Below are 114527 nucleotides of genomic sequence, written 5' to 3'. Positions count from 1 at the left end.
CGACTGGGCATTCGCCGAGTTGCTCGCGCTCGGTTCGCTGATCTCGGAGGGCAAACTGGTCCGACTGTCCGGCCAGGACACCCAGCGCGGCACCTTCACCCAACGGCATTCCGTGATCGTCGACCGCAAGACCGGCGAAGAGTTCACCCCGCTGCAGCTACTGGCCACCAACACCGACGGCACCCCTACCGGCGGCAAGTTCCTGGTCTACAACTCGGCGCTGTCCGAATACGCCGCAGTGGGCTTCGAGTACGGCTACTCGGTGGGCAATCCCGACGCAATGGTGTTGTGGGAGGCGCAGTTCGGCGACTTCGTCAACGGCGCACAGTCGATCATCGACGAGTTCATCTCCTCCGGCGAGGCCAAGTGGGGCCAGCTTTCCGACGTCGTGCTGCTGCTGCCGCACGGTCACGAAGGACAGGGTCCCGACCACACCTCGGGCCGCATCGAGCGCTTCCTGCAGTTGTGGGCCGAAGGGTCGATGACCATTGCGGTGCCGTCGACCCCGGCCAACTACTTCCACCTGTTGCGCCGGCACGGCATGGACGGCATCCAGCGTCCGCTGATCGTCTTCACCCCGAAGTCGATGCTGCGCAACAAGGCCGCGGTCAGCGATATCCGCGACTTCACCGAGAACAAGTTCCGTTCGGTACTGGAGGAGCCCGCCTACACCGACGGTGAAGGCGACCGCGAGAAGGTCCGTCGCATCGTGCTCTGCAGCGGCAAGATCTACTACGATCTTGCCGCCCGCAAGGCCAAGGACAACCGCGAAGATGTGGCGATCGTGCGGCTCGAGCAGCTCGCCCCGCTTCCGCGGCGCCGGCTGGCCGAGACGCTGGACCGCTACCCGAACGCCACTGAGAAGTTCTGGGTGCAGGAGGAGCCGGCCAACCAAGGCGCCTGGCCGTCACTCGGCCTGACGCTGCCCGAGGTACTGCCGGATTACTTCACCCCGATCAAGCGGATCTCGCGCCGTGCGATGTCGGCTCCGTCCTCGGGGTCGTCGAAGGTGCATGCCGTCGAACAGCAGGAGATCATCGACGAGGCGTTCGGTTAGACGCCAGATCAACGAAATGGTCGCTGCCGCACGCTGGTAGCGACCATTTCGCTTATTTCGACGCGGGTTTCGATCAGGGTGCGCGCAACGGTGGGCTCAGCGTCGGGCGGTGACTAGACAACTAGGGTGACTCTGACGCCCGTCGCCGTACCCACCCAGACCAGCCCGACGACGCCCGCCACCCGCAGCACGGTGCGCACCGCGGTCCTGGCCAGCGTGCTCGGGACGACGATCGAGTGGTACGACTTCTTCCTGTACGCCACTGCTGCGAGTCTGGTGTTCAACCACACCTTCTTCCCGGACCAGAGCTCATTCGTCGGCACGATGCTGGCGTTCGCCACGTTCGCAGTCGGGTTCGTCGTCCGGCCCATCGGCGGCTTCGTGTTCGGCCACATCGGCGACCGGATCGGTCGCAAACGCACGCTGGCCCTGACCATGCTGTTGATGGGCGCGGCCACCGCCCTGATGGGTGTGCTGCCCACCGCGGCACAGATCGGCGTGCTCGCCCCGATCCTGTTGCTGGTGCTGCGCGTGGTGCAGGGATTCGCCCTCGGCGGCGAGTGGGCGGGCGCGGTGCTGCTGGCCGTCGAACACAGCCCCCGGCATCGTCGCGGGCTGTTCGGCAGCATCCCGCAGGTCGGGCTGGCGCTGGGCCTGGCCCTGGGCACCGGGGTGTTCGTGCTGCTGCAGCTGGGGCTGTCGGCCGAGGAGTTCCAGACCTACGGGTGGCGGATCGCGTTCCTGTTCAGTGTCGTGCTGGTGATCTTCGGAGTCGTGGTGCGGTTCCGGGTGGCCGAGACGCCGGCGTTCGAGGAATTGCGCCGCGAGGACAAGCGGTCATCGGTGCCGATCCGGGAGATCTTCCGGCCCCCGGCGCTGCGCTCGACCGTGCTGGGCCTGCTGTCGCGGTGGGGCGAGGGCGCCGCGTTCAACACCTGGGGTGTGTTCACCATCGCGTACGCCACCACCACGCTGCATCTGGGCAAGGTGCCGGTGCTGATCGTGGTGACCGCGGCGGCGCTGCTGATGGCGGTGCTGCTGCCGGTGTCGGGCCTACTTGCCGACCGGTTCAGCCCGAAGGCGGTCTATGCGTCGGGTATCGCCGCCTACGCCGTCGTCGTCTTCCCCGCGTTCGCTTTGTTCAACACCGGCAGCATCACGGCCTATGCGGTGGGAATGTTGTTGGCGTTCGGCGTCATTCACGCCTGGTTCTACGGCGCGCAGGGCACGCTCTACGCCTCGTTGTTCCCGACGCGCACCCGCTACACCGGGTTGTCCACGGTGTATCAGCTCTCCGGCGTCTACGCCTCCGGTCTCACCCCACTGATCCTCACGGCCCTGATCGCCGCGGGCGGCGGGGCTCCCTGGCTGGCGTGCGGCTATCTGGTGGCCACCGCGGTGATCAGTGTCATCGCCACCCTGTTGCTGCGGCCCGAGCACTGATCAGCAGGCTCAACACGTCAGTACCAGTGGGCCCGCGTCGGTGATCGCTACGGTGTTCTCGGTGTGGGCGGTACGGGAACCGTCGGCGGATCGGATGGTCCAGCCGTCGCGGTCGAAAACGATGCGGTCGGTGCCGGCGGCGAACCACGGTTCCAGCGCCAGCGTCATGCCGGCCCGCAGCTTCATGCCGCGGCCGGGCTTACCGCGATTCGGCACATGCGGGTCCTCGTGCATGGTCCGGCCCAGTCCGTGCCCACCGAATTCGAGGTTGACCGGGTATCCGTAATCGGCGGCAACGGCGCCGATGGCGGCCGAGACGTCGCCGAGCCGGTTCCCTGGGCGCGCGGCGGCGGTGCCGGCGGCCAGCGCCTCCTCGGTGGCGCGCACCAACCGCACGTCGGCCGCCGCGGGTGTCCCGACGATCACGGTGCGGGCCGCATCGGCGACCCAACCGTCGATGGACACCGCGAAGTCCATGGTGAGCACGTCGCCGTCGGACAGCCGGTAATCGTGCGGAAGGCCGTGCAGCACAGCATCGTTGACCGACAGGCAGATGACATTGCGAAAAGGGCCACGGCCGAATGAGGGGGCGTAGTCCCAGTAACACGACTCGGCACCGCGGTGCTCGACCATGTCACGGGCGTGGAGTTCGAGGTCGAGCAGGTTCACCCCGACATCGGCGAGCCGGCTCAACTCGGCGAGCACCTCGGCCACGAAGCGCCCGGTGACGCCCATGCGCTCGATCTCGTCGGCAGTCTTCAACTCGATCATGTCGGACCCCTTTTCGGTATTTAAATACCAACCCTAGCGGTATACAAATACCGGCGCTACCGTGGTGACGTGGTCCGCACTCCGCTGAGCCCCGAGCAAGTCGCCGCAGGCCGCCGACTCGGTGCCGCATTGCGCACCGCACGCGGCGCCCGCACTCTCGACGATGTCGCCCGCTCCGCAGGCATCTCCCCCGAGACCCTGCGCAAGATCGAGACCGGCCGCCTCCCCTCCCCGGCGTTCGGCACCATCATCGGCCTGAGCGACGCCCTCGGAGTCCCACTGGAGGAGCTGGCCGAGGTGTGGCGGCCCGCGGTGGCCGCGGCAGCCTCGTAGCCCATGGACTCCCCGGACTACGGATTCGACGGCGACTTCAACAAGGTGTCCGCGCGCACCCAGATCGCGATCTTCTGCGGCGTACTCACCGGACTGCTGAGCACGGCGATCGTCAACGCCGGGCGCGGTCGACGCGGGACCGCCTGGCTCACAGGGGGTTTCGCGGCGCTGCTGGCGTCCACGGTGGCGTTGTTCGTGCACACCACGCGCCGCGGAAAGTTCGCGGTGTGGCGCGACATCCTCGACGACCAGGACCTGCGCGGCGATGAGACGCTTCTCGACCTCGGCTGCGGCCGCGGCGCGGTGCTGCATGCCGCGGCCAGACGACTGCCACGTGGACGCGCGCTCGGCGTCGATCTGTGGCGCGCCGATCAGACCGGCAATTCTCCGGAGCAGACGCTGGCCAATGCCGCGGCCGAGGGCGTCGCCGACCGGGTCGAGGTGCACACCGGCGACATGACCGCCCTGCCTTTCGACGATGCCAGCGTCGACGTCATCGTCAGCAGCCTGGCCATCCACAACATCCCCGATCGCGCGGGGCGATCACGTGCTCTCGATGAGGCTGCCAGGGTGCTGCGCCCGGGCGGCCGGCTGGCCATCGCCGATATCTGGGAAACCCGGCGCCATGCGGAGCGGTTGCGCGCCCGTGGCTGGCAGCATGTGCAGCGACGGAATCTAGGCTGGCGGATGTGGTGGGGCGGCCCCTACGTCGGGACCCACCTCGTGACAGCGATCAAGCCAGCCGACACAGACGGGACCGCGGGTACCGGGTAATGTCGACGCAAGTCGAACGACACAAGGGAGTGTTCTATGGAGGGCTTCGCCGGAAAGGTCGCCGTCGTGACCGGCGCCGGATCAGGCATCGGACAGGCGTTGGCCATCGAACTCGGCCGCTCCGGCGCCAAGTTGGCGATCAGTGACGTCGACACCGAGGGTCTGGCGGTCACCGAGGAACGTCTCAAGGCGATCGGCGCCGAGGTGAAGACCGACCGGCTCGACGTCACCGAACGCGAGGCCTTCCTGCTGTATGCCGACGCGGTCAAGGAGCACTTCGGCAAGGTCAACCAGATCTACAACAACGCCGGTATCGCGTTCACCGGCGACGTCGAGGTCAGCTCGTTCAAGGACATCGAGCGCGTGATGGACGTCGACTACTGGGGCGTCGTCAACGGCACCAAGGCGTTCCTGCCGCACCTGATCGCCTCCGGCGACGGGCATGTCGTCAACGTGTCCAGCTTGTTCGGCATCTTCTCGGTGCCCGGTCAGGCGGCCTACAACTCGGCCAAGTTCGCGGTCCGCGGTTTCACCGAGGCGCTGCGTCAGGAAATGATCGTGGCCAAGCATCCGGTCAAGGTGACGTGCGTGCACCCCGGCGGGATCAAGACCGCCATCGCGCGCAATGCCACCGCCGCCGAGGGGCTGGATCAGAAGGCGCTCGCCGAGTCCTTCGACAAGAAGCTGGCCAACACCACCCCGCAGCGCGCGGCCAAGATCATCCTCGAAGCCGTGCGCAAGAACAAGGCGCGCGTGCTCGTCGGGCCCGATGCCAAGATCCTCGACGTCATCGTGCGAATCACCGGCGCCGGGTACCAGCGCCTGTTCGCCTCGGCGGTCGGAAAGGCCATGCCGAGCTGACGCTAGTGGCCCAGCGGGTTCGCCTGGAGGAACTCATCGGCCACCGCAGCGGGGTCTTTGCCTTCGGTGACCTGCCTGCGCATATCGGCCAACGACCCGGTGTCGAGCACGCCGGCGATCTCGTTGAGCGCCAGGATCTGCCGCTCGTTGAGCGTGTTGCGGCGATAGAGCGGCACCACGTTCTCACCCCGGATCAATGCGGTCTTGTCGGCCAGCACGGTCAGGTCTGAGGGGATGGCCGGATCGGCCGTCGTCGACCAGGCCGCGTTGGTCTTCCCGGCGCGCAGTGCCGCGAACAGGCTTTTCCCATCAGGGAAACTGCCGGCCTCGGGGAGGGCGCAGGACCCCACTGTCTTCGGCATCTCGGCGCCGGCCACCGCACCCGGCCGGACCTTGGCACAGTTCCGCCGCAACGCGCTCAGATCCGTCCCGCCCCAGGATTCTGCCGTCGCCTCGGTAACCACGAGCGCGGGCTTGTCCTGCGCCGACATGGTGTAGTCACCGGCCGCGACACCTTCGGGCAGCGCGGACACCAGATCGCGGTAGACCTGCTCATCTGAGCGCGCCGTGGCCGCCGGATTGAGCTCGGTCAGGAACCGGCCGGTGAACCCTGGTTGCACCGTCACCGATCCGGAATCCAGCACACCCGGCGAGCCGTCGGTCTCGGTCACCGCCGCCGGGGCGCCGTAATAGCGCAGCGCCGCCGCGTAGAGATGACCGAGCAGCGCCGACTCGGGCGCCGGCCCAGCCCCGACCGTGAGCGCGGCGGGAGCCGAGTGGCCACAACCCGCTGACGCCAGCGCGAACAGCACCAGCAGCGCCGACGTCAGCATGCGGCGCATTCGTGAACTCAGGACTCTTCGGGGTCAACCGCCGCCGCGACCGCGGCCGCAACCGCAGGACCGACCCGCGGGTCCAGCGCGCTGGGCACGATGTGGTCGACCGCCAGATCGTCACCCACCACCGAGAAGATCGCCTCGGCAGCCGCCACCTTCATCTTCTCGGTGATCCGACGGGCACCAGCGTCCAGCGCACCGCGGAACACCCCGGGGAAGGCCAGCACGTTGTTGATCTGGTTCGGGAAGTCGCTGCGCCCGGTCGCCACCACCGCCGCATACTTGCGGGCGGCGTCGGGGTGGATCTCCGGATCCGGGTTCGACAGCGCGAAGACGATGCTGTTGGGCGCCATCGTCGCGATGAGCTCCTCGGGCACGACGCCTGCGGACACCCCGAGGAAGACGTCGGCACCGTCGAGCGCCTCGGCCACTCCGCCGGTGAGTTTGCGCGGGTTGGTCCGTCCGGCCAGCTCGGCCTTGAAGCTGTTGAGGTTGTCGCGGCCGGAGTGCACGATGCCCTGCGAATCGAGGACGACGACGTCGGTGATGCCCTTGTTCAGCAGGATGTTGGCGCATGCCACACCCGCGGCACCGGCGCCCGAGATGACCACACGCAACGAATGGATGTCACGCTCGAGCACCTTCGTGGCGCCCAGCAGCGCGGCGAGCACCACGATCGCCGTGCCGTGCTGGTCATCGTGCATGACCGGGCAGTCCAGCGCCTCGATGACGCGGCGCTCGATCTCGAAGCAGCGCGGAGCAGAGATGTCCTCCAGGTTCACCGCGCCGAACGTCGGACGCAGCCGGATCAGGGTTTCGACGATCTCGTCGGGATCTTTGGTGTCGAGCACGATGGGGATCGAGTTCAGCCCACCGAAGGACTTGAACAGCGCGCTCTTGCCCTCCATGACCGGCAGCGACGCCGCGGGGCCGATATCGCCGAGGCCCAGCACCGCTGTGCCGTCGCTGACCACCACGACCAGGCGGTTGGCCCACGTGTACTTGGCCGCGAGGGTGTGATCAGTGGCGATCGCCCGGCTCACCTGGGCGACGCCAGGGGTGTAGGCGATCGACAGCGCACGCTGGGTATCCAGCGGCTCCTTCAACTCGACCGAGAGCTTTCCGCCTTCATGGTGATCGAAGATCTCGGCGTCTTCGATGACAACTTGCGGGGTGCGCTCCGCTGACGAGCGCTCGGGCGAGGAGGCGACTGTACTTTCCGACACGGCGCAAGGGTACTTCAATGCCATTTCTCACATTGTCGGGTTCCCCGCTGGTGAGCGTTACTTAACAGTAACTGCGCGTAGCATTCGGTGTGCCGATCAGGTTGCTGCACACCGCGCAGGAAGGTCGCAGATCATGCCCTCATTCCGCGCCTTGCCGCCGGCTCTGCGCTCGACCGCAAGGACCCGGCCCGCCGACCCCGACGCCAAGTCGATCCACGTTCCGGTCGCCCGGGCCATGGTCGATTGCGGTGTCTACTGCGGCGGCGACCGATTACCCGGCAAATACACCCACGCCGCGGCGCTGAACAAGGTCCGTGAATTACAGGCAGCGGGTCAGAAAGCGTTCGTCTGGATCGGGCTACACGAACCCGACCAATTCCAGATGCAGGCGGTGGCAGACGTTTTCGGATTGCACGAGCTGGCCGTCGAGGACGCCGTGCATGCCCACCAGCGTCCCAAACTCGAGCGCTACGACAAGACCCTGTTCCTGGTGCTCAAGACAATCAACTATGTCGAGCACGAGTCGGTGGCACTCGCGCGCGAAATCGTCGAGACCGGCGAGATCATGATCTTCGTCGGTCCGGACTTCGTCGTGACCGTCCGTCACGGCGAACACGGCGGGCTGGCCGGCGTGCGTAAACGGCTCGAATCCTCGCCTGCCATCCTCAAACTCGGCCCGTTCGCGGTCATGCACGCGATCGCCGACCACGTGGTGGACAGCTACCTCGACGTGACCGATCTGATGGAGACCGACATCGACTCCATGGAGGAGGACATCTTCTCCCCCGGCACGCACACCAACATCGAATGCATCTACCTGCTCAAGCGGGAGGTCGTCGAAATGCGCCGTGCGGTGGCGCCGTTGACCCTCGCGCTGGCGCGGTTGCTCACCGACCACAACGACCTGATCTCGGTCGAGGTGCGCAGGTACATGCGCGACGTGCACGACCACAATGTGCAGGCCTCCGATCGCGTCACGAGCTACGACGAGATGCTCAGCTCGCTGGTGCAGGCCGCTCTCGGCAAGGTCGCCATGCAGCAGAACGTGGACATGCGCAAGATCTCGGCGTGGGTGGCGATCGCCGCGGTGCCGACCGCGATGGCCGGGATCTACGGGATGAACTTCGAGCACATGCCCGAATTACAGTGGACCTGGGGCTATCCCGCCGTGCTGGTGGCGATGGCCGTCATTTGCTTCGCGCTGCACCGCACGTTCCGCCACAACGACTGGCTCTAGCTCGGGCTCGCTGCCCTCCGGGTGGGATCGAGCACGTCCACCCCGTCGGTCCGCCAGGCCTCCCGCATCGCATCCGCCCCCTTCAGACGCACCCAGGCCGCTTCGGTCGCGGTGATCGGGGTGGCCGTGAACACGGTGACGGCGGACAACGGATCGGGCAGGGCCACGTCGCCGATATCGCCGGCACCCAACAGGAATGCACTGAACGGTCCGGAGTCGAACAACGGTGTCTCCAGGTCGATGAGCGCGTCGGCCTCCAGGACCAGCCCCTCCACCGCGGGCGCAGCGGCCAGGACGGCCAGTGATCGAGCCAGCCCGCCCGGCGTCGGCCCCCGCAGCGACAGCACCACCTCGGCCCGGGGACCGTGGATCGGATCGGAGACCAGCTCGGTCGGGTCGAACATCGGGTGACGCGAACAACCCAGCGTCACATAGTGATACAGATCCTGCCCACTACCGCCGCCGCGTAGATCCGGTCCGAACCGCAGGACGTCGATACGCTCGGTGCCCAGGAAGGTGACGCTGGCACTGACGGGCTCCGCGGTGATTCCCGCCACGTTGAAGTGCTCGCCCACAGCGGCGCGAACGGCGGCCAGGACGTCGATCACTCTTCTGTCGGTTCTCCGGCCACTTCGGCCGGCTCGGGTTCCGCGGCCGGCTCAGGTTCCGCGGCCGGCTCGGGTTCGGCGGCCGGCTCGGTGCGGGTCAGGTTCACCCCGGTTTCAGCGTCGAAGATCGCCAACTTCGAGGTGTCGAAAGCCAATTGGATCTGCTGACCGCCCGCCGCCGTGGACTCGGCGGACACCCTGGCCACGAACTCATTGGCACCGGCGCCCGAATCGGCAGCCAACTCGGCCAGCTGCGCCGCCTCGGCGCCGGCACCCTCGATGGTGAAATGAACGTACTTGTCGGCACCGAGTGACTCGACGATGTCGGCGCGCACCGGGAAGCTCAGTGCCCGGATCCGCGCGTACCCGTCGAGCAGCGACGCGTCTTCCAGGTGCTCGGGACGGATCCCGACGATGATGTTGTCCGGCTTGGGCTGACGCTCCAACAGGTCATGCACCTGCTGGGTCAGGGTGACGTCGCCGAACGGCAGCCTCACCCCGACGTCGGTGAATGTGGCCGGGAAGAAGTTCATCGCCGGCGATCCGATGAACCCGGCGACGAACAGGTTCGCCGGGTTGTTGTACAGCTCGTCGGGCGTGCCGATCTGCTGGATCTCCCCGGCCAGCAACACCACAACCCGATCACCCAGGGTCATCGCCTCGGTCTGATCGTGGGTGACGTAGACCGTGGTGGTACCCAGCCGGCTCTGCAGCCGCGAGATCTCGGCGCGCATCTGCACGCGCAGCTTGGCGTCCAGATTGCTCAGCGGTTCATCCATCAGGAATGCCTTGGGACGGCGCACGATTGCCCGGCCCATCGCCACCCGCTGACGCTGCCCGCCGGACAACTGTGCCGGCCTGCGGTCGAGCAGTTCGGTCAGGTCCAGGATCTTGGCCGTCTCCTCGACCTTGGCTGCGATCTCGTCCTTCTTGAGCTTGGCCAGGGTCAGCGGGAAGGCGATGTTTTGCCGCACCGTCATGTGCGGGTATAGCGCATAGGACTGGAACACCATGGCGATGTCGCGGTCCTTGGGCGCCTTCTCGTTGACCCGATCACCACCGATACGCAGCTCACCCGACGAGATGTCTTCGAGCCCGGCGATCATGTTCAGGGTGGTCGACTTTCCGCAGCCCGACGGCCCCACCAGGATGATGAACTCGCCGTCAGCGATGGTCATCGAGAACTCTTTGACAGCCTCCCTGGCACCGCCCGCACCATCGGGGTAACTCTTGGTGACCCGGTCCAACACAATTTCGGCCATCCAATTACCCCTTTACCGCACCGGATGTCAGACCAGCGACGATGCGCCGCTGGAAGATGAGAACAAAGATGATGATCGGGATGGTGATAACCATCGCGCCGGCCGCGATCGAGCCGGTCGGTTCCTCGAATTGGGAGCTACCCGTGAAGTTCGCGATCGCCACCGGTGCGGTGATCGCCCGTTGGGTCGCGGTCAGCGACAGCGCCAAAAGCAGGTCGTTCCACGCGAAGATGAACACCAGGATGGCCGCGGTGACGATGCCCGGGGCCGCCAACGGAGCGATCACCTTGCGGAATGCCTGCGCCGGGGTGGCCCCGTCCATCTTGGCGGCCTTCTCCAGATCCCATGGGATCTCGCGGAAGAACGCCGAGAGTGTGTAAATCGCCAGCGGTAGCGCGAAGGTGATGTAAGGAATGATCAGCCCGGGCCAAGTGTCGAACAGGCCGATACTGCGCCACAGATTGAAAATCGGTGTCACCAAAGAGATCTGCGGGAACATCGCGATCAGCAGGGCCACGCCCACCAGCAACTTCTTGCCGGGGAAGTTCAGCCGCGCCACCGCATAGGCGGCCATGCCGCCGATGGTCACGGCGATCACCGTGGTGATCAGACCGATGCCGATCGAGTTGATCAACGCCGAGGTGAAGATGTTCCCGGTGAAGATGCCCTTGTAGTTGTCGAACGTGATCTGCGACGGAATCAGCTTGCCGTCCTTGACACTCGACGTCGGCTTCAACGACAGCGACAGAATCCACAACACCGGTATCAACGCGTAGAGCACCACCAGGATGTTCACGACCGTCCACCCGGTCGCGCGTCGCGCACCCACCTGCCGGCTCATGAACACTGCCCTCTGCTCTTCGCGCGAGCGCTCATCGGCCCTCCACCTCTGCGCCGGGCGCCGACGCACCGAACAACTTGATGAAGACGAACGCGATGACGGCCACCGACAGGAAGATCAACACGCTGATGGCAGAACCCAGTCCGAGGTTGAACGCCTTGAACAGGTTGTCATATCCCAGGATCGACACCGACCCGGTGCTGTTGGCTCCCCCGGTCAACACATAGATGTTGTCGAAGATCCGGAACGCGTCGAGGGTGCGGAACAGCAGCGCGACCAGGATGGCCGGCTTGATCAGCGGCAGAATCACTTTCACCAACCGCGTCCACGGGCCGGCCCCGTCGACCTCGGCGGCATTGAGTAGATCCTGCGGCACCAGGGCCAGCCCGGCCAGCAGCAGCAGCGCCATGAACGGCGTGGTCTTCCACACCTCGGCCAGCACGATGATGGCCAGCGAGGGCAACTGTTCGGTCAACGGGGCACTGCCGTCGGGCAGGAGGTTGGCGAGGTATCCGGTGCCCGGCGTCCAGGCGTAGTACCAGCTGTAGGAGGCCGCCACGGTCACGATGCCGTACGGGATCAGCACCGCGGTACGGACCACGCCCTTGCCGAAGATGGTGCGGTGCATGACCAGTGCCAGTGTCATACCGAGAACGAACTCGATCGCCACCGAGACAACCGTGATCGCCAGCGTCACCGCGAACGCCGTCCACCAGTACCGGTCGGTGAGGATGGTCTGATAGTTGGCGAACCCGACAAAAGCGGTGTCGTCAGGGGCGGCCAGGTTGTAACGCTGCAGACTCAGCCACACGGCATAACAGATCGGGTACGCGGTCACCGCGATCATCAGGATCACCGCGGGCGCGATGAGCACGAACGCAAGCTTGCGCTCGGAGGCCCGGTTGTCGGTCTTGGTGCTCACGGGATCAGCCCTTTGCCGTCGATGGCCTTCTGCACCTGTTCGGTCAGCTCGTCGGCGGTGTGCTCCGGATCGATGTCGGTGATCGGGGCCAGGGTGGCCGAAATGCGGGTGGACACAGCCTGATACACCGGGGTCGCAGGACGGACCGCGGCGTTGGTCAACTGCTCACGAATGACCGCGTACTGCGGGTACTTGGCCTGGAATGCCGGATCGTCGTACAGCGACTCACGTACCGCGGGCAGGCCGCCCTCGACCGAGGTGTAGCGCTGGTTCTCGACATTGCGCAGGCAACGGATGGCCTCGAATGCCTCGGCCTTGTGCTGGCTGGTCTTGGCCACCGCGAGGTTCAGCCCGCCGATGGTCACCTTCGCCGGCTCGCCCTCGGAGACCCCCGGGTAATTCGCGAAGCCGAACACATCCTTGCTGGCCTCGTAGGCCGACTCGAACTGCTCGTCAGTCGGCGAGAAAGTGCCCAGATCGTTGATGGCATCGGCAAGATCGGCTCGATCGTCGAGCGGAAGGAAGTTCACCCCACCCTTGACGGCATTCTCCAGCAGCGAGGGCAGCACGAACGGCCAGTTGACCTCGAGTGCGGCCTTGCCCTGCTCGAGTGCAAGGCGGGCGGTCGCCTCATCGGTCTGGGTCACCGACGGATCGGCGCCGGACGCGGTGGCCACCGACTTGATGATCTGCAGCGCCTTGACGGTGGCCGCGCGGTGTTCCGGGGTGTCGGTCAGCGTGACGGTCTTGCCGTCCTCAGAGAGCACCTGACCCCCCGCACTGGTCAGCAGGGTGTTGAACCACACGACGAGGCCCTCGTACTGCTTGGCCTGTACCGCAATCCAACTGGGCTTGCCCGCCGCGTGCAGACGCGTCGCCTCGGCGACCATGCCGTCCCAGGTGGACGGTGGCTCATCCATCAAATCGGCCCGATACCAGAGCAGTTGGGTGTTGGTGGTGATCGGAGACGCGTACAACTTGTCTTTCCACCTGGCCGTCTCCAACGGCCCGGGCAGGGTGTTCGACTCTGCGTCGGACTCGGCTTCGCCGGCCGGATCCTCGGACAGCGGCACGGCCCAGCCGGCATCGGCGAATTCGGCGGTCCAGACGACGTCGAGCGCCATGATGTCGAGCGTCTTGTCGTTGCCGGTGAGCCGCCGGGCCAGCTGCAACCGTTGGTCGTCAGCGCCTTTCGGCAAACTCACCTGCTTGATGGTGAAACGGTCGCCGAATTCGGCGTTGCAGCGTTTGGCCACGGCGGTGAACGTCGCCATCTCGTTGGCCGGGGTGTAGTAGTTGATGACGATCCCGTCATCGCCCTTACCGCAAGCCGACACCATCGAGGCCGTCGTCAACGCGGCCACTGCCGCAGCACATAGCCGCCGAGCACGCACCGCTCTGTCTCCCGTCCGAGTCATCTCTCGCCGCCGGAGCGGCCCCCACGACGCCGGAGCGGCTCCCGCGCGCAAACCGTAGAGCCCAGCGGGGCGGATGTCCAACAGTTTGGGCGCGCCGCGTCACAATCGTGACCTGCGGACCTTTGCCACCGTGACCGGCGTGGGGCAGCGCGTCCGGTCAGATGGTCAAGCGTGCCAGCAGATCTCGCCCCTGCTCGGCACCCTGTGGGTCGCACAGGACGTCATAGCGGCCGGCGACCAGCTGCATCGTCGAACTGAAATCTCTTGTGCCGCGAGCCATCGCATAGGGGATCGCCGAGGTGATCAAGCCGAAGAAGACACCCGCGACGAGGCCGGTGAGCAGCGCACTCCACGGATTGGGGCTGAAGAAACCGAGGATCAACCCGATGAACAGGCCCAGCCAGGCACCGGACAGCACACCACCACCGAGCACCTTGGGCCAGCTCAGGCGGCCGGTGACCCGCTCGACCTGCATGAGGTCCACCCCGACGATCGTCACCTGCTGCACCGGGAACTGTTGGTCGGACAAGTAGTCGACCGCACGCTGAGCCTCCGCGTACGTCGGGTAGGAACCGATCGGCCAGCCTTTCGGCGGCGTCGGCAACGCACCACGCGCAGTGGGCGCGGTGCCCGGTGTCTGACCGGACTGAAATGGGCTCGTCATCGAACTTCACTCTCCTCCGCACCGCCTGCCCGGCGGCCGCTCTCGTTACAGCAACGCCCTCACACCGGAATTGGTGCCGGAGTCACGCCCCCTTTGGCGTCATTGTCCGTGCGCTAGGTTGATCAGCATGACAAACGCGGACGGCAACGCGGGCGAAACGCCGCCATCCGACCCCGCTTCCCAACCGTCTGAACCGTTGTCCAACGGCTACGAAGCACCTTCCATCGAGCACTCCCAGGATCGGCCGGATACCGGCGCGGCGCAACCGTCGTACGAGTTCGCGCCGCCGAATACCGAAATCGGCGGACCCCATCCGCCGGCGATCGACTACCCCGCCGACATTCCGTACGACTATCCGCCGCCGCCGGGTCTGCCGCCGTCGTTCCCGGGCGCCCCCAGCTATCCCCCGCCGCCCGGATATCCGCCGCCGCCGGGCTACGGGGCCTTCGGATACCCCGGATATCCCGCTGGCTACGGGATGCCACCCTCGAACCCCACCAACAGCATGGCGATCGGATCGCTGGTCGCCTCGATCCTCTCGCTGCCTCTGTTCGCCGCGTGCGGGATCGGACTGCTCCCCGCCCTGCTCGGTATCGGTCTGGGGATCGTCGCGCTCAACCAGATCAAGCAGAGCGCACAGCCGGGTTTCGGTCCGGGGAGCGCACAGCCGGGTTTCGGTCCGCGGAGCGAGCAGCCGGGCCACGGCCTGGCGATCGCCGGCATCGCGCTCGGCGCATTCGGCACCCTGCTCAACGGGGGCTGGCTACTGTTCTTCCTGGGCGCCGTATTCGCCGCCTAGCCCGGCCTCGCCGCCCCAAACCCGGTGCGGCACAGCATGACTCGATCTAACTCGGTGGGCGGAACGGTTCGGCCTGCCGCGTCATTCCCGCCGCGCGACCCTTGCCCGCGATCACCAGTGCCATCTTGCGGCTGGCCTCGTCGATCATCTCGTCGCCCAGCATGACCGCTCCCCTGGACCCACCGGCCTGCGAGGTGTGCCACTCGTAGGCGTCCAGGATCAACTCCGCGTGATCGTAATCGGCTTGGCGCGGGCTGAAGATCTCGTTGCCCGCCTCGATCTGATCCGGATGCAGCACCCACTTGCCGTCGTAGCCGAGAGCGGCCGAGCGGCCGGCCACCCGGCGGAACCCGTCGACATCGCGCACCTTGACGTACGGCCCGTCGATCGCGTTGATGCCGCGACTACGCGCGGCGATCAGGATGCGCATCAGCACGTGGTGATGGGCATCTCCGATGTCATACCCGTCGGGCTGCCCACCGACCTCCAGAGTGCGCATGTTGAGGCTGGCCGCCATGTCCCCGGGCCCGAGCACCAGCGCCTGCACCCGTGGGGCGGCTGCGATCGCATCGACATTGGTCAGTCCCTGCGCATTCTCGATCTGTGCCTCGATGCCGATCCGGCCGGGTTCCAGGCCGTGAGTGCTCTCCAGCTGTGACAACAGCAGATCGAGTGCCTGGACATGCGCCACCTCGGTCACCTTGGGCAACACGATGAGATCGATGGACGCCCCGGCCGAAGCCACAGTGGACACCACTTCGATCACGTCGGCGTAGGTCCACGGTGTGGTCCAGTCGTTGACCCGTACGCCACGCAGCTGTCCTGCCCAGCCGTCGCCGGCCAACGCCGCCGCGACCTGGGTCCGGGCCGCCGCCTTGGCCTCAGGGGCCACCGCGTCCTCAAGGTCGAGGAACACTTCGTCAGCAGGCAGACTTCTGGCCTTCTCGATCATCTTCAGGCTGCTACCCGGAACCGAGAGGCACGTTCGGCGGGGTCGATACGTGTTCTCCACGACCACAGTCTCTACCCTTTGACTCATGGCGGCGGTGAACAGGGTCTACGCGGCCCGGCTTGCGGGGATGGTGGTGCTGGGCCCCGACGGGGAGTCCATCGGCCGTGTCCGCGACGTGGTGATCAGCATCAGCATCGTCCGCCAGCAACCGCGAGTTCTCGGCCTGGTGGTCGAATTGCTCACCCGACGAAGGATTTTCGTTCCGATCCTGCGGGTCACCGCGATCGAGCCCGGCTCGGTGACACTGGCCACCGGCAGCGTGTCGCTACGCCGCTTCGCCCAACGACCCGGCGAGGTGCTGGTTTTGGGCCAGGTGCTGGAAACCCGGGTGCGCGTCGACGATCCAGACCTGGAGCAGCTGGCCGGAATCGACGTCGTGGTAGTCGATCTGGGCATCGAGCAGACCCGGACCCGGGACTGGGTGGTGACCCGGGTGGCGGTGCGGCCACAACGTCGCTTGGGGCGGCGCACCAACATCCACGTCGTGGAGTGGCAGAACGTGCACGGCCTCACCCCGTCCGGTCTGGCGATGCCCGACCAGGGAGTGGCCTCGCTACTCGAGCAGTTCGACGGACAACGACCGATCGAGGTGGCCGAGGCCTTGCGTGAACTGCCGGTCAAGCGGCGCTATGAGTTGTACCGGGCGTTCGACGACGAGCGGTTGGCCGACGTGTTGCAGGAGCTGCCCGAGGACGAGCAGGCCGCGGTGCTGCGCCAGCTGAACACCGAGCGCGCCGCCGACGTCCTGGAGGCGATGGATCCCGACGACGCCGCCGACGTGCTGGGGGCGATGACCCCGGCCGATGCCGAGACCCTGCTGCGCAAGATGGACCCCGAGGATTCCGAGGATGTGCGACGGCTGCTGGCCCATTCACCGGACACAGCGGGCGGCTTGATGACCAGTGAGCCGGTGGTGCTGGCACCTGACACCACCGTCGCCGAGGCGCTGGCGCGGATCCGCGACCCCGACCTCACGCCGGCGCTGGCCTCGATGGTCTTCGTCACGCGGCCCCCCAGCGCCACCCCGACCGGGCAGTACCTGGGCTGCGTCCACCTGCAGCGGTTGCTGCGCGAACCGCCTGCGGCACTGGTCAGCGGCATCGCCGACACCGATCTGCCCAGCCTGAGCCCGGCCGACTCGCTGGCCGCGGTGACCCGCTACTTCGCCGCGTACAACCTGGTGTGCGGCCCGGTGGTCGATGAGGAGAACCACCTGCTGGGCGCGGTGTCGGTCGACGACGTGCTCGACCACATGCTGCCCGACGACTGGCGTGAACGCGACGAGCCCGAGCTCCCGGCGGCGGGCTCATGAGCGAATCGACGGCGCGCCAGCGGCTGGACACCCCGCGCACGACCCGCGGCTTCGGGCTGCATGTCGACATCGAGGCAGTGGGGGCGTTCAGCGAGTCGATCGCCCGATTCCTCGGCACCGGGCGCTACCTGGCCATTCAGACGATCGTGGTGATCGTCTGGATCGCCCTCAACATCGGTGTATTTGCATTCCAGTGGGATCCGTACCCGTTCATCCTGCTCAACCTGGCCTTCTCGACCCAGGCCGCCTATGCCGCCCCGCTCATCCTGCTGGCCCAGAACCGGCAGGAGAACCGGGACCGGGTCTCACTCGAGGAGGACCGGCGCCGGGCCGAACAGACCAAGGCCGATACCGAGTACCTGGCCCGCGAGCTGGCGTCGCTGCGGCTGGCGGTCGGCGAGGTGGTGACCCGCGATTACCTGCGCCGCGAGTTGGAAGAACTGCGTGAGCTGATCACCGAACTCAGCTTGCCCGCCGATACCGACCGGCCGAGCACGAGCAAAGCCGACGGGGCCGAGCGCCGGTCCAAACGCAGTGGTTGATCACGCTGTCGACCATTGTCGTAACAAGCGAAACCGCGACTATGTATGGTGACTTGGTTCACAACATGGTATTTGGCCAAAGCCGACCGAAGGACGGGTAAGTGCGCGTAGGGGGAGGAGCGGTGATCGCAACCGCTCGGCGCCGTATGAGCCAGCTCGTGCGCTCGCCCGCGCTCGGCGTGGCCGTCCTGGCTCCCATCGTGCTGGTCGCCGGCGCCGGGTCTTCCGCCTCGGATGTCGACATGTCCAACACCGCGGTCACGCCGCTGGCCGCCGTGGAACGCCACGTCGATCGCTCGGGTCCGGCAGTGGTCGCCGCGGCCAGGCCCCCGACCAACTTCCGGATCAAGTCGATGAACACCATCTCGGCTCCTCCGCCTGCTTTCGTCGTCAATTCCCCTGGCGCCCTTGGCATTCCAGGGTCTTCACTCAAGGCATACCGCAACGCCGAACGGATGATGGCCGCTGCCTATCCCGGCTGCGGTATCAGCTGGAATCTGCTGGCCGGTATCGGACGGATCGAATCCGGCCACGCCAACGGCGGCGCCACCGACGCCCGCGGCACCGCGGTGCGCCCGATCTACGGCCCTGCTCTCGACGGCACTCTGCCGGGCAACGAAGTCATCATCCAGAGCGCTCAGGCCGGACGGGTCTCCTACGTCCGCGCCATGGGGCCGATGCAGTTCCTGCCCGGAACCTGGGCCAGGTACGCCTCCGATGGAGACGGCGACGGCAAGGCCGATGTGCAGAACGTGTTCGATTCAGCGCTCGCGGCCGCCCGCTACCTGTGTAGTGGTGGGCTCAACCTGCGGGACCAGTCGCAGGTCATGACGGCCATCCTCCGGTACAACAACTCGGTGGCCTACGCCCGGAACGTGCTGGGCTGGGCCGCGGCGTACGCCACCGGTGTGGTGCCGGTCGACCTGCCCGAGATCACCGGGTCCATCCCCCCGATCGGCGATTCGCACCTGGACCACGCCGAAGGCCTCGGACCGGGCCTGCCGACTGATGCCACCGGGCTGCCCGCGGGCGATCCGCTGGCCCTGATCCCGCTGCTCAACCGCAACGAGACCGGCACGCAGAACGTCCCCGGATTCGCTCCGGGCCAGGTGCTCGGCCCGCTGCCGGGTCCGGCACAGGCCGTCCCGTCGGAGACGCCGCCGGCCGCCCCGCCGCCATGGGTCCCGCCGTGGGAGCAACCGCGCCAGCCTGCGTGCGTGGTGTTCTGCCTGGGTGAACAGACTCCCCCGCCGGCTCCCGCACCGCCGCTGGGACCGCCCGCTGCTCCGGCCCCTGGACCCGCGCTTGGACCTGGACCTGGACCGCTGCAGACTCCGCCGCCAGGGCCGGTGCCTGCCGCCCCGATCGGCCCACCGATCGAGGCCGCGCCTGCGGCCCCGGGGCTCGGCCCCGCACCGGGTCCGGCCCCAGGTCCGGCCTGACACCGGCCTGAATCCAGCTCGCGGCACCGTCGCCGTAGACTCGGCGGTGATGTCCGAATCTGCCACTGAGCTGCAATCCGCGGTTCGCGCCGCGCTGGCCAAGGTGATCGACCCCGAATTGCGGAAGCCGATCACCGAACTCGGCATGGTCAAGAACATCTCGATCGAGGCCGACCACGGCGTCCATGTCGAGATCTACCTGACCACTGCGGCCTGCCCGAAGAAGACCGAGATCGCCGATCTGGTGACGGCCGCCGTCACCGACGTGCCCGGCACCGGCGCCGTCAAGGTGAGCCTGGATGTGATGAACGACGAGCAGCGCGCCGAACTGCGCACGCTGTTGCGTGGTGATTCCCGCGAACCGGTGATCCCGTTCGCCCAGCCCAATTCACTCACCCGGGTCTACGCCGTGGCCTCCGGCAAGGGCGGTGTGGGCAAGTCGAGCGTGACGGTCAACCTGGCCGCCGCGATGGCCGCCCGCGGGCTGTCCGTCGGCCTCTTGGACGCCGACATCTACGGCCATTCGGTGCCGCGCATGATGGGCACCGCCGACCGGCCCACCCAGGTCGACTCCATGATCCTGCCCCCGATCGCACACGAGGTGAAGGTCATCTCGATCGCCATGTTCACGCAGGGCAACACGCCTGTCGTGTGGCGTGGGCCGATGCTGCACCGGGCCCTGCAGCAGTTCCTGGCCGACGTGTACTGGGGCGATCTGGACGTGTTGCTGCTCGATCTGCCGCCCGGTACGGGCGATATCGCCATCTCGGTGGCCCAACTGATCCCGGGTGCCGAGATCCTCGTGGTGACCACTCCGCAGATGGCTGCCGCCGAGGTGGCCGAGCGGGCCGGCGCGATCGCGTTGCAGACCCGCCAGCGCATCGCCGGCGTGGTGGAGAACATGTCGGGCCTGCAGCTGCCCGACGGCACCGTCATGCAACTGTTCGGTGAGGGCGGCGGCCGTCAGGTCGCCGAGTCGCTGACCCGTTCGGTGGGCGCCGAAGTGCCGCTGCTGGGCCAGGTCCCGCTGGATCCGGCGTTGGTGGCGGCCGGTGACTCCGGGGTGCCGCTGGTGTTGTCGGCGCCCGAATCAGCGGCAGGCGCCGAGCTGCGCAAGATCGCCGACGGATTGACGGCTCGCAAGCGCGGCCTGGCCGGGATGTCGCTGGGTCTGGATACCGCGCGGCGCTAGAGCGCCGAGCCCTAGGTGGCGTCAGGGTCGAACGTCGGGCCGGCCGGCTTGTCCGTCGGCGTGGCCTCGATCTGGCTGGCGGGCTTGTCGCCCGGCACCGAGGGCTGATTGTTGCGCTCGTCGATGGCGCCGGTCAGGAAAGAATCGTCACCGTCGAGCAAATGCTTGGTGATCGCTGCCCGCGGGGTCATGCCGCGTAGCTTCTGCAGTTCGGCGAGGGGTTCGCGGAGATCGTCGAATTCCGGGCCGAGGTCCTGGCGCAACTGACTGGTGGCTCCGCTGACGTAGTCGCGTGCCTGCTTCAGGGCACCCGAGGTCCACCGGATGGCACCGGGCAGGCGCTCCGGCCCCAGGATCACCAGACCGGCGATCACCAGGACCAGCATCTCCCCCCACCCGATGTTCGCGAACATCGCTACTGCGCTTTTTGATCGTCGCCGATCGGCGTGACCATGAAGGTCATGGGCCGACCATCGCGAAGCACCTCGATCGGCGATTCCTGCCCGATCTTGAGCTGGCGCACCGCAACAACCATCTCATCGGCGTCGGCGACCTTGCGGTCCCCGACCTTGACCACCACGTCGTTCTCCAGGATGCCGGCCCTCTCGGCGGGGCCTCCGGCGTTGACGTTCCGGACCTGCGCACCCGAGGCCACGCTGTTGCTCACGGTCACAGCGGTCAGCAGCAGCGTCGGATGGGCCACCTTGCCGTCCTTGATCAGGTTCTCGACGACCTGCTTGACCTCGTTGACGGGAATCGCGAAGCCGAGGCCACTGGCGCTGTCCGACAAGGACTTTCCGGCCGTGTTGATCCCGATCACCTCGGAGGACATGTTGATCAGCGGGCCACCGGAGTTGCCGTGGTTGATCGAGGCATCGGTCTGGAGCCCGTCGATCACGGTGTCGGTGTCCGAACCTTCGCCCGAGAGCGGCACCGGCCGGTGCAGCGCGCTGATGATGCCGTGGGTGACCGTGCTGCGGAGCCCCAGCGGGGCGCCGGCCGCGATGACTTCCTCGCCGACGCGCACCTTCTCGGAATCGCCCATCCGCGCAACGACGAGGTTGTCGACGTTGTCGACCTTGAGCACCGCCAGGTCGGTCTTGGGGTCGCGGCCGACCAGGTTGGCCGGTACTTCCTTGCCGTCGTTGAACACCACGGTGATCTGGTAGTCGGCGGGCTTGCTGGCGGCGTCGGAGATCACGTGGTTGTTGGTGACGATGTAGCCCTTGCCGTCGACCACGACGCCCGAGCCCTGTGAGCCTTCGGTCTTGCTCTTGGCCTCGATGGTGACAACCGAATCCTCGACCGCCGAGGCGACCGTGGCGAAACGGCCGGCGTCCGGGGACGGGAGGTCACCGGTCTCCAGCGTCACTTTCGAGGTGGTGAAGGCCTGCACGGTCCCCGCGGTCTTCTGTCCGACCCAGCCACCGATCGCACCGACCACGAGCGTGATCAGGAGCAGCACGACCAGCGCGATCCACGACACCCGGCCACCGAACAGCACCTCGCGTGCGCCCAGCTTGCCGACCGGCGCCGGTACGACCGTCGGCGCGAGGGGCGCCTGTGCGGGTGCGCCCAGTGCCGGGACGGCACCCGGATTGCGCCACGGATCGTCGACGTCGTCGCCACCTGCGGTCCGCTCGGCTTCGAGTGCCCCGGCATCGGTGGGATGGCGCTGCAGTGTGTCATCGCTGTCGGAGGGACGGCTGAACGCCTCGGCCAGCACGGGATCCGGCGGTAAGTCCTTGGGGGCGTAATCGCCCTGGTCCTGGTACTTGTCCGCACCGAGGAACGAGCCGTCGACACCGGCGGGCCGGCCGAACGTGCGCTGCGACAACTGGTCGACGGGTGGCCGCTCGACAGGGCGCGGTTCCAGACGGCCGCTCTCGTCGGACTGGTCCTGATTGGTCACCGGTGTATCACTCTCTATCGGAGCGCCCGCCCCAGCCGGATAGGCCGACGCCGGTCACTGATCGCCTTGTGGTCCAGCCTACCGGCGCTTACGCCGACTCCGCGTCGGGTCATCAGCAAACTGAGGCTGTTCACCGGCGTCAGCCGAGGGCTGCGGACTGTGGTGCGGTATCTGCGACAACAGTCCCAACAGGGAATTCGGAATGGCTATCGGACAGGAGTCCCGCAATGCGGCCCGGGCCTGACCCTGGGCATCGACCTCGGCAGCGCAGTCCGGGCAGAGGGACAGGTGGTGTGCGGCCCGCAGGTGGGCACTCATCCGCAGCTCTCCGTCGACGAAGGCCGCGATGGCCTCAGTTGACAGGTGCTCGGTGGAACCGAACTGCCGAGGCGCGCCTACCGGTGCATCGCTCTGCGAGGCGAACTGCGCAGGCAGCCAGGAGAATGCGCGACGGAACACATGTCCCGGGTCGACCATCGCCCAGCTCCTCTCGCCACGACCAAATGTCCTGACCCGAATGTAGCGCGACCTGGCGCGCTGAACACCAACCACCACTAGGCGGATTTGGCGGTTTCCGGCGAGTGCTTCGCCAGATACTCGCGCAGGGCCTGCCGACCGCGGTGAATGCGGCTGCGCACCGTGCCGAGCTTCACGCCCAGCGTGGCGCCGATTTCTTCGTAGGACAGACCCTCGATGTCACACAGGACAACGGCGGCGCGGAACTCCGGCGCCAGCGAGTCCAGAGCGGCCTGGAGATCGGCCCCCAGTCGCGAGTCGTGGTAGATCTGCTCAGGGTTCGGGTCGTCGGCCGGCACCCGGTCGTAATCCTCGGGCAGCGCCTCCATGCGGATGCGGCCGCGGCGACGGACCATGTCCAGGAACAGGTTGGTGGTGATGCGGTGCAGCCACCCCTCGAAGGTTCCGGGCTGGTAGTTCTGCACGGAGCGGAACACCCTGATGAAGGTTTCCTGGGTCAGGTCCTCGGCATCGTGCTGGTTACCCGAGAGGCGGTAGGCCAGCCGGTACACCCGGTCAGCGTGCTGGCGCACCAGCTCGTCCCATGACGGCATGGCCGCATGATCGCCGGTCGCGTCGAAGACGGCGGTGCCGGTCAACTCATCGGACGGCTCCACCCATTCACCTGCGGTGAATTGCTCCAGATGGGCCATTGTCACCGGGGCGGCCTGGGTGGCAGGGTTCGAGGTAACAGCGTTCGCGCTCGTCGGATCCTCCTGATCACAGTTTTCACTCAGCTCAACACGACTGACGACGTCGCTATTCCGATTGCTGTCCTGGTTGTGCTGGGCAGTGCGCCAGCGGGCGCCGTGTTCCATGCGGATACCGTTCCTGATCCCGGTGTGGCAGGCATATGAGCAATCTGAACTTTCCCTGAGAAAGCCGACGATACGTCCGATTACCTGCGCGAACCAGCGAATTTCCGACGGTGATACTTGACACCCACGGGCGTGTCGCGACGACGCCCCCGGCCTCTGGCCTACGCTGCGGGCATGGTCAGCTCCAACCCCGGTCGCGCCGAGGCGATCGTCACGCATGCCGAACGGTCGATCTCCGAAGACGAGATCGTCGCGGCTGCTCGTGAGCGGGCCGAAGAACTCGGCGCCGGCGCGGTGACCCCGGCCGTCGGAGCGTTGCTGAGCGTGCTCGCACGCCTCACCGGGGGCAAGGCGGTGGTCGAGGTCGGCACGGGCGCGGGCGTCAGCGGATTGTGGCTGCTGTCCGGCATGAGCGACGACGGTGTGCTGACCACCATCGACGTCGAGCCCGAGCATCAGCGCATCGCCAAGCAGGGGTTCAGCGAGGCCGGAGTCGGCCCGGGACGTACCCGGCTGATCAGCGGTCGCGCCCAGGAGGTGCTGACCCGCCTGGCCGACGAGTCCTACGACCTGGTGTTCATCGACGCCGATCCGATCGACCAACCTCAGTTCGTGTCCGAAGGCGTGCGTCTGCTGCGCCCCGGCGGCGCGATCGTGCTGCACCGGGCCGCGCTCGGCGGCCGGGCCGGTGACGCCTCGGCCAACGATGCCGAGGTCGGCGCCGTGCGTGAGGCAGCCCGGCTGATCGCCGAGGACGAGCGGCTCACGCCCGTACTCATCCCCTTGGGTGACGGCCTGCTCGCCGCCGCTCGCGACTGACCTTTCTCCCGCGAGCGGGCATTCTTTTCTCCCGCGAGCGGGCATTTCGCGATCTTTACGGATTCCTGACGCGGCATCCCCTTGACCGCACACTGAACGCATGTTTAGCGTATTGAACATGCGTTCAGTCGATGATCGAACAGCGATGGCCCGGATCCGGGATGCCGCGATCGAGCAGTACGGGCAGCACGGATTCAGCGTGGGACTGCGCAGCATCGCCGAGGCCGCGGGTGTCAGCGCCGCCCTGGTGATCCACCACTTCGGATCCAAGGAGGGGCTGCGCAAGGCGTGCGACGCCTACGTGGCCGAGGTGGTGCGCGAAGCCAAAACCGAGTCACTGCAGAGCGCTGACCCCGCGACGTGGATGGCCCAGATGGCCGAGATCGAGTCCTACGCGCCGCTGATGGCCTACCTGGTCCGCAGCATGCAGTCCGGAAGCGATCTGGCGAAGACGTTCTGGCGCACCATGGTCGACAACGCCGAGCAGTATCTGGAGGAGGGCGTGCGGACCGGGCTGCTCAAACCCAGCCGCGACCCACGGGCCCGGGCGAGGTTCATGGCGATATGCAGTGGCGGCGGGTTCCTGCTGTACCTGCAGATGCACGACGACCCGGCGGATCTGCGCCGGGTACTACGCGATTACGGCGAGGACATGATGCTCCCCGCTCTCGAGCTCTACACCGAGGGCCTGATGGCCGACTCGACCATGTACGACGCCTTCCTGCATCAGCGCGAACAAGGCACCCCGTTCAGTTCCACGTCAACCGAGACCAAGGAGCCAGCGTGAACAACTCCGTCGAAATCCGCGGACTGTCGAAATCTTTCGGGCGCACCAAAGCCCTCGATGGACTGAACCTGACCGTGTCCCCCGGTGATGTCACAGGTTTCCTCGGACCCAACGGGGCCGGTAAGTCCACCACGATCCGGGTGCTGCTGGGTCTGTTGCGCGCCGACGGCGGCACGGTCCGGCTCCTGGGCGGCGACCCGTGGCGCGACGCGGTCGCCCTGCACCGCCGGATCGCCTACGTCCCCGGCGATGTCACGTTGTGGCCCAACCTGACCGGAATGCAGGCCATCGACTTCCTGTGCCGGCTGCGCGGCAACGGCGTCGATACGCGGCGCCGCGACGAACTGATCGAACGATTCGAACTGGACCCAGACAAAAAGGCCCGAACCTACTCCAAGGGCAACCGGCAGAAGGTCGCCATCGTCGCGGCGTTCAGCTGCCATTCCGATCTCTACATTCTCGATGAGCCGACCTCGGGGCTGGACCCGTTGATGGAACGGGCATTTCAGCAATGTGTCGCCGAGGTGGCGGGCCAGGGCGCGGCGGTCCTGCTGTCCAGCCACATACTGGCCGAGGTCGAAAAGCTCTGCGACAACGTGACGATCATCCGGTCGGGACGCACGGTGCGTTCCGGCACCCTCGCCGAGTTGCGGCACCTGATGCGCACCAAGGTCACCGCGCGCACCCGCTCCGACGGCCGGGCGCTGCAGAACACCCCCTACGTGCACGACTTCACGAGCAACGATGGCTCGGTGAGCTTCTCGGTGGACCGCACCGACCTCGAATTCACCTTGGAGCACCTGACTGACCTCGGCATCGAAGATCTGACCGTCACACCGGCTTCGCTGGAGGACATGTTCCTGCGCGAGTACCAGGGGGTGACCCGGTGAACACCGCGACCCGCACGAGCACGTCACCATTGACCGGCATCGAAACGCTGCTGCGGCTGGCGCTGCGCCGCGACCGGGTGCGGCTGAGCGTGTGGGTCGCCGTCGTCACCTTGATGATGGTGTACGCCCCCAACGCAATTCGACTGGCCTACCCCGGGGAGGAACAACGCCTGGCCCGGGTCAACCTGCTCAAGACACCCGCCGGGATGATGCTCGGCGGGCCGATGTTCAGTGTCAACGAGACCGACCTCGGCGTGATGATGGCCAACGAACTGACCCTCACTCTGATCATCGCGACCTCAATCCTGTCAATTCTCACCGTGATTCGTCATACCCGGGCCGAGGAGGAGAACGGCAGCGCCGAGCTCGTGTTGTCCTCGGTGGTGGGCCGCTACGCACGGACCGCCGCGGCGCTGGTCCTGGTCGGCGGAGTCAACGCAGTGCTGGCGATCACGATGACGCTGGCGATGGCCTCCACCGGCTTCGCAATCGTCGACACCGCCGCCATGTCTCTGGGCATCACCGGGGTCGCGATGGTGTTCGGTGCGGTCGCCGCCGTCACCGCCCAACTCTGGCGCCAGTCCCGCACTGCGTCGGGCGCGGCGATGGCGGCACTGGCGGTCGCCGCGCTGATCCGTGGGGCCGGTGACGTCATCGACAACTCCGGCAGTGCCTTGAGCTGGTTCTCCCCCATCGCCTGGGCACAGCAGATGCGACCGTTCGTCGATCTGCGCTGGTGGCCGTTCGGGTTGCTGGTCATTCTGGCGCTCGGATTGATGGCAACAGCCGCCGTGCTGGAGAGCCGTCGCCAGTACGACGCGGGCACCATCGCATCCACGGGCGAGAAACCCGACGCCCCCGTCATCACCGGCTCCCTGCGACTGCACCTGACGCTGCAGCGCGGTCAGACGATCGGCTGGGCTCTGGGACTGTTCGTGGCCGGGCTGGTGTTCGGGTCGATGACGAAAGCGCTGTTGGATGCGGCCAAGACCAACGAGTTGATCGCCAGATTGCTGTCCACAACGGGCAATGACGGCATCTACACCACCATGACGCAGTTCCTCGCCGCGGCGGCCAGCGCGTACGTCGCGTCGGTGGTGCTGCGGGTGCACACCGACGAGCAGAACGGGTTGGGCGAGCCGGTGCTGGCCGGTGCGGTGTCACGCCGGCGCTGGCTGCTCGGCGCGGTCGGCTGCGCGCTGGCGGGGGCGGCGGCACTGATGTTCTTCGCCGGTCTCGGCAACGGCATCGGTGCCGGGCTGACACTCGGCGAGCCGGGTACGGTCATCCGCCTCACCCTGGCCGCATTGGCATATCTACCCGCACTGGCGGTGGTGGCCTCGATCGCGGCCATGGCTGTGGCCCTGCGGTCGCCGTGGATCGCCTGGCTGGCAGTCACATTCGTCATCACCGCGCTGTACCTCGGGGCGCTGCTACGGCTCCCGCGCTGGCTGATCGAGCTGTCCCCGGTGGGGCAGACCACCGTGCCCAGCCAGTTCCCCGCCACCGCACTGGTGGTGATGCTGATCGTCGCAACGGTTTTGGCAGCCGTCGCGGGATGGATCTATCGCAACCGCGACGCGGTGTGAATCGAACAGGAGGCAGTTGATGAAACTCGTAGTTCAGACGATCGCTTCGGGCGTGCTCGGGCTGGCGTTCTTCGCGGCCACGCTATTCTGGCCGGCCGGCACGTTCCACTATTGGCAGGCCTGGGTTTTCATCGCCGTGTTCATGGCCACCACCATGATCCCGAGCATCTACCTCGCGGTCAGAGATCCCGCCGCCCTGCAACGACGCCTCCACGGCGGGCCGACCGCGGAAACGCGGATCGTGCAGAAGATCATCATCTGGGCGGTGACCGGATCGGCCTTCGCGGCGTTCATCGTCAGCGCGCTCGACCACCGGTTCGGCTGGTCGGATGTGCCGATTGCGGTGGTCGTCCTCGGCAACATCCTGGTGGCGGTCGGGCTCGTCCTCGCGCAAACGGTGGTCTTCCAGAACAGCTTCGCCGGAGCCAGCATCCGAGTGGAGGACGAACAACCGCTCGTCTCGACGGGTCTGTACGGTCTGGTCCGTCACCCGATGTACTTCGGCGCGGTGCTGATGATGTTCGGCACGCCGCCGGCGCTGGGTTCCTACTGGGCCTTGCTGGTGTCCATCGCCTCGATACCGATTTTCGGAGTTCGGATCGTCGACGAGGAGAAGATGTTGCGCACCGAGCTCGACGGCTACGACGAGTACACCCGGAAGGTCCGCTACCGGTTGCTCCCCTACGTCTGGTGAGGAGGGCGACGTGAAGATCGGGCTACAGGCAGCGGTGTCCGCCGTCGTCGGCTTTGCGGTCTTCGGGATCCTCGTCTTCACGCCTGCCGGCACGTTCGACTACTGGCGCGGCTGGGTTTTCATCGCCGTATTCGCGGCCGTCTCGACATTGCCCAGCATCTACCTCGCCGTACGCGATCCGGCGGCACTGCGACGCCGAATGCAGGCCGGGCCGAGCGCCGAGACCCGGCCGGTGCAGAAATTCGCGAGCGCGATGGCGTTCCTGTTGGTCGCGGTCATCATCGTGGCCAGTGCACTTGATTATCGGTTCGGATGGTCAGCCGTACCCACGATCGTGTCGGTGCTCGGTAATGCGTTGGTAGCGATCGGACTCGGCATTGCGATGCTCGTGATCATCCAGAACAGCTATGCGGCCGCCAACATCAAGGTGGAGGCCGGCCAGACGGTGGTGACCACCGGTCTCTACGGACTGGTCCGCCATCCGATGTACGCCGGCAACGTGATCATGATGATCGGCATCCCGCCGGCCCTCGGCTCGTATTGGGGATTGCTGTTCGTGATCCCGGGCCTGGCGGTACTCGCCATGCGCGTCGTCGACGAGGAGAAGATGTTGCGCACCGAACTCGACGGCTACGACGAGTACACCCGGGAGGTCCGCTACCGACTGCTCCCCTACGTCTGGTGAGCCACGTTCCTGGCGGAACGCGGCCCAGAGCGGATAACGGCGAACTGCCGGGTACCCGGCCGAGTTAGCCGCATACTGCAGTGATGGAACTGTTGACCGGCTTCGGCCTGGCCACTGCGGCGGGGCTCAATGCCTACATCCCGTTGCTGGCCCTCGGCCTGCTGTCACGCTTCACCCATCTGGTGTCACTGCCGGCGGGGTGGTCGTGGCTCGAGAACGGCTGGGTGATGGCGATCGTCGCGGTGTTGCTGGTGGTCGAGGTGGTCGCCGACAAGATCCCCGCACTCGACTCCGTCAACGACACCATCCAGACCTTCGTCCGTCCCACCGCAGGCGGAATCGTCTTCGGGTCGGGCACCGCGTCGCAGACCGCCGCTGTCGCCGATCCGGGCGCGTTCGCCCAGTCCGGCCAGTGGATTCCGGTGGCGATCGGCGCGGTCACCGCACTCGTGGTGTCGCTGACCAAATCGACGGTGCGTCCGGCCGCCAACATCGCCACCGCCGGGGTCGCCGCCCCGGTGCTGTCCACTGTCGAGGACGTCACCAGTGTCGGATTGGTCTTCGTGGCGATCCTGCTCCCGGTACTGGTGCTCGTTGCCCTAGTGGCCCTGATCTGGGGCGCATTCCGGCTGTGGCGGTGGCGCCGACGCCGGGTAGAGGCCAAGGTCGGCGTCAACGCACGTAGCAATGCCACGCGCCGGCCCGCCGCGGTAGATCCCTGGGAGTAGACGCGTCAGATCCAGACGCCCTTGCCGACCGCCACCACGCCGCCCGCACTGATCGCGAACCGTTCCCGGTCCTTGTCGAGGTCCACGCCCACCATCTCGCCCGGACCGACCACCACGTTCTTGTCGAGGATCGCGTGGCGCACCACGGCGCCGCGGCCGATCCGCACGCCCGGCATCAGCACGCTGCCCTCCACGATGGCGCCATCGTCGATCACCACGTTGGAGGACAACACCGAATTGCGTACCGATGCCGCGGAAATGATGCTGCCGGCGCCGACGACGGACTCTTGCGCCGAGCCACCGTTGACGAATTTGGCCGGAGCCAGCATCTCCATCTCGCCTCGGATCGGCCAGCGCTTGTTGTAGAGGTTGAAGACCGGGTGCACCGATACGAGGTCCATGTGTGCGTCGTAGAAAGCGTCCAGAGTTCCGACGTCGCGCCAATAGCCGTGGTCGCGTTCGGTGGCCCCGGGCACCTCGTTGTTGTTGAAGTCGTACACCGCCGCCATCCCGTCGGACACCAGTCGCGGGATGATGTCGCCGCCCATGTCGTGGTCGGAGTGGTCGTCGTCGGCATCGGCGCGGATCGCGTCGATGAGCACCTTCGTGGTGAAGATGTAATTGCCCATCGACACGAAGGTCTGCTCGGGATCATCGGGCGTGCCCGGCGGGTCCGCGGGCTTCTCGACGAAATCCTTGATGCGCCCGGAGTCGTCGGCATCGATGCAGCCGAACGCGCTTGCCTCTGCACGCGGCACCCGGATTCCGGCCACGGTGGCCCCGGCCCCGCTGTCGATGTGGAACCGCAGCATCTGCTCGGGATCCATGCGATACACGTGGTCGGCGCCGAAGATGATGATGTAGTCGGGATCTTCGTCGTAGATCAGGTTGAGCGACTGGTAGATCGCGTCCGCCGATCCCGTGTACCAACGCGGCCCGAGCCGCTGCTGGGCCGGCACCGGGGTGATGTACTCACCGGCCAGACCCGACAGGCGCCAATTCTGGCTGATGTGACGGTCCAGTGAATGCGACTTGTATTGCGTCAGAACGCAGATCCGTAAGTAGCGGGCGTTGACGAGATTCGACAGCACGAAGTCGATCAGCCGGTAGGCGCCGCCGAAGGGAACTGCCGGCTTGGCGCGATCGGCGGTCAACGGATACAACCGTTTGCCCTCCCCCCCGGCCAGAACGATGCCCAGCACATGTGGCAACTCCCTCATGCGTCCAAACCTATCCGCCAACCAGCACCGCGGCCAGCCAATGGCAACAGAAGTCTGCGGCGCGTAGCTAGACCCGCCCAGACCTACTACCGTCTCGGATATGCGGGTGGCCATGATGACTCGGGAATATCCACCCGAGGTGTACGGCGGTGCCGGTGTGCATGTGACCGAACTCGTCGCCCAGCTGCGTCAGCTTTGCGATGTCGACGTGCATTGCATGGGCGCCCCGCGTGACGGGGCCTTCGTGGCGCAACCCGATGCTGCGTTGCGCGGTGCCAACCCGGCCTTGTCGACGCTGTCCGCGGACCTCAACATGGTCAACTCGGCCAGCACACCGGACCGGGCAGCCACGGTGGTGCATTCGCACACCTGGTATGCCGGGATGGCCGGGCATCTCACCGGGCTGCTCTACGGCATCCCCCACGTGCTGACCGCGCATTCCCTGGAGCCGCTGCGGCCGTGGAAGGCCGAGCAACTCGGCGGGGGTTACCGGGTGTCCTCATGGGTGGAGCGCACCGCGATCGAGGCCGCCGACGCGGTGATCGCGGTGAGTTCCGGCATGCGCCACGACGTGCTACGCACCTATCCGGCACTCGACCCGAGCCGGGTCCACGTGGTACGCAACGGGATCGACACCGATGTCTGGTACCCAGCGCCGCCGGCCGACGCCGACTCGGTGCTCGCCGAACTCGGCGTTGACCTGAGCCGCCCGATCGTGGCGTTCGTCGGTCGCATCACCCGCCAGAAGGGTGTGGCCCACCTGGTGGCCGCGGCCCACCGGTTCAGCCCTGAGGTGCAGCTGGTGTTGTGCGCCGGCGCCCCCGACACCCCCGAGATCGCTGCGGAGGTGTCCTCGGCGGTGGCCGAGCTTGCCCAGGCGCGCACCGGCGTGTTCTGGTTGCGCGAAATGCTGCCGATCAATAAGATTCGCGAAATACTTTCTGCTGCAACAGTTTTCGTATGTCCATCGGTGTACGAGCCGTTGGGCATCGTGAACCTGGAAGCGATGGCATGTTCGACGCCGGTGGTCGCCTCCGACGTCGGCGGTATCCCCGAGGTCGTCGCCGACCGACAGACCGGGCTACTCGTGCACTACGACGCCAGTGACCCGCGCTTCTTCGAGATGCGTCTGGCCGATGCGGTCAACTCACTCGTGGCCGAGCCGGAAACTGCCCGAAAGTACGGGGAGGCCGGACGTCAACGCTGCATCGCCGAGTTCTCCTGGGCGCACATCGCTGAACAAACCCTGGAGATATACCGCAAGGTGTCCGCCTGAGCGGACACCTTGCGAGTCGATCAGCTGGTGACGGCCTTGAGCTCGTCGCCCAGCGCAGCGGCCTCGTCGGGAGTCAGTTCGACAACGAGGCGGCCACCGCCTTCCAGCGGTACTCGCATAACGATTCCTCGCCCCTCTTTGGTTGCTTCTAGTGGACCGTCACCAGTCCGGGGCTTCATCGCCGCCATCGAGTGCTCCCTCCAACAGTGCCGACCCGCGTCAGCGGGCCAGGTTGGGGCCGAAGCCGCCCACTCGTTGGCGGCACCCGGCATTGAACTGCTACTGAACTAGCCCTATTGTTCCTTATCCGCGGCGGCGGTTGTACAAAGACCCGTCGGATACCGACCGAAGGCATGTTTTACCGGTCGCAATTACTGTGCCGGAACCCAGCAGGCCGCGACATGGTCGTCGACCATGCCGGTGGCCTGCATCAACGCATATGCCGTGGTGGGGCCGACGAATTTGAAGCCCCGCCGCTTGAGTTCCTTGGCCATCGCGGTCGATTCCGGGGTCACGGCGGGCACTTGGGCCAGGTCAGCGGGCCGCGGCCGGGCCGGTGGGGCGAATGACCACAACAGCTCGCTCAGGTCGACGTCGAGCTCGGTGACGGCCCTGGCATTGGCGATGGTCGCGACGATCTTGGCCCGGTTGCGCACGATGCCCGCGTCGGCCATCAACCGCTCGACATCGTCGTCGGTGTACGTCGCGACCACGGTCGCGTCGAACTCGTCGAACGCGGCCCGGAAATTCTCCCGCTTGCGCAGAATGGTCAGCCAGCTCAGCCCGCTCTGGAAGGCCTCCAGGCTGATCCGCTCGAACAACGCAGCCGAATCCCGCAGCGGGCGGCCCCACTCGGTGTCGTGATAGTCGCGGTAGAGGGTGTCACCCGCGGCCGCGCTACTCGGTGAGACGGCCCAGCCGCAGCGGATCCGGCCGTCCTCGGTCATGACTCCTCCGAGGTGCGGACTTCACCTGCGGTGGCCGACACCTCTTCCTCGTCGGCGGCGTCCTCGTCGTCGAAGTCGTCGGGCACACCGTAGGCGGCGCGCACCGCTGCCAACTCCCCGCGGACCGAGTCGAGCTCGCGGCCCAGTCGATCCAGCACCCAGTCCACCTCGGTGGTCTTGTATCCGCGGACGACCTGGGCGAACTTGATGGCATCCACATCGGCACCGGTCACGCCCGAAGCAGGCAGGACGGTGGCGGTGGTGCCACGAGGAAGCGGCGGCAGCGTCTCACCGCGGCCGAAGATGACGCTGCCCAAGCCGAACAGCACCGTGGCCACCAGAACCAGCACCACCAGGTACAGCAGTATCAGTGTCACGCCCTCGATACTGCCTCACGCATGCGACATCTAGCGCGGGCGCAGGGCGACGATGGGCCACTCACCCGCCGAATGTGCACACAGATCGCGTTCTCAGCGATTTTCGCGATCTGAGCGCACCGTCGGCGCCGATCAATGCGGGCGCAGGGTCACCATCGGTGGGCGGTCGGCCAGCGAGACCGACGACACCCGCGGGGTGAAGTCGTCACCGTCGGCGTAGAACTGCGTCAGCCCCACCCCCGAATCGGTGATCCCGCAGCGGGACAGCAGGGTCGCGATGACCTGCCGGCTCATCGAGGCCAGCTCGGTCAGCGGCCGGTTGCGGTGAGCCCGCACCCCCAAGTTCACCTGGGCGATGGCATCCAGGCCGAGGCGGTCGTAGGTGTCGACCAGCAGGCCGATCTCCACGCCGTAGCCGGGGGCGAACGGCACCGAGGTCAGCAGTTCGCGGGTGCCCGCATACTCGCCGCCGAGCGGCTGCAGCACGCAGTTCAGCTCGGGGCGCAGCGAGGCCAGCAGGGGGCGTGCCACCAGCTCGGTGACCCGACCGCCACCGTTGGCGTCCTCGGCGCCGCTGACCTTGAGCGGCCGCCGGTAGAACCCCTTGACCAGATGTACTCCGTCGGCGGTCAGCAGCGGGCCGAGGAGTTTGGGGACGAACATGGGATCGGGGTCGATCAGGTCGGAGTCGACGAAAGCGATGATGTCGCCGGTCGTGGCGGCCAGCGACCGCCACAGCACCTCACCCTTGCCCGGCTGCGGTGCGATCTCGGGCAGTGCCACCTCGCGGCTGACGACCCTCGCCCCGGCCGCGACCGCGCGGATCTCGGTGTCGTCGGTGGAGCCCGAGTCGAGCACGATCAGCTCGTCGACCAGCCCCCCGAGCAGCGGGGTGATGGTCTCGACCACAGAGGCGACGGTTTCTTCCTCGTTGAGGGCGGGCAGCACCACCGAAACCGTGCGGCCGGCCTTGGCGGCCTCAAGCTCGGCGATGGTCCAACTCGGCCGGTTCCAGCTGTGATCGGTCAGCCAGCGGTGGCCGATGACGCCGTCGATAAATGACAGATCAGGTAGAGCGGTCATGCCAGTCCCCTCACTGTTCGTGCGGGTGCCCGCACTCCCTGGATCGACGCGACCATCTCCAGCACGCGCCGTGTGGGTCCAACCTCATGTACCCGGAACATGGCGGCTCCATCCGCGGCGGCCAGTGCCGTCGCGGCCAGGGTGCCCTCCAGGCGTTCGGTCAGATCCACACCCAGAGTCTCCCCGACAAAATCCTTGTTGCTCAGTGCCATCAGCACAGGCCATCCGGTCTTAACAAGATCTTTTACGTGACGCAACAAACTAAGACCGTGATGAGTGTTTTTGCCGAAATCATGGGTCGGGTCGATCATGATCCGGTCACGAGGCACACCGGTTGCTGCCGCTCGCTCGGCCGCGGCAGTCACCTCGGAGATGACATCGTCGACGACGCCACGTTCGGTGATCCCGTAGTTCACCCGGAACGGCCGGGTGCGCGGCACAGCTCCGCCGGTGTGTGAGCACACCAGACCGGCACCGAATTCGGCGGCCACCTCGGGCAGGCCCGGATCCGCGCCGGCCCAGGTGTCGTTGATCAGATCGGCCCCGGCCGCACAGGCCTGTTTGGCCACCGCCGCGCGCCAGGTGTCGACGCTGATCAACTGGTCTGGGTAGGTACTGCGCAGCCATTCGACGAACGGCACGACGCGGGCGATCTCCTCTTGTGAATCGACCACGCTCCCCGGGCCTGCCTTGACTCCACCCACGTCGATGACGTCAGCGCCCGCCTCGATGGCACCGCACACCGCTTTTTTGGCCGCGTCGTCGCTGAAGGTGGCACCGCGGTCGTAGAACGAGTCCGGCGTCCGGTTGACGATCGCCATGATCAGCGCACGGTCGTGCGCGACCGGGCGCCCGCAGAACAGGCCATTGCTCGTCGACAACACGCCTCCATAGTGCCTGGTGCGGCACCCACGGCAGTATTCGCGCCAGGTTCCACGCCGTTTTCTGCCTGTTGGTCGTCGCGCGACGCGATCGACAGCCCAGGTGTGGAAATCAGCGCGGAGCTGTACCCGCCGGCTTACTTGGGCCGCTTACCGGCCGTCACTTCCTCGGGGTATTCGGGGTAGAAGGGCACGTAGCCCTCCTCACGACCGGCCAACACATACAGCGGATCCTTGACGTCGGTGCCGTAGCCCTGCTTGCGCAGGTCGACCTTCTGGCTCTTGAACGTCGAGGTGTGCGCCAGTTCGGAGACGACACGGACGAACAGCGGCACGGCGTAGGCCGGCAGGTCGCTGTAGAACGCGTCAGCGACCTCCTTGCCGTCGAACTCGTGGTCGGCCTTGAGCTGCAGTGCAGCCATGCCGGCGCGGCCGCCCGCACCGGGCACCTCCACCCCGAACACGGTGCACTCGTCGACGCTCGGGTGCCCGGCGAGCGCGGCCTCGACCTCGGTGGTGGCCACGTTTTCGCCCTTCCACCGGAACGTGTCACCGAGTCGGTCGGCGAATGCGGCGTGGCCCAGGCCCTGGGAGCGCATCAGGTCGCCGGTGTTGAACCAGACGTCGCCCTCCTTGAAGGCGTCGCGGACCAGCTTCTTCTCACTGGCGGCCTTGTCGGTGTACCCGTCGAACGGCTGCAGCGCGTTGATCTTGGACAGCATCAGGCCGGGCTCGCCGCGCTTGACCTTGCGCAACCGGCCGTCGGCGCCGCGGGCGGGTTCGCCGCTGTCGGCGTCGTATTCGACGAAGGCGACCGGGCTGGGGCAGATGCCGGTGGACTTCGAGACGTTGAAGACGTTGACGAAGGCGGTGTTGCCCTCGCTTGCGGCGTAGAACTCGCAGACGCGCGGGATGCCGAACCGCTGGGTGAACTCGTCCCAGATGGCCGGGCGCAGTCCGTTGCCGACGATGACGCGGACCTTGTGTGCGCGGTCGGTCGCCTTGGGCGGCTGGTTGAGCAGGTAGCCGCAGATCTCGCCGATGTAGACGAACGCGGTCGCGCCGTAGTCGATGACCTCGTCCCAGAATCGCGAGGCCGAGAACGACTTGCCCAGCGCCAGTGCCGCGCCGGAGTTCAGTGCCGAACCGACCGAGACGGTCAGCGCGTTGTTGTGGTAGAGCGGCAGGCAGCAGTACAGGGTGTCATCGCTGTGCAGCCGCAATCCCAGACCGCCGAATCCGGCCAGGGCCCGCAGCCAGCGGTAGTGCGTCATGACACTGGCCTTGGGCATGCCCGTGGTGCCCGAGGTGAAGATGTAAAAGGCCTTGTCCTTGGCCAGGACTGCCGACGTGCTGGCCGGGTTGGTGGTCGGCGCGGTGGACGCCAGCCGGCGCAGCTCGTCGACCGTGATCAGCCCGTTGACCTCGGCCCCGCATTCGGTGACGTGCTCGACCAGATCGGCCTCGGCCACCACTGCGGCGGCGTCGAGCAGCCCGAAACTGTGGGCGAGCACCTTGCCGCGCTGGTGGTAGTTGAGCATGCCCGCGACGGCGCCGCACTTGACGATGGCCAGCATCAGCAGCACGGCGTCGGGCGAGTTGCGCAGCATCACCCCGACCACGTCGCCGTGTCCGACGCCTTTGGCGGCCAGCACCGCGGCGTAGCGGTTGACGGTCTCGTTGGCTTCCCGGTAGGTGATGCGCTCATCGCCGAACTTGAGGAAAACCCGGTCGGCGTACTGGGCCGCCCGCTCCTGGAACACCTTGCCGATCGACGTCTTGGCCGTCGGTCGGGCCATCATTCCGGTGACGACACCCCGCACGATGACCGGCGCATCCATCAGCAGACCGGGTACCTGGCTGGCGAGGTCGAGTAGGCCGACGCTGCTCCTGGTGCCCGATTTCTGGTCGGTCATGCGGTGTCCCCCTGCGCGTTGTTATGGGTCTCGAGATGGCTCTCGTGTGGCCAACACCATAGCCGCGCCTGGTAACCGCCGTTACCGCCGGTTCTAGGTAACCGCCTCGCACGCCTCGAGTGCGGCGGCGACCTCGTCGACCACGACCAACCGATCCAGGGCCGCCTCGCTCACGTAACCGGAGGCGACGAGCCCGCGCAACCAGTTCAACAATCCGTCGTAGTGGCCGAACGGGTCGAGCAGCACCACGGGCTTCTCGTGCATCCCGAGGTAGCCCGCTGTCCAGGCCTCGAAGAATTCCTCCAGGGTGCCGATGCCGCCGGGCAACGCGATGAACGCGTCGGAGCGGTCCTCCATCTCCTTCTTACGTTCGCGCATGGTGTCGGTGACGACCAGTTCAGCGGCGTCCACATCGGCGAGCTCGCGGTGAACGAGCGCCTTGGGAATGACGCCGACCGTATGGCCGTTGCTGGAGCGGGCCGCCCGCGCCACCGCACCCATGGCCGAGACGTTGCCGCCGCCGGAGACCAACGTCCATCCGCGCTTGGCGATCGCCACTCCAACCTCACTGGCCAAGGCCAGCAGCTCGGGATGGGTGGGACCCGAGGCGCAATAGACACACACCGCAAACTCGCGGTCAGATTCACCGGACACGCACACAACCTAGAGGGTGCTGGTGAACCGCCGATGTCGGGTTGGGTGATGTCCGTCGGGTGATACCCGTTGGGCGATGTCCGTTGGGTGATGGACTCGGCCCACCCCCCACGGGGAGACTGGACGGAACTCGAAGGGCGATCCTGGTGATTGAAAGACGGCGATGACGGACAGCGACGAACAACCGACACGGTTGAGCCGCGAGTTCATCTTGGATGCCGCGATCGAGCTGATCGATCGCGAAGGTCTGACCAAGCTGACAATGCGTCGGCTGGGAACGGCCTGCGGCGTCGAGGCGATGGCGCTCTACCGGTACGTGCACAGCCGGGGCGATCTGCTGACCGGAGTCGTCAACCACATCGTGGACCGCCTCCACACCGATCAGCTCGCCGCGCGCCGGCAGGAGGACGGTTGGCAGGACTTCCTGGTTCGGCTCGGTCACGGCGTGCGTCAGATCGCCATCGAACATCCCGAGGTGTTCCCGCTCGTAGCGACGGAGGCACCTGAAGCGCCGTGGGTACGGCCTCCGCTGCGGAGCCTGCGCTGGATGGAGACCTTCCTGGAGACCCTCATCTCCTATGGGTTCACCGATGAGGCGGCCGTGGCCGCCTACCGGACGTACACCACGTTCCTGGTGGGTCAATTGCTGCTCGAAGTATCCGCTCGCGGCGTCGCGCTGAGTCCCGCCGAGGCGGTGCTCGACGACGAGCCGCGTGCCGATACGTCGCTGGCCGACTACCCGAACCTCCGACGGTTGCAACCGATGCTTGCCGAGGACCACAGCGTCGACGAGTTCGAAGACGCGTTGGAAGCCTTGCTCGACCGCATCGAAAGCTGGCTGAACTAGCGGTCGACGGAATCATGATCAAAGCCTGTTTACAACGTAAACAGACCCGGCTATGCTCGGTTTCACCGTGGAAACGCACCATGATCACCAGCTGCACTGGACGGCTCGAATCACAGCCGAAGGCCTCATCGTTCAGGTCTTCGGACAGGTGGATGCCCACAACGAATCCACGTGGGCACGCATGCTCGCCGAATCGGCGCGCGCCGCTCCCGAGGGTTCCTTGCTCATCATCGACGGCGGATCCCTCGATTTCATGAGCTGCGGGGCGCTGGTCGCCCTGGCAAAGCAGGCCGTCGACAGCCGCCAGAAAGGTGTCACCCTGCGGCTCGTCACCACGCATTCGAGCATCCGGCGAATCATCGTCGAATTCGGTATGGACGACGCGATCTCGGCGCACCCGGACGTCGATTCGGCGTTGAAAGGCGACTGCCCACCATAGGATTCGGTGGATGGCTGTCGACTGGGTGATCGCACCGCGTGACCGCGCGCTCGACGGCCTGGAGGTCGGCCTGCACGAACGCCGCGGCGCCGCCCTAGTGGGCCCCGCCGGGGTGGGCAAGACATCAGTGGCCCGAACCGCGGCCGAACACCTCGCGCCCGATTTCCGTCGTGTGCTGTGGATCACCGGCACGGAATCAGCTGCGGCAGTTCCCTTTGCGGCGGTCGCGCACCTGATCGACATCCCCTCGGCGGGCAAGACCGCCGACGTGATGCGCGCGGCACGCGAGACGCTCGGATCCCAGTTGCTGGTGGTTGTCGATGACGCGCATCTACTGGACCGGTTGTCCGCGGCGCTCGTGTACCAACTCGCCGTGACAGGCGCGGCCAAACTCATCGTGACCGCGTCCGCAGGGCCGCCCGATGACGTCGCGGCGTTGTGGGCTGACCGGCTGGTGAACCGCGTCGAGATGTCACCGCCGGGCCACGACGACGCCCGGCTGGCCGATCAGGTGGACACGTTTCTCGCCGACCTGCCCGACGACGTGGCAGTGGTCTTGCGACAGCTGGCAGTGCACGATCCGCTGCCACTTACCGATCTGACGGCTCTGACCAGCGCCGATGCCGTGCAGGCGGCACAACACAGCGGCGTCGTTCGCGTCGACGACGATGTGGTGCACTGTGTGCATCCGCTTTTCCTGAGCGCCATGCGGGCAACCATCGGCGGACCCGGCCTGCGACGGTTGCGCAACACGGTGATCCAGCGGTTGGCCACCGCGCCGCGCCCCGGTGTGGTGGACCGGCTGCGGGTGGCGGTGCTGGCCCTCGACAGCGACGTGTCCCTGCCCGCCGATGAACTCGTCGACGCGGCAGGCGAGGCGCTGCGGTTGGGCGACCTGGAGTTGAGCGAACGGCTGGCGCGGGCCGCGACCGTTTCCGGCGATGAATCCAATCCCCGTTTCACGGGTCTCCTGACATTGGCGTATGCGTTGGCCTGGCAGGGCCGCGGTCGCGAGGCCGACGCCGTGTTGGCACAGATCGACCCGGCCGGTCTTTCGGAGGACCAGCTGATGGCGTGGGCGCTGCCGCAGGCGGCCAATCAGTTCTGGATGCTGTCAGAACCCGAGCGCGCCACGGCGTTCCTGAAGGCCACCCGCCGACGGGTGTCGACGCCGCGGGCGCAGACCACGCTCGACGCGTTGGCGGCGACCTTTGCGATGAATGCCGGTGCGCCACAACGAGCTTTGGGCCTGGCACTGGAGGTGCTGGCCTCCCCCGCGGCCGATGACACCGCGGTCGGCTGGGCGGGGTCGACGGCGGCGCTGAGTTGCGCGCGCCTCGGCGCCTTCGACCGGGTGGACGCGATGGCCGAGCGCGCAGTGGCGGCGGGGCATCCAGGCCTGTTGCGGTTCACCAGCGGGTTCGGCCAAACCACCGCGCTGCTGATGACCGGCCAACTGGACCGGGCGCAGGAGCTGGCCCAGCGGATCACCGATTTCACCCAGCTGCTGCAGCCGGGACGCGCCGTCGGCGAGGTGCTGACGGCCGATGTGTGGCTGGTGCGCGGTCAGTTTGATGAGGCGATTGCCCTGTTACGCAAGGCAACTGCCGCGTTAGCGCCGACCGGGTATTCCTGGGGCCCGCTGGCCTGGATGTTGTTGGCCCAGGCGCTCGGGCAACGAGGCATGCCGGTTGAGGCCGGAAAAGCACTGTCCCGTGCGGAATCTCGGCACGGGCTCAAGTCGATGCTGTTCGCGCCGGAGCTGGCACTGGCCCGGGCCTGGACGTGTTCTGCCCGTAAGGATCCGGTGGGCGCGGTGACCGCGGCGCGCGAGGCAGCCAAAGCCGCTGAGCGCGGCGAACAGTCCGCGGTGATGCTTCGCGCCTTGCATGATGGCGTGCGTCTTGGGGATGCGCGCGCCATCGACGCGCTGGCCAGGGTGGATCTGGATTGCGTGTTCGGGCGGCTGACGCTGGACCACGCCCGCGCGTTGACGGCCGGCGATAGTGCGGCGTTGGCCGACGTCGCCGAGCGGTATCGCGACGTCGGGATGCTCGCGGCTGGGAACGATGCCGCGCGTCAGGCGTCTGCGTGAGCTATAACCTCGCGGCGATCCGTCTGGACCGCCCAGACCTCACTGTCAAGGCGACCCCTCCCACTGGACGCCTTACCTGGTGACCAACGGCGATATTTCGCGCGCAGCACCCACCCATGCCGACAGTAGAATGCGCAGTCAGAACCGCATGATCTCCAGGGGGCTCGATGAACCAGTTGTTCGCCAACACGGATGCCATCCAGGGCTTGCAAGGGATCGTCGGCGGTGTCGGTGACGACATCGGCAGCTTCAAGAATGTCTTCTCGGGCCCGTCGGACCTCGCATCGAGCCAGGGCCCCATCGGATTCCCGGTTCACAATGCTCATGGTGGCGCGATGTCGTCCCGGGACGGCGCGCTCGGTGCCACCCAGGTCGCTGCCGGCCGGATGGCCGATTTGCTCGGCCAGGCGTCGAAGGCCTACGAGCGTGGCGATCTGGCCGCCGCCGAGCGGCTCAAGGCCCAGGCCGATGCGCTCGGCGGAAGCTCCTCGGCATCCACGGGTGGCGGTGGGGGCAGTGCTCCGGCGGCAGGCGGTGGCGGCGCCGACGGTGCGGGCCAGATGATGGGCCAATTCAGCCAGATGGCCGGGCAGATGATGCAGTCGGTCACCCAACCGCTGCAGGGCCTGTCCCAGGCCATGACGCAGGTGCCGCAGCAGGTCATGCAGGGAGTGCAAGGCATCGTCGAGGCCGCCACCCAAGCAGCCGGAGGTGGCGGCGACGCTGCGGCCACAGCAGCGGATGTCGGCGGCGCGGGAGCCGAGGACGCCATCAAGGCCAATGCCACCGGCCATGAGGGCCCCGGGGACGGCCAGGGCAATGGCTCCGACAGCGGCCCGGCTGATCCGCACGACGACAAGCACGATGGCAAAGACGACAAGAACGACTCCGAGCCCGAGCCCGAGCACCGGGCCGAGGCCGGCGCCAGTGCACTTGGTCACCACGAACGACTCGGCGATCGAGCTTCGGCCGGGGTGCGGTCGGAGGACGGTTATGGCGTCAGCACGGTACCGGCCCAGGTCCACAACATCAGCCCGCGCCGACAGTAGCGCTCAGCTCGCCGCCTTCCAGCCGCAGCCAGCGGTCGATGCCGATCGCTTCCAGGAACCGTTCGTCGTGGCTGACCACCACGAACGCCCCCCGGTAGGCGTTCAGCGCCGATTCCAACTGGCCCACGCTGACCAGGTCGAGGTTGTTGGTCGGCTCGTCCAACAGCAGTAACTGGGGTGCGGGTTCGGCATAGAGCACGCAGGCCAGCGTCGCCCGCAACCTTTCCCCGCCCGACAATGCCGCGACCGGCAGGTGGATGCGGTCACCGCGAAACAGGAACTGCGCCAACAGGTGCATCCGCCGGGTGTGTGACAGGCTGGGCGCGGCGGCCGCCAGGCTCTCGGCCACCGTACGGTCCTCGGTCAGCAGATCCAGCCGCTGCGACAGGGAGGCGATGCGCCCGTCACCCCGCTGCACCGTGCCTGAGTCGGGCTCCAATGCGCCGTCGATGATCCGCAGCAATGTCGATTTGCCCGCCCCGTTGGGACCGGTCAGGGCGATGCGCTCCGGCCCGCGGATGGACAGACCAATACCGTTGTCGACGAACAGTTTCTGCCCGCCACGGCTGATCTGGAGGCCTTGCCCGGTGAACACCGTGCGCCCAGCGGGCACCACGGTATCGGGCAGGTCCAGCGCAATCACATTGTCATCGCGCAACATTCGTTCGGCTTCGTCAAGACGGTTGCGCGCCTCATCGACCCGTTTGGCGTGCACATCGTCGGCGCGGGCCGCCGATTCCTGCGCATCGCGTTTGAGCTTGCCGGCCACGATCTTCGGCAGACCGGCGTCCTTGACGTTGCGCGCCGCGTTCGACGAGCGTCGGGCGGCCCGCTCCCGCGCCTCCTGCATCTGCCGCTTCTCGCGCTTGAGCTGCTGCTCGGCGTTGCGGACGTTGCCCTCGGCCACCGACTGCGCAGCCTGCACCGTTTCCTGATAAGCGGTGAAATTGCCTCCGTAGAAGATCATTTCGCCGCGGTACAGCTCGGCGATCTGATCCATCCGGTCGAGCAGCACCCGGTCATGGCTGACCACCAGTAGGCAACCCGCATAGCTGTCGAGCGCCTCATACAGCCGCTGCCGGGCCGCACTGTCCAGGTTGTTCGTGGGCTCGTCGAGCAGCAGCACACTGGGCCGCTTCAGCAGTTGAGCCGCCAACCCCAGGGACACCACTTCCCCGCCGGACAACGTGCCCAACCGGCGATCGAGCGCCAGGCCGCCCAGCCCGAGTCGGTCCAACTGGGCACGCGAGCGTTCCTCGATGTCCCAGTCATCGCCGATGGTGGTGAAGACCTCCTCACTGGCGTCACCGGCGGCCAAGGCTGCCAATGCATCCAGCACCGGAGAGATCCCCAGCACCGCCGCTACGGTGAGATCGGCTGTGAACGGCAGGCTTTGGGGCAGATAGCCGACGACGCCGTCGGCCGTCACCGAGCCCGATGAGGGGCGATACTCCCCGGCGATCAGTTTGAGCAGTGTGCTCTTTCCGGCGCCATTGGGGGCCACCAGCCCGGTATGGCCGGGGCCGACGGTAAACGACAGGTCGGCGAACAGCTCGACGTCATCGGGCCAGGAGAAAGACAAATGGGAACAGACGATAGACATGCTGGTACTCCAAGATGATGCGGGCATCACGCACCGCAAAAAGGAACAGGGTGACGAATCGGCTCTCGGGGATCACCCAGAGATGTCGTCAGGTCCCAGCATGTTTTCGGCCCACCTCGGTTGACAGCAGATGCGTTACCCATAGTACGCACGGGTGCAACCGGTTTTCGGTTCAGAAAGTTCCGCGCAACTGATCCAGTTGGCGCCGTTCACGTTTCGTCGGCCGGCCGGCACCTCGATCGCGGACCGGAACGGCAGCCACGATCTCTTTGGGCGGCGGTGGCGGGCTGCGGTCGATCAAGCATTCGGAGGCCACCGAGGGCCCGACGCGTTTGGCGATCGGGCGGATGACCTCCACGATCCGCTCCCGCCCGTCCAGCCGGACCCGCACCTCGTCACCGGGGCTGACGTGTTGCGCCGGTTTGGCGGGCACATTGTTGACCCGGACGTGTCCGCCGCGGCAGGCGGCCGCGGCCGCGGACCGGGTCTTGGTGATGCGCACGGCCCAGATCCAGCTGTCGACGCGAACGGTACTCACGTCAGGTAGCGCCGCAGCATGTCGGTGGTGGCGGTGATCGCGGCGACATCGACCCGTTCGTCGACCTTGTGCGCGAGGTTGGGGTCACCCGGCCCGTAGTTGACCGCCGGAATTCCCAGCGCAGCGAACCGCGACACGTCCGTCCAGCCGTACTTGGCGCGAACGTGTCCGCCGGCAGCGGCCACCAGCGCGGCAGCGGCGGGTTTGGCCAACCCCGGCAGGGCGCCCGCGGCGGCATCGGTCAGGTCAATGGTGACGTCGAGCCCGTCGAACACCTCGTGCACGTGGGCGACGGCCTGCTCGACGCTGCGGTCGGGGGCGAATCGGAAGTTGACGGTCACCGATGCGGCGTCGGGGATGACGTTGCCGGCGATGCCACCGTCGATACGGACCGCCGACAGCCCTTCCCGGTAGACACAACCGTCGATGTCGACGTCGCGGGGCTGATACTTGGTGAGCCGGTCCAGCACGGCGCCGAGTTTGTGAATCGCGTTGTCGCCCAGCCATGATCGGGCGGAATGGGCGCGGGTGCCGGTGGCGCCGACGACGACGCGGATGGTGCCCTGACAGCCCGCCTCGATGAAGCCACCGGAGGGTTCGCCGAGGATCGCGACGTCGGCCTGCAGCCAGTCCGGCAACTCGCGTTCGATGCGGCCCAGGCCGTTGGCGCTGGACTCGATCTCCTCGCAGTCGTACATCACCAGGGTGATGTCGTGGCTGGGCTCGGCGATCGTCGCGGCCAGGTGCAGGAACACCGCGTCACCCGACTTCATGTCCGAGGTGCCGCAGCCCCACATCTCGCCGTTCTTGATGTGGCTGGGCAGGTTGTCGGCGGCGGGCACGGTGTCGATGTGCCCGGCCAGCATCACCCGCGAAGGGCGGCCCAGGTTGGTGCGGGCCAGCACCGCATCCCCGTTGCGGACCACCTCGAACCACGGCGCCTGCGCGCGCAGCGCAGCTTCGATCTCGTCGGCGATGCGCTGCTCGTGACGTGACTCGCTGGGGATGTCCACCAAGGCAGCGGTCAGCGCGACCGGATCGGCAGTCAAATCGAGCGATGAGCCGCTTGCGCGAAGAGCCGAAGAGTGCGCCACGGTCCTCGACATTAGTCCAGTACCGTGTAGCAACGTGACTGCAGCATCTGGCGTCGGCCTGGCCACCATCACCGCCGACGGGACCGTCCTTGACACCTGGTTTCCCGCCCCTGAGCTGAGCGCCTCCGGCGAGGCCGGCACGGTGAAGCTGACGGGTGACGACATTCCCGCGGATTTCGCCGGGCTGACCGGCCCCGATGCTGACCGCGGCGTCGAGGTGGTGGCGGTACGCACCACCATCACCTCGCTCGATGACAAGCCCGCCGACGCGCATGACGCCTACCTGCGGCTGCACTTGCTGTCGCACCGGCTCGTGGCCCCGCACGGCGCCAACCTGGACGGCGTCTTCGGTGCGCTGGCCAACGTGGTGTGGACGAACTTCGGGCCGTGCGCGGTCGAGGGCTTCGAGACGGTGCGCGCGCGGTTGCGGCGGCGCGGTGCGGTGACCGTCTACGGCGTCGACAAGTTCCCCCGCATGGTCGACTACGTGCTGCCGTCGGGCGTGCGGATCGCCGACGCCGACCGCGTCCGCCTGGGCGCACACCTCGCCGCGGGGACCACGGTCATGCACGAGGGCTTCGTGAATTTCAACGCCGGCACCCTGGGCACCTCGATGGTGGAGGGCCGGATCTCGGCAGGTGTGGTGGTCGACGACGGCTCCGACGTCGGTGGCGGCGCGTCGATCATGGGCACCCTGTCCGGCGGCGGCAAAGAGGTGATCTCGGTCGGCAAGCGTTGCCTGCTGGGCGCCAACTCCGGCCTGGGCATCTCGCTCGGCGATGACTGCGTGATCGAGGCCGGGCTATATGTCACCGGCGGCACCAAGGTCACGATCTCTGATGGCGGCCAGACTGCCACTACCACCAAGGCCATCGAACTGTCCGGCGCGAACAACCTGCTGTTCCGCCGCAACTCGCTCTCGGGCGCGGTCGAGGTGGTCAAGCGTGACGGCACCGGCATCACGCTCAACGATGCGCTGCACGCCAACTAGATCGGCACGCCGAGTGTGAACAAGGTGGCGAACTTTCGCGGATTATTCGCCATCTCGTTCACGTTGGGCGGGCGACTCAGGTGCACGGTATCCCGTGCGGGCCACCGATCCAGTGACCTGGCGGGGATTGCCACGGGCACCATTTCTTGATCTGCCCTGGCGGTAGGTTGGGGCCCGGATTCCAGTCGACCCAGCCTGGCCCCGGAATCCATGGAATGTTCGGACCGTGACCAGGGTCAGCCTGCGCTGTCGCCGTACCCAGTCCGAAAGATCCGACACCGAGCGCACCGGCGATGATTGCCGTTCCAGCGATCTTCTTGATATTCACGTGTGGCCTCCAATACAACGGCAGGTTGACGTGCACTTTCTGACCCCTCTATCGCCCAAGGTACGCCTTTTGTTAGCGCGCCGGCGGTGGTAGCCCGCTCAAGCACGCGGAACTACTCGGCGGCCAGCACGCAGAATTCATTGCCCTCGGGGTCGGCCAGCACCACCCACGTCTCGTCGCCCTGCCCCACGTCGGCAGGGCGAGCACCCAAACCGATCAGCCGATCCACCTCGGCCTGCTGATCGTCGGGGGTGAAGTCCGGGTGCACCCGGTTCTTGACCACCTTGCCCTCGGGCACGGCCGTGAACAACCACGTGGGCCCGGCACCCGGCGGTGGGGTCAACAGAACGTCACCCTCGGAATCGGTGTGCCGAGGCCAGCCGAGCGCCTCCGACCACCAGGCTCCCAACGCTTCGGGATCCCGCGCGTCAATGCAGATCTCTGAGAATCTCAGTCCCATTGCGCCAGTTCCTTTTTCATCACCTTGCCCATCGCGTTACGGGGCAGGCTGTCCACCAGCCGAACTTCGCGAGGCCGCTTGTGTGCTGAAAGTTGTTGGGCGACAAACTCGATCAGCACGTCGGGCGTAGCATTGCCGACGACGAACGCGACGATGCGCTGCCCTAGGTCCTCGTCAGGCATTCCGACGACAGCGACCTCGTCGACACCGTCATGACCCAGCAGTGCGGTCTCGATCTCACCGGCCCCGATGCGGTATCCGCCGGACTTGATCAGGTCCACCGATTCGCGCCCGACGATGCGATGCATGCCATCGGCATCGATCACCGCGACGTCGCCGGTGCGGTACCAACCGTCGGGGTCGAAGGCGTCGGCGGTGGCCTCGGGCCTGTTGAGGTAGCCGCCGAACACCATGGGGCCCTTGATCTGTAGCCGTCCGATGGTGTCGCCGTCGTGGGGCACCGGGGCGCCGGCGTCGTCGACGAGGCGGGTCTGCACCCCGGCCAGCGGCAGCCCGACCCAGCCGGGCCTACGCTCACCGTCGACCCGGGTGCTGATCGTGATCAGCGATTCGGTGCTGCCGTAGCGCTCTACCGGGGCGTGCCCGGTCAACCGGACCAACTCGTCGAACACCGGCACCGGCAGCGGTGCACTGCCGGAGACCAGCAGTCGCGCCGTCGAAAGAGCCAACGCCGAGTCGAGATCCTTGACCACTCGTGACCACACGGTGGGCACTCCGAAGTACAGCGTGCCCTGGGCCTGTGCGTACGCGGCCGGTGTCGGTTTCCCGGTGTGTACGAAGCGGTTTCCGATCCGCAGCGAGCCGAGCAGGCCCAGCACCAGGCCGTGCACATGGAAGAGCGGCAGCCCGTGCACCAGGGTGTCGGCGGCGGTCCACTGCCACGCTGCGGCCAGCGCGTCGATGTCGTCGGCGATGGCTCGGCGGCTGATCGGCACGCCCTTGGGTGCTCCGGTGGTCCCGGAGGTGTACATGATGATCGCAGTCGAATTCGGTGGCGGTTCGGGATAGCGGTGCCAGGACCGGGCGTGCAGCCGCACGGGGATGTGGGGCAGCCCCTCGGTCTCCTGCGGCCTTTCCCCCAGCCAGGCCTGGGCGCCGGAGTCGGTGAGGATATGCCGGCGCTCTGCCGTGCCGACGTCAGCGGGGACCGGGACCACCGGCACGCCGGCGATCAGGCACCCGATGATCGCGAGAACTGTCGTCGGGGTCGGTGTCGCCAGGACGGCGACGCGCTGCGCGACAGCCACCCGCTCGGCCACCGAGGTAGCGGCGCCGACGAGATCACTGCGGCTCAACACAGCACCGTCGATGGAAACGGCGTCGTCGAGTTCGGCGCCGGCGGCGACGGCCGCGGGATTCAGGGAGGCCAGCAACACTCTTGTCAGGCTACCGGCGTGCCATCCGACGATCCCACGCACTCGACAAGATGCGAAGTTGGCGACAGGCTGGTGCGTATGGGCACGGCTGCGCGCGACCGCGACGACTCCGGTCGGCCCCGCAGCACTCGTCCGCGTGACACACTCGGCCGGCCATTGCCCTACGGCAGTGAAGGCGTCGCACGGATTCCCGATGACCTGGAGCTCTCACCCGCCGAAACTCTCGCCTACGCCCAGGATCTACTCGATCGCGGCCACGCGTTCAACGCTCACGAAGTCCTCGAAGCGGCGTGGAAGAACGGCCCGGAGCACGAACGTGCGCTCTGGCAGGGATTGGCACAGCTGGCCGTGGGCATCACCCACGTGCAGCGCGGCAACCGGAGCGGCGCTGCCGCCCTGCTGCGCCGCGCCGCCGCGCGGCTCTCGCTCGTCGACCAACCGGCGCCCTATGACGTCGACGTCTCCCGCCTGATCGACTTCGCCGGCACCCTCGCCGACGACGCCGAGCAGCCCGGCGATATTGCCGCGCAACGGTTGCGCACCCATCTGGTGACCGCGATTCGGCAGACCGCGACGCGCGAGGTGTACCGGAACAACTGGCTGACGCTGCGCGAGGACGAGATCGTCCGGGCCGACGGCAGCACCGGCGTGTACGCCGTGGTGGACAAACCGACGTATGCCCTGGTGATCCCGTACGACGCCGATGGCGATCGGTTCCACCTCGTCGAACAGTTCCGCTACCCGCTGGGGCTGCGGCGCTGGGAGTTCCCTCAGGGCACCGCGCCCGAGCAAGAACATCTGGACCCGACTGCGCTGGCCCATCGTGAGCTTCGCGAAGAGACCGGGCTGCAGGCCGGAAGTATGCAACGGCTCGGTCAGCTCGATGTGGCGGCCGGAATGAGCAGCCAGCGCGGCTGGGTGTTCCTGGCGACGGACCTGACCGAGGGTGAGCACGAACGCGAGCACGAGGAACAGGACATGCACAGCGCGTGGTTCTCCCGCGAGGAGCTGAACCGCAAGATCGGTGACGGTGAGATCACTGACGCCCAGACTCTGGCGGCATTGACATGTCTGCTGTTGCACGAGAGCAGAATTCGCCGTTGACATCAACTGAGGTTGAGGTTCTAGCGTCGACCGCGTGAGCCAACCAGAGGTGATAGTCGACCAAGTTGTCCTTCGAGACGGGTTCGTTCCGTTGATCGATATCAGCAGCGCCCGAAACGGAGACAAGCGTCAACGTCAGGCGGTGGCCGACGCCATCGGCCGATGCTGTGAAAGCAGCGGCTTTCTCCTGCTGGCCGGCCACGGTGTGCCCGATGCGGTGATCGAGGACGTGAACCGTGCGGTGCGCGAGTTCTTCTCGCTGCCGCGCGGTGTCAAAGAACAGATCGGGGCAGATCCCGCTGATCCACTGGCCCGCGGATTCAGCTGCGCAGGCAAGCTCGCGGCCACCAACGACGGAGCCGACCGGGCGGCCGAGCACGAGTCACCTGACCACGTCGAGAAATTCGTGTATATCCCGCTGGGCAATCCGGAGGGTTTCGACGGGAACGGCTGGACCGACGAACGTGTGTCCGTAGCCGAACGCTGGCCCGACGTGCCGGGATTCCGGACGGCCTACCAACGCTATTACGACGAGATGGCCGTGCTAGCCGGCGAATTGTCGCGGCTGTTCGCGTTGGCCCTGGGGCTGCGCGAAGACTGGTTCGACACTTTGATCGACCGGCACAACTCCAACCTGATGGCCAACCACTACCCGAACGACGACCACCCGGCCGGCCATATCCGGCTGAGCCAGCACAGCGACTGGGGCAACCTCACGATCCTGCTGCAGGACGAATCCCAGAGCGGGCTACAGGTTCTCAACGATCGTGGCGAGTGGCTTGACGTACCGGTGGTGCCGGGCTCGTTCGTCATCAACATCGGCGACCTGCTGGCCCGCTGGACCAACAACCGTTGGGTCAGCACGGTGCACCGCGTGGTGAGCACCGGCGCACCCACGGAACGGTTCAGCCTGCCGTTCTTCCACCAGCCCAATTTCGACGCAGTGATCGAGTGCATTCCGACCTGTGCCACAGCCGACGACCCGCCGCGGTATGAACCGGTGATCTCGGGGCCCTATCTGCTCGACAAGTTCAGGGTCGCCTACGACCTGAGTGCTCGCTGATATTGCTTCAGCGATGCTCGGCCAGGGCCCGCAGGAAGAACATCAGGTTGGCCGGGCGCTCGGCCAGGCGTCGCACGAAGTAGCCGTACCACTCGTTGCCGAACGGAACGTACACCCGCACATGGTTGCCCGCCTCGGCGAGCCGGCGTTGTTCGGCATCGCGGATGTTGTAGAGCATCTGGTACTCGAAACCGTCGACACCGCGGCCGAATTCGTCGGCTAAACCCGGTACCGCGTCGATGATCTCCGGGTCGTGTGAAGCCACCATCGGGTAGCCCGATCCGGCCATCAGCACCCGCAGACATCGCAGGTAGGAGTCGGTGACGTCCGCCGCGTCGCGGTACGCCACCGAGGCGGGTTCGTCGTAGGCACCCTTGCACAGCCTGATTCGAGCTCCCGACGCCGCGAACTCGCGACAGTCGGCTTCGGTGCGGTGCAGGTAGGCCTGTAGAACTGTTCCCAGCCAGTCGAATTCGGTACGCAGGTCACGCACGATCGTCAGGGTCGAGTCGGTGGTTGTGTGGTCCTCGGCGTCCACGGTCACCCAGGCCCCCACGTCACGGGCCTTGACACAGATGGTGTGGGCGTTCTCGTAGGCGATCTTCTCGCCGTCGCGCGGGAGCGCCTGGCCGAGGGCCGACAGCTTGAGCGACACTTCCAACGGTCGCACTTTCGCATCGGTGTCGCCGCGGCGCGCCAGTCCGTCGAGCAGGGTCAGGTAGGCCTGCACGGTACGTTCGGCGTCCTCGGTGCTCGTGGTGTCCTCGCCGAGGTGGTCGACACTGACGAAGCGGCCCGAATCCCGCAGCGCACCAACGGTGTCAAGTGCATCGGGCACGGTCTCCCCCGCCACAAAACGGTCCACCACCTTGCGGGTGATCGGGAGACGTTCGGTCGTGTGGCGCAGCCGCGACGAGTGCGATGCGGCGAGGATCGCCGGGCGGGCAACCCGCTGAAACACGCCCATCTCAGACCCCCATGTGCGGGTAGATGTGGTTGGTGGGCGGCACGAAGGTCTCTTTGATGGAGCGCGCCGAGGTCCAGCGCATCAGGTTCGACGGCGAGCCGGCCTTGTCGTTGGTGCCCGAGGCGCGCGATCCGCCGAAGGGTTGCTGGCCGACGACGGCGCCGGTCGGTTTGTCGTTGACGTAGAAGTTGCCTGCGGCATTCCGCAGTCGGTCGGCGGCAGTGAGCACCGCACCACGATCGTCGGCGATCACCGCGCCGGTCAGGGCGTAGCGGGCGCCGGTGTCCACGACGTCGAGGATGCGTTCGTACTCCGCGTCGGGATAGACGTGCACGGCCAGGATCGGACCGAAGTACTCGGTGGAGAAAGCCTCGTCGGTCGGATCGTCGGAGAGCAGGACGGTGGGCCGCACGAAGTAGCCCTCACTGTCGTCATATTCGCCACCGGCGGCGATGGTCACGCCGGCGGCACCCTTTGCCCGCTCGATCGCCGCGACGTTCCTGGCGTAGGCGCGGCCGTCGATGACGGCCCCGCCGTAGTTGGTCAGGTCGGTGACATCGCCATATTTCAGTTCCGAAGTGGCCGAGAGGAACTCGTCACCCATTCGGTGCCATACCGAGCGTGGGATGAAGGCCCGAGAGGCGGCCGAGCATTTCTGCCCCTGGTAGTCGAAGGCACCGCGAATCAGGGCGGTGCGCAGGACATCTGGACGGGCCGAGGCGTGCGCGACCACGAAGTCCTTGCCGCCGGTCTCGCCGACCAGACGTGGATAGGTGTGGTAGCGGTCGATGTTCGCACCGACCTCACGCCACAGGTGCTGGAAGGTGGCGGTCGAGCCGGTGAAGTGGATGCCGGCCAGTCGCGGCTCTGCCAGCGCCACCTCGGATACGGCGATCCCGTCGCCGGTCACCAGGTTGATCACTCCGGGCGGCAGCCCGGCGGCCTCCAGTAGCTGCATGGTCAGGTAGGCCGCGAACGTCTGGGTGGGCGAGGGTTTCCACACCACGGTGTTGCCCATCAGGGCGGGCGCGGTGGGCAGATTGCCTGCGATGGCGCTGAAGTTGAAGGGCGTGATGGCGTAGACGAAACCTTCCAGCGGCCGGTGGTCGGTGCGGTTCCAGACACCGGGGCTGCTGATGGGCTGCTGCGCCAGGATCTCTCGGGCGAACTCGACGTTGAACCGCCAGAAGTCGATCAGCTCGCAGGGGGCATCGATCTCGGCCTGATAGGCGGTTTTCGACTGACCGAGCATGGTGGCCGCGGCGATCTTCTCCCGCCATGGACCGGACAGCAGGTCGGCCGCGCGAAGGAACACCGCGGCGCGTTCGTCGAACGGCATCCGGGCCCAGTCGGACTTGGCGGCCAGTGCGGCGTCGATGGCCGCAGCGGCGTCGGCGTGTTCGGCGTTGGTCAGGGTGCCCAGCTTCGCGCTGTGGCGATGCGGTTGCACGACATCGATGCGCGTGCCGCCGCCCATCGTGTGCTTGCCGCCGATGACATGCGGCAGGTCGATCGGGGCGCCGGCCAGTTCGCCGAGCGCGGTGGTGAGCCGGGCGCGTTCCCCCGAGCCCGGTGCGTAGTCATGAACCGGCTCGTTGGCCGGCGCGGGCACGTCGGTGATGGCATCCATGAGTCAAGAATCCCCGAAGTGACCCACGTAACACTTGTCCGATCCGACAAGCGTTACCGCGCATATCAGTAGAATCAGACAATATGCGCGCTACCGGTGTCAGCCTGGGCCAACTGCTGTTGGCACTGGACGCCACGCTGGTCCGGCTCGTTCAGGCTCCCCGCGGCCTCGATCTGCCCGTGGCCTCGGCTGCGCTGATCGATTCCGATGACGTGCGCCTGGGCCTGGCCCCGTCCGCAGGTGCGGCCGACGTGTTCTTCCTGCTCGGGGTCTCCGAGGCCGACGCTCTGCGCTGGGTCGACCAGCAGGCCGTGCGCCGGGTGCCCGCTGCAATCTTCATCAAGGAGCCGTCGGGCACCGTCGTCGAACGTGCGGTGGCGGGAGGCATCGCGGTGGTGGCCGTCGATCCACGGGCTCGATGGGAACGGCTGTACCGGCTGGTGAATCACGTCTTCGAGCACCACAGTGACGGCGCGCTTCACGATTCGGGCACCGACCTGTTCGGCCTGGCCCAATCCGTGGCCGAACGCACGCACGGCATGGTCAGCATCGAAGACGCCCAGTCACACGTTCTGGCGTATTCGGCCTCCAGCGACGAGGCCGATGAGCTGCGCCGGCTGTCGATTCTCGGCCGGGCGGGCCCGCCGGAGCATCTGGCCTGGATCGCCCAATGGGGCATCTTCGACGCGCTGCGGTCTCGGCCGGAGGCAGTGCGGGTGGCCGAGCGGCCTGAGTTGGGATTGCGCCCCCGGTTGGCGATCGGCATCTTCGCACCCACCGTCGACGAGCGACGGGCCCCGGCCTTCGTCGGCACCATCTGGGTGCAGCAGGGCAGCCGCCCGTTCGCTGATGATGCCGAGGATGTACTGCGCGGCGCCGCGGTGCTGGCCGCGCGGATCATGGCCCGGCTGGCAGCCACTCCGTCGACCCATGCCGTACGGGTGCAGGAACTGCTGGGGCTGGGTGAGCCCGATGCTCCGGTCGAGGTGGAGTTGATCGCAAGAGAACTGGGGGTGGCCGTCGACGGTCGGGCCGCGGTGATCGGCTTCGACAGCCGCGCCGGAGACGCGAGAAATGCCGGCGGACCGCCCGACACCAGGCTCGCCGACGTGCTGGCGTTGAGCGCCAGCGCTTTTCGTCACGACGCTCAGATGGCGTCGGCCGGGTCCCGCGTCTACGTGTTGTTCCCCAGCACCGGCAAGGCAGTGACGTCGTGGGTGCGGGGCACCGTGGCGGCGCTGCGAGCCGAGCTGGGGCTGCAGCTGCATGCGGTGATCGCCAGCCCGGTGGCCGGGCTGCCCGGCGCTGCGGGTGCTCGCGCCGATGTGGACCGGGTGCTCGACACTGCCGAGCGCCATCCCGGAACTCTGGCCGCGGTCACCTCACTGGCCGAGGCCCGCACCACGGTGCTGCTCGACGAGATCGTCACCGCGATCGCCGCCGACGACCGGCTGATCGATCCACGGGTGCAGACGTTGCGCGCCGACGAGCCGGTGCTCGCCGAGACCCTGGGTGTGTACCTGGACTGCTTCGGCGACGTCACCGCGGCCGCCCAGCACCTGCATGTGCATCCCAACACCGTGCGGTACCGGATCCGGCGGGTGGAGCAACTGCTGGGCGCCTCACTCAACGACGCCGACGTGCGGCTGCTGCTCGCATTGAGCCTGCGTGCCACGACGTGAGCCCAAGCATGGGCCGCCCGCAAGCGGTCACGCAAACCATTTGGAGGCGATTGGTCGTATGACCTATAGTTAGGTCATGCGACCGCTAAATAATGATTCCCCATCGTTTACGCGGACGGCGCGACGAAGGCAGATCGTCGACGCTGCGATTGACGTGATCGCAGAGATCGGCTGGGAGCAGACATCGATCCGCAAGGTCGCTGACCGCGTTGGGATCGCGATGAGCGCAGTGCAGTATCACTTCGGCACCAGAGATGGGTTGGTCGACGCGATAGTCGAGCACACGATTCGTACCGCTATCGCAGCCGTAGGGCCGGCGGTCTCGGCTGAGGTCACCGCCACGGCCAGGTTGGCTGCCTACATCCGGGCGAGCGTCTCGTACTACAACGATCATCGCAGGCTGCTCGCAGCGGTGACGTACATCGAAAACGAGTATCGGCCCGGTGGAGTCGGAGCAGATGAGCGAAAGCTTGATCCTGCACTACGCGAAGAAGCCCGGGTTCTAGATCCGACGGGGAACTTGACTGAAGGGCGAGAATCCGGTGAGTTCAACGATTTCCCGGTGGCGGCAGTGGCCATTGCACTGCGTGCAGCGATTCATGCAGCGGTTGAGAACATCCTCCGTGATCCTCAGTTCGATGCTCTCTCATACGGAGAAGACCTCATCGCAATCTTCGGCCGTGCCGTCGGAGTGAAACGCTGATTCCGGCGGTCCGACGTCAGGTCGCCTCGTCCGCCATGGAGTCAACGGAGCTGCCCACGGTTGCCCGGCGTGGCCGGCACAACATGGGCTACGTGCGATTGCGATCGACAGGGCGGCGGCGTAACTCTCCACGCTCACAAGCTATCTCCGTCAAAATCGCCCTTCCCAGCCTCGATTCCACGCCTTGCACAGGGCCTACCAAGTGGCCGACGCGAAGGAGAAAATATGCTGCGACACTACGATGATCAAGCGCTCCAACGACTCTTGCACGTCGCTGAGTACGTGGAGGTCAACGGTTCCAATGTAGAACTGAAGCGGTCGGTGTCAGATCTCCGGCCCGGCCTGGTGGATCCTTGGGTGCTGAGACATGAGACGGCCGCTCGACCTGAGTTGCCCCGTGCTGCCCGCCGGGTCAATAGCCCGCGGACGCTGCTGCGGCTTCTGTTCCGGCCGGCGTCGATGTTCGTTGACCTCCGGAATCTCGGCGACACTCTGCTCGCAGAGGTGGGAGAGCCGACACCAGATTTGACCTCGCAATCAGTCAACACCGCGTACGAGGATGTCGTTCTGTGGCGGAACGTCAACCGTCTCTGGAGGTATGAGAGTAGCTCGACGTCGAACGAGATGCGTCCTGCGTTCCTGCACCTCCACGGCGGCGGCTTCTTCGCTGGGCGCCCGACTGGGCGAGATCCGTTGCTGAAGTACATCGCCGATCGCAGCGGCGCCGTCGTATTCGATCTGGATTACTCATTGAGTCCCGAATACAAGTTCCCGCACGCGGTCAACGAAGTTTATGCGGCCATCGAACATCTGTACCGCCATGCCGATCGCTACGGCATCGACCGGCAGCGAATTGTAGTCGGCGGTGGCAGTGCGGGCGGAAACCTCACCGCCGCCGCCATGCTCAAGGCTCGAGATCAAGGCGGCCCCCACGTGGCTCGGCAGGTTCTCATCAACCCGGCCCTGCTGCTCGGCAGATCTCGACCCCGAGGATTCCGTTGGCGCAAGGAGGATTACGACATCACACGGCAGACGCGAAAACTCACCGGAAAGATGAAGGATCCAGCCCGAAGCGTCCCGATGGCGGCCATGTCCAAGGTGTACCGAGGCGCTGAGCACGCGGACAATCCGTTGCTGTCTCCCCTGTTGGCTGCAGACCTCAGCGGTGTGCCGGCAGCACTCATATTCACCGCCGAGATGGACCCGTTGCGTTCAGAAGCCGAGTTCTACGCCGGTCAACTTGCGCGGGCAGGTGTTCCAGTCCGAACGATCCGATACATGGGAAGTACTCACACCACGCCTGCGCTGTTCGGGCACGCCCCACAAGCCGAAGCCATCGCACTGGAACTCGTGGCTGTGCTGTCGTCCCAATTTTAGTGTCGCAGCACCAACTTTGGGAAGGAAGAAGGATGGACGAACGACATGTCTTGAAGCGCCATGCGACGGAGTTGACTGACCAGGGATACACCATCATCGAAGGGTTCCTGTCACCCGAGCAACTTGCAGAGACCGAGAGTGCCGGGCTGGGCGTCACCCCGCATTGGACGGGATACGACAACAACGCCGATGAGGAACCTCCATACTTCCTCGAGTTCGCGGACTTTCCGGCACGAATTCAACGAAATGTCATGAGTCGGCGGCTGATCGATTTGATGGAGGATGTCATCAGCACCTCTGACTTGCGAATATCCTTGTCATTCCTATGGTTTCGCTATGCGGACCAGCCCTGGGAAGACCAAGAGCTACACAGTGACCTGATGAACAACTCGCTGGTCTTCCCAAGAAACGACAGTGGATACCGCCAGGTCGAGGGGATCCTCTACTACACCAATGTCACCGCAGACCTCAGTCCCACTTGTGTTTTGCCCAGCAATGTCGACACGCTGCGCGCAGGTGAGCCGCATCTTCGAGCGCGACGCGAGTATGCGCATCTGTACGAGCACGAAGTCACCGTCGAAGTACCCGCGGGAAGCCTGCTGCTCTACAACATGACTACTCTTCACCGCGGTAGTGCGTTCACTGCCGCTGAGGGACACCGTATCTCCCACCACTTCGTGTACCGCTCCTCTGTGTCTGATTGGACGCAGTGGCGGGGTTGGGGTGCCCAGGGCGCCAAGCCTGAGATGGCTTCGCTTCTCACGGAGATCGACCCCCGCGAGAGGCACCTTTTTGGGTTCCCGCTTCCGGGAGACCCTTACTGGACGACCGAAATGATCGAGGGCGTCGCCATGCGGTATCCCGAAATGGACATGGCCCCTTACCAGCAGGCGTTGATGTAAGTCCGGCCGAGCGCTGCGGAACGTCAAGGGCGCAATGTTCAGGAGGGTGCGACATGGCCATTGTCTCGGGTGCCATTGCGAGCGGATTCGCCGAGGTGCAAGAAGCGTTCGCACACAGCGACCTGGGCCGGGGCGGAGGCGCGTTCGCGGCGTACGTCGACGGTGTCGAGGTAGTGGACCTCTGGGCCGGGCAGGCCCGTCCTGACATCCCATGGGAGCGTGACACGCTGGCGACCGCGATGTCCGCGACAAAAGGCTTCGCTGCGCTCTGTGTCCAGATACTCGCCGACCGTGGCCTGCTCGACGTCGATGCGCCCGTAATCCGTTACTGGCCGGAGTACGGCCAGGCGGGCAAGGAGCGGACGCTCGTACGGCACATACTGAACCACACGTCTGGGATGCTGTGCTTTTGCGAGCCGGGAGACCTGCTCGACTGGTCCGGCAACGGCTGGGACGAATACGACGAGATCGCCCGGCGCATCGCCGCGTCGCCCGCGGTGTGGGCGCCGGGTACGCGTATCGGCTACCACGCCATCAGCGTGGGTTGGTTGATCCAGGAGTTGGTTCGCCGGGTGACCGGCATGACTGTCGGCGCCTTCTTCGCGAGCGAGGTCGCAGTCCCCTTGGAACTGGCGATTCACATTGGAACGCCGGAGGCAGAGCAGCGACGTCTGGCCGACAGCATCACCGAGGTACCTGATACGTCGGGAATCAAAAACAAGATCTTGATGGCCCTGGCCAGAAAGCATCTTGGGAATACACATTCGGCGATCTCTCAGGCTTTTGTCCGCATGCACGGCGGGACGCTCGCCGACCACCCCGACTTTTTCAACCTCCCCAGGGTGCGAAAATTGGAAGTCCCCGCCGCCAACGGTAGCGCCGACGCGCGCAGCATTGCACGGTTGTATTCCGCGCTGGCGCAGGGCGGCGAGGTGGACGGCCGCCAAATCGTGTCACCCGCCTCCATCAAACTGTTCGGGTCTGAATGCGTCAGCGGCCCAAGCGCTTTGTGGCCGGACAGGGGCGTGGCCAAGTGGCTCAAAGCACCACAGATGCGGTACGCCCTTGGTTACGAAGGCGACTTCGGCGCGGCACCGAAACCGTGGCGGTTCGGACCCACACCGGAGTCGTTCGGTCACCTCGGCGCCGGTGGGCAACTCGGCTTTGCCGATCCCATTCACCATGTCGCGGTCGGATTCCTGCGCAACCATCACACAGACTGGTCCGTCTCCACCAAGCTCGTCGAAACCCTTTACGCCTGCCTGTCCATTGATGATCGGCAACACCGCCCGGGCGGGTTGTGATCCGAGCCTGCTACACGCGCAACGTGTGTTACGCGCCGTTGCTGCGGAAGTGGTCGAGCAGCCGATGGATCAGCGCCTGGTTGGGAAGATAATTGTGGCCGACCGCGATGGTGTGATCAGCCCACGGCCAGTACTGCGTGGTGACGTCGACGCCCGCATTGGCGGCCCGTTCGACGAACCGTCGGATACCGTCCATCGGCACAAGCCGATCTTCCTCGCTGATCAGGAGGAAAGTGGGTGGCGCCTGGGGCGAAATGTAGGTGGCTGCTTGGACGGCGCGCAGGCGCTCGGGATGCTGCTCGACCGTCCCTCCGATGAAGGTTGCGACCATATCGCGTGTCGCGGGCCCCGTGAGCGGGTCGGGGTTGTCGTAGACATTGGCCGGGTCGACCGCGGGCACCGCTCCACCCACCGCACGCACGTTCGGCACATCACCGCCGCAGGCGGGGCTCAGCTGTCCATTCGCCGCCGCATACGTCGTCGTGATGGCGAGGTTCCCACCGGCGGATGACCCCCACACCGCGAGACGGTTCGCATCGGCACCGTACTCGGCAGCATGATCGGCCGCCCAGACCAGGGCGCAGCCGATCTGAGGCATCGCCGTATCCCACGTTGGATGGCTCGTGGTCGCGAGCGTGTACGCGGGCGAGACTACCCAGTAACCCTGATCGGCGAACCAACGGAGGTCGGCGGACACCTCCTTGGGATCACCGCCGATCCACCCGCCCCCGTGGACGTACACCACGATCGGCGCACCCGACGGCGGCTGTTCAACGCTGTCGCTCGGTCGATACATGTCCATGGTGAGGGGTGCACCGGTGTCGTCGGTCATGTACGTGACTGTCGAGTCTGGTAACGCTGTCTCGAGCGGGAGGGAGAACACCCTTGGCGTGACAGGGACGCCTGCGTCCGCGGCGATCCGCACCTGACTTCCAAAAACAACTGACGTTCCGGCGAGCGCGAGGACCCCTGCGGCGGCGACGATTGGTGCCAGCCGGCGGCTGCCGAGCAACCAGGCAGCCACCGCGAGCAGCGTGCCGACGAGGACGACAATGAGTGCTGGTCCGATGAGCGTGGGCCACACCAATGTCCCCACAGCGCCGAGGTAGGGGACCCGCGGGAGAAAGGTTCCGGCGGTCAGAAGGGCGCTCGGCGCGACGATCACAACGCTGACGGTCAGCAGAGGCAGTTTGAGACGGCGGCGAGGGCGCCGCACCGTTTCGCGAGTGCCCGAAGGCGATGCCTGCTCTCGTGTCATCGGTTGACCAGCCACTCGCCGAATAGGTTCCGGAATCGGGCAGAGTCTGTTCCTGGTTGCCCGAGCCCGAAACCGTGACTGCCCGATTCGAAGATGTGGGTTTCCACCGGTGCACCCGCATCCTTCCAGATCGTTTCAATCTTCTTAGCGTGCTCGACAGCGGGATCGGGGTGAGCCGCGGCGATGAACAAGGGAGTCGATTTCGGCAGTGCGCCGTCCTCCAAGAGGAAGCCGTAGATCGATGCGGCGAAGTCTGGACGTACGTCGGCGCTGCTGGCTTGGAGCACACGCAGGAGCGTGATCGCCCCTGCCGAGAAGCCCATCATGCCAACTCGATTGGGGTCGATTTGGTACTCATCTGCATTGCCAAGAATGACACGCATCGCCTGCATCGCGTCCGCGGCGGCAGCAGAAATAGCGGGATCGATTCCGGCCGTCACGTTGCCCAACAGAAAAGGAACGAGACGCCACAGCCGCGGGTTCTGGACCCGATATTTGAGGACGAACGCAGTGATCCCCCGCTGAGCGAGGAACTCGCCAACTTCTGTTCCTTCTGAATCCCAAGCGAGCGCTGCGAACCCGCCGCCAGGCAGGATCACCATCGATGCTCCGGTGCGTTTTTCGGGGTCTGGGCGGATCACGGTCATGGTCGGGTCGGACACGTTTCTGATCGTTGTGACCTGACGCCAGCCCATGCCTTCATCGCGTGTGCGAGTCTCCGCTGCTCGAACGCCGCAGTCGCCGGGAGGCGTGCCCATCCAGATCGGTCTTACTTCCCAGTCGGGGTCGTCCTCGGGTGCCGGGGATCCGTCCTTCTGCGGAAGTGGAAACTGAGAGAGCGCACCCCCCGCAACGATCACAAGTGCTGCGACTCCGATAAGCCACTTGCCTCGCCGCCTACCCTTGGTGCGCTTGTCAGGGCTCAGTTTGGATTCCTTCGGGGATCCGATTCTGTTGTCGTTCTTCACAAGCTTGTATCCCTCTCAGCGAGGTCGGCCTTGCGGATCGACGTCTGCATCCAACGGGTTTGCGATCACGCCAATGCACAGTCGAGATCTGCGTTGCCGCGCGGTGCGCGGAGACGCCGCCGACTCTCGGAAACTGGTCGTATGACCTAATCATAGGTCAACTGACCAAATACCCGCAACAAGCCCGCCAGGGCCGACCTCGCCGCATACGCGGGTGACACCCGAACCTGGTTCCAGACGAGTGTTCGCTGTCACCGAGGCACGCCCTGTCCATCGTTCGGTTGACAGACGAATCAGCCGGGAAGTCGTCGCGCGGAGGCGACCGGAGGGGCACCGTAGGGGTATGACTACCGAAGCGGTTCAGCAGGAATCCGAGCACCCGTTTCTCAGCGGAAACTTCGCACCGGTGCATGACGAGGTCACCGTCACCGACCTCACCGTCACCGGCACCATCCCGGACTATCTCGACGGGCGCTATCTGCGCACCGGACCCAACCCACTGCGGGCTCCCGATCCAAAGCATCATCACTGGTTCCTGGGCGACGGCATGGCGCACGGGATCCGGCTGCGCGACGGTGCGGCGACCTGGTACCGGAATCGCTGGATCCGGTCGAGCTCGGTGGCCCGTCAGCTGGGCGAAAAATGGGCAGGTGGCGCGCACGCCGGAGGATTCGACTTTCCCGCCAACACCAACATCATCGGCCATGCCGGCAAGACCCTGGTCCTCACCGAGGCGGGTGCACGGCCCTATGAACTCACCGACGAACTCGACACCGTGGGTCCGTCCGACTTCTGCGGCACGCTGTTCGGCGGATTTACCGCGCACCCCAAGCACGATCCGAAAACCGGTGAGCTGCACGCCGTCTCATACAATCCGCTGCGCGGAAACCTGGTGAACTATTCCGTCACCGGTGTGGACGGCAGGGTCCGGCGCACAGTCGATATCGCCCTGCGGACACAGACGATGATGCATGACTTCACTCTGACCGAAAAGTATGTGGTGCTCTACGACCTGCCGGTGCTGCTCGATCTGGCCGGCATGGTCCAGAGCGCTCCAGCGCGCGCCGCGGCGCGGTTGCTCACCGGATTCGCCGCCCGCCATGCGGTCCCGGATTTCGTACTGCGCGCAGCGATGCGCGGATCCGAACGCGCCCCGCTGCCCACGACGGCCATGCCCTACCGTTGGGCGCCCGAGCATGGCGCCCGGATCGGCCTCCTGCCGCGCGAGGGCGTTGCCGCTGACATCCGGTGGTTCGACATCCCGCCCTGCTACGTGTTCCACGCCCTCAACGGCTACGACCAGACCGCGCCCGACGGCGAGCAGGTCGTGCTCGATGTGGTCCGCCATCCCGCGGTGTTCACCACCGGTGACCAATTGTTCACCGATTCGATCACGTTGGACCGCTGGACCATTGACCTTCACACCGGCCGGGTACACGAGCAGCGGCTCGACGACTCCACCCAGGAGTTCCCGCGCGTCGATGACCGACTCACAGGACTGCCGCACCGGTACGGCTATACCGTCAGCCTCCCGTCGGAGCCGGATGCGGCGCCGGCCGCCATCCTGCGCCACGACCTGCGCGAGGGCACCACCGACCGTGTCGACTTCGGGCCCGGGCGTGAACCGGGCGAGTTCGTTTTCGTCCCGTCCGGGCCGGACGCCGAGGAGAACGACGGCGTGGTGATGGGATTCGTCTACGACCGCGCCGAAAACCGCAGCGATCTGGTGCTGCTCGACGGCCAGACCCTGGCACCCGTTGCCACCGTGCATATTCCGGTCCGGGTTCCGCACGGCTTCCACGGCAACTGGGTGGCCACCGAGGGGCCGTCGGGCCGTTAGCATCGGCAGATGACCGAAACCGGTCCATCCGCCACTGACTGGCACTGGATGTGGGAGACCTACGTCTGCGGACTGTGTATCGCGGCGATATTCGCCGTCGTCCTGCTGCGGCACACTTTCGGCGGCAATCTGCCGGTGGCGTGCGGTGCGCTCGCGTCGATGGTGGTGATCGTTCTGGTGTTCGGACGCAACATCATTCGCGATGCAAATCCGATCGCCGGTCCGGTGCGGGCACGAGCGGCAGCGTTCGTGGCAGTGATGATCGGACTGTGGCTCGTCGCGGTGCTGGCAGCACCCCCGGCCGTCGCGGCGATTCCGGCGCTCTACCCACTGATCTTCGCGACGCTGCCGCTGGCGGCGGCATTGACGGTGACCTTCCTGGTGACCCTGGCGCCGTTGGGCGTTGCCGTCGTGAGTCACGGGCCGGGGTGGCCGAGCCTGCCCGCGGTGGCGGCGGTGACCCTGGTGGGCGCGGTAGCGGCACCGATCATCGGCACCACGATCATGACGACCATGCGACAGCGGCAACAGTTGACGGAGACGGTCGCCGAACTGGCGGCCAGCCGGGCCCAGAGCGCGCGGCTCTCACGCGAAGCCGGGGTGGCCGCCGAGCGGGAACGGCTGGCCCGGGAGATCCACGACACCCTGGCGCAGGGGTTCACCAGCATCGTGGCGCTCGCCCAGGCGGTACAGGCCGAGAGCGACTCCGACCCGGCCGCCGCCGCCCGGCATGTGGAGCTGATCCGCAACACAGCACGCGACAACCTGGCCGAGGCCCGCACCATGGTGACCCGGCTGACGCCGGCCGCGTTGGAGGAGGGCACACTGTCCGCCGCGCTGCGCCGCCAGTGCGACCGCCTGGCTGCCGAAACGGGCATCGCCATCGACGTCCGCATCGACGACGATCTACCACAGCTCGGCATGGCCGTAGATGTGGTGCTGCTGCGCAGCGCACAGGAGGCGATGACGAACGTGCGCCGGCACTCCCAGGCCAGCGAGCTACAGGTGCGGCTACAACCCGACGTTGAAGGGGTGCGGCTTTCCTTGTCCGACAACGGCGTCGGACTGCAACCCGATCACCTCGAGGGGTTCGGTCTACGCGGCATGCGGGCCCGGCTGGACCAGGTGGGCGGCACCCTGACCCTGTCCACACCGGAAGGCGGCGGCGTGCGGGTCGTCGTGGCGGTGCCGGCATGACGACGGTCCTACTTGTCGATGACCACCCGGTGGTCCGTGAGGGGCTGCGCGGCATGATCGACGCCGAGGACGATTTGACCGTGGTCGGTGAGGCAGGCTCCGGGGCCGAGGCGATCGGGCTTGCCCACACGCTGCGCCCCGACGTCATCCTGATGGATCTGCGGATGCCCGGGATCGACGGTGTCACCGCGACCGCACGGATTCTGGCCGACGATCCGTCGATCCACATCGTCGTGGTCACCACTTACGAAAGCGACACCGACATCCTTCGCGCCGTCGAGGCCGGGGCCACCGGCTACCTGCTCAAGGACGCCTCCCGCGCCGAGCTGGCCCGCGCCGTGCGCGACGCAGCGCGCGGCAAGACGGTGCTGGCTCCCGGGCTTGCCGACCGGTTGATGAATGCGGTCCGGTCGCCGGCGGTGACATTGTCGGTGCGGGAGGCCGAGGTACTGGCCCTGGTGTCCACGGGCGCCACCAACGCCGATATCGGCCGCGCCCTGCACATCAGTGAGGCCACGGTGAAGACTCATCTGCTGCGGGCGTTCCACAAACTGGGGGTGTCCGACCGCACGGCGGCCGTGACGACGGCGATGTCGCTGGGATTGCTGGGGTAACCCCTTGTCTGCTCGCGGGGTTAGTTGGGTGTGGGGATCAGGACAACCGCGCGACGGCAGCGGCGATACGTTCGTCCGTCGAGGTCAACGCCACCCGCACGTGCTGCGCTCCGGCCGGACCGTAGAACTCGCCCGGCGCGACAAGGATCCCGCGCTCGGCCAACCACCTGACCGTGTCTCGGCAGGCCTCACCGCGGGTGGCCCACAGGTACAGGCCGGCTTCGGAATGCTCGATGGTGAACCCGGCCGCCTGCAGTGCCGGCAGGAGAACCGCCCGACGCTGCGCGTACCGCTCGCGTTGTACGGCTTCGTGCTCGTCGTCGTCGAGTGCGGCCACCATCGCGGCCTGCACCGGCGTCGGCACCATCATCCCCGCGTGCTTGCGAACCGCGAGCAGTTCGGCGACCACGGCTGGGTCACCGGCGACGAAGCCCGCGCGGTAGCCGGCCAGCGAGGAGGTCTTGGACAACGAATGCACGGCCAGCAGACCGGTGTGGTCACCGTCGCAGACCGACGGATGCAGGACGCTGAGCGGTTCGGCTTCCCAGCTCAGGCCCAAGTAGCACTCGTCGGAGGCGATGAGCACGCCGCGGTCGCGAGCCCAGGACACCACCTTGCGCAGGTGGTCCAGCGGGAGCACCTTCCCGGTGGGATTACTGGGCGAGTTGAGATAGATCAGCGCCGGACGCTGCGGACCCAGCTGGGTCAGTGAATCGGCGCGCAGCACCTGCGCCCCGGCCAGCAGAGCACCGACCTCATAGGTCGGGTAGGCCAGCTCGGGGACGACGACGGCATCGCCGGGGCCGATCGCCAGCAGCGTCGGCAGCCAGGCGATCAGCTCCTTGGTGCCGATCACCGGCAGCACCGCATCCGGCGCCAGGTCGCTGATGCCGTACCGGCGTCGCAGCGCGGCTTCGGCTGAGGCGCGCAGTGCCGGGGTTCCCGCCGTCGTCGGATAACCCGGGGCGGAACTGGCGGCGGCCAGCGCGTCCCGGATCACCGGCGCCACCGGGTCTACCGGAGTACCTACCGAAAGGTCGACGATTCCGTCGGGGTGCGATCTGGCCAGAGCCGTGACGTCGGCCAGGGTGTCCCACGGGAACTCTGGCAGTGCCGCCGAACGACGCTGTCGCACCACGTCAGTCTCGAAGCCGGATTCGACTGTGCTCAGTCCTCGGCCTTGGCCGGAAGGTCCTTGATCGCCTGCGGATCGTTGTCGGTCTGGCCGACTTTGGAGGCGCCGCCGGGCGAACCCAGCTCGTCGAAGAAGTCCGCATTGACCTGCGTGTAGCTGCTCCACTGGTCCGGGACGTCATCTTCGTAGTAGATGGCCTCGACCGGGCAGACCGGTTCACACGCGCCGCAGTCCACACACTCGTCGGGGTGGATGTACAGCATGCGTGCACCCTCGTAAATGCAATCGACCGGGCATTCTTCGATACATGCCTTGTCTTTGACGTCGACGCAGGGTTCGGCAATGACGTACGTCACTGATGTCTCTCCTGTCCAGTGGGCTGCTGGGCTCGGTGGTCGGGACTCTGATGAGTTCGACGTCACAGTATGCGTTGCCCATACTTGGACGCTCGTCTCAGTGTGCCCTAACTTCACGCGCCATCCGGTCAAGGGTGGCGCGCGTAGTAACTGATACTAAACGTTGCAGATACACCCCGCCTATCCCGCCCGACCGAATCTTTCGAGTCGCCCTATATCAGTCAATTAGTTGCCTAGGACCGTCGGTCCCACCTACTCTGCGGACATGGGGTTGACCTATCCGCACCTGTTGTCGCCGTTGGACCTCGGCTTCACCACGCTGCGCAACCGCGTGGTGATGGGCTCGATGCACACCGGCCTCGAGGATCGCGCCGCTGACACCGCCAAGCTGGCCGAGTACTTCGCCGAGCGCGCCCGCGGCGGTGTCGGGCTGATCATCACCGGCGGCTACGCACCGAACAAGACCGGCTGGCTGCTGCCGTTCGCCTCACAACTGGTGTCGTCCTCGGAAGCGCGGCGTCATCGCCGAATCACCGGCGCGGTGCACGACGCGGACGGCAAGATCCTGCTGCAGATCCTGCACGCCGGACGCTATGCCTACCACCCACTTTCGGTGAGCGCGTCCGCGATCAAGGCCCCCATCAACCCCTTCCGGCCGCGGGCGCTGCGCGATGTCCAAGGCACCATCGACGATTTCGTCCGTTGCGCTCTACTGGCCCGCGAGGCCGGGTATGACGGCGTCGAGATCATGGGCAGCGAGGGCTACCTGCTCAACCAGTTCCTGGCCCCACGCACCAACAAACGCACCGACGCATGGGGTGGCACCCCGGAGAAACGTCGCCGCTTCCCGGTCGAGATCGTGCGAAAGGTGCGTGAGGCGGTGGGCACCGATTTCATCATCTGCTACCGCATGTCGCTGGCCGACTACGTCGAGGACGGACAGACGTGGGACGAAATCGTGGCCCTGGCAAAGGAAGTCGAGGCTGCCGGAGCGACGATCCTGAACTCGGGCTTCGGCTGGCACGAGGCCCGGATACCGACGATCGTCACCTCGGTACCCAACAGCGCGTTCGTCGACGTCAGCAGTGCCGTGGCCGAGCACGTCTCCATCCCGGTGGTCGCATCCAACCGGATCAACATGCCGCAACCCGCCGAACAGATCCTGGCCGAGACGCACGTGCAGTTGATCTCGATGGCACGGCCCCTGCTCAGCGATCCGGACTGGGTACTCAAGGCGGCCGAAGAGCGTGCCGATGAGATCAACACCTGCATCGCCTGCAATCAGGCCTGCCTCGACCATGCCTTTGTCCACAAGAAGGTTTCGTGCCTGCTGAACCCCAGGGCCGGGCGGGAGACGTCGCTGGTGCTCAGCCCGACACGTCGGGCCCGTTCCGTGGCCGTCGTCGGGGCCGGCCCAGCCGGGCTGTCCGCAGCGGTCAACGCCGCCCAGCGTGGCCACCGGGTCACGCTGTTCGAGGCGGGATCGGCGATCGGTGGCCAATTCGACCTGGCCAGAAGGATTCCCGGCAAGGAAGAGTTCAACGAAACCATCCGCTACTACACGACGATGCTCGACAAGTTCGAGGTCGACGTGCGCCTGGAGACTCGAGCCGGGGTCGACGACCTGGCCGGCTTCGACGACGTGGTGCTCGCCAGCGGGGTGATGCCGCGGCTTCCCTCAATTCCCGGCATCGATCATCCGAAGGTTCTCACCTACGCCCAGGCCATCACCGGAGCGCCCGTGGGCAAGTCGGTGGCGGTGATCGGCGCCGGCGGAATCGGCTTTGATGTCAGCGAATTCCTGACGACCGACCAATCGCCGACACTGAACCTCAAGGAGTGGAAGGCCGAGTGGGGTGTGGCCGACCCCCAGGAGGCACGCGGCGCACTCACCACTGCGCTGCCGGCGCCCGCCGTCCGCGAGGTGTATCTGCTGCAGCGCACCAAAGGCCCACAAGGCCGAAACCTCGGCAAGACCAGCGGCTGGGTGCATCGGGCGTCACTGAAAGCCAAAGGGGTCCATCAGCTTTCCGGGGTGAACTACGAGCTCATCGACGATGACGGTCTGCACATCAGCTTCGGATCCGAGCGTCGAGACCGGCGGGTGCTCCCGGTCGACAACGTGGTGATCTGCGCCGGGCAGGAATCTGTGCGCGATCTCGAAGTGGACCTGCGGCGCAACGGGATCGAGCCCCACATCATCGGAGGCGCTGCCGTGGCAAGCGAACTCGATGCGAAACGTGCGATCAAACAGGGCACTGAGCTGGCCGCCGCGCTCTAGGTACATCTAGGAGCTGTTCAGCCGCTCAGTTGCGCGACGCACCGGTCGGATTCCACGAACGGTCGCAAGCGGTCGACCGTGACCGGCGCATCCCAGGCCGTCATCGCACCCTGCATCAGTCCGAGATGGATCGGGCAGATCACCTCTGGCCGCTCCCGCGCAATCTCCAGAAATGGACAGTGCCGCAACGTGATTTCGTTGCCTGCGGCATCGGACTCGGGGGCGAAGCCGAGGTCGTCCAACAGGCCCGTCAACTTCTCCACCGCGGTTCGGTCGGCCGCATCCGATCGGTCAGCCGCCAACCGCGCACCCATCCTGCGCCCCGCTGCACTGGTGTCCGCACCCGGCACCGCCTCCGCCGCGACCGATTCGGCCAATGCCTCCGCGAGCAACCGGTAGTGCCGCGGACCGCCGGGGTCCATGCCCCCAACGGCGGCGAACAGCTGCGGTGGGCGCCCGGGCTTGTCATGCGCCCCGGCGACGCGGCGGACCTGTTCCTGCTCGAGCAGGGCGTCGAGGTGGAATCGCACGGTGTTCGGGTGCACATCGAGTTGTTCTGCGATGGCCGCGATGCTCATCGGTGCATCAGCGTCGCGCAACACCGCCAGGACGTCGCGGCGTCGTCCACGGGGCGCGTTGGCTGCCCCGCCCGGCGAGCCCAACGGCCCGTTCTGCCCTGACGCGGTCACATTTTGCAGTTTATACAAGATTCGTTTGTGAAAACTGGGGCTCACCAGTACGCGACGATTCCCACCAACGTCACGCTGGAGTGGCTCTCGCGTCCGAGAGCCACTCCAGCGTGACAAGGCGGGTCGATCAGCAGATCAGGCCTGTTTGAGAGCTTCGATTTCGAGCGTGATGGTGACCTTGTCGCCGACGACGGTGCCGCCGGTCTCCAAGGGCATGTCGATGTCGATACCGAAGTCCTTGCGGTTCAGCACGACCGAGGCCTCGAAGCCGGCGACTGCGCCCTGGCCCATGCCGGGGTTCACGCCGTTGTACTCGAGCTTGAGGGAAACCGGCTTGGTCACACCCTTGAGGGTGAAGTCGCCGTCGACGATGTAGTCGTCCCCATCAGGCCGCACGCCGGTGGAGACGAAAGTAGCGGTCGGGTGGTTGTCGGCGTCGAAGAAGTCTGCGGAGCGCACGTGCGCGTCACGCTGCTCGTTGCGGGTGTCGATGGAGTTGACGTCGATGGTGGCACTGACCGACGGGGTGCCGTCCTCTGCGACGGTGACGGCGCCGCTGAACGTCTCAAAGCTGCCGCGAACCTTGCTCACCATGAGGTGACGGACCGAGAAGTTGATCGATGAGTGCACCGGGTCGATGGCCCAGGTGCCTGCGGTCAGGTCGGTGGCTACTGCTGCGGTCATGGTGTCTCCTTGGGTTGTCCGGCCCGGTCGATCCGGCACCTTCACTGGAGACAACCGGACTGCAGTCCGATTCCATTCCCGAATTTCAGAATTCTTCTGTCTTTTCTCGCCGAGCGTGCGTGTCTGCTGCCCGGCACGCCACAAAATCCCCCGCAGTTCGGGCACGCTCAGGCAAGCGCGAGCGTGCACGTGCGTGGGAAAATGTTGACGTTCAGCGGCGCGCCCACCTACAGACACGCACGCTCGCGGTGCAATCAGGCAGCGAGCGGCGAATAATCCGTGGTGCGTTGACGGGCGGGGCGGCCGATCCCCTCGGCGATCGCGACGAGTTCGGCCACCGTCTTGGCCGACCCGTTCTCGGAGCCGGCCATCCGGGAGATGGTCTCCTCCATCAAAGTGCCGCCCAGATCGTTCGCACCGCCACGCAGCATCACCTGGGTGCGTTCGATGCCGAGCTTCACCCACGACGTCTGAATCGACGGGATCCGACCGTGCAGCATGATCCGGGCCAGTGCGTGCACCGCCCGATTGTCGCGGTGTGTCGGCCCGGGACGGGAACCGCCGGCCAGGTACAGCGGCGAGGACTGGTGCACGAACGGCAACGGCACGAACTCGGTGAATCCACCGGTCTGGTCCTGGATGCCGCGGAGCACATTGAGGTGGCCGACCCAGTGCTTGGGAGTGTCGACGTGGCCGTACATCATCGTCGACGACGAGCGCAGACCCACCTCGTGCGCGGTCGTCACGACGTTGATCCACTCCGAGGTCGGCAGCTTGCCCTTGGTCAGGACCCAGCGCACCTCGTCGTCGAGGATCTCGGCGGCCGTGCCGGGAATCGACCCCAGCCCCGCCTCGCGCAGCGAGGTCAGCCATTCCCGCACCGACAAGCCGCTGCGGGTGACGCCGTTGGCGATCTCCATGGGCGAGAACGCGTGCACGTGCATCGACGGCACGCGCGCCTTGACGGCTCGCACCAGATCGGCATAGCCGGTCACCGGCAATTCGGGGTCGATGCCGCCCTGCATGCAGACTTCGGTGGCACCGGCGACGTGCGCCTCCCAGGCTCGGTCGGCCACCTCGCCGGTGGACAGCGAGTAGGCGTCGGCGTCGCCCTTGCGCTGCGCGAAGGCGCAGAACCGGCAGCCGGTGTAGCAGATGTTGGTGAAGTTGATGTTGCGGTTGACGACGTAGGTGACGTCATCGCCGACGACATCGCGGCGCAGCGAATCTGCCAGTGCGGTAACGGCTTCCAGCGCCGGACCATCCGCGGTGGCCAGTGCGAGGTACTCGTCGTCGCTGCAGCCGCCCGGATTGCGCTCGGCCGACCGCAAGGCGGCCAGTACATCGGTGTCGACGCGTTCGGGGGCGCGGGCGGCCAGCTCGTGCACCTTGGCGCGGATCGACTCCCAGTCGCCGAACGCGCTGTCCAGGTCGCTGCGGGTCTCGGTGAGCCTGCCTTCGGAGTCGATCGCGGAGTGCAGATCGGTCCGGCCCAAGGACTCTGATGCTTCGTCAGGCTCCTGCCATGGGCGGCCGACCGGATTGACGTCAAGGGCGAATCCGGTGTCGGGATCAGCCAGCGCATCGACGTGCCCGCGCACGCGTGGATCGATCCAGGCCGCGCCGGCCTGCACGTACTGCGGTTGCGCGGTGAGCCGCTGCACCAGGTCGTAACCGGCGGCGGAGGTGACGCCGGCCAGATCGTCCAGGGCGGGCCAGGGCCGTTCGGGGTTGACGTGATCGGGGGTCAGCGGTGACACGCCGCCCCAGTCGTCGACGCCGGCACCGATGAGCGCCAGGCATTCATCGCGGGACACCAGGTTCGGCGGCGCCTGGATGCGCATCTTCGGGCCCAACACCAGGCGCGTCACCGCGATCGTCGCGATGAAGTCGTCGATACCGGCATCGGGTGTCGACGCCATCGCGGTGTGATCCTTTGCCCGGAAGTTCTGCACGATCACTTCCTGAACGTGCCCGAACTCTTTGTGGGACTTGCGGATTGCGTGCATGGTCTCGGCACGCTCGGTCAGGGTCTCGCCGATGCCGACCAGCAGGCCGGTGGTGAAGGGGACGGACAGCCGGCCGGCGTCGTCCAGGGTGCGCAGCCGCACCGCCGGATCCTTGTCGGGGCTGCCGTAATGGGCCTCGCCCTTGTTCTCGAACAGGCGCCGGGACGTGGTCTCCAGCATCATGCCCATCGACGGGGCGACGGGCTTCAGGCGAGACAGCTCCGACCAGCTCATCACGCCCGGATTCAGATGCGGCAGCAGGCCGGTCTCCTCGAGCACGCGAATGGCCATAGCCCGGACGTAGTCCAGCGTGGAGTCGTAGCCGCGCTCGTCGAGCCACTGCCGCGCCTCGTCCCAGCGATCCTCGGGGCGGTCCCCCAAGGTGAACAACGCCTCCTTGCAGCCCAACTCGGCACCGCGGCGAGCTACGTCGAGAATCTCGTCGGGCTCCATGTACATGCCCATGCCCTGGGCGCGCAGCTTGCCGGGCACGGTCACGAAGGTGCAGTAATGGCACGTGTCGCGGCACAGGTGCGTGACAGGGATGAAGACCTTGCGCGAGTAAGTGACCGGGAGCCGGCCATTGGCCCCGCGCCGTCCCGCCGATTCCAGGCCCGCGTCGCGGACCCGGGCGGCGCTGGCACACAGATCGGCCAGATCCTCGCCCCGGGCCGTCATCGCGATGGCAGCCTCGTCGACGTTGAGGGTCACGCCGTCGCGGGCCCTCCGCAGCACCCGCCGTAAGGCCCCCGATGTAGTAGACGCGCTGGGCACCGGGGATACCGGTGGGACGGCCGGAGTGGGCAGATCGGCGCCGTGCTGGGAGTTCAGAGCCACTTCCGTGTAACCCCGCCGTTGTGCACGATCATCCACGCGTCTCACATTCTGAAACCGATGCGCCCGACATACCGGCCACAGTAGACCGTGCATGTCACCGCAATGCGAGGCCCTTACTGGACACACAACTTAAAGGAGCGACGAACGGGTCGTCGACCACGTAAGTTAATTCCGTCGGGAAGGGGATACCGGAGGAGTCGTGATGTCTGCAAGTGTTCGTTCGTATCTCGTGGCGGGAGCCGCCGCAGCCACCGCCACGGCCATCGCACTCGCCCCGGTACAAGCGGCCCCGGCTGACATCGCCGTCCCTGCGCACCCGACATCGACCGAGCCGCAGCTGACGCAGGCGATGGTCGATCTGCTGGCCGCCGCGAGCCGGATGACCGCCGCGGTAGCGCCCAAGGTGCCCACCCAGCCCGGCGCCCCCGCGCTGGGAGTGGCTCCTGCCGCCGCGACGACCGGTGACGTCAGCGTCCAGAATGCGGCCAGTGACGGCCTGATCTGGGCCTACCAAGGCATCCAGAGCTGGGTCGACTGGGGCGTGAACTACGCGTCCGACCTCGCCTACTGGGTGGGCGGCTGGGGAGTGCCCTTCGCCGGATTGATCGGCGCCCAGATCGATATCTTCTACTACGACCTGATCAGGCCGATCGCCGACGGCTACTTCTACAACTGGCTGGTTCCGGTCGTCAATGATCCGCTGAACCTCGGTGTGTGGTGGAACGGCTTCGTCGACACGGTCGGCGCCGCGATCAATGCCGGCGTCGACTTCGGCGTTCAGGAGTTCAACTACTTCTTCGGTTGGGTCTTCCCCCCGTTGCCCGGCCCGCCGCCGGGCTGGCCCTTCAACACCTTGGCCGCTACCCAGGGCCTGTCGGCCGGACTGGCCGCACCCGGGGCCCTCTTCCCCGGCCTGCGCGGACTCGTCGGCGATGTCGTGTTGCCACCCGCGGATTTCGTGACCGATGCCGCGGTGAACACCATCAACGGCGCCTACGACGTCGTGCACAACGCGACCAGCTTCGCGGTCAACGGGGCTGACAATGTGCTCGATTCGTTGCGCCTGAACTTCCTCAGCCGGCAGCTCGACATCAACTACGACCTGGTCAGTGCGTTGTCGAGCCAGGGCATCGGCCTGACCACCGACCTGATCCAGGTACCGGACCGCTACCTCAACGATGTGTTGAAGGACGGCCAGGGGCTACTCGAGGCCGCAGGCACCGAAGCCCGCTTCGTCGGCAACAGCTTCAGCTCGCACGGCAGCAACGCGCTCAACGCCGTGGGCAACTACGTCGACGACCAGATCAACTACTTCACGCCCGGATTCGCGGCGACCGAGACGAACACCGACGAGGTGACGGACGTTCCGACGTCGGTGCGCGCGTCGCTGCAGGACCCGGTTGATCAGGCGAAGGGCACGACGCCGAAGCTGACGAGTCCGGTCGTCAACCGCAACATCGAGACCAAGACAGCCGACAAGGCGACAGACGTGCAGTCGCGGGTTCAGACCCGGGTCCAGGGTGCGGTCGATGCCGCGAAGAAGGTCGGCGACGACACTCGTGACGCGGTGCGGACCGCCGTCAAGAACGTCGCGCCGAAGCCGAAGGCAAAGAAGGAAAAGACGGCGTCAGCCACGGATTCGAAGCCGAAGGCTTCCAAGCAGTCCAAGAGCTCCGACAACAAGGGCAAGTCGAACAAGGACAGCAAGAAGTAGCTCAGCGGCGGTGCCGCCATCGCAGCATCGCCACCGGTGGTAGCGCACCGGCGGCGATGAATATCAGCGAGCTGAAGGCCATCAGTCCTGGGCCGGCGAAGATGAGGTCTCCGCCCGGTCCGCCGAAGGTCATCGCGACGACGGTGGCCAGCCAGGTCCACAGTGGCAGCGCCGCCATCCGCATGGAGTCGGTCCAATGCATGGCCGCCCAAACGAGCGCGGTGTTGACCGCTCCGGCCGCCAGCGCGCTCACCGGGAACGGGACCGGTCCGATATATGTAGGCAACAGAAGTGCGCCTACGACGGCGGAGATGATGCCGTCAACCGCGAGCAGTGCCAGGACGATACGGCCCAGCACAAGGTCCGAGGGCGGGGTCAGGTGGGAATGCTGTCGAGCAGTCCGACCATCGAGCCCACTACCCACTGGTAGTTGTCAAAACGGTCCTGCCAGTGCTGCAGATTCGGATCCAGATCGGGGTCCATGAATGTCCCTTCGACGCTTCTGAGTGGCGAGCTTACCTCGTCCGGTTTTGGCTATTGCAGATTCAGTCCGGCCAGCAGGTCGGTTTCCCATCCACGCTCGTCCCGCTCCCCCGCATTACCCGACACCAGCACGTAGTGCTCCTCACCGAGCAGCGGCAGGGCGAGGTTGTTGGACAGCGCGAATCCACCCCCATCGGCAGCGACGGTGACCTGCGTCGCGTGTGCGCGCATCGCCGCGACCTTGGCGGGCAACTGGGCCGTCGCGTCGATGACGGCATCGATCTGGTCGTCGGCGTACCCGAAGGGAACATCCCCGACATCGATCCGGATCCACTCCTCTGGCACGTCGTGCAGGCTCTGGAGGCCGGCCCGCATCGCGGTGCTGGCCATGACCGTCCAATAGAACTTGGGCACGGTCCATCCGGCTGCCGCGACGGCCGCGGTGGTGACGCGGTGGGCCTGTTTGTGGTCGGGGTGTCCATACCCGCCGTCGGGGTCATAGGTGACGACGACGTGCGGTCGCTGGTCGTCGATGATCCGAACGAGTTCGCTTACCGCTTCGTCGAAGTCGGCGTCGATGAAGCGCTGTTGCTTGCGTGCGGGTGAACCCTCCATGCCCGAGTCCCGCCATCGACCCGGGCCGCCGAGAAACTGCGGTGCGCCGATGCCGAGCGCGCTCAGGGCCTCGGTCAGCTCGCCGATCCGGTATCCACCGAGTTGATCGGCGTAGTCGGCGGCCAGCCGGCCGTAGCGGTCGCCGATGACCTCTCCTTCCTCTCCGAGGGTGCACGTCACCACACGGACGTCGGCACCGCACGCCGCATAGTGCGCGATCGTGGCGCCGGTGGTGAGGGTTTCGTCGTCCGGATGGGCATGAACGAACAAGAGGCGGGGCATTTCGCTGGGCATCGTGATCGACGATAGCGAGGCACCGTTGGCCGCGCAGAAAGACGCGCACCGCCGCACGTCCGCGCCTACATTCACTCAAGTGACCCGGCGCGAGCTTGAGTTCGGCTGCAGCATCATCGTGATCGGGTTGTTGGCCGGCCTCGCCGGGATGGCGACGACGGTCCTCCTGCACTTCGTCGAACACCTCACCTATGACTTCACGTTCGGTTCGCTGCTCGACGGTGTCACCGGCAGCAGTCCGGTGCGACGAACGGTCGGACCGACGATCGGTGGGGCATTGGCCGGGTTCGGCTGGTGGATCCTGCGCAAGCATTACGCGGTCCCCGGACTGGCCTCGACCATCGCCGATCACCGGCCCATCCCTCGGGTTGCGATGACGCTCGATGCCGCGCTGCAGGTTCTGATCGTCGGCGCAGGTGCGTCCCTGGGCCGCGAGGGCGCGCCCCGTCAGGTTGCCGCGGTGCTCGGTGACGTCGGAACTTCACGGTGGGCGCTGACGCCTCGTGACCGCGAGATTCTGCTCGCCTGCGCAGCGGGTGCCGGACTCGGAGCGGTGTACAGCGTCCCGGTCGGCGGAGCGTTGTTCGCGATCCGGATCATGATGCACACGTGGCACCCGCGAGCCGTCGGCGCCGCATTGATCACCTCGGCGCTCGCCGTCGCGGTGGCTTCACCGGTGACACATGTGCGGGCGCCGCTCGATTGGCCGCAACCCGAACTGTCGTATCTACTCACGGCCTTCGCCTTGGTGCTGGCGCCGCTGGCATTCGCGGTGGGGGCGGCGTTCAACCGGATCATGGCCATGGCGCGGCCCGCTGTTCCGGTCACGTCGTGGCTCGTCATTCCCGGCGTTGCCGCGGCGGGTCTGCTGGTGGGCCTGGGTTCGGTGTGGTTGCCGGAGCTGCCGGGCAACGGCAAGAGCATCCTCACGGTCAGCCTGAACAGTGCCCTGACGGTAGGCGCGGCGGCGGCGATACTGCTGCTGAAGCCGATCCTGACGGCGGTCTTTCTGCGCGCCGGCGCGGTGGGCGGCATGCTCACGCCGGCGTTGGCGACCGGCGCCGCCCTCGGTTCCCTGATCGCCCTCACGATCAACACCTGGACCGAACAGACGGTGAGCGTTGCCGCCGTGTCATTGACCTGTGCCGCCGGAGTGCTCGCAGTGACACAGCGCGCGCCGATCTGGGCTGCACTGTTCGTGTGGGAACTGGCGCGGCCGCCGTACTGGGTACTGCTGCCCTTCCTCGCGGCGGCGCTGGCCGCACACGGACTCCAATCGCTCGTCCAGCGGCGCCACAACGTAATGGTCGACTAACCAGACCGGGCAAACCTCGCAACGAAATCCGTCGTTCTTGAAACTGACTGAGACTGCCACTTAGTTGCCGACGCAAGCACGCTGCGAATACCGAGACCGGTGGTCCCATTAGCGTCCGGCGTCACATGGAGACCGCCTGCGTTTTACAGATCACACTGGAATGTCCACTGTGTGCGCGCTAACTTCACAGCCGACGTCCAGGCGACATTACCGCTGGGTAACCTAGCCGCGCCCACCGTCGAATGCTTCGCTGGCAATCAGTAGGCAGGCCCTGTCATAAGTTTGCTGTAGATGGCACCACATTCGCCGCAATATCGCTACACCGGGTATCGCAACCATGGGACGCGACCTCGGGAAATAGGGACTACCAGCAATATCCCAGATACCCAGCGTTCATTTGCGGGACGGCACACGGGTTCCGATGAGCTGAAAATTGGTTAAGAAAATTTGCAGACAACCGAACTTACTGTGAGGTAACTTCTGCGCCGACGTTAGTTACGCTCCCGTAAGGAGATCCAATGCAATTCGCTTCCCGGTCATACCTGGCCGCGGGCGTGGCACTCGTGGGTGCCAGCGCCATCGCAGTCAGTCCGATGGCTCCGTCCGCCCCCCCGGTGCATGTACCCGTCGCCCTGACCGCCGCCGTGGACAACCCACTGACTGTCTTCGAGCCGGTGGCGGCCGCCACGCAGACAATGATCAGCAACATCATCGAACGCCAGACCACCAATCCGGCCCCGATCCCGCTCCAGCTCATCGACAACGCGGTCGGCGGCTACCAGGCGTTCATGAGCACGCCCCCGGCTTGGCAGATCGCCCAGGTTCTCGCCGGCGGAGTCATCGCGGCCCAGAACTTCGGACCGAATCTTGCCGCGCTCGGCGAAACCACGTCTGCGGCCGGGACCGCGATCAGTGAAGCTCTCGGTGACTTGGCCGCCGGCCTGCCCGCCGGGCTGGAGGCCGCGTTCGCGAAGATCGCCGCCGGTGACGCCGGCGGCGCCCTCGACGGCCTGGTGCAGGATGGGATGCAACCCATCATCAACATTTTGATATTTGGGGTGACCCCGGAGATCAACGCCATCGGGCATGTGCTCAACATTCCGCAGCCCCTCATCGATGCCACGTCCGAGGCCGCACTCGGCGCAGTCATCGGACTGGCCGCTTCCACAATCGGCGTCGGGTACGACCTCGACGGTCAGCCGCGAGCCATTCTGAAGCAGGCTCTCGTCGGAGCTCAGGATGTGGCGAATGCCGTCGCTACCGGCGATCCGGTCAAGATGATCAACGCCGTCCAACACAGCATCGCCGACTTCGCCACAAGCGTGGTCTTCCAAACCGACGCGACGATCTCCATGGGCAACTACATCGAGGACTCCTTCGTGAACGCCCTCAAGCAGATCAAGCCCAAGCCGTTCACCCCTCCGACCGAGGTCCTCACCACCAAGGCACTGGTCGCCCCGGCACCCGCGGCGATCGAAGTCTCGACGCTGAAGGCGGAGCAACCGGAAGCCGCTCCAGTTACCAAAGCGGACAACGCCTCTGGTGCCACTGATGGCGCGGTTGCACCGAAGGCCGACGCCTCGGACGCCGCTGCCGGCGACGACACGACCCCCGCCGTCACCAAGGTGTCGACCAAGGCGCCGAAGGCTGCCAAGGGACAGCCGAAGGCGGACTCCGCCAAGTCCGTCCGCACCCAGGTCAAGTCGGCCGTCAAGAAGCTGACCGACGGCCTGAAGAAGGACAAGGCAGGCCCCAAGAAGAGCGCGGAAAAGAAGGCCGGGTCCTCCAGCGACTCCGCCAAGAGCTCCGACAAGAGCTCCGACAAGTAGCCCGCAGCAACACCGGAAGGCCCTCTCCATCGACACGATGGCGAGGGCCTTCCGCTTCTTTGGAGATTCTCAGCCTCCACTCAGATGTCCATGCCGCAGCGGTGCCCCAGACCCGCATCGACGCAAAGTGACGACCTCCGACTTTTGATTGCCCCAGCAATGACGTGGCGAACTCAGCAGAGGGTCTGCAGCGTGTGAGGCTGCCGGCCCCGGTCCTGCGCGAGAGCCCGGGAGACGGCCGTCATTTTGCGCGTGGAACGGCCGACTACGCAAATAGCAAGATCAAAAATATGAGCGGTGTTTCGCCTGACTTTCACCACCACGCAGCAGAATCAGCGAACCAGATATATTCAACGACCGTTGACCACAGCTGCCGACGACATCGCCGGGTTGCGACTCGATTCAATTTCAAGATCATCTAATCACCGTGCTCTAGCAGCTAGTTGACGTTGCTCATGACCTCGTTAGCCGCCGTGGACCGTGCGGCGGCAACTTTTCAAAATCGCGAATTTGTAAAGTTACTCTCAGGTAGCTTCAGCGTCGTCGGGGATTGGATCCATCTAGAGGAGAAGCAATGCAAGTCGCAGCTCGTCCCTATCTCGCCGCTGGCGTCGCGTTGTTCGGAGCCAGTGCCATCGCGATGAGTCCGGTCGCTCCGCCGATGCCCGACATCACGGTTCCAGCGGTTTCGTCGGCTGAGGTGAACCTGTCGGCAGCAACCGATCCGATCCAGGCCTACGCGGATCTGTTCGCGAACACCATCGCCAACGTATCGGCCCTGATCGGCAAGGAGGTGACCGATCCCGCGCCCGTCCTGCTACAGGTGATCACGAATCAGCTCACCACCGCGGGTTCGCTCTTCACCGCCTTGGAGGGTTCTGCCACCGCACTGGGCAATGCGCTGGACCCGTCGAACCCGTGGAGCATTCCGTCCCTGCTGCAGGCCTCTCTCACCGATCTCCTCGCGGGCAACATCAACGGCGCGGTGTCCAACCTCTGGAGCGCATTCCTCACCCCTGTCGCAGGCGCCGCTCTTCCGTTGCTCGAACCTGCCATCAACGCCATCAGGCAGCCGGTGCAGAACCTGGCCAATGTGCTGAGCAACCCGGCGATCGTGGCATTGCCCGCCCTCGGACTGATCAACGTGGTTTACCGGACGTTCACGGTGGCCGGAAACGTCGGTCAGGAGATCGTTGACTCTGCCACGGCGGGCGATCCGCTGGGCGTCGTCAACGCGATGCTCAGCGGTCCTGCCGTGATCGGGGATGCATTCCTCAACGGTGACGCACTCGGCGGCGGCGTGTTCGGCCCCAGCCTCGGTCTTCTGACCACGCTGCGGCAGGCCCGCGAGATGATCGCTGCCGCAATAACTCCGCCGGCGCTCGAGGAGGCGCGCACGGTCGCGGACACGCCTCTGAGGTCTGCGGCGAAGGTCGTGACACTGGATGTCAGCCCGAAGGCTGCCGCCGTTTCACCGGCACCTGACGCCACCCCGGTTGAGGCTGCACCCGCCGAAACCGAAACTGCCGCCGACGTTTCCGCCGCTGCGACGAGTCCATCGTCCAGTGTCACCACGCCGGTGGTGAAGGACAGCCTCAAGGCAGAGCCCGGCAAGGCCGTGTCGACCAAGCGGTCCGCGTCGGCCAAACAGGTCCGCGAGGGCATTCAGGGATCCGTCAAGAACGTCACCGACGGGCTGAAGAAGGCCACTGAGGGGCTCAGCGGCAAGAGCGCCAAGGCAGGCAAGCACACTGCGGGCAAGTCCGGCGGAGCGTCATCCTCGTCAGGCTCGGGCGCAAGCTCAAGCGGCGCAGCCTGATTCACCACCGATCAGTGGGCCTCCTCGTGCCGAGGGGGCCCACTGTCCGTCTACCGGCCCTTCGTCCAGCCGCCGGCGTCGCCGACAATCCCGACGGGGACGGCGCCCGTGAGACTGACGTTCTGCACGCTCGGTCCGGCGGCGACGATCGTCGTGTCCTGCAGGATCGGAAGAACCGTCGACATGTTCCACAGCCGGGGCTCGACAGCTTGGATCACCTCAGCAATATTCTGCGAACCATCTAGTGCCGCATCGATTTTCGGCTGAATGGTGTGATCACAGATCCCGGTGATATTGCTGGGCGCCTGCACCAGCTCGCCTGAATCCGGAGCCGGTATGGGCTGCGTGGTTGTCGGCGTGGTGGCCGGCGCGGGGGGCGCGACAGTAGTGGTGGACTTCGGCGTCGGCGACGGCGCGATACCGGGAACAGCGGTCGAAACGGAGGTCGCCTCCAACGCCCGGCAGCCATAGCGCGAAGCCAGGCTGGTGGCCAGGTCTCCCCCGGCCTGATGCCACCCGACGACAGCGTCGATGCGGTTGTTCGTCAACGCATCGCCGTAGAGCGCAACCGGATCCAGGGCCAGCACCGAGGCGTCGATACCGACGTTGCGTAGCTGATCGGCCGCGGTGTTGGCTACGGCCACCGAAGTCGGATCGTTGGATGCCACGCCGAGCACCAAGGCCAACGCGGCGCCGTCTTTGGTGATGCGCTGTCTGCCGTTGTCAGGCGAAGGCGGTGCACCCGGTGCAGGCGGCTCGGCCGCCGGCTCGATCTGATAGCCGGCTCCGCGCAATAGGTCCAGCGCGGCCTCCCGTGACATCGCCGGCGGTGCGGTAGGGACGTAGCCGGGATCCGATGGAGAGCGCACCTGGGCCTGCGCCAGCGTCACGGTGTTGTCATCGCCCGCTCCCACCGAGGCCAGCAGGTCGACATCGATCAAGCCCAGGATCGCCTTGCGCACCTGAGCTTCCGCCAGGTTCGGCTGCCCGCCACGCAGGGTCATCTGCATCACCCGCGGGGTCACGATCCTGGCAGTGCGAACATCCGGAATGGCACTCAACTGCGCGAAAGTGGCTGCGCCACCGTGCACCTGGGCCACCTGGGTGTCGCCGTTGCGGATCGAGTCGGCGAGCGCCGCCGGGGCCCCACCCCGGCGGAACAACACCAGGTCGGGCTTGGCCGGCACACTCCAGTACCGGTCATTGCGCGCCAACAGGATCTCATCGCGTTGTGGGTCAATGCTTTCCACCCGGAATTGGCCACCGGTTACCGGCATTGCCCGAGCCAGGCCGGCGCCGAAGCCACCGGGGACATCTTTGATGATGTGGGCCGGGAGGATGTCATTGAACAGTTCCCGCCACGCCGGATAGGGCTGGGAGAAGGTGACCACCGCCTGCTTGCCGCCCTCCACCGATTGCACACCGGTGATCAGGTCATAACCGGCCGGGTCGACGACGCCTGGCTGGCTGACCATCTGGCGCCACAGGTACCAGTAGTCGTCGGCGGCGATGGGCGCATTGTCGGTCCATTGCGCTTCCGGACGGATCTTGTAGGTGACGGTGAACGGGTTCTGGTTGGTGACCTCGGCCGATTCGAGCAGAGTCGTATCGAGCTCCCAGTGCGAACCCGTCGGGGACTTCGGGTCGGGGACGGGCCGGAACGAACTCGGCAGCACCATCGAGGCGACGGCCGCGTTCACCGGGGACTGGTCCGACAGCAGGTGCGGGTTGAACCCCGGACCGATCGAATCGATCGCCATGATGATCTGCGTCGCCTTCAAGGGAGGTGGCGGCGTCGTCTCAGTCGTCTCGGTGCTCTGCGGGGCCGGCGGCGGGCTGACCGTGCAGCCGCTGAACAGGAGCGCCGGCACCGAAATGAGCGCCCCGATCGTCAGGCGGGCGCGGCGGAGGGGTGTCGGCACGCCACTCAGCGTATCGACCGGCTCAAGGCGCTCCCGTCGCGCACCGGCACTGTTCGGCAAAGAGCCCAGCAGCTACCGAAACTGACTAAATGGATACAAGTGATCCAAACCGCAAGTACCACCGAGGCCATCCATTTATGGGACGTCAGCAGACCATATCCGACACCCCGACGCGCGAAACTTTGAGAATTGACGGACACGTAGCAGTTTTACATCCATCTCAGGCGATTCTCAGATAGCGTCTGCTCGTCGGCCGGAGTGACCGACGTCACATCTCACCAAGGAGACCCCGTTGCTACTTGCACTACGGCCTTATATAACGGCGGGCATCGCGATAGCAGGCGCCGGCGTCATCGCCGTCACCCCGATAGCCGCGCCCCCGCCGCACACCGCGGAGCACTCGATCGAGTTCTCGTCGGTTCAACTCACGTCAGCGGCAGTTCCCGAGGCCCTGCAGACCCTCGACACGCAATCCACCCTCGAAGCGTGGCAGAACTTGATCATCTACACGGGGGCATACCTGTCCGACGCCCTTGTGCCGACCGTGACCAACCCCACGCCGATTTTGAATCAACTACGTGCCAATCAGTTCGCCTACCTGAACTACCTCGCGATCGGCGTCACCTACGGAGCAGCCAACACCCTGCAGATCTTGGCGAACATACCCGGGACCATCGGTACAGCAGCCACGCAGCTGAGGGCGGGCGACCCTGAGGCGGCGATCCTGACGCTGTGGAGTTTCGTGGAGAATTCCGTGCAGCTGGTTGTCACCCCGTTCATGGCTTCCCTGCAGATCCCCGGCGCGATCGCACAGAACATCGCCAATGTCGCCGCCGCCGTCCCGATAATGGCCCTTGGGCTGGGCCTCGACGCGTTCGAAACCGTGAGCAGCACTGTCCGCACCGCTGCAGCCTCCGTCCAGAACATCGTCGACGCAGCAGGCTCAGGCGATCCGACCGCAGTGGCGAACGCGATCTTCGCCGCACCGGCCAACATCGCCACCGCCCTTCTCGTCGGTGACCTCGCGGCAGGAGGCGATACCCCCGGCTTGATCAACGGGGTGTTCAAGAACCTGGTGCTTGCCCGCCAGACGATTGCCGAAGCTCTCGGTGCGCCACCGCTGGAGGCTCCGGAGGACACTTTGGACGTGGCCAAGGCGCCTGCGGTGAACCGCAACGCAAGCATCACGGGCAATACCTCGACAGACACCGAGGCGGTTCAGGAGGTGGCGCCTGCGGCCGACGATACGTCTGACGCGTCGACGCTGCAGGCTGACGAATCTGCCTCTGCACCAAAGGAAAAGCCGGCTGCCGTGACGGCCGGCACGAAGACGGCGCCGACAACCAAGGCCATTCGGACCAACGGGCGCACCGCGGCCAGCGACAGCGTGCGTGAGTCCGCCAAGAACGTGGGCGCCGGAATCAAGAGTGCTACCGACGGGATCAAGAAAACCGCCCAGGGTCTGAGCGGCAAGCAAGGCAAGAAACAGCCGAGCTCCGATTCGGGGAGCACCGCCGACTGAACCACTGGACCGCAGTAGGGCCCCTCAACCCGGTTGAGGGGCCCTACTGCGCCAGCACCTCGATCCGCCCAGCCGACCGCGTTGCGCCGCGAGCGCGAATCCTCTGGCGAAATCCCGCATCCCCCAGACGCCGATAACGGGCCGATTACGCCACCCCCAACCCAAGATCAAATCCGGTTGCTGCCCCGCATTTCGGGTTGGTATCGCGGAGAGTTTCCCGCAAAACGCCGCAAATACAACGAAATCGTGATCGCGCCGCATTGCCGAGCGGTGATGGCCGCCGCTGTCGCCGCTCCGTGGACGAAACATGAATTTTCGCAGGGCAAACGACGGACCAGCAGGCCTCTGCAAGTCCGGTTGCGCGTCGGGCATCAATGATATTTGAATCCGCAGATATCCATCAGCTAAATCAACATCGCCGACATCCACGGCGTTCTATTGCACAAGGCAACACGGACGGTGATTGCCAGCAAACTTCACCAATTCCGAGGTAGTTGCGTATGCAACTACTGAAATTTACCTGAGAAATTCTTACTCAGCGGTTTTCTGCAATGACGTAAATTCTGGCCCACGGGACGAAAACCAACAGAGGAGGGCTCCATGCACGTCGGTGTGAAGCAATCGATGACAGCAGCAACAGCGCTACTCGCGGCCGGCGCAATCACCATCAGCCCGGTCACCGCGCAGGCCCCCGAAGCGCTGCGAGCCGCTCATGCTGCGGACATCAGCCTCTTGGCGAGCCCGGATCCGATTGCTGCGTTCGAGGGCTTCGCCGAGTCCGGGGTGCGTCTCGTCCAAGGTGTCGCTGGGCTACCGTTGGCCGCCATCGCCGCTGCCCTCGCCGTCGCCGATGGCGATCCCCAGGCCTTCTACAACGCGATCCGCCAGGTCATCGACGCCCCGCTATGGGTCATCGACCCCGCCCTGGGCATCAACCAGACGAGCCTCACCGGCAAGGGGCTGGCGGCACTGTTTCCCGACCACGCCAACGATATTCAAGCCTTCCGCAACGACGTGCTGTGGGCGGCAACCAACCAGCTCCGATCAGCGATCGCCGACCTCCTCGGCGTCGCCGACACGAGCACACCCCTCGACGTTCTCACCCCACTCGCCGGTTTCGCCGCAGGCATCGCCGACTCCGGATTCCGACTGGCCCAGGGCCTTGCGCTGGCCCCGCTGGGACCAATCAACGCCATCATGGAAATCGCCGGCGGCGTAGCGCCCAACGTTGCCGTCTACAACATGCTCGACAGTTACATCAGCGCTCCACTGTGGGTGGCCGACTCCTTCATGGGCACCGGCCCGACCCAGCAGGCCATCCCGATCGGCTTGAAGGCGTTGTTGCCCAACCGAGCCGACGGTATTCAGGACTTCCGGAACGACGTGTTGTGGAAGGCGACGAACTCCGTCCGCGAAGTCGTCCGCGAAGCGCTTGGCGTGGACCCGAGTGAGAACCCGAACAATCCGCAGAACACATTGGTCACCAGCAATGTGAACGAACCTCCCGCTCCGAAGACGTTGGTCACCCTCGACGTCAAAACGGCACCGCCGGCGCCGGAGACGGTCACGAAGGAGACTGTGGAGGTCAAGAAGCAGCCCACGGTCGAGAAGACGACACCCCTGGTGAAGACACGGAGTCAGCTTCGCGAGAGCCTCAACTTCAGCACGCACCAGACCGGAGCCACGGTGTCCGGGGACTCGGACACATCGACACCGACCAAGCCCGACACCACCGATCTCCGAACGAGCGTCAATCAGCTCAAGGAGAAGTTCGGCTTAAAGGGTGGCAACGCCAGCCCGACGCCGGGCAAAGCCACTACGAACGACGGCGCCGCCAAAAAGTCCGACTCCAAGACCGACGCGGCCTGAGAACTGTTGCGCCAGTAGCGATATCGCGGGGGATGTCGCTACTGGCGCGCCACGGCTCCTAGTCGCCGGGTAACCCAGAAACCTATCCGCGCGCCTTGGCCCGCGCCTTCGCGCGAGCCCGCAGCGACGCCGTCAGCTCCACCTTGCGCACCCGGACGACCTCAGGGGTCACCTCGACGCATTCGTCCTCGGCGCAGAACTCCATGGCCTGCTCGAGGCCCAGATCCAGCGGGCGCGCAAGCGTTTCCATGACGTCGGCGGTCGACGACCGCATGTTCGTCAACTTCTTCTCGCGGGTGACGTTGACATCGAGATCCTCGGCGCGCGGGTTGATCCCGACGACCTGACCCTCGTAAGTGTCCTCGCCCGGCTCGACGAAGAACTGTCCGCGGTCGGCCAGTTGGATCATCGCGAACGGGGTGATCGAACCGGACCGGTCGCTCACCAGCGAACCGGTGTGGCGGGCCCGGATCTCGCCGGCCCACGGTCGGTAACCGTCGAACACGGCGTTGGCGATGCCGGTGCCGCGCGTCAGGGTCAGGAAGTCGGTCCGGAATCCGATCAGTCCGCGGCTGGGCACGATGAAGTCCATCCGCACCCACCCGGCGGCATGGTTGGTCATCTCTTCCATGCGGCCCTTGCGGGCGGCCATCAACTGGGTGATGGCGCCGACGAACTCCTCCGGGCAGTCGATGGTCATCGCCTCGAACGGCTCGTGCAGCTTGCCGTCGATGTTCCGGGTGACCACCTGCGGCTTACCGACGGTCAGTTCGAATCCTTCGCGGCGCATCTGCTCGACCAGCACGGCCAGCGCCAGCTCGCCTCGGCCCTGCACCTCCCAGGCGTCGGGACGACCGATATCGACGACCTTGATCGACACATTGCCGACCAGCTCTGCATCGAGGCGGTTCTTCACCATCCGGGCGGTCAGCTTGTGGCCGGAGACCTTGCCGGCCAGCGGCGAGGTGTTCGTCCCGACGGTGACCGAGATCGCCGGCTCGTCGACGGTGATGCGTGGCAGCGCGTGGGCGTGATCGGTATCGGCCAGGGTGTCGCCGATCATGATCTCCGGCATGCCTGCGACGGCCACAATGTCGCCGGCGACGGCCTCGTCGGTGGGCGTGCGTTCGACGCCCTCGGTGACCAGCAACTCGGTGATCTTGGCGTTGGTGATGACGGGATGGCCATCGACCTCCCGCATCCAGGCGACCTGCTGACCCTTGCGGATCCGGCCCTTGTAGATGCGGATCAGCGCGAGACGGCCCAGGAAGGCCGAGGCGTCGAGGTTGGTCACGAGCGCCTGCAGCGGAGCCTCCGGATCGCCCTGTGGCGGCGGAATGTGCTCGAGCAGGACATCGAAGAGCGGGTCGAGATTCTCGCCATCGGGGTTCTCGCCATTGGCGGGCTGCGTCGTCGAAGCGATGCCGGCGCGTCCCGACGCGTACAGCGTGGGAAGGTCCAGCGCCTTCTCCGCGGCGGCCTGGGCCTCGTCGTCAAGATCGGAGGCGACGTCGAGCAGCAGGTCGTGGCTTTCCTCGACCACCTCGGCGATGCGCGCGTCGGGCCGGTCGGTCTTGTTGACCACCAGGAGCACGGGCAGGTGTGCGGCCAGCGCCTTGCGCAGCACGAACCGGGTCTGAGGAAGCGGCCCCTCCGACGCGTCGACCAGCAGAACCACGCCGTCGACCATGGACAGGCCGCGCTCCACCTCGCCACCGAAATCGGCGTGACCAGGCGTATCGATGACGTTGATCACCGTCATGGTGCCGTCGGCATGGTGCCGGTGCACCGCGGTGTTCTTGGCCAGGATGGTGATGCCCTTTTCCTTCTCCAGGTCACCGGAGTCCATCAGGCGTTCGACCGCGTCGTCGCCGCGGTGCGTCAAGGCACCCGACTGCCGCAGCATCGCGTCGACTAGGGTCGTCTTGCCGTGGTCGACGTGGGCGACGATGGCGACATTGCGAAAGTTCGGGCGTGAATCCACACCGTCATTCTCGCAGGTTGGCCGGTCGATCACGAAAACGAGAGAGCCCCGTCACGTTGAAGTCCGCAAAAATCGCCGGCCTGAAGCCCAAGAAAAAGTGCTGCAAGAGCAAGCCGCGCTGCAAACGCTGCCCACTGGTTCTGCACAAGGTGCGCAAGGCTGAGCACAACGGATTGCGCGGTAAAGAACTGGACAAGGTCTTCAAACGCGCCAGGAAGTCCTAGGTTTCGCGAGTACCGTTTCAGGTATCCGTCACGTTGCGATAGGCGGGCTTGGAGGTGCCGGTGATGACGGTTTATGAAGCGCTCACGGTCGCTTTGATCATGGTGCTCGCGCTCGGGACCACGGTCGCGATCTATGTGGGCATGGCCAACTGGATCGGCGCCTGCTACATGGTCCGATGCAGCGAATGCCACCACCTCACTTTTGCGTCGGCGAACCGCCCGCAGACTTCCTGCGCGCACTGCCGCCACCCGATGCTGATGCACCCGCTGTACGCGACGCAGCACCCGGGCCACGCCGTGCGGGTCGTCAACGACCCGCTTCGGTACTAGCCGCCGCTCGCCGCACCGTAGTGCGGCATCGCATGGTTCCGGAGCTGACGCCCGGTGATCTTCTCGGACCGTATCCGCACGAAGTGATCGCGCCGCCCCTGCGCCCACGGCTGGACGAACGTCCCGGCGACCTGCACCTGTTCGTCCACGTCGGTGATGTGCTCGGCATGCCCGACGATGGTCACGCTCCAGCCGGTGCGTAGATCGGCGTCGAGCTCGTCGGCTTCGAATGCCACCACCTGATGATCGGTCGCGGCGATCAGCTTGGGCCCGCCGGCCACCCGGATCACCACATCGTCATGCCACACACGGAAGTTGACGGGCTGCACGGCCGGCAATGCGTCCTCGGTGAACACCAACCTGCCGACGCGTACACCCTCCAGCAGATCCAGGCACTGTCTGCGGGTGAGAACGCCGAGTTCAGATCCCTTCATGACGATCAACCTCCGTCTACCGCAAGTGCGGTCACATGCTCGATCGAACAATCGTGCGCCTTGAGTCCCAGGCCGGGGCAGGGTCAAAGGTCCCTACTTCTGGCGCCCGCGGGCGGGAGACTCACCAACCCCGACGCTGCGGCCGTGATCCGACCAACTCACTGCGCTCGGCGACATCGCGGCTGCGGTACACGACGTAGGGCCGGAACAGGTAACCGATCGGGGCACTGAACACGTGCACCAGCCGGGTGAACGGCCACAGGCAGAACAGCACCAGCGCGATCATCACGTGGATGTGGAAGTACACGGGCGCCTGGGCCATCAGGTCCCCGCGGGGCTGGAAGATCCAGATCGAACGGAACCACGGCGAAACGGTTTCGCGGTAGTCGTGCTCGGCGCCCTCCGGTGTCGACCCCATCAGGGTGCAGGCTGATCCCGCGACGATCGCCGCGACCAACACCACATACATCGCCTTGTCGTTGATCGTGGTGGCCATGAACACCGGGCCGGTGGTCCGCCTCCGGTAGATGAGCAACACGATGCCAACCAACGTCGCGATACCGGCGAGGCCGCCCAGGACCACGGCCTGAAGGTGGTAGGCGTGTTCGCTTATCACCAGGTTCATCCACGATTCGGGAATCACCAGTCCGACGACGTGCCCGATGAACACCACCAGCATGCCGAAGTGGAACATCGGGCTGGCGATCCGCAGCATCCGGGACTCATAGAGCTGCGATGAACGCGTCGTCCAGCCGAACTTGTCGTAGCGGTAACGCCACCAGGTGCCGACGGCGACAGTCGCAAGAGTCACGTACGGCACTACGTCCCAGAAGATCTCCCAGTTCATCTCAGCGGTCTCCTTACGCCCTCCGCGGCGGCACGGTCAGTTGAAAAGGTTGCAGTCCAACGGATTCAGCTGGCGGTCCGGCCATCATGAGTTGTGCCACATCGTCGACCGAGACCAGGGACGGAAGAGTCGCGGCGACGGCAGCCACAACCGGCGAGTACGGCGAGCCCCGATCGGCCAGTGCGCGCGCAACCACACCGATCGGTACCCGGTACTTGGCGAGCAGCCGCCGGCCTGCATCGGGGTCGACCGTGGCGGCGAACTCCAGCACCACCGGAAGATGATCGGGCGCCTCACCTTTCGGTATCTCAACCCCCGCGGCACGGTAGGTCTGGGTGAATTCGACCATGTCCGCGCCGCGGTTTCGGGTGTCCCCCGACGTCCAGTAGGTCAGCAGCATGGTGCACCGCTTCTGCAGGTCGAAGGTCTCGACGTACTCTTGCTGTAGCTCCATGGCCGGTCGAAGGCTCAGCCCGACAACGGTTTCGCCGAGCAGCGCCCTGGGCTCACCGGTGACGTGATCCAGCAGGCGGGCTGCGGCCTGCAGCCTGTCGGCATGGCCGTCGTCCGGGTAGGCGAGCATCAGAGACGCCGCCTGCCATACCAGGCGGTCGTGCATCGTGTTGTCGCGAGTCCGGTTGCGACGCTTAATCACTGATCACCTCCCGGGAACATGCCCGACGGTGTTCCCCTGCCGTCCCAGTTGAGCAGGTTGACCCGCGACGGCCGTTCGGCATTGGCGGCCATGCCGCCGCTGGTCTGCCGGTGTTGCAGTGCGTGGAAAGTCTCCACCGCCACCGGGACCGGACCACCGCTGGCCTCACCGAACGGACCCGACTCGTACATCCCCGGCCCGCCCTCGAACGACAGCGAGCACCCGGGCTCCTCCGCGCCGGGTATCGCCTCCGAGCTGTAGGCGGTCGGAATGACGTAACGATCCTCGTATTTCGCCAACGCCAGCAGCCGGTACATCTCGTACATGTGCTCCTCGGTCATCCCGACCGCGGCCGGGATGTGCGGTTGGGTCTGACGACCGAGATTGATGTCGCGCATGTAGGACCGCATGGCCGCCAGCCGGCGCAGCACCCCTTCGACGACGGCGGTGTCGCCCGCCGTGAACAGCCCGGCCAGATACTCGATCGGGATGCGCAACGCTTCCAGCGCCCCGAAGAGATTGCCGACATCCTCGCCGTCGTGCCCATCCCGGCTGACGGCGTCGACCACGGGCGACAGTGGCGGGATGTACCACACCATCGGCACCGTCCGGAACTCCGGATGCAACGGCAGCGCAACACCATAGGTGTGGATGAGCTTGTAGACCGGTGAACGCTGTGCGGCCTCGATCCACTCGTCGGAGATGCCCTCGGCCCGGGCTCCGGCGATCACCTCGGGGTCGGTCGGGTCGAGCAGGATCTGCCGCTGCGCCTCGTAGAGATCCTTGTCGTCGGGCACCGACGCCGCTTCGAGGACCCGGTCGACGTCGTAGAGCACCAGCCCGAGGTAGCGCAACCGGCCCACGCAGGTTTCCGAGCACACCGTGGGCAACCCCACCTCGATGCGCGGGTAGCACATCGTGCACTTCTCGGCCTTGCCGGTCTTGTGGTTGAAATACACCTTCTTGTAAGGACATCCGGACACGCACATCCGCCAACCACGGCACCTGTCCTGGTCGACCAGCACGATGCCGTCCTCGGACCGCTTGTACATCGCACCCGACGGGCAGGACGCCACACACGCCGGGTTCAGGCAGTGCTCGCAGATCCGGGGCAGATAGAACATGAAGGTCTGCTCGAGTTCGAGCTTGATCTGCTCACTGACCTGCTTGAGGACCGGGTCGCCCGGGACGATCTCCGGCGAGCCGGCCAGATCGTCGTCCCAGTTCGCCGACCAGGACACCTTCATCGGCTTTCCGGTGATCAGGCTGCGCGGCGGAGCGGTGGGAAAGTGTTCACCCAGCGGTGCCGACGTCAGGTTCTCGTAGTCATACGTCCACGGCTCGTAGTAGTCGTCGATCGACGGCAACTTCGGGTTCGCGAAGATCCTGGCCAGCTTGGCCAGGCGGCCTCCGTCGCGTAGCCGCAGCCGGCCACGGCGGTCCAGCTTCCACCCCCCGCGCCACTTCTCCTGATCCTGATATGTGCGTGGATAGCCTTGCCCCGGACGGGTTTCGACGTTGTTGAACCAGACGTACTCGGTGCCGGCCCGGTTGGTCCAGGCTTGCTTGCAGGTCACCGAACAGGTCTGACACCCGATGCACTTGTCGAGGTTCATCACCATCGCCATCTGGGCCATGACCTTCACTGGTACTTCACCTCCTGTGACCGGCGGCGAACCACCGTCACTTCATCCCGCTGATTTCCGGTGGGGCCGAGATAGTTCCAGGCAAACGAGTGCTGCGCATACCCGCCGGCCAGATGACTGGGCTTGACCAACAACCGGGTCAACGAATTGTGAATGCCGCCGCGGTTTCCGGTGGTTTCGCTCAGTGGTACGTCGATGGTCCGCTCCTGAGCGTGATAGACGTACACCACCCCTTCGGGCATGCGGTGGCTGACGACGGCGCGGCACACCAGCACCCCGTTGCGGTTCACCGCCTCGATCCAATCGTTGTCTTTCACTTCGATCTTCGCCGCATCGAGCGGGCTCATCCACATGGTGGGGCCACCGCGGGACAGCGAGAGCATGAACAGGTTGTCCTGGTACTCCGAGTGGATCGACCACTTGGAATGCGGGGTCAGGTAGCGCACCGTCAGGCCGATGCCGTCACGGCCCAGCTGCGACTCGCCGAACAATCTCGCCATGTCCAGAGGTGGCCGGTAGATCGGCAGCTGCTCGCCGAGTTCCTCCAACCAGTCGTGATCGACATAGAAGTGCATTCGCCCGGTGAGCGTGTGGAAGGGTTTGAGTTCCTCGATGTTCACCGTGAACGGCGCGTAGCGACGGCCGCCGGTCTCACTGCCGGACCATTCCGGGCTGGTGATCACCGGAACCGGTCTGGCCTGGGTGTCGGCGTAGGTGATCCGGCGCTCCTCGCTTCCCTCGGCCAGGTGCACCAGCCTGCGCCCAGTGCGCTTCTCCAACTCCTTGAAGCCCTCCACGGCAAGCCGGCCGTTCGAGGTGCCCGACAGCGCGAGGATGACGTCGACCATCCGTTCCGCCGTGGTGATCGCGGGCCGGCCCTGTGCCGCACCGGAATCCATCACACCGAACTTCGCGGCGAGCTCGGACACCTCCTGCTCGGGGTGGGTGGTGACGCCCTTGGTGGTCAGGCCCAGGCTCTCGACCAGCGGGCCGAGTGCGGACCACTTCTCGGCGATCGCCGTGTAGTCACGCTCCACGACCGCCAGTGGACCCATGGTCTTACCCGGCACCGGCGTCTCGCCGGTCGTCCGCCAATCATGCTCGGTGCCACCGGGACAGGCCATCGCACCGGGGGTGTCGTGCTGCAACGTTCCCATCACCACATCGGTGCGGGTACCCAGGTGGCGGACTGCCAGAGCACTGAATGCCCGCGCGATCGCGCCGAAAGCCTCGTAGTCCGACCGGGTTTCCCAAGGGGGATCCACAGCGGGGCTGAACGCGTGCACGTACGGATGCATATCCGTGCTGGAAAGGTCGGCCTTCTCGTACCAGGTCGCCGCGGGAAGCACCACATCCGAGAGCAGTGTCGTCGACGTCATGCGGAAGTCGATGGACATCAGCAGGTCGAGCTTGCCCTCCGGGATCTCCTCGGTCCAGGCGACGTCGTTGGGCCGCAAGTCCTCACCAGTGGGTTCGGCTTGCACGTTCGAGGTAGTGCCCAGCAGGTGCCGCAGGAAGTACTCGTTGCCCTTGCTGGAAGAGCCCAGCAGGTTGGCCCGCCAGACATTGAGCACGCGGGGCCAGTTGGCCGGATTGTCCGGATCGGTGACCGCGAGTTTCAGCCCGCCACTTGCCAATTGCTCGGCCACGTAATCGGGGACTTCCTGTCCGGCGGCTTTGGCCTCGTCCACCACATCCAGGCTCGACCGGTCGAACTGCGGGAAGAAGGGCGTCCACCCCATCGCCACTGCCGAGGTCAGCACGTCCATCGTGTGCTTGTCGCGGAACCGACCCCGCCCGACAGGACTGGACAGGGCGTCGGCCCGGTAGCCGTCGTAACGCCACTGGTCGGTGTGGGCGTACCAGTAGGACGTGCCCGCCATCTGCCGCGGCGGACGCGACCAGTCGGTGCCCATCGCCATCGCGGCCCAACCGGTCACCGGGCGGCATTTCTCCTGCCCCACGTAGTGTGCCCAGCCGCCGCCGTTGCGGCCCATCGAACCGGTGAGCAGTAGCAGCGCCAGCACCGCCCGGTAGGTGGCGTCGCCGTGGAACCACTGGCAGATACCGGCACCCATGATGATCATCGACCGGCCGCCGGATTCCTCGGCATTGCGGGCGAATTCGCGTGCCACCCGGATGACCTGCCCCGCGGATACCCCGGTGATCTGCTCCTGCCACGCCGGGGTGTAGGGCCGGGTGGCGTCGTCGTAACCGGTGGGCCAGTCGCCGGGGAGACCGGGACGGTGCACGCCGTACTGGGCCAGCATCAGGTCGAACACCGTGCAAACCAGGTGCTCGCCGACCCGTCGCACGGGCACGCCCCGCTTCAGGGTGGCGCCGGTTCCGTCGACCGTGTCGAAACGCGGCAGCGTGATCTCGGCGGTCTCGAAGATGTCCCCCAACACCGTCATTGCCGGCGTCAGGTTTTCGAGGTCGAGGTTCCACTTGCCGATGCCGTCCTTGCCGAAGCGAAATCCGAGCGAGCCCTGCGGCACCGCGACGCTGTTGCTGACCCCGTCGAGCAGCACCGGCTTGAACGCCGCATTCTCCTGCTCGGCTATAACCCCGCCGAGATCAGCTGCGGTGAGGTTCTTCCCGGGGACCAGCACACCGTCGCGCTCTTCGAGCTTTACCAGAAACGGCAGATCGGTGAACTGGCGCACGTAGTCCACGAAGAACGGAACACGGTTCTGCACAAAGCATTCGTCGAGGATGACGTGACCCATCGCCATCGCCATCGCACCGTCGGTGCCCGCCGCGCACGGCATCCACTCATCGGCGAACTTGGTGTTGTCGGCGTAATCCGGGCTCACCGTGACCACTTTCGTACCCCGGTAACGGACCTCGGCCATCCAGTGCGCGTCGGGTGTGCGCGTCACCGGGACGTTGGATCCCCACATCATCAAATACGATGCGTCCCACCAGTCCCCGGACTCCGGTACATCGGTCTGATCGCCGAACACCTGCGGGGAGGCCACCGGCAGATCGGCATACCAGTCGTAGAACGACGTCATCACCCCACCGATGAGCTCCACGAACCGGGACCCCGCCGCGAACGACACCATCGACATCGCCGGGATGGGCGAGAACCCGGCAACCCGGTCCGGCCCGTAGGTCTTGATCGTGTGCACATGGGCGGCGGCGATCATCTCGGTGGCCTCGGACCAGGTCACCCGGACCAGACCACCTTTGCCGCGGGCCTGGTGATATCGCTTGCGGCGCACGGGATCACCCTGGATGTCGGCCCACGCCAACACGGGATCCTTCAGACGGCCCTTGGCTTCCCGGTACATGTCGACCAGCACGCCTCGGGCGTACGGGTACCGCACCCGCGTCGGCGAATAGGTGTACCAGGAGAACGCCGCGCCGCGCGGGCAACCGCGGGGCTCGTACTCAGGGCGATCGGGCCCGACCGAGGGGTAGTCGGTCTCCTGAGTTTCCCAGGTGATGATCCCGTCCTTGACATAGATCTTCCAGGAACACGATCCGGTGCAGTTCACCCCGTGCGTAGAGCGGACCACCTTGTCGTGGCTCCACCGGTCGCGGTAGAACACGTCGCCCTGACGGCCCCCCTTGCGGGTGACTGTCCGCAGGTCGCCGGAGAACTCACCGGGAGTGAAGAAGCGGCCACTGCGCTCGAGCAGTTCTTCGATCGATCCGCCGACGTGAGGCTTGCTCATCAATTGGCCTCCTTGGCCGGCTCAGGTTCGTGGGCATGCAATCGGAGTGCGGTGTAGCCCAACGCAACCAGTGCCGTTGCCACGAGCAGCAGCAGACCAGCCGTGTAGTCGTGGTCGACCGAATCGTATGTCGCACCCATCACCAACGGCGGGAAGTATCCACCCAAACCACCTGCGGCAGCTACGATTCCGGTGACCGAGCCAACCTCCTTGGCCGGTGACCGGCGAGCCACCCAGGCGAAGACGCCACCGGTGCCGATGCCCAGGAAGATCGCCAAACCGATGAATGTCGCCGCCGACCACACGTCAGGGGGCGGTTGGAACACCGCGACGAAGGCGAGTACCGCGGTCCCGGCGAAGGAGGTGAGCACCACGAATTTGGGGGGTATCCGGTCCGAGAGCGCACCGCCGATCGGCCGGGCCAGCACCGCGGCCAACGCAAATCCCGCGGTACGGGAGCCCGCTTCGACGGAGGAGAACTCGTAGACGTTCTTGATGTAGGTCGGCAGGTAGTTGCTGAACGCCACGAATCCACCGAAGACCACCGCGTACAGGAACGACATCTCCCATGTCACGGGAAGTTTCAGCGCCGACTTGAGTTTCGGCAGCACCGGGTCGGTATTCGGCTGAAAGGCCGGCGAATTGCGCATCGCCACAAGGCACAACACCGCGGTCAGCGCCAGGGCCACCGCGATGATGAGGTGGGTTGGGAACAATCCGAACCACCGCACAAATCTCGGCGTGAAGAACGCCGACAGCGCCGTACCCACCATTCCCATGCCGAACACGCCGGTCGCATAGCCGCGCCGCGACGGCGCGTACCAGTTGTTGGCGAACGGAATTCCGACGGCGAATATGGTTCCGGCAACACCCAGGAAAAACCCGCACACCAACAACATCGGGTAAGACCTGGCCTCGCCCGCCGCACCGACTGCCAGTACCGGCACGATCGAGGCCAGCGTCACCGCGAGGAACATGGTGCGGCCGCCGTACCGATCGGTCATCGCTCCGACCGCTACGCGGCCGAGCGATCCGACCAGTATCGGCGTGGCGACGAGCATCGACGCTTGCGTGGCGCTGAGCCTCATGTCGCCGGCGTAGGTGGTGGACAGCGGCCCGATCATGTTCCAGGCCCAGAAATTGATGGCCGAGACCCAGGTGGCCAGCAACAGATTCATGCTCTGCCCTTGGCCCAGGTACGGCGTGCTTGCCGTGGTCACCCGTCTAGCGAAACATTCACCTACGACGCGCGCGTTGGTTTCACTGAAACGTTATCTACAACATCGGTGTTGTTCAATCGCGTTTCGGGCCGAGCACGGCCGCCAGATCCGCCAGCCAGGCCCGGTCGGCGGGTACCCATGGCAGAGCGTCGAGTTCGTCGGTGGTGACCCAGCGCAGCGCGCGGTGATCGTGCGGTTGCGGGCTGCCGGCGGTCAGCGTTGCCCGGTAGGCGCGCAGCGTCATACCGGACTGCAATGCCACGTCCGCACCCAGACGCGCACCGACACTCACCTCGACGCCCAGCTCCTCCCGGAGCTCGCGCGCCAAGGCGTCGGCGTCACTCTCGCCGGAGGCCACCTTGCCTCCGGGCAGTTCCCACAGGCCGGCAAGCTCCGGCGGCCGTTGCCGTTGGGCGACCAACAGTCCGGATTCCGAGAACAGGGCACCGGCTACGACGATCTGTTCTTCCATCGCGCCTGACGGTATACCGTCGGGCATATGGCCGTGTTATCGAACGATCAGGTCGACGCCGCACTGCCCGATCTGCCGGGCTGGGAACGCGCGGCGGGCGCCCTGCGCAGATCCACCAAATTCCCGACGTTCCTCGACGGTATCGACGCGGTACGCCGCGTGGCTGAATTCGCCGAGGAGAAAGACCACCATCCGGACATCGACATCCGCTGGCGCACCGTCACTTTCGCCTTGGTGACGCATTCCGCCGGCGGGATCACCGAAAAGGACGTTCAGATGGCCAAGGAGATCAATCGGATTCTGTCCGACCAGCCTGGCTGAGCGCGATCCAGGCCAGCGTCGCCAGCGTCGCGACGATGTAGACCAGCCCGGCCCAGGCCAGGTACCAGGGCCGGCCGATTTCCCAGATCGTCGGCTGCGCGAAGCTGAGCAGCCACGGCACACCGACCAGTGTCAGCGCCAGCCAGCCCCAGCCCAGGATCTGCGCTCCGACCCGGTCGGCCAGCGGTCCGTGCAGCAACCAGATCATCAGCGGTATCAGCCAGACCCAGTGGTGCGTCCACGAAATCGGTGAAAGCAGCAACCCGAACAGGCTCACGATCACGATCGCACCCAGCCTGTCGGTGCTGCCACCGATGGCCCGCCAGGCCAGCACCGCAAGGACTGCGGTGACGGCGATGCCGAGCAGCACGGCCGGACCGTATCCCGCGTCGTGGCCGAGGATCCGGGAGATTCCGCCGCGCCAGGATTGGTTGAAGGACGTTCCGATGGGACCGATCCGACTCGCGTCACCGAGCAGTTCGGTGAAGTACCGGCGCGCCTGGTCCCCGATCACCAACGCCGACACCGCCACCGTGCCGAAGAACACCACGGCCGAGAAGGCCGCGGTGCCCCAGCGCCGTGCGCCGAGGAAGTAGAGCCCCGACACAGCGGGCGTGAGCTTCACCCCGGCCGCCACGCCGACCAGCAAGCCCGACAGCCACCAGCGGTTGCTGTAGACGGCATACAGCACCGCCAACACCAGGACGACGTTGACCTGCCCGTAGTCGAAGGTGCTGCGCAGCGGCTCGGTCCAGATGCCGACGGCCGTCCACAACATCGCGACACGCCGGGGCGCCGGGCCGCCCAGCAACAGCTGACTGACCCGCACCACGCCGTACAGCGCGGCGATGATGCCGAGTTGCCAGCAGAACGCGACCAGCCCGAAGGGCAGCAGATGCAGTGGGTAGAACACCACCGCGGCGAACGGCGGATAGGTGAAAGGCAGTGGGAAATCCGGTGTCTGGTCGGCGTAGACGTAGTCATAGAGCGCGCCGGGGCCGTCCAGGGTGGCGGCGCCGCCGACGTAGACGTGCAGGTCGACGAAGTTGGCGCCGTTGGGAACGAGATACGTCCACGCCAGGCGCGCCGCAATGCTGAGGACCAGCAACGCGGGCGCAAGACGGTAGAGCCGCGCGGTTGCTGAGACGTGGGTGGCCGGTTCGGTGTTAACGGACACGACTTTAGCGACCCGCCCGATCTGTCCCCTCGGCGGTTTGTCACGCCGGCGTGGTGCCCGCTCAGCGCGAGGCTCCCGGGCCCGGCGCGTCACGGCCAAGGCACTGCGAGATAACGAATTCAGCCGGTGCAGTAACGGTTGAATAACCGCCACACGTGTCACTTGAGTCCCATCAGTAACGCCGTAGGTTCGCCTTCAGACGTCAAGCAACCGATTGGGAGAACCATGATCTTCACCTGGAAAGCAGTTTCCACCAGCATGATCGCGGCCGCCGGCGCAGTCCCGGTCGCGTTGGCCCTCAGCGCCGCAGCGAACGCCGAACCGGTGGCCCCGGCCCCGGTCCCCGCGCCGAACCTGCCGATCGTCAATCAACTCGCCGGCGTGCCGGCCGCCGCGCCGCAACTGCTGCAGGGTGTGAGCTCCGCGTTGAGCGGCACTCCTGCCGCCGCACCGGCGCCGGCACCGGGAGCCACCGCCTCGGTGACGCTGCCGCAGGCACCCACGGCCGTCTCGCCGGCAGCAGCCAATGCCCCCCTGGGATCTCTGATGCCGGGCTTGCCCACCGCACCGGCTGCCGCACCGGCGGTTCCGGCCGCGACCGCACCTGTCTCGGGCCCGGCCTCGCTGATCCCGTCGGCCGAGCTGACCATCCCACAGGTGCCCGGGATGCCCTTCCCGCTGCCCCAGAAGGTGAACATCCCGGGTGATCTGGCCTCGCTGGCTCCGGTTGCGGCACAGACTGCCCTGCCCGCCGCCGCGGCCCCATTGACCCCGGCAGCGGCGGCAGCTCCGGCTGTTGCGGCTCCGGCAGCTGCCGCTCCCGCTGCCCTCAACCCCGAGGTCGCGGCGCTGGCTCCGCTGTTCACCGCTGGCCTGCCCTGATACCCGAACCGGTCTGACCGCCCGAAACGATTGGGAACGCCATGACACCGCGTATGTCTCTGAAAACGATGTTCGGCACCGCCGCTGCAGTCGGGTCCACCACCCTGTTGCTGTTCAGCAGCGCCGTAGCGAACGCCGATCCGGCACCGCTGCCGATCGACGCGGTGCAGGCGCCCGGGCTGCCGGCTATGGAGAACCTGAGCCCGATCATCCAGCAGGCCGCAGCCGATCCCGGGGGCGCCGTGCAGCTGCTGATGGCGGCCGCGCAGGCGTTCTCTGCCAACAAATCGGAATCGGCTGAATCCCGCAACGTCGCGACAGCGGTCAACCATTTCGCGGCACAACCCGTCGCCGCACCCGAGCATGTTCCTGCTCTGGGCGCCGGCGGCGACGCTCACCTGCCGATGGGTGTCGACCCGGCCCACGCGGCCGGGCCGGCCCCTGAGGCACTGCCGGCTCCGGCTCCCGAAGCCGCACCTGCCCCGGCACCCGCTCCGGCGGCGGCTGCGGCACCGGCGCCCGAAGCGGCACCCGCGCCCGCGGCTGTTCCGGCGGCAGCCACGATCCCCGCCCCCGAAGCGGTGCCTGCCCCGGCGCCGACGCCACCGCCTCCGGGCTTCGGGCCTGACACGCCGACGACGCAGGACTTCATGTACCCGTCGATCAGCAACGGTTGCCTCAAGGACGGCGGAAACGTTCTGGCGACGGCGATCTCGGTTGCCGGCCCGGCCACGATCCCGCTGCCCGGCCCGAAACCCGGCCAGACCGCGTACGTGTTCACCGCAATCGGCACCCCGGGCCCGGCCGCCGAGCAGAAGTTGCCGCTGAACGCCACGTGGGTGAACCTGACGACCGGCAAGTCCGGCAGCGTGACACTTCAGCCTCGCCCGGACCTCAACCCCGAAGGACCGACCACGCTGACCGCGATCGCCGACACGGGCTCCGGCAGCATCATGACCACGGTCTTCGGACAGGTCACGACCACCGAGAAGCAGTGCCAGTTCATGCCCACCATCGGATCCACGGTGGTGCCCTGACCACACCATATGAATGGGGAAACGAAATTCCCGGTCGCTTGCCTCATGGCTGGCGACCGGGAATTTTGTGTGGGCTGTCTTAAGTCTGGGGGCCTGCGTAGGCCGTCGATCAGTAAGCCATGAAGAGGATCATTTCCCGGTCGTACTCGCGCCCGGGGTGCTGCTGGGCCAGATGCGCCTGAGCCTTCTCGACCAGGTCGTCTTCGTCGGTACCGCTGATCGCTTCGCCGCACGGGCAGTTCAGATGTGTCTTCGCCATATCTTCACCATCGCATATGTCGCCCACCGGTATCCGCCGACTGTGCGTACAGATCCCGATTCCGCGCCGACACGCGATCTGCGTGCACGGTCGCCGTCCTGAACCTCAGCCTTTGGCGGCCTTGGCTTCCTTCGCGGCAGCCTTCATCTGCTTCTTGTGCGTGCGCACCTTCTGCAACGACCCGGGGTCGACCACGTCGGCCACCGACATGAAGCTGCCGGCAGTGCCGTAGTCCCCCGCGGCCTCCCTCCAGCCCGTCGGCGTCACGCCGTACTGCTTGCCCAACAGCGCCAAGAAGATCCGGGCCTTCTGGTCACCGAACCCGGGCAGCCGCTTGAGCCGGCGCAGCACCTCTTTGCCGTCGGGGTCGCCCCCGGTCCACAGCGCCGTCACGTCACCGTCGTACTCGTCGACGATGGCCCGCGCGAGGTCCTGCACCCGCTTGCCCATCGACCCCGGAAACCGGTGGATGGCAGGGGTTTGCGATACCAGCGCGATGAATTTGTCCGGGTTGTAGTCGGCGATTTCCCGGGCGTCGACGTCACCGAGACGGTCCGCGATCTTCTTGGGCCCGGCGAACGCGGTCTCCATCGGAATCTGCTGATCCAACAACATCCCGACCAGGAGCGCGAACGGGTTGGACTCCAGCAGGGCGTCGGCCTCCGGGTCTTGGACTAGCTGCAGCTTTCCCACGTCGCCAGTCTAGGACTAGACACGTTTTTGACGTTTGTGTCGGTGGAGTGTGCGAATGTGTACGCGTTAACCGGTGGATATGCCCATAGGAGTTGGACATGAGACGTGTGATTGCGCCTCTTTTCGCAGCCTTCGTGACCGCGATTGCGCTGGCCGCCACGGCCAACGCCATCCCCGACCAGGGCACCCCGGCATTCGATGACTACATGCAGGGCCTGGAGCGCAACGGATTCCACCTGAATCCCGATACCGCGTGGCGCGTCGCTCACCAGGCATGTATGGGCGGCGTACCGGGATACATCGGTTTGGAGCTGGCCGCGCAAGGCGTTTTCGGCCCCGGTTCGGAGCAGCGGGTGTACGACGTGGCCAGAAAGTACGCTTGCCCCGTTCAATAGGCGGTTTAGAGTTGGCCGCACGATGTCCGGCGAGGTTGCAGTCGCGCTGGCCCTGGCGCTGATCTTGGCGGCGGTCGCCGCCGTGGTCGTGGTGCGCACCCGACGGGTGGTGGCCACCCCCACCGAACGCGCCGTCCATGCCGCACTGCACACCGCGGCGCAGGCCGCCCGTGCGTTGCGGCAGGGCCTGGACACCGAATCCGCTCACACCGCGGCGCCCTATCTGCGCGAGCTGACCGGCACCCCGGGGCTTGCCCTGTTCGACGACGATGCGGCACTGCTGGCCCGTGACCACGAGGACCCGGCCATCTGGCAGTCCGGGACCGTCGAGGCCTGTGCCGACACCGCACGGGAATCGATCAGTGCTGGTCGCCGGGTACTGCACACCGAACGGTCGACAGCTGTCGTGGCACAGCCGCTGCTGACCGAGGGCGGCGAGGTACTCGGCGCCCTGGTGGTGCTGGCCCCGGCCAGCCCAGGGCCGGGCATGCTCGGCGCGGTCGGCGAGGTGGCCCGCTACGCCGCCAGCCAGATCGAGCTGGCCGAGCTCGACGCGTCGCGTGCCCGTCTGGATCGGGCCGAGGTGCTGGCACTACGCGCACAGATCAGCCCGCACTTCATCTACAACGCGCTCAACACGATTGCCTCGTTCGTCCGCACCGATCCGGACCGGGCCCGCGAACTGATCCTGGAGTTCGCCGATTTCACCCGCTACTCGTTCCGCGCGGCCGGGCAGTACACGACGCTGGCCGACGAGCTGCGCAACATCGACCGCTATCTGACCTTGGAGCGGGCCCGGTTCGGCACCAATCTGAAGGTACGGCTGCAGGTGGCCCCCGAGGTGCTCAATGTCGTGGTGCCGTTCCTGGCGCTGCAACCCCTGGTGGAAAACGCCGTCCGGCACGGGCTGGCCGGCAACGGCGGCGGATCGGTGGAGATCGTCGCCCGCGATGCGGGCACCGAATGCGTCATCACCGTCGAAGACGACGGCGCAGGCATGGATCCCGACACGCTGCGCGCCGGCCCAGGTGACGCACTGGCCGACCGCACCGGTGAATCCGCCCATGTCGGGCTGACGAATGTGGACCATCGGCTGCGCGCGGCATTCGGCAACGATTACGGTCTTGTGGTCGAGACAGCGGTCGGTGCGGGCACCAAAGTGGTGATGCGCGTGCCGAAGTTCCGCTCAGGGGTCCGAGCCGGCGGAGGTGCGTTGGGGTGAGCTCCCACCTGACCGTGCTCGCCGTCGACGACGAGGCACCCGCCCTCGACGAGCTCGCCTATCTGCTGGGCCGGCACCCCGACATCGGCGCGGTGCACACTGCGTCCGACGCCACCTCGGCACTGCGCGAACTCAATCAGCACACGATCGACGCGGTGTTCCTCGACATCAACATGCCCGGTCTGTCCGGCATCGAATTGGCCGGTGTGCTGGCCAATTACACGAACCGGCCCGCCGTGGTGTTCGTGACGGCCCACGAGGATAAGGCGGTGGCGGCCTTCGATGTGGGCGCCGTCGACTATCTGCTCAAACCGATCCGGCAGAACCGCTTGGACGAGGCCGTGCGCCGCGTTGCCGCCGGGGTTCCCGCCGCGCCGCCCGCCCGGGCCACGGCGGACCAGCCCGAGGACCAGGATTGGAATGTGGTCCCCGCCGAACTGGGCGGCATCACCCACCTGGTGCCCCGCGACAGTATCGGCTGGGTCGAAGCCGAGGGTGACTACGCGCGGCTGCATTCGGCCACCGGCGCCCACCTGGTGCGAATCCCGTTGAGCACCTTGGAGACCCGCTGGCGCGACCACGGGTTCCAGCGCATCCATCGGTCGTACCTGGTATCACTGCGGGAGGTCACCGGGCTGCGTACGGCCGACGGCGCGGTACTGGTGCGGTTGCGCGCCAACGGAACTTCTCCCGCCGTGGAACTTCCGGTGAGCCGGCGGCAGGCCCGTGAACTGCGTGACCGGCTGGTCCGCGATCCGATGCGTTCCCTCAAACCGGCGGGCAACGATGAGTGAGCGTCCTGGGCCCGCCGGGCGGCCCGCCGCCGAACGCCAGCGGGTGGTGCTGGCCCACCGCCGCGGCACCCGGATGGTCCGCACCCGTATCGAGGTGGCCGAACAGACACAGGTGGGCGACGCACTGGTACGCGGCCTGGTGCGCACCCAGTTGGGCCTCGCATTGCGGCTGACCGCCGTGGTGATCACGGTCGTGGTCGCACTCGTACTGCTCAATGCCGCCGTACCGGATCTCGCCGCGCTCACTGTGTTCGGGATCCGGCTCAACTGGCTGATCCTGGCCGGGCTGCTCTACCCGCTGTTGTACGGCGTGGGACGGCTGTACGTGCGGCTGGCCGAGCAAGGCGAGCGGGATTTCGTCCGGGTCGTCGACAGCGAACCATGAGCGGCGCACCGCTGACTGCCGCCGCCCTGTTGGCCTCGGTCGTGGCCACCATCGCCATCGGCTCCTACGGCGTCCGCTTGTCGCGCACCACCTCCGACTTCCTGGTGGCCTCGCGCAGCGTCGGCCCGCAGTGGAATGCCGCCGCGATCTCCGGCGAATACCTGTCCGCTGCCTCATTTCTCGGGGTGGCCGGGCTGATCGCGAAGTACGGCGCCGACGCTCTGTGGTACCCGGTCGGTTTCACCGCGGGCTATCTGGGCGTGCTGTTGTTCGTGGCCGCACCGCTACGGCGTTCGGGTGCCTATACCGTGCCCGACTTCGCCGAGTTCCGGCTCGGCTCGGCCCGCCTGCGCAAGGTGGCCATGCTCGTTGTCGTGGTGATCTGCCTGTTCTATCTGGCCCCCCAGTATCAGGGAGCCGGGCTCGCACTGAAAACGCTTCTGGGCGTTCCGGTCTGGATCGGTCCGCTGCTGGTCGCTGCGATCGTCATCACCAATGTGGTGGCCGGCGGCATGCGGTCGATCACGTTCGTGCAGGCATTCCAGTACTGGCTCAAGCTGACCGCCATCGCAGTCCCGGCCCTGGCGCTCCTCGGGTTGTTCATCGGTGACCGCGGCGAATTGGGCGGTCCGCTGCCACCCACCGTGCAACAGCAGACCACCGTGCAGATCGACACCGCCGTCATGGTCCAGGTGGTCGAACCGGCCGGCATCACCGTGTCCGGCGATCTGGACGGCCGCCACGTCGAGTCCGCCAGGATCAACGCGCCCGGACAACACACCCTCGGTGCGGGCACCACGCTGACGCTGGAGGCCGGCGCCGCCACGCCCGTCGTGGCCGGCACCCCGGGCACCGGCAGTGAGTGGATCGCCTCGGGCGGAGGCCTGGGCGGCGGACATCCGCTCTACCAGGTGTTGTCGATCATCGTCGCGACGTTCCTGGGCACGATGGGCCTGCCGCATGTGCTGGTCCGCTTCTACACCAACCCCGACGGTCGGGCCGCCCGGCGCACCGCGCTCGCGGTGGTGGCATTGCTGTCGGTGTTCTACTTCTTCCCGATCCTGCTCGGGGTGTTCTCCCGGTTGTACGTACCGCAGCTGCTCATCACCGGAACTGCCGACGCTGCAGTCCTTTTGGCGCCGGGCGCCGCCGTCGGCGGGATCGGCGGCCAACTACTGGCGGCACTCGTGGCCGCCGGGGCGATCGCGGCCTTCCTGGCCACCTCCTCGGGCCTGCTGATCAGCATCGCCGGCGCCCTGGCCACCGATGTGCTGCGCGGCCGGGTGCGCGATTTCCGGATCGCCGCGGTGGTCGGCGGGCTGATCCCGATTCCGTTGTCACTGATGGTGTCCGGGCTCGAGTTGTCCCGCAGTGTCGGATTGGCCTTCGCCGTCGCGGCGTCCACGCTGTGCCCGTTGCTGGTGCTCGGGATCTGGTGGCGCGGCCTGACGGCGATCGGCGCGGCCTGCGGGCTCGTGGTGGGCGGGTGTGTGTGCGGCGGCGCGGTGCTCGTGGCGATCAGCGGCGGAATCGACGACGGAGTGCTCGGCGGATGGCCCGCGGTGATGGTGGGCTACCCGGCGGCGGTCAGCGTGCCGGTCGCGTTCCTCACGATGATCGTCGTCAGCCTGTTCACCCGGCCTACCCCCGGCGTCGCGCAGATCTTCGCGCGCATGCACGTGCCGGAGCGCCTCGGCTTGGGCGTCGAACGGGTGCCCGCGGGCTGATCGGCCTGCCGCTCAGCCTCCCCGACCGACCGTTCAGCGCAGCGTCCACCGAATTCGGCGTATCGACCGCGATACCCGTCGCATGTGACCCAGCTCTCAATTAGGTTCTCCGCTATCCCACAGTCAACTGTCAGGAGTCCTCGGGTGACCGAAACAGACCTTCCCGAGAGGGTTGCCCCCACCGGGGAGCAGTTCCTCGCCATGCAGGCAAGTCCTGAATTCCAGGAACTGCGTACCCGCTTGCGCCGCTTCGTCTTTCCGATGACCGCGTTCTTCCTGATCTGGTACGCCCTCTACGTCGCGCTGGGTGCGTTCGCCCACGACTTCATGGCCATCCGGGTGTTCGGCAACGTCAATGTCGGCCTGCTGATCGGGCTGGGCCAGTTCCTCACCACATTCCTGATCACCGGACTGTATGTGCGCTTCGCGAACCGGGAACTCGACCCGCGCGCCACCGCCATCCGCGAAGAGCTGGAAGGCACCCGATGACCATCACGACACTCGCCGCAGAGACCGCCGGCAACCCTGCCGCCAACATCGGCATCTTCAGCCTCTTCGTCGTCGTCACGATGATCGTGGTGATCAAGGCCAGCAAGCGCAACGCCACCGCCGACGAGTTCTTCACGGGCGGCCGCGGCTTCTCCGGCCCCCAGAATGGCATCGCCATCGCCGGTGATTACCTGTCGGCGGCCAGCTTCCTGGGTATCGCCGGCGCCATCGCGGTCTACGGCTACGACGGCTTCCTCTACTCCATCGGCTTCCTGGTGGCCTGGTTGGTAGCCCTGCTGCTGGTGGCCGAATTGCTGCGCAACACCGGCAAATTCACCATGGCCGACGTGCTGAGCTTCCGGCTCAAGCAGCGGCCGGTTCGCCTGGCCGCGGCCATCTCGACGCTGACGGTGTCGCTGTTCTACCTGCTGGCTCAGATGGCCGGGGCCGGCGGCCTGGTCGCCCTGCTGCTCGACGTCAACAGCCGGGCCGGCCAATCGATCGTGATCGCCGTCGTCGGCATCCTGATGATCGTCTACGTCCTGGTCGGCGGCATGAAGGGCACCACCTGGGTGCAGATCATCAAAGCCGTATTACTGATCGCCGGCGCGGCGCTGATGACCGTGATGGTGCTGAGCAAGTTCGGGCTGAACTTCTCCGAGATCCTCGGCTCGGCGCAATCGGCCATCTCCGAGGCCACCACCAAGGGCGTCTCGAGCCGCGACGTGCTGGCACCGGGCGCGCAGTACGGCGGATCGCTCACTTCGCAGATCAACTTCATCTCACTGGCGCTGGCGCTGGTGCTCGGCACCGCGGGCCTGCCGCATGTGCTGATGCGCTTCTACACCGTGCCGACCGCGAAAGAGGCGCGGCGGTCGGTGGTTTGGGCGATCGCGCTGATCGGCGCCTTCTATCTGTTCACCTTGGTGCTCGGGTATGGCGCAGCCGCCCTGGTCGGCCCGGACCGGATCCTCGGAGCGGCCGGCGGCGTGAACTCCGCGGCCCCGCTGCTGGCGTTCGAACTCGGCGGGGTGATCCTGCTCGGGGTCATTTCCGCGGTGGCGTTCGCGACCATCCTCGCGGTGGTGGCCGGCCTGACCATCACGGCGTCGGCCTCGTTCGCGCACGACGTGTACGCCTCGGTCTTGCGCAACCGCCACGGAAAAAGCCCAGCGACCGAGGACGAGCAGGTGCGGGTCTCACGGATCACCGCGGTCGTCCTGGGCGTGTTCGCGATCGGCCTGGGCATCCTGGCCAACGGTCAGAACGTGGCGTTCCTGGTGGCGTTGGCCTTCGCGGTGGCAGCTGCGGCCAACCTGCCGACGATTGTGTACTCGCTCTACTGGAAGCGGTTCAACACCCGCGGCGCCCTGTGGAGCATGTACGGCGGGCTGATTTCGACCATCGTGCTGATCGTGTTCTCCCCCGCCGTATCGGGCAGCAAGACCGCGATGATCCCGGGAGCGGACTTCGATTTCTTCCCCCTGGCCAACCCGGGCATCGTGTCCATCCCACTGGCCTTCGCGCTCGGCATCATCGGCACACTCACATCCTCGGACACCGGCGACCCGGAGCTCAACGCCGAGATGGAGGTCCGATCACTGACGGGAGTGGGCGCGGAGAGGGCGGTCAGCCACTAGCTCTACTACTCCGCCGAAACGGCATTCCGGCAGAGGAACTGCGAGTAGCAGCCTGCCGGAATGCTGTTTCGGCGGAAGTTGAGTGGTTCTACCTAGGGACTACGCGGCTGCTGGGCCATAGCGTTTCTGCCATGACCCTTGCTGCTCACCCAGCTGCCGAGAAAGCCCCTACCGAGCGGCTGTTCCCGTCCCCCGCCGAGGTCGAGGCCCGGACCCCCGTTGAGCGGGACCGGGCCATCGACGTCATCCGGATCGTCTCGCTGGTCGGTGTGGTGTTCGGCCACACCGTCATGGCGACGAGCACGATCCGCGACGACGTGTTCATCTGGAGCAACCTGCTCACCGCATCTGTCGTCTTTCAGGCGCTGACCTGGGTGTTCCAGATCATGCCGTTGTTCTTCTTCGCCGGCGTGGCCGCGTCGGTGCAGTCCTGGCAGCCGGGCTCGTCCTGGGGCGGGTGGCTGCTGCGACGCTGCACCCGGCTGTACCGCCCGGTGTTCTACTACCTGGCCTTCTGGACCGTCACCCTGGCCGTGCTGCGGTTCGTCCTGCCGGAGCACGTCTATGAACCCATCGCCGGCATCTCCATCCAGCTGCTGTGGTTCCTCGGCGCCTATGTCCTGGTGTTGGCGGCGGTGCCGCTGCTGGCCCGCATCACCACGACCGCGCAGATGGCCGGCGCGGTCATCGGGACTTACGCATTCATCGCCGCGATCGACGTAATCCGGATCAATATGGACGGCTACGCCTCGCTGGGCTACCTCAACACCGTGGTGTGGTTGATCCCTGGCGTGTTCGGTGTCGCCTACCGTCGCCACCTGCTGTCGAGCGCCGCCGCGCTCAAGATCGGCGTCGGCATGCTCGCCGTCAACCTGGGACTGCTGTACTTCGGACCCTACGAGCTGAGCCTGGTCGGCATCGAGACCCAGCACATGAAGAACATGACGCCGCCGTCACTGCTGCTGGCCGGTCACGCAATCATGATGTGCGCGTTCGCGATTGCCGCAGCCCCTGCCATCAACCGGTGGGCGCAGCGGCCGCGGGTGTGGTGGCTCACCGCGATCGGTAACTCCGGTGCGATGACGCTGTACCTATGGCACATGCCGCTCCTGCTGGGCCTGCACCTGGTGTTCGACTACCTGGGCCTGGACCGCTACGACCCGTCCGCGCCCGGATTCCTGGCCCTGTCGGTGCTGCAGTTGGCGATCATGGCCGTCCTGGTCGCGGTGGCGTTCGTCGCGCTGCGACCGCTGGAGAACTCACCGCTGCCGCTCTGGGACGGCGGCACGGTGAGCGGCACCGGGATCCGCAGCGCCGCGGTGGGCTGGCTGCTGTGCCTGGCCGGGGCGGCCACACTGACCTCGGTCGCGTGGGGTCTGAAGGATCAGGGCGTGTACTGCGTGGCCGTCATGGTGGCGGCACTCGTCGCAGCTCGCTGGTTGGCGTCCGCGCGGCGAATCACTGCTCAATACTGAGTGCGATCCGCCGCGCAGATGAGCCTTGGTCTAGCCGCTCTTACGACGGAATTCGCGCCGGTTCTCCACCGGCCCGTGCGCCCGCGGCTGCTTACGTCCGCCGTCCGCGTGCGATGCACCTCCCGCCGACTGCGCCTTCTTACGTTCCAGCGCCTCCCGGAATTTGCGCTTGTTTTCGTCTTCGGGAGTGTCGTCAGCCATACGCCGCAGCGTAGCCCCACTCCGATGCCATAGTCACGCGTATTACCGGCGGCCCGGCGGCATCCCGTATACGTGGGTGATCGGCAGGGTCAACAACACCCGGCGATCCTCGACCATGGCACGCCGGTAATCGTCCCAGTCCGGATGCTCTCCGGCGATGTTGCGGTACAAGGCAATAAGCCCCTCGACCGTCTCGTCGTCGGGCGCCGCGGCAGGCGGCGTGAGAATCGCATCACCCTCGGCTACCGCATACGACCAGCCGTCGTCGGAGCTGACGTGGATGGAAGCCCGAGGATCACGTCGCAGGTTCCGGGTCTTGGCCCGGGGCTCGGTGATGGACACCTGTATCTGCACTGCCCGCGGATCGAAGTAGTAGGAGACATTCGACAGCTGCGGACGACCGTCCTGTTTGATCGTCGCGAGAACTCCCATCGAGTTGCCGCCGATCAAGGCCAAAAGCTTGTCGTCGAAAACCTGGCGCCCCATGTGACGAGCCTACGTCTTTACCATCGGTTCGATGAGCGTGATTGACGGCAACACCCTCGACGGTGTCTCGGCGACCTCGTTGTGGACCCTGAGCAACCGCGGACTCGAAGCCAGACGGTCCGACGGCGTGATCCGCGACCCGTGGGCGGTGGCCCTGCGCGACTCGATCGACTACGACTACCGCAAATTCGGCAGGCCCACCCAGGCCCATGCCCTACGGGCCCGCGCATTCGACATCGAGACCCGCGACTACCTGTCGACGCACCCGAAGGCAGCGGTGGTAGCACTTGCCGAGGGCTTGCAGACCAGTTTCTGGCGCCTCGATCAGGCCGGGCTGGCAGACGAATTGACCTGGTATTCAGTCGATCTACCGCCCGTCATCGCGATCCGCGACAAACTGTTGCCCCATGATGACCGCATCGTGTCCCTGGCCTCGTCGGCGCTCGACCGCACTTGGATGGACAGGGTCGACACACGCGACGGCGTGTTCATCACCGCTGAGGGCCTGCTGATGTACCTGGAACCCGCTGACGTGCGCACCCTGATCGCCGACTGCGCGGCACGGTTTCCCGGCGGGCGGATGATGTTCGACTCGCTTCCGCATTGGGTGAGCCGGCGCACCCTCAAGGGTCTGCGCCTCTCCAACCGCTACATCGCGCCGCCCATGCCGTTCGCGCTGACCGCCGACGAGGGCCTGGCGATGGCGGGGACGGGACCGGGAGCCATCGCCGGGGTGAGATCTGCCCGTGACGTACCCCTGCAGGCCGGCCGCGGCCTGTTCAAGCTGGCCGCCGAGCCGTGGCTGGACCGGATCGGCGCGATCCACCGCATCCGACCTTCCATCACGGTGCTGGACTTCTGACCCGCAGCGTCGAGAAAGAGACCACTGTGCTGACTCCAGGACTGCATGGCAGGCGGTACCGGTGCGCGCTGATCCTGCTCACCGCCCTGTTCGTCGTCGGTCTCACGCCGTCGTGCGCGACGGAAGCGAACACGGAATCGAAGACGGAAAAGCGGTCCGCACAAGTCGCGGTGGTTCCCGAGGCACTCACCCTGCACGACGTGACCGTCTCCCGCTTCCACTATCTGTCCGACGCACATCCCGCCGGCCGGTACCCCGACCAGAACTGGGCCGACCTGTACCTGCCTGCCGGCGCGCATGCGTTCAACTCGGTCCCGCTGGTGGTGCTCATCCACGGCGGCGGATGGCAGAGCACGATGGGCGCGGGGGTGTTCGCCGGATTGGCCCGCGAGCTCACCAGCCGCGGCATGGCCGTCTACAACATCGAGTACCGCAGGTTGGGATCGGGCGGTGGGTGGCCGACCACTTTCGACGACGTGGCGCACGCCATGGACTACATCGCCGAGATGGCGCTGCAGTATCCGCAGTTGGCCATTGACGACGCACTCGTCGTCGGCCACAGTGCGGGAGCTCAGCTGGCAGTCTGGGCCGGCACCCGGCAGGACCTGCGCGGTGATGAGGTCGGATCCCGGCCTCGCTTCCGGCCGACCAGGGTCATCTCGCTGGCCGGTCCGCTCGACATGGTCTACGCCGCCAACCACGGCGACAAGCGCATCGTCGCGGTGCTCGGCGGCCGCCCGGCAGAGGTACCGCAGCGGTACGCCTCGGTCGATCCGATCCAGAACCTCGACCCGGTGGTACCGGTGATCGCGGTGCACGGAACCCTCGACACTGTTGTGGCACCGGCCAATTCGCAGCGCTATGTCGCGGCGCTCAAGAAGCGTGGTGGCCGGGCAAGCGTCGAATTGCTCCCGGGTGAGAACCACACGTCGATCGTGTCGACGCGCTCCCCCAGCTTCCAACGGGTGCTGCACCTCATCACCGCCACCGCGAAGGCCGATCTGAACCAGCTGCCGGTGAAGTGACTGATTAGGCTGAAGCCGTGACCCGCTACATCGCGTTCCTGCGCGGCATCAACGTGGGAGGCGTCAATCTCAAGATGGCCGACGTGAAGAAAGCCATGGAGGCGTCTGGGTTCACCGGGGTTCGGACGATTCTGGCAAGCGGAAATGTCTTGCTGGACAGCACTTCCGATGCTGCAAAGGTCCGCACTACGGCCGAGTCTGCACTGCGCGACACGTTCGGCTACGAGGCGTGGGTATTGGTGTACAACATGCCCGCCCTGCAGAAGATCTCCGCCGGTTATCCGTTCGAGCGGGAGGTCCCCGACCACCACTCCTACGTCACCTTCGTGAGCGACGCAGACTTGCTCGACGAGCTCGCGGCCCTGACCCCGGGCGACGACGAAAAGATCCGGCGCGGGGACGGGGTGCTCTACTGGCAGGTGCCTCGAGCCGCGACACTCGACAGCGCCATCGGCAAGACAATGGGCAAGAAGCGCTACAAATCCTGCACGACCACCAGAAACCTGCGCACCCTGGACAAAGTGCTGCGCTGAGGCCTCACCCGCACGCTCTTCGCATCCATCCCAATCCCGCACTGGTGCCGGCGGCGGGACGGTACTCACAACCCACCCAGCCCTCGTAACCGGTCTCATCGATGACCGCGAGCAGGTAGTCGATCGCCAGCTCGCCGCTGTCCGGTTCGTGCCGATCGGGGACTCCGGCAATCTGCACGTGCCCGACACGGCCGGTCGGAATGTCCGAGCGCAGCCGGACCGTCACATCGCCCTCGGTGATCTGGCAGTGGTACAGGTCCAG

109 protein-coding genes and 1 pseudogene (2 of these 110 running past the window's edge) are annotated in these 114527 nt (G+C 66.3%); 57 read left to right on the top strand and 53 right to left on the bottom strand.

Going from position 1 to position 114527, the window contains the following annotated elements:
* Both ACZYZF_RS17280 and ACZYZF_RS17275 read left to right on the top strand, forming a co-directional pair.
* Nucleotides 1–1057, top strand: the end of a protein-coding gene (locus ACZYZF_RS17280) for a multifunctional oxoglutarate decarboxylase/oxoglutarate dehydrogenase thiamine pyrophosphate-binding subunit/dihydrolipoyllysine-residue succinyltransferase subunit (protein WP_463746585.1). It extends 2615 nt beyond the left edge of the window; only the last 1057 of its 3672 coding nucleotides appear in the window; the start codon falls outside the window, past its left edge; its stop codon occupies nucleotides 1055–1057.
* A 132-nt stretch (nucleotides 1058–1189) separates the two neighbouring features.
* A complete protein-coding gene (locus ACZYZF_RS17275; RefSeq protein WP_463746584.1) occupies nucleotides 1190–2500 on the top strand; it encodes an MFS transporter in 1311 nt (436 codons plus the stop codon).
* A gap of 9 nt (nucleotides 2501–2509) precedes the next feature.
* Here the strand turns inward: ACZYZF_RS17275 and map are convergent, their stop codons facing one another.
* The gene (map, locus tag ACZYZF_RS17270) at nucleotides 2510–3271 is read right to left on the bottom strand and encodes a type I methionyl aminopeptidase (protein ID WP_463746445.1); all 762 of its coding nucleotides are present in this window, start codon (nucleotides 3269–3271) and stop codon (nucleotides 2510–2512) included.
* A 69-nt stretch (nucleotides 3272–3340) separates the two neighbouring features.
* Between map and ACZYZF_RS17265 the strand changes: the two genes are divergently transcribed.
* Genes ACZYZF_RS17265 through ACZYZF_RS17255 form a run of 3 tightly spaced genes read left to right on the top strand, consistent with a single transcriptional unit; the run spans nucleotide 3341 to nucleotide 5239 of the window.
* Entirely contained in the window at nucleotides 3341–3604 is a 264-nt protein-coding gene (locus ACZYZF_RS17265; protein WP_463746444.1) for a helix-turn-helix domain-containing protein, read from the top strand.
* Between the two features lie 3 nt (nucleotides 3605–3607).
* Nucleotides 3608–4378, top strand: a complete 771-nt coding sequence (locus tag ACZYZF_RS17260; protein ID WP_463836340.1) for a class I SAM-dependent methyltransferase — start codon at nucleotides 3608–3610, stop codon at nucleotides 4376–4378.
* 36 nt (nucleotides 4379–4414) lie between these two features.
* Nucleotides 4415–5239 carry an SDR family NAD(P)-dependent oxidoreductase gene (locus ACZYZF_RS17255; protein WP_463746442.1) on the top strand — a complete coding sequence of 275 codons (825 nt, stop codon included), beginning with the start codon at nucleotides 4415–4417 and terminating at the stop codon, nucleotides 5237–5239.
* A 2-nt stretch (nucleotides 5240–5241) separates the two neighbouring features.
* Here the strand turns inward: ACZYZF_RS17255 and ACZYZF_RS17250 are convergent, their stop codons facing one another.
* Together ACZYZF_RS17250 and ACZYZF_RS17245 are read right to left on the bottom strand one after the other, a co-directional pair.
* Nucleotides 5242–6081, bottom strand: coding sequence for a glycine betaine ABC transporter substrate-binding protein (locus ACZYZF_RS17250; protein WP_463746441.1), 840 nt, complete (start codon nucleotides 6079–6081; stop codon nucleotides 5242–5244).
* An 8-nt stretch (nucleotides 6082–6089) separates the two neighbouring features.
* The gene (locus tag ACZYZF_RS17245; RefSeq protein ID WP_463746440.1) at nucleotides 6090–7325 is read right to left on the bottom strand and encodes an NAD(P)-dependent malic enzyme; all 1236 of its coding nucleotides are present in this window, start codon (nucleotides 7323–7325) and stop codon (nucleotides 6090–6092) included.
* Between the two features lie 109 nt (nucleotides 7326–7434).
* On the opposite strand from ACZYZF_RS17245, the gene corA reads away from it, so the two are divergent.
* A complete protein-coding gene (gene corA / locus ACZYZF_RS17240) occupies nucleotides 7435–8538 on the top strand; it encodes a magnesium/cobalt transporter CorA (RefSeq protein ID WP_463746439.1) in 1104 nt (367 codons plus the stop codon).
* Here the strand turns inward: corA and ACZYZF_RS17235 are convergent.
* From ACZYZF_RS17235 to ACZYZF_RS17210, 6 genes are all read right to left on the bottom strand, one after another.
* Complete coding sequence (locus ACZYZF_RS17235) at nucleotides 8535–9146, bottom strand: suppressor of fused domain protein (RefSeq protein ID WP_463746438.1); 612 nt, start codon at nucleotides 9144–9146, stop codon at nucleotides 8535–8537. The two genes, corA and ACZYZF_RS17235, sit on opposite strands and share 4 nt — an antisense overlap.
* Entirely contained in the window at nucleotides 9143–10408 is a 1266-nt protein-coding gene (locus tag ACZYZF_RS17230; RefSeq protein WP_463746437.1) for an ABC transporter ATP-binding protein, read from the bottom strand. Before ACZYZF_RS17230 ends, ACZYZF_RS17235 begins: the two co-directional genes overlap by 4 nt.
* Nucleotides 10409–10412: 4 nt before the next feature.
* Nucleotides 10413–11237, bottom strand: a complete 825-nt coding sequence (locus ACZYZF_RS17225; protein ID WP_463746583.1) for a carbohydrate ABC transporter permease — start codon at nucleotides 11235–11237, stop codon at nucleotides 10413–10415.
* Nucleotides 11238–11280: 43 nt separating this feature from the next.
* Complete coding sequence (locus tag ACZYZF_RS17220) at nucleotides 11281–12171, bottom strand: carbohydrate ABC transporter permease (protein WP_463746436.1); 891 nt, start codon at nucleotides 12169–12171, stop codon at nucleotides 11281–11283.
* A complete protein-coding gene (locus ACZYZF_RS17215) occupies nucleotides 12168–13565 on the bottom strand; it encodes an ABC transporter substrate-binding protein (protein WP_463746435.1) in 1398 nt (465 codons plus the stop codon). Before ACZYZF_RS17215 ends, ACZYZF_RS17220 begins: the two co-directional genes overlap by 4 nt.
* Nucleotides 13566–13746: 181 nt before the next feature.
* Nucleotides 13747–14253, bottom strand: a complete 507-nt coding sequence (locus ACZYZF_RS17210; protein ID WP_463746434.1) for a YflT domain-containing protein — start codon at nucleotides 14251–14253, stop codon at nucleotides 13747–13749.
* Nucleotides 14254–14380: 127 nt separating this feature from the next.
* On the opposite strand from ACZYZF_RS17210, the gene ACZYZF_RS17205 reads away from it, so the two are divergent.
* Nucleotides 14381–15052, top strand: a complete 672-nt coding sequence (locus tag ACZYZF_RS17205) for a DUF4190 domain-containing protein (protein ID WP_463746433.1) — start codon at nucleotides 14381–14383, stop codon at nucleotides 15050–15052.
* Between the two features lie 46 nt (nucleotides 15053–15098).
* On the opposite strand, the gene ACZYZF_RS17200 is transcribed toward ACZYZF_RS17205, so the two are convergent.
* Nucleotides 15099–16064: an HpcH/HpaI aldolase/citrate lyase family protein gene (locus ACZYZF_RS17200; protein ID WP_463836339.1), complete on the bottom strand. Its 966-nt coding sequence runs from the start codon at nucleotides 16062–16064 to the stop codon at nucleotides 15099–15101.
* Nucleotides 16065–16089: 25 nt separating this feature from the next.
* Here ACZYZF_RS17200 and ACZYZF_RS17195 point away from each other — a divergent pair, with 25 nt between their 5' ends.
* The 4 genes from ACZYZF_RS17195 (at nucleotide 16090) to ACZYZF_RS17180 (ending at nucleotide 20552) form a co-directional block, all read left to right on the top strand.
* Nucleotides 16090–17376, top strand: a complete 1287-nt coding sequence (locus tag ACZYZF_RS17195) for a magnesium transporter MgtE N-terminal domain-containing protein (RefSeq protein WP_463746431.1) — start codon at nucleotides 16090–16092, stop codon at nucleotides 17374–17376.
* A complete protein-coding gene (locus tag ACZYZF_RS17190) occupies nucleotides 17373–17918 on the top strand; it encodes a DUF1003 domain-containing protein (RefSeq protein WP_463746430.1) in 546 nt (181 codons plus the stop codon). The genes ACZYZF_RS17195 and ACZYZF_RS17190 overlap by 4 nt, the downstream gene beginning before the upstream one ends.
* 146 nt (nucleotides 17919–18064) lie before the next feature.
* Nucleotides 18065–19360, top strand: a complete 1296-nt coding sequence (locus ACZYZF_RS17185) for a lytic transglycosylase domain-containing protein (protein ID WP_463746582.1) — start codon at nucleotides 18065–18067, stop codon at nucleotides 19358–19360.
* 49 nt (nucleotides 19361–19409) lie between these two features.
* Nucleotides 19410–20552: an Mrp/NBP35 family ATP-binding protein gene (locus tag ACZYZF_RS17180; RefSeq protein WP_463746429.1), complete on the top strand. Its 1143-nt coding sequence runs from the start codon at nucleotides 19410–19412 to the stop codon at nucleotides 20550–20552.
* Between the two features lie 11 nt (nucleotides 20553–20563).
* Here the strand turns inward: ACZYZF_RS17180 and tatB are convergent, their stop codons facing one another.
* From tatB to sigE, 4 genes are all read right to left on the bottom strand, one after another.
* A complete protein-coding gene (tatB, locus tag ACZYZF_RS17175; RefSeq protein ID WP_463746428.1) occupies nucleotides 20564–20965 on the bottom strand; it encodes a Sec-independent protein translocase protein TatB in 402 nt (133 codons plus the stop codon).
* Between the two features lie 2 nt (nucleotides 20966–20967).
* Nucleotides 20968–22464, bottom strand: coding sequence for a serine protease HtrA (htrA, locus tag ACZYZF_RS17170; protein ID WP_463746427.1), 1497 nt, complete (start codon nucleotides 22462–22464; stop codon nucleotides 20968–20970).
* A 78-nt stretch (nucleotides 22465–22542) separates the two neighbouring features.
* The gene (gene rseA / locus ACZYZF_RS17165) at nucleotides 22543–22941 is read right to left on the bottom strand and encodes an anti-sigma E factor RseA (RefSeq protein ID WP_463746426.1); all 399 of its coding nucleotides are present in this window, start codon (nucleotides 22939–22941) and stop codon (nucleotides 22543–22545) included.
* A 77-nt stretch (nucleotides 22942–23018) separates the two neighbouring features.
* Nucleotides 23019–23798, bottom strand: a complete 780-nt coding sequence (gene sigE, locus ACZYZF_RS17160; RefSeq protein ID WP_463746425.1) for an RNA polymerase sigma factor SigE — start codon at nucleotides 23796–23798, stop codon at nucleotides 23019–23021.
* Between the two features lie 174 nt (nucleotides 23799–23972).
* Here sigE and ACZYZF_RS17155 point away from each other — a divergent pair, with 174 nt between their 5' ends.
* From ACZYZF_RS17155 to ACZYZF_RS17125, 7 genes are all read left to right on the top strand, one after another.
* Nucleotides 23973–24617, top strand: coding sequence for an O-methyltransferase (locus ACZYZF_RS17155; protein WP_463746424.1), 645 nt, complete (start codon nucleotides 23973–23975; stop codon nucleotides 24615–24617).
* Nucleotides 24618–24735: 118 nt separating this feature from the next.
* The gene (locus tag ACZYZF_RS17150) at nucleotides 24736–25404 is read left to right on the top strand and encodes a TetR/AcrR family transcriptional regulator (RefSeq protein WP_463746423.1); all 669 of its coding nucleotides are present in this window, start codon (nucleotides 24736–24738) and stop codon (nucleotides 25402–25404) included.
* The gene (locus ACZYZF_RS17145; protein ID WP_463746422.1) at nucleotides 25401–26294 is read left to right on the top strand and encodes an ABC transporter ATP-binding protein; all 894 of its coding nucleotides are present in this window, start codon (nucleotides 25401–25403) and stop codon (nucleotides 26292–26294) included. Before ACZYZF_RS17150 ends, ACZYZF_RS17145 begins: the two co-directional genes overlap by 4 nt.
* The gene (locus ACZYZF_RS17140; RefSeq protein WP_463746421.1) at nucleotides 26291–27883 is read left to right on the top strand and encodes an ABC transporter permease; all 1593 of its coding nucleotides are present in this window, start codon (nucleotides 26291–26293) and stop codon (nucleotides 27881–27883) included. The genes ACZYZF_RS17145 and ACZYZF_RS17140 overlap by 4 nt, the downstream gene beginning before the upstream one ends.
* Nucleotides 27884–27902: 19 nt before the next feature.
* Entirely contained in the window at nucleotides 27903–28577 is a 675-nt protein-coding gene (locus ACZYZF_RS17135) for a methyltransferase family protein (protein WP_463746420.1), read from the top strand.
* A 10-nt stretch (nucleotides 28578–28587) separates the two neighbouring features.
* Nucleotides 28588–29262 (top strand): methyltransferase family protein, encoded by a 675-nt coding sequence (locus tag ACZYZF_RS17130; RefSeq protein WP_463746419.1) that lies wholly within the window; start codon nucleotides 28588–28590, stop codon nucleotides 29260–29262.
* An 83-nt stretch (nucleotides 29263–29345) separates the two neighbouring features.
* Nucleotides 29346–29990 (top strand): DUF4126 domain-containing protein, encoded by a 645-nt coding sequence (locus ACZYZF_RS17125; protein ID WP_463746418.1) that lies wholly within the window; start codon nucleotides 29346–29348, stop codon nucleotides 29988–29990.
* 5 nt (nucleotides 29991–29995) lie between these two features.
* Here ACZYZF_RS17125 and glgC read toward each other — a convergent pair whose 3' ends face one another.
* Complete coding sequence (gene glgC, locus ACZYZF_RS17120) at nucleotides 29996–31210, bottom strand: glucose-1-phosphate adenylyltransferase (RefSeq protein WP_454791424.1); 1215 nt, start codon at nucleotides 31208–31210, stop codon at nucleotides 29996–29998.
* Between the two features lie 100 nt (nucleotides 31211–31310).
* Here glgC and glgA point away from each other — a divergent pair, with 100 nt between their 5' ends.
* Nucleotides 31311–32486: a glycogen synthase gene (gene glgA, locus ACZYZF_RS17115; protein ID WP_463836338.1), complete on the top strand. Its 1176-nt coding sequence runs from the start codon at nucleotides 31311–31313 to the stop codon at nucleotides 32484–32486.
* Between the two features lie 20 nt (nucleotides 32487–32506).
* Here the strand turns inward: glgA and ACZYZF_RS17110 are convergent, their stop codons facing one another.
* The 7 genes from ACZYZF_RS17110 to ACZYZF_RS17080 form a co-directional block, all read right to left on the bottom strand.
* Nucleotides 32507–32674, bottom strand: a complete 168-nt coding sequence (locus ACZYZF_RS17110) for a DUF3117 domain-containing protein (RefSeq protein WP_003885506.1) — start codon at nucleotides 32672–32674, stop codon at nucleotides 32507–32509.
* A 183-nt stretch (nucleotides 32675–32857) separates the two neighbouring features.
* Nucleotides 32858–33433 (bottom strand): DNA-3-methyladenine glycosylase I, encoded by a 576-nt coding sequence (locus ACZYZF_RS17105; protein WP_463746416.1) that lies wholly within the window; start codon nucleotides 33431–33433, stop codon nucleotides 32858–32860.
* The gene (locus tag ACZYZF_RS17100; RefSeq protein ID WP_463746415.1) at nucleotides 33430–33810 is read right to left on the bottom strand and encodes a DivIVA domain-containing protein; all 381 of its coding nucleotides are present in this window, start codon (nucleotides 33808–33810) and stop codon (nucleotides 33430–33432) included. Before ACZYZF_RS17100 ends, ACZYZF_RS17105 begins: the two co-directional genes overlap by 4 nt.
* 132 nt (nucleotides 33811–33942) lie before the next feature.
* Nucleotides 33943–34893, bottom strand: coding sequence for a glucosyl-3-phosphoglycerate synthase (locus ACZYZF_RS17095; protein WP_463746414.1), 951 nt, complete (start codon nucleotides 34891–34893; stop codon nucleotides 33943–33945).
* Complete coding sequence (folP, locus tag ACZYZF_RS17090) at nucleotides 34890–35714, bottom strand: dihydropteroate synthase (RefSeq protein WP_463746581.1); 825 nt, start codon at nucleotides 35712–35714, stop codon at nucleotides 34890–34892. The genes ACZYZF_RS17095 and folP overlap by 4 nt, the downstream gene beginning before the upstream one ends.
* A gap of 197 nt (nucleotides 35715–35911) precedes the next feature.
* Nucleotides 35912–37690 (bottom strand): long-chain-acyl-CoA synthetase FadD6, encoded by a 1779-nt coding sequence (gene fadD6, locus ACZYZF_RS17085; RefSeq protein ID WP_463836337.1) that lies wholly within the window; start codon nucleotides 37688–37690, stop codon nucleotides 35912–35914.
* 93 nt (nucleotides 37691–37783) lie between these two features.
* Complete coding sequence (locus ACZYZF_RS17080) at nucleotides 37784–38344, bottom strand: LOG family protein (protein ID WP_463746412.1); 561 nt, start codon at nucleotides 38342–38344, stop codon at nucleotides 37784–37786.
* 163 nt (nucleotides 38345–38507) lie between these two features.
* Here ACZYZF_RS17080 and ACZYZF_RS17075 point away from each other — a divergent pair, with 163 nt between their 5' ends.
* From ACZYZF_RS17075 to ACZYZF_RS17060, 4 genes are all read left to right on the top strand, one after another.
* The gene (locus ACZYZF_RS17075) at nucleotides 38508–39191 is read left to right on the top strand and encodes a TetR/AcrR family transcriptional regulator (RefSeq protein ID WP_463746411.1); all 684 of its coding nucleotides are present in this window, start codon (nucleotides 38508–38510) and stop codon (nucleotides 39189–39191) included.
* Nucleotides 39192–39243: 52 nt separating this feature from the next.
* Nucleotides 39244–39630, top strand: coding sequence for an anti-sigma factor antagonist (locus ACZYZF_RS17070; RefSeq protein ID WP_463836336.1), 387 nt, complete (start codon nucleotides 39244–39246; stop codon nucleotides 39628–39630).
* Between the two features lie 10 nt (nucleotides 39631–39640).
* A complete protein-coding gene (locus ACZYZF_RS17065) occupies nucleotides 39641–41725 on the top strand; it encodes an AAA family ATPase (protein WP_463836335.1) in 2085 nt (694 codons plus the stop codon).
* A 167-nt stretch (nucleotides 41726–41892) separates the two neighbouring features.
* Entirely contained in the window at nucleotides 41893–42774 is an 882-nt protein-coding gene (locus tag ACZYZF_RS17060; RefSeq protein WP_463836334.1) for a type VII secretion target, read from the top strand.
* Here ACZYZF_RS17060 and ACZYZF_RS17055 read toward each other — a convergent pair.
* The 3 genes from ACZYZF_RS17055 to dapE form a co-directional block, all read right to left on the bottom strand.
* Nucleotides 42755–44377, bottom strand: a complete 1623-nt coding sequence (locus tag ACZYZF_RS17055) for an ABC-F family ATP-binding cassette domain-containing protein (protein ID WP_463836333.1) — start codon at nucleotides 44375–44377, stop codon at nucleotides 42755–42757. The two genes, ACZYZF_RS17060 and ACZYZF_RS17055, sit on opposite strands and share 20 nt — an antisense overlap.
* Before the next feature lie 172 nt (nucleotides 44378–44549).
* Nucleotides 44550–44915, bottom strand: coding sequence for an RNA-binding S4 domain-containing protein (locus ACZYZF_RS17050; RefSeq protein ID WP_463746406.1), 366 nt, complete (start codon nucleotides 44913–44915; stop codon nucleotides 44550–44552).
* On the bottom strand, nucleotides 44912–46009 hold the full coding sequence (gene dapE / locus ACZYZF_RS17045) for a succinyl-diaminopimelate desuccinylase (protein WP_463746405.1): 1098 nt from the start codon (nucleotides 46007–46009) through the stop codon (nucleotides 44912–44914). The genes ACZYZF_RS17050 and dapE overlap by 4 nt, the downstream gene beginning before the upstream one ends.
* Nucleotides 46010–46019: 10 nt before the next feature.
* Between dapE and dapD the strand changes: the two genes are divergently transcribed.
* Nucleotides 46020–47000: a 2,3,4,5-tetrahydropyridine-2,6-dicarboxylate N-succinyltransferase gene (gene dapD / locus ACZYZF_RS17040; RefSeq protein ID WP_463746580.1), complete on the top strand. Its 981-nt coding sequence runs from the start codon at nucleotides 46020–46022 to the stop codon at nucleotides 46998–47000.
* 440 nt (nucleotides 47001–47440) lie between these two features.
* Here the strand turns inward: dapD and ACZYZF_RS17035 are convergent, their stop codons facing one another.
* Entirely contained in the window at nucleotides 47441–47788 is a 348-nt protein-coding gene (locus tag ACZYZF_RS17035; RefSeq protein ID WP_463746404.1) for a VOC family protein, read from the bottom strand.
* Nucleotides 47779–49185 (bottom strand): acyl-CoA synthetase, encoded by a 1407-nt coding sequence (locus tag ACZYZF_RS17030; RefSeq protein ID WP_463836332.1) that lies wholly within the window; start codon nucleotides 49183–49185, stop codon nucleotides 47779–47781. Before ACZYZF_RS17030 ends, ACZYZF_RS17035 begins: the two co-directional genes overlap by 10 nt.
* Nucleotides 49186–49263: 78 nt before the next feature.
* Between ACZYZF_RS17030 and ACZYZF_RS17025 the strand changes: the two are divergent.
* The 3 genes and pseudogenes from ACZYZF_RS17025 to ACZYZF_RS17015 form a co-directional block, all read left to right on the top strand.
* A pseudogene (locus tag ACZYZF_RS17025) lies at nucleotides 49264–49734 on the top strand (DUF309 domain-containing protein); the annotation flags it as partial.
* Nucleotides 49735–50289: an NUDIX domain-containing protein gene (locus tag ACZYZF_RS17020; protein ID WP_463746579.1), complete on the top strand. Its 555-nt coding sequence runs from the start codon at nucleotides 49735–49737 to the stop codon at nucleotides 50287–50289.
* Nucleotides 50290–50323: 34 nt separating this feature from the next.
* On the top strand, nucleotides 50324–51352 hold the full coding sequence (locus tag ACZYZF_RS17015) for an isopenicillin N synthase family dioxygenase (RefSeq protein WP_463746402.1): 1029 nt from the start codon (nucleotides 50324–50326) through the stop codon (nucleotides 51350–51352).
* Between the two features lie 7 nt (nucleotides 51353–51359).
* Here ACZYZF_RS17015 and ACZYZF_RS17010 read toward each other — a convergent pair whose 3' ends face one another.
* Together ACZYZF_RS17010 and pruA are read right to left on the bottom strand one after the other, a co-directional pair.
* Nucleotides 51360–52319 carry a proline dehydrogenase family protein gene (locus tag ACZYZF_RS17010; RefSeq protein ID WP_463746401.1) on the bottom strand — a complete coding sequence of 320 codons (960 nt, stop codon included), beginning with the start codon at nucleotides 52317–52319 and terminating at the stop codon, nucleotides 51360–51362.
* Nucleotide 52320: 1 nt separating this feature from the next.
* Nucleotides 52321–53949 (bottom strand): L-glutamate gamma-semialdehyde dehydrogenase, encoded by a 1629-nt coding sequence (gene pruA / locus ACZYZF_RS17005; protein ID WP_463746400.1) that lies wholly within the window; start codon nucleotides 53947–53949, stop codon nucleotides 52321–52323.
* Nucleotides 53950–54032: 83 nt separating this feature from the next.
* On the opposite strand from pruA, the gene ACZYZF_RS17000 reads away from it, so the two are divergent.
* The 5 genes from ACZYZF_RS17000 (at nucleotide 54033) to ACZYZF_RS16980 (ending at nucleotide 59917) form a co-directional block, all read left to right on the top strand.
* Complete coding sequence (locus ACZYZF_RS17000; protein ID WP_463746399.1) at nucleotides 54033–55631, top strand: PucR family transcriptional regulator; 1599 nt, start codon at nucleotides 54033–54035, stop codon at nucleotides 55629–55631.
* A 76-nt stretch (nucleotides 55632–55707) separates the two neighbouring features.
* On the top strand, nucleotides 55708–56334 hold the full coding sequence (locus ACZYZF_RS16995; RefSeq protein WP_463746398.1) for a TetR/AcrR family transcriptional regulator: 627 nt from the start codon (nucleotides 55708–55710) through the stop codon (nucleotides 56332–56334).
* Nucleotides 56335–56616: 282 nt separating this feature from the next.
* Entirely contained in the window at nucleotides 56617–57711 is a 1095-nt protein-coding gene (locus ACZYZF_RS16990; RefSeq protein WP_463746397.1) for an alpha/beta hydrolase, read from the top strand.
* A gap of 32 nt (nucleotides 57712–57743) precedes the next feature.
* The gene (locus tag ACZYZF_RS16985) at nucleotides 57744–58613 is read left to right on the top strand and encodes a phytanoyl-CoA dioxygenase family protein (protein WP_463746396.1); all 870 of its coding nucleotides are present in this window, start codon (nucleotides 57744–57746) and stop codon (nucleotides 58611–58613) included.
* Between the two features lie 53 nt (nucleotides 58614–58666).
* A complete protein-coding gene (locus ACZYZF_RS16980) occupies nucleotides 58667–59917 on the top strand; it encodes a serine hydrolase domain-containing protein (protein WP_463746395.1) in 1251 nt (416 codons plus the stop codon).
* A gap of 28 nt (nucleotides 59918–59945) precedes the next feature.
* Here the strand turns inward: ACZYZF_RS16980 and ACZYZF_RS16975 are convergent, their stop codons facing one another.
* Together ACZYZF_RS16975 and ACZYZF_RS16970 are read right to left on the bottom strand one after the other, a co-directional pair.
* On the bottom strand, nucleotides 59946–60749 hold the full coding sequence (locus ACZYZF_RS16975; protein WP_463836331.1) for an alpha/beta hydrolase fold domain-containing protein: 804 nt from the start codon (nucleotides 60747–60749) through the stop codon (nucleotides 59946–59948).
* A 422-nt stretch (nucleotides 60750–61171) separates the two neighbouring features.
* Nucleotides 61172–61837, bottom strand: a complete 666-nt coding sequence (locus tag ACZYZF_RS16970; RefSeq protein ID WP_463746393.1) for an alpha/beta hydrolase — start codon at nucleotides 61835–61837, stop codon at nucleotides 61172–61174.
* Nucleotides 61838–62486: 649 nt separating this feature from the next.
* Here ACZYZF_RS16970 and ACZYZF_RS16965 point away from each other — a divergent pair.
* The 3 genes from ACZYZF_RS16965 to ACZYZF_RS16955 are packed head-to-tail and all read left to right on the top strand — an operon-like array spanning nucleotide 62487 to nucleotide 65794.
* The gene (locus tag ACZYZF_RS16965) at nucleotides 62487–63983 is read left to right on the top strand and encodes a carotenoid oxygenase family protein (RefSeq protein WP_463746392.1); all 1497 of its coding nucleotides are present in this window, start codon (nucleotides 62487–62489) and stop codon (nucleotides 63981–63983) included.
* 9 nt (nucleotides 63984–63992) lie between these two features.
* Entirely contained in the window at nucleotides 63993–65180 is a 1188-nt protein-coding gene (locus ACZYZF_RS16960; RefSeq protein WP_463746391.1) for a sensor histidine kinase, read from the top strand.
* Nucleotides 65177–65794 carry a response regulator gene (locus ACZYZF_RS16955; RefSeq protein WP_463746390.1) on the top strand — a complete coding sequence of 206 codons (618 nt, stop codon included), beginning with the start codon at nucleotides 65177–65179 and terminating at the stop codon, nucleotides 65792–65794. Before ACZYZF_RS16960 ends, ACZYZF_RS16955 begins: the two co-directional genes overlap by 4 nt.
* Nucleotides 65795–65831: 37 nt before the next feature.
* Here ACZYZF_RS16955 and dapC read toward each other — a convergent pair whose 3' ends face one another.
* Entirely contained in the window at nucleotides 65832–66932 is a 1101-nt protein-coding gene (gene dapC, locus ACZYZF_RS16950) for a succinyldiaminopimelate transaminase (RefSeq protein ID WP_463746389.1), read from the bottom strand.
* A 29-nt stretch (nucleotides 66933–66961) separates the two neighbouring features.
* Nucleotides 66962–67285, bottom strand: a complete 324-nt coding sequence (gene fdxA / locus ACZYZF_RS16945) for a ferredoxin (RefSeq protein ID WP_463746388.1) — start codon at nucleotides 67283–67285, stop codon at nucleotides 66962–66964.
* Between the two features lie 265 nt (nucleotides 67286–67550).
* On the opposite strand from fdxA, the gene ACZYZF_RS16940 reads away from it, so the two are divergent.
* Complete coding sequence (locus ACZYZF_RS16940) at nucleotides 67551–69566, top strand: FAD-dependent oxidoreductase (protein ID WP_463836330.1); 2016 nt, start codon at nucleotides 67551–67553, stop codon at nucleotides 69564–69566.
* Between the two features lie 17 nt (nucleotides 69567–69583).
* Here ACZYZF_RS16940 and ACZYZF_RS16935 read toward each other — a convergent pair whose 3' ends face one another.
* The 3 genes from ACZYZF_RS16935 to ACZYZF_RS16925 all read right to left on the bottom strand — a co-directional run bounded on the left by ACZYZF_RS16935 (nucleotide 69584) and on the right by ACZYZF_RS16925 (nucleotide 73785).
* Nucleotides 69584–70255 (bottom strand): helix-turn-helix transcriptional regulator, encoded by a 672-nt coding sequence (locus ACZYZF_RS16935; protein ID WP_463746386.1) that lies wholly within the window; start codon nucleotides 70253–70255, stop codon nucleotides 69584–69586.
* Nucleotides 70256–70390: 135 nt separating this feature from the next.
* Nucleotides 70391–70939, bottom strand: coding sequence for a YceI family protein (locus ACZYZF_RS16930; protein WP_463746385.1), 549 nt, complete (start codon nucleotides 70937–70939; stop codon nucleotides 70391–70393).
* Nucleotides 70940–71193: 254 nt separating this feature from the next.
* Nucleotides 71194–73785, bottom strand: coding sequence for a bifunctional FO biosynthesis protein CofGH (locus ACZYZF_RS16925; protein ID WP_463746578.1), 2592 nt, complete (start codon nucleotides 73783–73785; stop codon nucleotides 71194–71196).
* A gap of 202 nt (nucleotides 73786–73987) precedes the next feature.
* Here ACZYZF_RS16925 and ACZYZF_RS16920 point away from each other — a divergent pair, with 202 nt between their 5' ends.
* Entirely contained in the window at nucleotides 73988–75499 is a 1512-nt protein-coding gene (locus ACZYZF_RS16920) for a hypothetical protein (protein ID WP_463836329.1), read from the top strand.
* Between the two features lies 1 nt (nucleotide 75500).
* Here the strand turns inward: ACZYZF_RS16920 and ACZYZF_RS16915 are convergent, their stop codons facing one another.
* Entirely contained in the window at nucleotides 75501–75923 is a 423-nt protein-coding gene (locus ACZYZF_RS16915; protein WP_463746383.1) for a hypothetical protein, read from the bottom strand.
* Nucleotides 75924–76033: 110 nt separating this feature from the next.
* The gene (mshB, locus tag ACZYZF_RS16910; RefSeq protein ID WP_463746382.1) at nucleotides 76034–76891 is read right to left on the bottom strand and encodes an N-acetyl-1-D-myo-inositol-2-amino-2-deoxy-alpha-D-glucopyranoside deacetylase; all 858 of its coding nucleotides are present in this window, start codon (nucleotides 76889–76891) and stop codon (nucleotides 76034–76036) included.
* Between the two features lie 79 nt (nucleotides 76892–76970).
* On the opposite strand from mshB, the gene ACZYZF_RS16905 reads away from it, so the two are divergent.
* The 3 genes from ACZYZF_RS16905 (at nucleotide 76971) to ACZYZF_RS16895 (ending at nucleotide 81854) form a co-directional block, all read left to right on the top strand.
* Nucleotides 76971–78206, top strand: a complete 1236-nt coding sequence (locus ACZYZF_RS16905) for a chloride channel protein (RefSeq protein ID WP_463836328.1) — start codon at nucleotides 76971–76973, stop codon at nucleotides 78204–78206.
* A 518-nt stretch (nucleotides 78207–78724) separates the two neighbouring features.
* Entirely contained in the window at nucleotides 78725–80035 is a 1311-nt protein-coding gene (locus ACZYZF_RS16900; protein ID WP_463836327.1) for a hypothetical protein, read from the top strand.
* A gap of 574 nt (nucleotides 80036–80609) precedes the next feature.
* Nucleotides 80610–81854, top strand: coding sequence for a hypothetical protein (locus ACZYZF_RS16895; protein ID WP_463836326.1), 1245 nt, complete (start codon nucleotides 80610–80612; stop codon nucleotides 81852–81854).
* A gap of 50 nt (nucleotides 81855–81904) precedes the next feature.
* On the opposite strand, the gene ACZYZF_RS16890 is transcribed toward ACZYZF_RS16895, so the two are convergent.
* Nucleotides 81905–83785, bottom strand: a complete 1881-nt coding sequence (locus ACZYZF_RS16890) for an ABC transporter family substrate-binding protein (protein WP_463836371.1) — start codon at nucleotides 83783–83785, stop codon at nucleotides 81905–81907.
* A gap of 283 nt (nucleotides 83786–84068) precedes the next feature.
* On the opposite strand from ACZYZF_RS16890, the gene ACZYZF_RS16885 reads away from it, so the two are divergent.
* Together ACZYZF_RS16885 and ACZYZF_RS16880 are read left to right on the top strand one after the other, a co-directional pair.
* The gene (locus ACZYZF_RS16885; protein WP_463836325.1) at nucleotides 84069–85298 is read left to right on the top strand and encodes a hypothetical protein; all 1230 of its coding nucleotides are present in this window, start codon (nucleotides 84069–84071) and stop codon (nucleotides 85296–85298) included.
* 624 nt (nucleotides 85299–85922) lie between these two features.
* Nucleotides 85923–87167, top strand: coding sequence for a hypothetical protein (locus tag ACZYZF_RS16880; protein WP_463746378.1), 1245 nt, complete (start codon nucleotides 85923–85925; stop codon nucleotides 87165–87167).
* Between the two features lie 82 nt (nucleotides 87168–87249).
* Here the strand turns inward: ACZYZF_RS16880 and typA are convergent, their stop codons facing one another.
* Nucleotides 87250–89151 (bottom strand): translational GTPase TypA, encoded by a 1902-nt coding sequence (gene typA, locus ACZYZF_RS16875; protein WP_463746377.1) that lies wholly within the window; start codon nucleotides 89149–89151, stop codon nucleotides 87250–87252.
* A 287-nt stretch (nucleotides 89152–89438) separates the two neighbouring features.
* On the opposite strand from typA, the gene ACZYZF_RS16870 reads away from it, so the two are divergent.
* The gene (locus tag ACZYZF_RS16870; protein ID WP_463746376.1) at nucleotides 89439–89705 is read left to right on the top strand and encodes a hypothetical protein; all 267 of its coding nucleotides are present in this window, start codon (nucleotides 89439–89441) and stop codon (nucleotides 89703–89705) included.
* Here ACZYZF_RS16870 and ACZYZF_RS16865 read toward each other — a convergent pair.
* The 7 genes from ACZYZF_RS16865 to ACZYZF_RS16835 form a co-directional block, all read right to left on the bottom strand.
* Nucleotides 89702–90139, bottom strand: a complete 438-nt coding sequence (locus tag ACZYZF_RS16865; RefSeq protein WP_463746375.1) for a pyridoxamine 5'-phosphate oxidase family protein — start codon at nucleotides 90137–90139, stop codon at nucleotides 89702–89704. The genes ACZYZF_RS16870 and ACZYZF_RS16865 overlap by 4 nt on opposite strands.
* Nucleotides 90140–90260: 121 nt before the next feature.
* The gene (narI, locus tag ACZYZF_RS16860; RefSeq protein ID WP_463746374.1) at nucleotides 90261–90986 is read right to left on the bottom strand and encodes a respiratory nitrate reductase subunit gamma; all 726 of its coding nucleotides are present in this window, start codon (nucleotides 90984–90986) and stop codon (nucleotides 90261–90263) included.
* A gap of 13 nt (nucleotides 90987–90999) precedes the next feature.
* On the bottom strand, nucleotides 91000–91605 hold the full coding sequence (narJ, locus tag ACZYZF_RS16855) for a nitrate reductase molybdenum cofactor assembly chaperone (RefSeq protein WP_463746575.1): 606 nt from the start codon (nucleotides 91603–91605) through the stop codon (nucleotides 91000–91002).
* A gap of 32 nt (nucleotides 91606–91637) precedes the next feature.
* Nucleotides 91638–93287, bottom strand: coding sequence for a nitrate reductase subunit beta (gene narH / locus ACZYZF_RS16850; RefSeq protein ID WP_463746373.1), 1650 nt, complete (start codon nucleotides 93285–93287; stop codon nucleotides 91638–91640).
* Nucleotides 93284–96970, bottom strand: a complete 3687-nt coding sequence (locus ACZYZF_RS16845; RefSeq protein ID WP_463746372.1) for a nitrate reductase subunit alpha — start codon at nucleotides 96968–96970, stop codon at nucleotides 93284–93286. Before ACZYZF_RS16845 ends, narH begins: the two co-directional genes overlap by 4 nt.
* Nucleotides 96970–98148: a nitrate/nitrite transporter gene (locus ACZYZF_RS16840; protein WP_463746574.1), complete on the bottom strand. Its 1179-nt coding sequence runs from the start codon at nucleotides 98146–98148 to the stop codon at nucleotides 96970–96972. Before ACZYZF_RS16840 ends, ACZYZF_RS16845 begins: the two co-directional genes overlap by 1 nt.
* Before the next feature lie 115 nt (nucleotides 98149–98263).
* Entirely contained in the window at nucleotides 98264–98662 is a 399-nt protein-coding gene (locus ACZYZF_RS16835) for a (deoxy)nucleoside triphosphate pyrophosphohydrolase (RefSeq protein WP_463746371.1), read from the bottom strand.
* A 27-nt stretch (nucleotides 98663–98689) separates the two neighbouring features.
* Between ACZYZF_RS16835 and ACZYZF_RS16830 the strand changes: the two genes are divergently transcribed.
* A complete protein-coding gene (locus ACZYZF_RS16830) occupies nucleotides 98690–98983 on the top strand; it encodes a 4a-hydroxytetrahydrobiopterin dehydratase (protein WP_441957819.1) in 294 nt (97 codons plus the stop codon).
* Here the strand turns inward: ACZYZF_RS16830 and ACZYZF_RS16825 are convergent.
* The gene (locus ACZYZF_RS16825) at nucleotides 98952–100160 is read right to left on the bottom strand and encodes a mannosyltransferase (protein WP_463746370.1); all 1209 of its coding nucleotides are present in this window, start codon (nucleotides 100158–100160) and stop codon (nucleotides 98952–98954) included. The genes ACZYZF_RS16830 and ACZYZF_RS16825 overlap by 32 nt on opposite strands.
* Nucleotides 100161–100385: 225 nt before the next feature.
* Between ACZYZF_RS16825 and ACZYZF_RS16820 the strand changes: the two genes are divergently transcribed.
* Together ACZYZF_RS16820 and ACZYZF_RS16815 are read left to right on the top strand one after the other, a co-directional pair.
* Nucleotides 100386–101042, top strand: coding sequence for a hypothetical protein (locus ACZYZF_RS16820; protein ID WP_463746369.1), 657 nt, complete (start codon nucleotides 100386–100388; stop codon nucleotides 101040–101042).
* Between the two features lie 53 nt (nucleotides 101043–101095).
* Complete coding sequence (locus ACZYZF_RS16815; RefSeq protein WP_463746368.1) at nucleotides 101096–102079, top strand: Rv1157c family protein; 984 nt, start codon at nucleotides 101096–101098, stop codon at nucleotides 102077–102079.
* A gap of 109 nt (nucleotides 102080–102188) precedes the next feature.
* Here the strand turns inward: ACZYZF_RS16815 and ACZYZF_RS16810 are convergent, their stop codons facing one another.
* Both ACZYZF_RS16810 and ACZYZF_RS16805 read right to left on the bottom strand, forming a co-directional pair.
* Nucleotides 102189–102338 (bottom strand): DUF1059 domain-containing protein, encoded by a 150-nt coding sequence (locus tag ACZYZF_RS16810; protein ID WP_003882209.1) that lies wholly within the window; start codon nucleotides 102336–102338, stop codon nucleotides 102189–102191.
* A gap of 105 nt (nucleotides 102339–102443) precedes the next feature.
* Entirely contained in the window at nucleotides 102444–103031 is a 588-nt protein-coding gene (locus ACZYZF_RS16805; RefSeq protein ID WP_463746367.1) for an HhH-GPD-type base excision DNA repair protein, read from the bottom strand.
* Nucleotides 103032–103129: 98 nt separating this feature from the next.
* Between ACZYZF_RS16805 and ACZYZF_RS16800 the strand changes: the two genes are divergently transcribed.
* The 8 genes from ACZYZF_RS16800 (at nucleotide 103130) to ACZYZF_RS16765 (ending at nucleotide 111158) form a co-directional block, all read left to right on the top strand.
* Nucleotides 103130–103426, top strand: coding sequence for a DUF732 domain-containing protein (locus tag ACZYZF_RS16800; protein WP_463746366.1), 297 nt, complete (start codon nucleotides 103130–103132; stop codon nucleotides 103424–103426).
* Between the two features lie 22 nt (nucleotides 103427–103448).
* Entirely contained in the window at nucleotides 103449–104648 is a 1200-nt protein-coding gene (locus tag ACZYZF_RS16795; protein ID WP_463746365.1) for a sensor histidine kinase, read from the top strand.
* A complete protein-coding gene (locus ACZYZF_RS16790; RefSeq protein WP_463746364.1) occupies nucleotides 104645–105442 on the top strand; it encodes a LytR/AlgR family response regulator transcription factor in 798 nt (265 codons plus the stop codon). Before ACZYZF_RS16795 ends, ACZYZF_RS16790 begins: the two co-directional genes overlap by 4 nt.
* Nucleotides 105435–105827, top strand: coding sequence for a hypothetical protein (locus tag ACZYZF_RS16785; RefSeq protein WP_463836324.1), 393 nt, complete (start codon nucleotides 105435–105437; stop codon nucleotides 105825–105827). The genes ACZYZF_RS16790 and ACZYZF_RS16785 overlap by 8 nt, the downstream gene beginning before the upstream one ends.
* The gene (locus ACZYZF_RS16780) at nucleotides 105824–107554 is read left to right on the top strand and encodes a sodium/solute symporter (RefSeq protein ID WP_463836323.1); all 1731 of its coding nucleotides are present in this window, start codon (nucleotides 105824–105826) and stop codon (nucleotides 107552–107554) included. The genes ACZYZF_RS16785 and ACZYZF_RS16780 overlap by 4 nt, the downstream gene beginning before the upstream one ends.
* 144 nt (nucleotides 107555–107698) lie before the next feature.
* Nucleotides 107699–108043 (top strand): DUF485 domain-containing protein, encoded by a 345-nt coding sequence (locus ACZYZF_RS16775; RefSeq protein WP_463746363.1) that lies wholly within the window; start codon nucleotides 107699–107701, stop codon nucleotides 108041–108043.
* Nucleotides 108040–109683 (top strand): solute symporter family protein, encoded by a 1644-nt coding sequence (locus ACZYZF_RS16770; RefSeq protein WP_463836322.1) that lies wholly within the window; start codon nucleotides 108040–108042, stop codon nucleotides 109681–109683. The genes ACZYZF_RS16775 and ACZYZF_RS16770 overlap by 4 nt, the downstream gene beginning before the upstream one ends.
* Nucleotides 109684–109814: 131 nt before the next feature.
* Nucleotides 109815–111158 carry an acyltransferase family protein gene (locus tag ACZYZF_RS16765; RefSeq protein WP_463836321.1) on the top strand — a complete coding sequence of 448 codons (1344 nt, stop codon included), beginning with the start codon at nucleotides 109815–109817 and terminating at the stop codon, nucleotides 111156–111158.
* A 30-nt stretch (nucleotides 111159–111188) separates the two neighbouring features.
* Here the strand turns inward: ACZYZF_RS16765 and ACZYZF_RS16760 are convergent, their stop codons facing one another.
* Together ACZYZF_RS16760 and ACZYZF_RS16755 are read right to left on the bottom strand one after the other, a co-directional pair.
* On the bottom strand, nucleotides 111189–111359 hold the full coding sequence (locus ACZYZF_RS16760; RefSeq protein ID WP_463836320.1) for a DUF5302 domain-containing protein: 171 nt from the start codon (nucleotides 111357–111359) through the stop codon (nucleotides 111189–111191).
* Nucleotides 111360–111401: 42 nt separating this feature from the next.
* The gene (locus tag ACZYZF_RS16755) at nucleotides 111402–111845 is read right to left on the bottom strand and encodes a PPOX class F420-dependent oxidoreductase (RefSeq protein ID WP_463746359.1); all 444 of its coding nucleotides are present in this window, start codon (nucleotides 111843–111845) and stop codon (nucleotides 111402–111404) included.
* Between the two features lie 31 nt (nucleotides 111846–111876).
* Here ACZYZF_RS16755 and ACZYZF_RS16750 point away from each other — a divergent pair, with 31 nt between their 5' ends.
* The 3 genes from ACZYZF_RS16750 (at nucleotide 111877) to ACZYZF_RS16740 (ending at nucleotide 114265) form a co-directional block, all read left to right on the top strand.
* On the top strand, nucleotides 111877–112707 hold the full coding sequence (locus ACZYZF_RS16750) for a class I SAM-dependent methyltransferase (protein ID WP_463836319.1): 831 nt from the start codon (nucleotides 111877–111879) through the stop codon (nucleotides 112705–112707).
* A 71-nt stretch (nucleotides 112708–112778) separates the two neighbouring features.
* A complete protein-coding gene (locus ACZYZF_RS16745) occupies nucleotides 112779–113732 on the top strand; it encodes an alpha/beta hydrolase family protein (protein ID WP_463836370.1) in 954 nt (317 codons plus the stop codon).
* A gap of 17 nt (nucleotides 113733–113749) precedes the next feature.
* A complete protein-coding gene (locus ACZYZF_RS16740; RefSeq protein WP_463746357.1) occupies nucleotides 113750–114265 on the top strand; it encodes a DUF1697 domain-containing protein in 516 nt (171 codons plus the stop codon).
* 4 nt (nucleotides 114266–114269) lie between these two features.
* Here the strand turns inward: ACZYZF_RS16740 and otnI are convergent, their stop codons facing one another.
* On the bottom strand, nucleotides 114270–114527 hold the final stretch of the coding sequence (gene otnI, locus ACZYZF_RS16735; protein WP_463746356.1) for a 2-oxo-tetronate isomerase. 528 nt of this gene lie beyond the right edge of the window; the window shows 258 of its 786 coding nt (coding positions 529–786); its start codon lies beyond the right edge, outside the window; its stop codon occupies nucleotides 114270–114272.

It is taken from the genome of Mycobacterium sp. IDUB_24, assembly GCF_055419385.1.
Note: the sequence above shows the minus strand (reverse complement) of the source record. Positions and strands in the feature narration are given on the sequence as shown.

Excerpts from the sequence above, each read along its gene's own strand:
- map (WP_463746445.1), bottom strand. The coding sequence starts at position 3,271 with ATGATCGAGTTGAAGACTGCCGACGAGATCGAGCGCATGGGCGTCACC.
- ACZYZF_RS17260 (WP_463836340.1), top strand. The coding sequence starts at position 3,608 with ATGGACTCCCCGGACTACGGATTCGACGGCGACTTCAACAAGGTGTCC.
- ACZYZF_RS17255 (WP_463746442.1), top strand. The coding sequence starts at position 4,415 with ATGGAGGGCTTCGCCGGAAAGGTCGCCGTCGTGACCGGCGCCGGATCA.
- ACZYZF_RS17250 (WP_463746441.1), bottom strand. The coding sequence starts at position 6,081 with ATGCGCCGCATGCTGACGTCGGCGCTGCTGGTGCTGTTCGCGCTGGCG.
- ACZYZF_RS17245 (WP_463746440.1), bottom strand. The coding sequence starts at position 7,325 with ATGGCATTGAAGTACCCTTGCGCCGTGTCGGAAAGTACAGTCGCCTCC.
- corA (WP_463746439.1), top strand. The coding sequence starts at position 7,435 with ATGCCCTCATTCCGCGCCTTGCCGCCGGCTCTGCGCTCGACCGCAAGG.
- ACZYZF_RS17230 (WP_463746437.1), bottom strand. The coding sequence starts at position 10,408 with ATGGCCGAAATTGTGTTGGACCGGGTCACCAAGAGTTACCCCGATGGT.
- ACZYZF_RS17210 (WP_463746434.1), bottom strand. The coding sequence starts at position 14,253 with ATGACGAGCCCATTTCAGTCCGGTCAGACACCGGGCACCGCGCCCACT.
- ACZYZF_RS17205 (WP_463746433.1), top strand. The coding sequence starts at position 14,381 with ATGACAAACGCGGACGGCAACGCGGGCGAAACGCCGCCATCCGACCCC.
- ACZYZF_RS17195 (WP_463746431.1), top strand. The coding sequence starts at position 16,090 with ATGGCGGCGGTGAACAGGGTCTACGCGGCCCGGCTTGCGGGGATGGTG.
- ACZYZF_RS17190 (WP_463746430.1), top strand. The coding sequence starts at position 17,373 with ATGAGCGAATCGACGGCGCGCCAGCGGCTGGACACCCCGCGCACGACC.
- ACZYZF_RS17185 (WP_463746582.1), top strand. The coding sequence starts at position 18,065 with ATGAGCCAGCTCGTGCGCTCGCCCGCGCTCGGCGTGGCCGTCCTGGCT.
- ACZYZF_RS17180 (WP_463746429.1), top strand. The coding sequence starts at position 19,410 with ATGTCCGAATCTGCCACTGAGCTGCAATCCGCGGTTCGCGCCGCGCTG.
- tatB (WP_463746428.1), bottom strand. The coding sequence starts at position 20,965 with ATGTTCGCGAACATCGGGTGGGGGGAGATGCTGGTCCTGGTGATCGCC.
- rseA (WP_463746426.1), bottom strand. The coding sequence starts at position 22,941 with ATGGTCGACCCGGGACATGTGTTCCGTCGCGCATTCTCCTGGCTGCCT.
- sigE (WP_463746425.1), bottom strand. The coding sequence starts at position 23,798 with ATGGAACACGGCGCCCGCTGGCGCACTGCCCAGCACAACCAGGACAGC.
- ACZYZF_RS17155 (WP_463746424.1), top strand. The coding sequence starts at position 23,973 with ATGGTCAGCTCCAACCCCGGTCGCGCCGAGGCGATCGTCACGCATGCC.
- ACZYZF_RS17150 (WP_463746423.1), top strand. The coding sequence starts at position 24,736 with ATGCGTTCAGTCGATGATCGAACAGCGATGGCCCGGATCCGGGATGCC.
- ACZYZF_RS17135 (WP_463746420.1), top strand. The coding sequence starts at position 27,903 with ATGAAACTCGTAGTTCAGACGATCGCTTCGGGCGTGCTCGGGCTGGCG.
- ACZYZF_RS17125 (WP_463746418.1), top strand. The coding sequence starts at position 29,346 with ATGGAACTGTTGACCGGCTTCGGCCTGGCCACTGCGGCGGGGCTCAAT.
- glgC (WP_454791424.1), bottom strand. The coding sequence starts at position 31,210 with ATGAGGGAGTTGCCACATGTGCTGGGCATCGTTCTGGCCGGGGGGGAG.
- glgA (WP_463836338.1), top strand. The coding sequence starts at position 31,311 with ATGCGGGTGGCCATGATGACTCGGGAATATCCACCCGAGGTGTACGGC.
- ACZYZF_RS17110 (WP_003885506.1), bottom strand. The coding sequence starts at position 32,674 with ATGGCGGCGATGAAGCCCCGGACTGGTGACGGTCCACTAGAAGCAACC.
- ACZYZF_RS17105 (WP_463746416.1), bottom strand. The coding sequence starts at position 33,433 with ATGACCGAGGACGGCCGGATCCGCTGCGGCTGGGCCGTCTCACCGAGT.
- ACZYZF_RS17095 (WP_463746414.1), bottom strand. The coding sequence starts at position 34,893 with ATGACCGCTCTACCTGATCTGTCATTTATCGACGGCGTCATCGGCCAC.
- folP (WP_463746581.1), bottom strand. The coding sequence starts at position 35,714 with ATGGCGATCGTCAACCGGACGCCGGACTCGTTCTACGACCGCGGTGCC.
- fadD6 (WP_463836337.1), bottom strand. The coding sequence starts at position 37,690 with ATGACCGACCAGAAATCGGGCACCAGGAGCAGCGTCGGCCTACTCGAC.
- ACZYZF_RS17075 (WP_463746411.1), top strand. The coding sequence starts at position 38,508 with ATGACGGACAGCGACGAACAACCGACACGGTTGAGCCGCGAGTTCATC.
- ACZYZF_RS17070 (WP_463836336.1), top strand. The coding sequence starts at position 39,244 with ATGCTCGGTTTCACCGTGGAAACGCACCATGATCACCAGCTGCACTGG.
- ACZYZF_RS17065 (WP_463836335.1), top strand. The coding sequence starts at position 39,641 with ATGGCTGTCGACTGGGTGATCGCACCGCGTGACCGCGCGCTCGACGGC.
- ACZYZF_RS17060 (WP_463836334.1), top strand. The coding sequence starts at position 41,893 with ATGAACCAGTTGTTCGCCAACACGGATGCCATCCAGGGCTTGCAAGGG.
- ACZYZF_RS17055 (WP_463836333.1), bottom strand. The coding sequence starts at position 44,377 with ATGTCTATCGTCTGTTCCCATTTGTCTTTCTCCTGGCCCGATGACGTC.
- ACZYZF_RS17035 (WP_463746404.1), bottom strand. The coding sequence starts at position 47,788 with ATGGGACTGAGATTCTCAGAGATCTGCATTGACGCGCGGGATCCCGAA.
- ACZYZF_RS17010 (WP_463746401.1), bottom strand. The coding sequence starts at position 52,319 with ATGGGCGTGTTTCAGCGGGTTGCCCGCCCGGCGATCCTCGCCGCATCG.
- pruA (WP_463746400.1), bottom strand. The coding sequence starts at position 53,949 with ATGGATGCCATCACCGACGTGCCCGCGCCGGCCAACGAGCCGGTTCAT.
- ACZYZF_RS17000 (WP_463746399.1), top strand. The coding sequence starts at position 54,033 with ATGCGCGCTACCGGTGTCAGCCTGGGCCAACTGCTGTTGGCACTGGAC.
- ACZYZF_RS16995 (WP_463746398.1), top strand. The coding sequence starts at position 55,708 with ATGCGACCGCTAAATAATGATTCCCCATCGTTTACGCGGACGGCGCGA.
- ACZYZF_RS16985 (WP_463746396.1), top strand. The coding sequence starts at position 57,744 with ATGGACGAACGACATGTCTTGAAGCGCCATGCGACGGAGTTGACTGAC.
- ACZYZF_RS16980 (WP_463746395.1), top strand. The coding sequence starts at position 58,667 with ATGGCCATTGTCTCGGGTGCCATTGCGAGCGGATTCGCCGAGGTGCAA.
- ACZYZF_RS16975 (WP_463836331.1), bottom strand. The coding sequence starts at position 60,749 with ATGACCGACGACACCGGTGCACCCCTCACCATGGACATGTATCGACCG.
- ACZYZF_RS16965 (WP_463746392.1), top strand. The coding sequence starts at position 62,487 with ATGACTACCGAAGCGGTTCAGCAGGAATCCGAGCACCCGTTTCTCAGC.
- ACZYZF_RS16960 (WP_463746391.1), top strand. The coding sequence starts at position 63,993 with ATGACCGAAACCGGTCCATCCGCCACTGACTGGCACTGGATGTGGGAG.
- ACZYZF_RS16955 (WP_463746390.1), top strand. The coding sequence starts at position 65,177 with ATGACGACGGTCCTACTTGTCGATGACCACCCGGTGGTCCGTGAGGGG.
- ACZYZF_RS16940 (WP_463836330.1), top strand. The coding sequence starts at position 67,551 with ATGGGGTTGACCTATCCGCACCTGTTGTCGCCGTTGGACCTCGGCTTC.
- ACZYZF_RS16930 (WP_463746385.1), bottom strand. The coding sequence starts at position 70,939 with ATGACCGCAGCAGTAGCCACCGACCTGACCGCAGGCACCTGGGCCATC.
- ACZYZF_RS16920 (WP_463836329.1), top strand. The coding sequence starts at position 73,988 with ATGTCTGCAAGTGTTCGTTCGTATCTCGTGGCGGGAGCCGCCGCAGCC.
- mshB (WP_463746382.1), bottom strand. The coding sequence starts at position 76,891 with ATGCCCAGCGAAATGCCCCGCCTCTTGTTCGTTCATGCCCATCCGGAC.
- ACZYZF_RS16900 (WP_463836327.1), top strand. The coding sequence starts at position 78,725 with ATGCAATTCGCTTCCCGGTCATACCTGGCCGCGGGCGTGGCACTCGTG.
- ACZYZF_RS16895 (WP_463836326.1), top strand. The coding sequence starts at position 80,610 with ATGCAAGTCGCAGCTCGTCCCTATCTCGCCGCTGGCGTCGCGTTGTTC.
- ACZYZF_RS16880 (WP_463746378.1), top strand. The coding sequence starts at position 85,923 with ATGACAGCAGCAACAGCGCTACTCGCGGCCGGCGCAATCACCATCAGC.
- ACZYZF_RS16870 (WP_463746376.1), top strand. The coding sequence starts at position 89,439 with ATGACGGTTTATGAAGCGCTCACGGTCGCTTTGATCATGGTGCTCGCG.
- ACZYZF_RS16865 (WP_463746375.1), bottom strand. The coding sequence starts at position 90,139 with ATGAAGGGATCTGAACTCGGCGTTCTCACCCGCAGACAGTGCCTGGAT.
- narI (WP_463746374.1), bottom strand. The coding sequence starts at position 90,986 with ATGAACTGGGAGATCTTCTGGGACGTAGTGCCGTACGTGACTCTTGCG.
- narJ (WP_463746575.1), bottom strand. The coding sequence starts at position 91,605 with ATGCACGACCGCCTGGTATGGCAGGCGGCGTCTCTGATGCTCGCCTAC.
- ACZYZF_RS16845 (WP_463746372.1), bottom strand. The coding sequence starts at position 96,970 with ATGAGCAAGCCTCACGTCGGCGGATCGATCGAAGAACTGCTCGAGCGC.
- ACZYZF_RS16840 (WP_463746574.1), bottom strand. The coding sequence starts at position 98,148 with ATGAATCTGTTGCTGGCCACCTGGGTCTCGGCCATCAATTTCTGGGCC.
- ACZYZF_RS16835 (WP_463746371.1), bottom strand. The coding sequence starts at position 98,662 with ATGGAAGAACAGATCGTCGTAGCCGGTGCCCTGTTCTCGGAATCCGGA.
- ACZYZF_RS16830 (WP_441957819.1), top strand. The coding sequence starts at position 98,690 with ATGGCCGTGTTATCGAACGATCAGGTCGACGCCGCACTGCCCGATCTG.
- ACZYZF_RS16820 (WP_463746369.1), top strand. The coding sequence starts at position 100,386 with ATGATCTTCACCTGGAAAGCAGTTTCCACCAGCATGATCGCGGCCGCC.
- ACZYZF_RS16815 (WP_463746368.1), top strand. The coding sequence starts at position 101,096 with ATGTCTCTGAAAACGATGTTCGGCACCGCCGCTGCAGTCGGGTCCACC.
- ACZYZF_RS16810 (WP_003882209.1), bottom strand. The coding sequence starts at position 102,338 with ATGGCGAAGACACATCTGAACTGCCCGTGCGGCGAAGCGATCAGCGGT.
- ACZYZF_RS16800 (WP_463746366.1), top strand. The coding sequence starts at position 103,130 with ATGAGACGTGTGATTGCGCCTCTTTTCGCAGCCTTCGTGACCGCGATT.
- ACZYZF_RS16795 (WP_463746365.1), top strand. The coding sequence starts at position 103,449 with ATGTCCGGCGAGGTTGCAGTCGCGCTGGCCCTGGCGCTGATCTTGGCG.
- ACZYZF_RS16785 (WP_463836324.1), top strand. The coding sequence starts at position 105,435 with ATGAGTGAGCGTCCTGGGCCCGCCGGGCGGCCCGCCGCCGAACGCCAG.
- ACZYZF_RS16780 (WP_463836323.1), top strand. The coding sequence starts at position 105,824 with ATGAGCGGCGCACCGCTGACTGCCGCCGCCCTGTTGGCCTCGGTCGTG.
- ACZYZF_RS16770 (WP_463836322.1), top strand. The coding sequence starts at position 108,040 with ATGACCATCACGACACTCGCCGCAGAGACCGCCGGCAACCCTGCCGCC.
- ACZYZF_RS16765 (WP_463836321.1), top strand. The coding sequence starts at position 109,815 with ATGACCCTTGCTGCTCACCCAGCTGCCGAGAAAGCCCCTACCGAGCGG.
- ACZYZF_RS16760 (WP_463836320.1), bottom strand. The coding sequence starts at position 111,359 with ATGGCTGACGACACTCCCGAAGACGAAAACAAGCGCAAATTCCGGGAG.
- ACZYZF_RS16755 (WP_463746359.1), bottom strand. The coding sequence starts at position 111,845 with ATGGGGCGCCAGGTTTTCGACGACAAGCTTTTGGCCTTGATCGGCGGC.
- ACZYZF_RS16750 (WP_463836319.1), top strand. The coding sequence starts at position 111,877 with ATGAGCGTGATTGACGGCAACACCCTCGACGGTGTCTCGGCGACCTCG.